This is a genomic window from Serratia sp. Nf2 (assembly GCF_003028435.1).
Lineage (GTDB): Bacteria > Pseudomonadota > Gammaproteobacteria > Enterobacterales > Enterobacteriaceae > Serratia > Serratia marcescens_L.
In genome coordinates this window covers 56929-172271 of record NZ_PYTW01000007.1, presented here as the reverse complement: position 1 = coordinate 172271, position 115343 = coordinate 56929, and the positions used below count along the sequence as shown (strand labels likewise).

The window sequence follows — 115343 nt, the reverse complement described above, 5'->3', positions numbered from 1 at the left end:
GAAACAGCGAACTGGGTTTGCTGCCCATGACCGGCGGATATTTGGGCAAATCGCCATCGCCAACCGTAAGAACGAATTCTTTCTTCGCCTGGTTGCGCCAGAACGCCGCTTGCGCTTGCGGTGACAACGAAGCAATATCCGGATCGGTCGGCTGCCGAGCACGAATTTTGCTCATATTTTCTCGTGCTCTGCGCTCGAATTCGGCAATTTCTGCACGTTTGTCGGTTTCCGCCTGTCGTTGCGAGGCCAGCTGATTATTCAGTGCTTCCGTAGACGCATTGGTCCGGGTCAGCTCGCGGCGATACTGGTCAGCCTGAGCCGGTTGGCTCCGGGCTCTGGCATTCGATTCCTGAACCGACTGGCGTTGCGCGGTAGCCTGCCCGAGAACAATTTGCGCCTGCGTTTCCGCAATTTGCCGCTGTATGATTGCCAGATCTTCTGGCAACAGCCAACCAAATGTCTTGGATTTTTCCTCGCGCGCCTTTTGCATTGCTTCACGCTCCTGGCGGATTTCCTGATAACTCAGAAGCGCTTTGCGTTCGGTCTCGCGGGCATTGACTTCATTGAGCGGAATGATCTCCACCACGGCAACATAAGCCGGTGGTAAATTACTGCCTGGGGGGAACACCACGATACCATCGTGCGTATTGCCGCCCGGCTGCGTTGCTGGCAACGGTTTGGCTTCAGCATTATTTATCTCGGTAACACCGTCCACGGGTTTCGCCGTGGTTGGCGGTGCCGGCGCATTGACGCGAATATGAATATCAGGCATGCCTGGTACAATTCCCGCCGTATAGACGTCCGGTCGCTTGGTGGGCTTAGCCTCCACAACCGGAACGCTCATCGGCAAAGACGGTGAACGAACAATGGCCACTTTCTGCTGCCCCTCGTCAACGAGGTCAGCAATACGGGCGCTGACCAGGGTTGCCGGTTGAGTGGGCAGTTGGCCCGGTGGCGTCTGAGTGACCAAATCCGCAGGGAGCGTCGTCGTGATATGTCGCACCATCGACATATCATCAGGAGCGATTTTGGTTGGCGTAATGCCTTCCACGACCAATCCCCAAAGGCTACCGCGCCACAGTGTTCCAACCGTAGGGATGCCGAGTGTTTTCACTTTGGCTATTGATTTCGTGATAAACGATTGCACCGTTTGGGATTTCAGCAGACTGAATCCCCACGCACCGTCGATCAACGAAAGATTGAATTGTGTCCCCACCGCGACAGACGCTTGTGCTTCCGGAAACAGACTCAGGTTAATGTTGCTCCCGGTGTTGGCGGGATCCCTGTCCCCACCATTGTTGCCACCACCAGTATGCCCGCCAGTGTCCTTATCCTTACCTCCCCATGGGTTATTCTCCGAACTCCAGCCAGAGTGATCGGATGCATCCACACCCCCACCCAGCCCCGTCGGCCCACCATTCACCCCACCGCCAGGACCGCGGCTGTCTTTACCATCACCACCACTCATAACTCATCTCCTGTTGAAATCGCACACGAATACTGTATGTGCATCCAGTTTTTAGCGAGAGTTAAAGGAGTTTACAAGTCATTAACCCAGCTGGTTGTTGTGCTGTATATCAAACAAAAAAGAGAGGAAGTTTGGGGTGAATGGGGTTTGAGGACCAATGGAACGAAAACGTACGTTAAGTAGATAATTAATTGTTTAAGTTGAAATTTAATGCTCTCTACTCTCCCTTCAGAATATCCTCCGGGAGTATGACGGGTTGCAGAAGCTGGAGTGGGAACGGGCGTGCAGCCGGGATTAACCCACATTTGTCAGTGTGACAGCTGTCGCAGGCGGCTGCTTTTTGTGTCACGCTTGGCACAGACGAGAATGATTATCATTTAATTGACGAGCTTGAGAGGAGGGTTTAGCATCAAACACTATATATAAACACAGTGTTTGTGTGCAAAATGACAGATATCAAAAAGGAGATTTTATGGAGCATAAATGGGAAGTTAAATACGATCCGTATAATTATAATAACGGGGTGGCACCTGAACCCGGATTATATTGGCAAAACGGATCTTGGAATTGGGAAAATGGAGAGGAGACCCTGACGGTCACTGCAATTCCGATCCCTGGGTTGGATGAAAAAGTCAAAGAATGTCTGGCCAATAATATTTGTTTTATCTGCGGAAAGAAAAATTGCCCATATATAAAAAACGACAAGCATTATCGTGAATTGCTGGATGCCTGTCGTCGAGGCGATGGTGCGAACGCAAAAAGAATATACACGCAGCGGTTTGCGCCACTTCTCCATGTATTCAGCGGACAACGTAACGAAGGGTTACAACGGGAACTGGACGCGCAGGCAAGAGCGAAAGCCGAAGCGGAAGCCCGAAAGGCCGAGGAAGCCCGCAAGGCCGAGGAAGCCCGCAAGGCCGAGGAAGCCCGCAAGGCCGAGGAAGCCCGCAAGGCCGAGGAAGCCCGCAAGACCGAGGAAGCCCGTAAGGCCGAGGAAGCCCGTAAGGCCGAGGAAGCCCGCAAGGCCGAGGAAGCCCGCAAGGCCGAGGAAGCCCGCAAGGCCGAGGAAGCCCGTAAGACCGAGGAAGCCCGTAAGGCTTTGTTCGACAAAGCCGGGGTGAAACCCGCTCCCGTGTATACACCGGCGATGGTAGCAGAAGCGAATAAGGCGCTCAAAGCGCCGGGTGCTATGGTGCTGAATCAGACGCCGGGGACGGCGCAGATAGCGTTGGCCGGAGCTGGAGTGTGGACAGCTGCCGGTGATGTGGCAGGCAGTATTACCAACTGGTTCAGTAATGCGCTGTCCAAACTGTCCGTTCCGGCGGTCAGTCCGGGGCTTCTTAAGGCATCGATGGCGACTCTTTGGTTCCATTCAAAACCTGCTGGTCAGGGTAGTGATCAAGTTCCAGGGCGCGACGTTCCTGCGCTGTTTGCGTTTCCGGCGCGGGCTCTGGCGGATGCGAAGGCGATAGAGGCTGGGATGAAAACCGTGAATATGCCGGCGCGTGGGAGTCTGGTGAAGAGCAATGGGCAACTGGCGCTGCAGCTGCTGAAAACCGGTAACGGCGGTATTCCGGCGGCGGTGCAGGTGCTGACGGGGGTGCGTGATCCGAAAACAGGTCTGGACCGTATTACCGTTCCGGCAATTGCCGGTGCAGGCGTCCCTGCGCGGACCATCCTGATTAACCCGGCTCAGCCACCCTCAGCGCCGTCAAATACCGGCTCACCACCGCCTCCGGTCCCGGTGACCCCCGTCCATACTGGCACGGAAGTGAAACCGATGGACACCATCACGGTGACCACGACGCCGGTCGCAGACCACAACGGACTACAGGATTTTATCTACTGGCGTCCGGATGCGGCCGGGACAGGTGTAGAGCCGGTGTATGTGGTGCTGAGTGATCCGCTTGATTCTGGACGATTTACACGTAAACAATTGGATAGAAAATACCTCAAACATGCTAGTGATTTTGGGGTTAGTGACACGAAGAAAAATCGTGAAACGTTGACTAAGTTCAGGGATGCTATTGAGGCGCATTTGGCGGATAAAGGAACTGTGGAGAAAGGGACTTACCTTCATGAAAAAGGATCAAAAGTATTCTTTAATCCAAAAACAAATAACGTCGTTATTTTGAAGAAAAATGGTGATTTTATATCTGGGTGGCATTTAACTGTGGGAACACCGCAATATGAGGTTTACATTAAAACGGGGAGTTTGAAATGAGTATTAAATTAATTGATTTGACGAAAGATTTAGTGTCATCCAAGGTTTCACCTGAAGATTTTGAATCTCGCTTTTTTAAGTTATGGCGAGATGAGGGTAATTCAGGGGTACTGGCAAAGGATAGCAAGGAGATTAGTGGGTGTTTATACGAAATTTTTGATTTGGCTGAGCGGTACACATCAGATCCTGATCGTTCATCAATTGAAATTGATGAAAAAACGCTGAAAAAAGAAGCTGAAGTAACATTGAGAAAATTTAAATTCATCTGAGAATTCTTTGAATATGTTCTTTGCGCCATCCGAACGGGTGGCGTTTTTTATGCATGCAATTCGATGGGGGGACACGGGGCCTGATGCTCAGTGGAACGAAAACCCACGTTAAGATATTTTCTGCCTTTGACGCCGCTTTTAACGGCCTCAGATATCCTTGGGGTTTGAGGGGCAACCGTACGAAAACGTACGGCAGGCTAAAAATGAACGTCTGAAAAATCGATTGGCAGACAACGCTGTCCGTTAAATGCCAATTTTCGATTAAAAAGACACCATTTTAAGGGCATTTTTCTATGCCAATTATGTTTATATATCATACAGTTAATTCAATAACGTACAATCTCGTTCCATTGGCCCTCAAACCCCTGAATAAACTCGCCGACATGACAATAGATAGCATTAAATGTGCATATTAAAAAATTGTTACATTGACATTGTTGGTTTTTCTTCATAAGCCTCAAGCGCCTTTGAAACCGAAGAAGTTGTCGTCATAAGGTGAGGAATACAGACAAGAGAGAGGGCTGAAACCCAACAGGGGATTTATCACGCCTTCAATTAGCTAAAATCGAACGGTCAAAATATGAGCTTAACGTACAATAATTTTCGATATCCAAACTGACCCTTAAACCCCACAAGCAAAATCATTTGGGGGCATAATAGGGGGCATGGTTCAAAATCGAACGGGATAAAACTGAGTAAATTCAATAGAACTGGCTATCAAATGCGACTCCTGTGATGCTCCCAATCTCCTCTGTGATTGTCGTCTCCGGTAGAGTGAGTTTGCTTCTTTCGCTTTGTGATAGCGCAGCTTGCGTGGGTAGAAGAAACGTTCATGAAGAAGGACGACGAGGCAGTAACCCGTTGACATAAAAACCGCTTACGCGGCCTTTTTATTCCTGAGGAATAGGGCAAGCAGATACAGGGTGCCCAGCGGCAGGGCCATGACATAACAGAATGCATAATACAGGATCAGCACGCCATTTTTGCCTATGGTATCGGCGAACAACCCACGGTGCCAGAATGCTTCACTGGTGAACTGCAGGGCGGCCGTTTCAATGGCTTTTTTGGCGAAGGGATACAGCAACAGACTCAGGATGGCGGCGACCAGAGAGAGCGGGACATTCACGCTGGGCTGGAAGAGATGGATATAATAGAGCGCGATAAAAAAGTACGTCACGCCCCACACCTGACTTTTCCAATAATACGCTTTGGTCATTTGTGCCTCCCTGGACATGAGTTCCTTTCTGTTTCGTGCTTGGCGAAATGGAATACCGATGCCATTGCCCGCGTCGCGCGGTTTACCCAAGACGTCTGAGTATGCGCAGGGCTTCGGCAAAATGCCATATTACCGGCTTATCTGGCAGGCGTATTTGGGTTCTGCCGCGAGCATCTCTTCTCCCCAACCCCTAACCCCCTCACTCCCTTTGCAAAAAGAACTGCTTGATGGTCTGCCGCAGCCAGCGGTGCGCCGGGTCGCGATCCAGGCGCGGGTGCCAGGCCTGCACGATAAACACCGATTCCAGCTCGAGCGGCAGCTCGATCTCCGCCAACGGCAGATGAATGTTGCTCACCCCCTGCAGCACGTGGCGCGGCAGCGGCAGGATAAAGTCCGATTTCATGGTCAACATCATCGCCGAATGAAAGCCCGGCAGGGTCAGGGCGACGTTGCGCTGCAGGCCGAGATCGCGCAGCGCGTCGTCGATCGGCCCCTGCGTGCGCCCGCGGCGCGAGACGCTGATATGCGGGTAATGGGTCAGGGTTTCGGGCGTTACCCGGCCGATGATCGGGTGCCCAGGGCGCACCAGCGCCTGAAAGGTGCTGGTGAACAGGCTCTGCGTCTTAATTTCCGGGTGCCAGTCGCGCGAGGAACCGATCACCAGATCCACCTTGCCGCTGCGCAGCGCATCATCCTCGCCGTCGCTTTCGGCGATAAACTTCAGGCCGCTTAGCGGCGCCATGTCCCGCAGCGTTTCCAGCAAGCCGCCCGCTAGCGCGCCGATAAAAATGTCGTTGGCACGAATGGTGAAGGTTCGGGTCAGCTTGCCGGGCTCGAAGGACTCATTCGGCGCGATCAGCGCGGCGGCCTGCTCGATGATGTCGCCGAGCTGGCGTTTCAACTCCAGCGCGCGCGGCGTCGGCACCAGATGCTTGCCGGCTCTGACCATGATCGGGTCGTCGAACTGCCGGCGGATGCGTCCCAGAATGCGGCTCATTGCCGGCGCGCTCAGGTTCATTTTTTCGGCGGCGCCGCTCACGCTCCCTTCTTCCAGCAGCAGATTCAGCGCATAGATCAGATTGAAATCAATTTTTTGCGGCATGGCCTCTCCGGTGGTGGTGCGCTCAATGGATTGCGTTTTGTGCAACTAGTTAATTACATCATTTCATTTTAAACAATCGAAATAAGCCCGGATACTGCCCACGACAACAAAGATTGAGGCTGAAACAGCAGGAGTGGGGAATGGTTGAGGTGTCTGTTACGCCGCACCACAAAAATCGATGGCTCGCCAGCGCCGGCGAAATCAACGGCCGCACCTGGCTGGGGTTGTTCGGCGTGTTTTTGGCGGTGATGGCCAGCGGCGTGGGGGAAAACGCCAGCAAGTTCGCGCTGGCGGATATACAGGGCGGCATGCTGCTGAGCTTCGATGCCGGCAGTTGGCTGACCACCTGTTACGTCACCGGCTTTGTGATCGGTTCCGGGTTCACGCCCTGTTTTTGGCCGACCTTTTCGCTGCGCCGGGTGGCGTTGACGATGTGCGGCATTTACCTGGCCGGTGGACTGCTGACGCCCTGGTTGGGAGAACAGTATGGCGTGCTGCTGGCGGTGCGCAGCCTGCAGGGCTTCGCCGGCGGCGCGTTGCCGCCGATGCTGATGACGGTGGTGCTGCGTTTTATGCCGCCGCTGATCAAGGTGCTGGGGCTTGGCGCCTACGGCTGGGTCTCCGCCTGGAGCGCCACGCTGGGCGCCAGCGCCGCCGCCTTTGCCTTTCACTGGGGCTGGAGCGGATATTTCTACTGGAACCTGCCGCTGATGGCGATCGCCGCCGTGTGCATCGGCTACGGTCTGCCGCAGGATCCGCTGCGGCTGGAGCGCCTGCGGCAGTTCAACTGGCGCGGCCTGCTGCTTGGCGGCGTGGCGCTCGGCATGCTGACAGTGGGCATTTCTCAGGGGGAGCGCCTCGACTGGCTGAACTCGCCGCTGATCTACGTTTTATTATTGGGCGGCGGCGGATTATTGGCGTTATTTCTGATTAATGAATGGTATCACCCGCTGCCTTTTTTCAATTTGCAGCTATTAAGCAAAAGGAATTTGTCCTTCTCCTTAATTACGCTGGGTGGCGTACTGTTAATTATGGTGTCACTGGTTAATATCACGTCGGGATATTTATCCGCGATTCAGGGTTACCGTCAGGAACAAACCTCCGACTTAATGCTGTGGGTGGCGTTGCCGCAATTAATTACGCTGCCGATTGTCGCCATGATATGCAATACGCCGCGGGTGGATTGCCGCTGGGTACTGGCGATCAGCCTGCTGTTGATGGCCACCGCCTGCGTGCTGGCCGCCCAGCTGACGCCGGAATGGAACGGCGACACGTTTCGCGTCATCGCGCTGTTGCAGGCGATCGCTCAACCGATGGCGATCATCCCCCTGCTGATGCAGGCGACCGGTGGGCTGTTGCCGACCGACGGGCCGTTTGCGGCGGCCTGGTTCAACGCGGTGAAGGGTTTCGCCGCCACCGCGGCCGGCGGCGCCATCGCGCTGCTCAGCCGGCAGCGCGGGGACTATCACGCCGGCACGATCGCCGACGGTTTTGGCTCGGCCTACAGCCGCGCATCGGGGTCGGCGGAGCAGTTGGCGCAGCTTGCCGCTCGGCAGGGCCACGTGCTGGCCAGCGCCGATCTTTATCTGTTGGTTGCCGGCCTGGCGTTATTACTGACCGCGCTGATTTTAGTTATGCCGACCCGTATTTATCCGCCGCGTTCGGTCGCTGCCTGACATTTTATCATCAGAAATAAATATTAAGTGGAGTCACTTTTATGGCTAACAAGAAAGTCGCCGTCGCCGTATTGGCGGTTACCGTCATTACGCTGGGGTTATTAATGAATAAATTCCTTATTAAAGAGACACAGCAGAATACCAACGACGCCTATATTCGTGCCGATATCTCGCGTATTTCTCCGCAGATTGCCGGTGAAATTGCGCAGGTGTTGGTCAGGGACAACCAGTGGGTCAAACAGGGGGAGTTGCTGGCGGTGATCGACCCGCGTGAATTCAACGTCGCGCTGGCGCAGGCAACGGCGCAGGAGCAATCCGCCCGCGCCCGGCAGGACGACGCCAGGGCCAACCTCACCCGGCAGAACGCGCTGATCGCTGCCGCGCTGGCGGAGCGGCAGGCGGCGCAGGCGGAGCTGGCGTTTGCGCGCCAGGAGCAGAACCGCTATCAGAGAATGGCCAGCAGCGGCGCGGGTTCACAGCAGGCGGCGCAGCAGGCGACAACGCGGGTGCACACGCTTTCCGCCAATGTAGCGCAGGCGGAGGCGACGCTCAAAGCGGCGCGAAACATGGAGCAGGTGCTGCAAGCCAAGCTGGCGGACAGCGATGCCGAGCTGATGCTGGCGCAGGCGAAGAAAGCGATGGCTGAACTGAACCTGTCTTATACCCGCATCATCGCGCCGATCGGCGGCGTGGTCGGCAAGAAAAGCCTGCGGGTCGGGGAGTTCGTCAAACCGGGCGATGCGCTGCTGGCCATCGTGCCGCAGGACAAGCTGTACATCATCGCCAACTACCAGGAAACCCAGTTGGAAAACATTGCGCACGGGCAGTCGGTGGACATCCATATCGATACCTTTCCCGGACAAACGCTGAAAGGGCAGGTGGACAGCATTGCGCCTGCTTCCGGCGTCAGCTTCGCGGCCGTGGCGCCGGAGAACGCCACCGGCAACTTCACCAAGATCGTTCAACGCATCCCGGTGAAGATTGTGTTTGATATCAACAAAGAGCACGCCGCCTTGTTGAGCGCCCTGCGCGTCGGCATGTCCGCGGACGTCAGCATCAATACGCTGGACGGAGGCGTGCAATGAACAGGGCCGTGATCCCGCTGCTGTTGATGGCGCTGAGCGGCTGCCGGGCGGTAGGGCCGGACTACGCTCGGCCGCAGAACGCGTTGCCCGAGAGCTGGGGTGAGCAGGCCGGCGGCGGGGTGCTGCCGGTGGCTTGGTGGTCGATATTCAACGATGCGTCGCTGTCGCAACTGGTGCAGCGCGCGGCGGCCGGCAACCTGGATCTGCAGCTCGCCACGGCGCGCATGCAGCAAAGCCGCGCACTGCTGGGCGCGACAGAGGCGGCGCTGATGCCGGATCTGAGCCTGGACGGTGCCTATCAGCGCCAGCGTGCCACCTCGGTGGGCAGCATGGATCCGTCCGGCAACGGCGGAGAGGCGGATTATCATCTCTGGCGCGGCGGATTCAGCGCCACCTGGGAGCTGGACATGTGGGGCAAGCTGCGCCGCGCATCGGAAAGCGCGCGCGCCGGCTTCGCCGCTTCGCAGGAGAATCGGCGCGCGCTGCTGACGTCGGTGACGGCGGAGGTGGCGAGCGACTATCTGCGCCTGCGCGCCACGCAGCAGCAGCTGGCGGTAGCGCAGGAAAACCGCGCCACCGCGCTGCGTACGCTGCAACTGACGCAAAGCCGTTATCAAAGCGGTGCGGGCAACGAACTGGATATCGATCAGGCGCAGGTGCAATTGGCGCAGGTGGATGCCCTGCTGCCGGCGCTGTTCGGTAGGCAGGAACGCTTGATCAACGCCATCGGCCTGCTGCTGGGCGAGCGGCCGGGCGCGCTGAAAGCGATGTTGTCGCCAACGGGGCCGCTGCCGACGCTGGCGCACGCCGTGCCGATGGGCGTGCCGTCGGATCTGGCGCTGCGCAGGCCGGATATTCGCGAAGCGGCGGAGCGTTTGCATCAGGCGACCGCCGAGATTGGCGTCGCCACCGCCGACTACTATCCGCGCATCACGCTGACCGGCAACGCGGGCTATCAGGCGCTGGCGCTGGCGGATATGGGCAGTTGGTCCACGCATACCTTCGCCATCGGCCCCGCCCTGTATCTGCCGCTGTTCGACGGGGGGAAAATCACCCAGCGGGTGCGCCTGAGCGAATACCGGCAGCAGGAAATGGCCATCGCCTACCAGCAAACGGTGCTGCGCGCCTGGCATGAGATCGACGACGCGCTTTCCGGTTACCGCGCCCAGCAGCGCCGCCAGACGCACCTGGCCGAGGCGCTGGCCGCCAACCGACACGCGTTTGCGCTGGCGCGCGACAGCTATCTGAACGGCGCCAGCGATTTTATCCACGTTCTGAGCACGCAGCGCGCGCTGCTGGATCTGCAGTCCGCGCAAATTGTTGCTCAGGAGGAGACGGCGATCGCCGTGGTGAATATCTATCGAGCGCTGGGCGGCGGCTGGGAACACACCTACCCGTCTGCGGCGCCACAGGAGAAGGCTGATGCACAACACGCTGAATAAGATGGTCGACGAGATGCTGGAAAGGGATACCCGCCGCAAACGCGAGGCCAGGGTGAGCGCCGTGCGGCAAGTCACCGCCCGGATCCGCCGCATCACGTTGAGCGGCGACGATGTGGATAAGTTTATCGCCGATCCGCGCACGCAGGAGCCGGCCTGCTGGGTCAAGGTGTTCTTCCCGTGGCGCGACACGCTGGCCGGGCGGGCTTATACCCTGAGCGGCATCGACAAACTCGCCCGCACCTTCGATATCGATATGGTGCTGCACGGTGAAGGCCCGGCGTCGAACTGGGCGCGCGACGCGATGCCGGGCGACAAGCTGGGGTTCGCCGGCCCTTGCTCCGGCGGCTTCCGGTTGTTGCCGCAAACTCGCTGGCTGCTGTTGCTGGGCGATGAGACCGCGCTGCCCGCTATGCGCACCATTCTCGCCTCGCTGTCTGCCCCGCTGCCGGTGCTGTGGTTCGCCGAAGTGGGCGATGCGCAGGAGATTCAGGATGTCGATTGCTCCTTTTTGCAGATGAACAGCTGGCAAATACGCACCCGGCATTTCGACAGCGTGATGAACAGCCCGCTGGTGCAGGCCGTCAGCCACTGCGAGCTGCCGGCCGGCGAAGGGCAGGTGTGGCTGGCCTGCGAACACCAGGTCGCCGCCTATCTGAAGGCGCGTTTTATCAACGAAATGGGCATCTCCCGCGCCGCCTTGTTTGCCAAAGGTTATTGGAAAAAGGGCGAAGCCAATTTCAAGGGCGCGATTTAACTCGGGCGAATGAGGATGGTTATGATTGAGAGAGTGTTATTGGCGGTGGACTGCTTTGAACACAGCGGCAACGCGCTGGATTTTATGGCGCGCCTGCAAGGCAGCATCGGCGGCGTGATCGTACTGACGGTGGTAGACAATGCCTTCACGCTTAGCCGCAGCGGCCTGCGTTTCGACAGCGACGAGCGTGAAGAATATCCCGCCGCCCAGCGCGAAGAGGCGCTGGCGGAAAAGCAGGTCGGGCAGGTGACGCGGGCGTTGAAACAGATGGGCTTCAACGCCCAGGGCCTGCTGGCTGCGGGGGCGCCCATCGAGGTGATCCCGGAACAGATGGCGTTGTTCAACTGCGATTTGCTGATCATCTCGCACCGCCACCTGTCTTCGTTGGGGCGCTGGCTGAACGCCTCCGTCACGCGCGGCCTGCTGGATGAGATTGGCCAACCGGTCTTGGTGATCCCGCGCTAAGCTATGGGTAAGGGCAGCCGCATGCGGCGGCGCGCGTTCGGCGACGAAGGCCGTACATACCGGAGGTCAACATGCGAAATCTGGAAGATCAACTTGCCGCTTATGCCGCCTATCACCGCGATGCGCGCAATATCGCCACGCATTTTATCGGCATCCCGTTGATCGTCATCAGCCTGCTGGCGCTACTCTCCCGGCCGGCGTGGGGCGCGGGAGGGCTGCCGTTTTCGCCGGCCTGCGCGGTGGTTATTGTCGCGGCCCTCTATATACCTGCGGCTGAACCTGCGCCTTGGCATCATGATGCTGGCGTTGCTGCTGCTGTGCCTCGTGTTCGGCGCCTGGGTGGCGTCGCTGTCGACGGTGGCGTGGCTGAGCGTCGGTATCGGCGGCTTTGTCATCGGCTGGCTGTTTCAGTTTGTCGGGCATTTCTGGGAGGGGCGAAAACCGGCGTTTATGGACGACGTGACGGGCCTCATCATCGGCCCGCTGTTCGTGCTGGCGGAAGCGTGCTTCCTGGCCGGCGGGCTGCGCGAACTGCAGCGGAACATCGAAATGCGATCGGGCAAAGTGCGTAATGAAAAGCGCTAAGCGATGCGGTGCCGATAGTCAGATAAAGAGCCTCTTTCATAGAAAGAGGCTGGATGGGCTCAGATTAGGCGTGTTGGATCAATTTCCAGGTGACGCCTTTGCCGCCATAGGGAGGCATGATATTGCCTTTAGCGATTGGCGCTGTGGTTGAGGGTTTGCCAACCACTTCCCACACACCGCTTTCCGGGCATTTCTGCCCTGTCGTGGCTGTAGTGCCAATAGGTGATTTAGACATACGATCTTTCCTTAATCAAAGCGGCGCCACCATAGCGCCGCACATAAAGATATTTACATGTTCGCTTATATATTCAACCCATTGGCGTGAATATAGAGGATAGGTGTTTTTACCATTCTCTATTTGGATGTTTTGACTTTTTTATTTGTATTTTTGACTTTTAAATGTCAACTTATTTATAAACTTAATTCATTCTTGATAATTATTTTTAAATCTAATTGCTTTGATAATTTTCGATTAAATATCTTTTTATTTCATTATGTTGGTTTTATTTTCTGAGCTCTGGCATTAATGGTGTCTATTTTTTCTTTATAATTCATATCCGAAATATATAAAAATTAATTTGGTTGACTAATTTCATTACGCACTTCTTAGTCATGTAGTGAGAGCTGACGTTTTCCACGCTATCGCCGATAGCGCATAGTCAGTAAGTAATATCATAGGTTTTTCATTGGATTTACCCGAATATGGGATGCGGGGGATAAATAACCCAAGTGCGGAGTGACTTCCCTGGCGCTTACCATTTAGACATACGATCACCATCCTCCGCACGCATCGCCGCGATCGCGGTAAAGCAAGCCTGGTACCCTACGCCGATCTTGCCACGTACTTTTAACAAATTTGCAAAAGTCTTTTAGCCTCCCGCCTGCTTATCTTTGGTGTGATCAATGTCATACTTTCGGCATCTTAACTGTTCCCGCGCTTCGGCAGCGGTAAACCGGAGTTGTTGCATGAAAGTGAATTATCCCTTGTTAGCGCTGGCGGTAGGGGCGTTCGGCATCGGCACTACCGAATTCTCACCCATGGGCTTGCTGCCGACTATCGCCAAAGGGGTGGACGTCTCCATTCCGATGGCCGGCATGTTGATCAGCGCCTACGCCGTCGGCGTGATGGTCGGCGCGCCGCTGATGACGCTGCTGTTGTCGCACCGGGCGCGCAGAAGCGCGCTGATTTTCCTGATGGCGATCTTTACCCTGGGCAACGTGCTGTCGGCCATCGCGCCGGATTACACCACCCTGATGCTGTCGCGCATCATCACCAGCCTGAATCACGGCGCCTTCTTTGGCCTCGGATCGGTGGTGGCCGCCAGCGTGGTGCCGAAAGAGAAACAGGCCAGCGCCGTGGCGACCATGTTTATGGGGCTGACCATCGCCAATATCGGCGGGGTGCCCGCCGCGACCTGGCTGGGTGAAACCATCGGCTGGCGCATGTCGTTCCTGGCGACGGCCGGGCTGGGCGTGATCGCCATGCTGGGGCTGTGGTTCTCGTTGCCGAAAGGCAGCGCCGGCGCGCGCCCTGACGTGAAACGCGAGCTGTCGGTGCTGGTGCGGCCGCAGGTGCTGACCGCGCTGCTGACCACCGTGCTGGGGGCGGGCGCGATGTTCACGCTCTATACCTACATTTCGCCGGTATTGCAGCACATCACCGAGGCCACGCCGCTGTTCGTGACGACCATGCTGGTGCTGATCGGCGTCGGTTTCTCGATCGGCAACTACCTGGGCGGCAAGTTCGCCGACCGTTCCGAGAGCGCGACGCTGAAGGGCTTCCTGCTGTTGTTGGTGGCCATCATGCTGGTGATCCCGCTGCTGGCGCGCAGTGACATCGGCGCCGCGGTGAGCATGGTGATTTGGGGCGCGGCGACCTTTGCCGTGGTGCCGCCGCTGCAGATGCGCGTGATGCGCGTGGCCAGCGAAGCGCCGGGCCTGTCGTCTTCGGTCAACATCGGCGCTTTCAACCTGGGCAATGCGCTGGGCGCCGCCGCCGGTGGCGCGGTGGTCTCCGCCGGTTTGGGCTACAGCTTCGTGCCGGTGATGGGGGCGATTATCGCCGGGTTGGCGCTGCTGTTGGTGTTGTTCACCAGCCGCACCGCCGCAAAAGTCGCTTACGCCAACGGCTAAATACGCAGGTGCGGCGGGCCTGCTCGCCGCACCTACGCAAAGCCGAGCAGGCTGAACGCATCGTCCTGCGGGGCGTAACCCAGCAGGCGGCGGGTTTCTTCCAGCGATAAACGCGTGTAGCGGTTGTTGGAAACCCCGTGCACCACCGCATATTGCACCCCTTCGACGCGAATGCAGCGCTCCAGCAGATCGGCGGCGTCGCGATGGCTGAGAAACGCGCTCATGTCGCGGGCACTGAGCCGATCGTCCGGGCTGAGGGTGGTGAAGTTGGCGATACGCACCGACAGGGCGGAAAGCCCTTCCTGATGGGCGAAGTAGGCGGCAATGCCTTCGCCGAAGGCTTTGCTGGCGCCGTACAGATTCTTCGGCTTCGGCGCGTCGTCCGGGCGGATTTGATAATCGAGCGGATAGCCTTCCACCGCCTGTGCGCTGCTGGCGAACACCACCCGGCGGCAACCGGCGTCTTTCGCCGCGCGGAAGATATTGAAGGTGCCGAGAATGTTGTTGTCCATCAACGAGCCGCAGAAGTCGGCGTCGGGGGAGGGATCGGCCGCCAGGTGCAACACGGTGTCGATATTGGCGCAGGCCGCGCGGCAGGCGTCGAGATCGGCGATGTTGAAGCTGATGACTTCGTCGCCGGGCTGCAGATCGCGCAGCAGGCTGATATCCCGTTCCGCCAATCGTAGCGGGTAGCGATCGCCCATTGCCTGACGAAACGCCGTGGCTACCCGGCCGCCAGCGCCAGTGATCAGAATCCGTCCTACATCAGTACGCAACACCATGGTGACTGCCATCCCTACTTTCGATTAAGCGTTGACCAGTAATAATCCCCCGCGTGACTTTTGTCCAGTATTTATATTAGTCATGCTGATGCTTTATGCCGGCAATGGGCACGTTTTGCCGAGCGTTTCGACCAGGAAATTCATCACCGCGCGCACGGCGGCGGTGCGCGCCAAATCGGGATACGTCACCAGCCAAAGCTCGCGCGTTGGCGCGGCGCTCGCCGTGGGCAACGGGACCAGATCCGGATCGCCATCGGCGACAAACGTCGGTAAAACGGCGGCGCCTAACCCCGATCGTGCCGCTTGCTGCAGCGAAAACAGATCGCTGGCCTGAAAGACCACGGGCCGCCCCTGTAACAGCTGTTGCAGCCATTGCTGATGCGGCTGCTGTTGGTAGTGATGGTCATAGGCGAGAAAGCGGCGCGCCGCATCGGGCAGTGCGGCGTGCTCTGGCGCGGCGTACAGCGCGTAGCGCATCATGCCGATGCGTTGCGTCAGCAGCTCCGGTTGCTGCGGGCGCACCATGCGCACGGCGATGTCCGCTTCGCCGCGATCCAGCTCGGCGAGCGCGGACTCACCCGCCAGCGTCACGACGATTTGTGGGAAAGCCTGATTAAATTCGGTGATGCGCGGCGCGAGAATATGCGCGGCGATCGACGGCGGCGCACTGATGCGCACGCCGGCCTGGGGCATTGTGCCGGCGCTGCGCGCATGGCGGGCGATAGCCTGACTTTGCGCCTCGATCTCCGCCGCCAGCCCGGCAATCGCCTGCCCGTCCTGGGTCAACGGTGTGCTGCGCGGCAGCCGTACGATCAAACGCAGGCCGAGCGCCTGTTCCAGCGCCGCTACGCGTCGCCCGACGGTGGCGTGATCGCAACCCAACTCCCGCGATGCCGCCGACAACGAACCGGTGCGCGCCAGCGCCACGAAGTATTTTAAATCCTGCCAGTCAAACATCGGTGAATTCCTGCACATTGATGATGCGATTTTCGGGAATATTCACACGAATAACGGCGTGATTCAATGTGTGAACGTTTCCTTTTAAATTGAATTATTCAATTAGGGTTTCTTATGAATTTGCAATTGCAGCAACGCACGGCATTGGTCACGGGCGCCAGCGAAGGGATCGGTGCCGGCATGGTCAGGGTATTGGCCGCTCAAGGGGTCAAGGTAGTGGCCACCGCACGACGCGGTGACCGGCTGCAGGTCTTGGCGGATGAGGTGGAACGGCAAGGGGCGGCGCGTCCGCTGGTGATCGTTGCCGATGTGACCGAGCCTGAGGCTCTCGCCCGTTTGGCGGCGCAGGCGCTGCGCCAGGTGGGGACCGTCGATATTCTGATCAACGCGGTCGGCGCGTTTCACCCCACGACGCTGAACGACAGCGATCGCAGCTGGGATGACGCCTTTGCTTTGAACTTCACGCCGGCTCGGCGGTTAACTCAGGCGCTGTTGCCGGCCATGCAGGCGCAAGGCTGGGGCCGGATTATCAACATCAGCGGCTCGATGGAGCCGCGCAACCTGAGCGCCGCCAGCGCCGCCAAGGGCGCATTGCATCTGTGGGCCAAAGGATTGGCCGGTGATGTGGCTGCGCAGGGGATTACCGTCAATACGTTACAGCCGGGGCGCATCAACAGTGAACAGATCCGCGAGCGCTTATACGCTTGTGATGAAGCGCGCCAGGCGTTCATTGCGCAACATATCCCGATTGGCTACTTCGGCGAACCGGAAGACATGGCCTATCTGGCGGCGTTTCTTTGTTCCCCGCTCGCGCGATATATCACCGGTGCGGTGATCCCGGTAGATGGTGGCATGCATTATTTCGCGCATTGAGGCCATTTTGTATAAGCGATCACAGTTCGGCAATTTGCCGGCGCAAAGCCTTGCCCCGGCAAAATCCGCGGTGTTAACGTCATAACTCAACCGATTTAGGGTTGTTACTGCTACGGCAGGCAAAACCTAAACCTCGCGTTTCTGTTCCCCGATGGGGCAGAGGCCGCGAGGTTTAGGTTTTTTTTTGCGCCGAATTCCGCCTCAGCGCCAGGCCAGCGCGGGGAGGGGAGCGGCAGAACGCGAAGTCTAAGGATAACCGTATGAAATATGACACATTAGCCAGTGAGATTTTGGCCGGCGTCGGTGGCCGCGACAATGTGAAAAGCCTGGTGCACTGCGCCACCCGCCTGCGTTTCAAGCTGCGTGACGACAGCCGCGCCAACGCGGCAGCGCTGAAGAAAAACCCCGGTGTCATCATGGTGGTGGAGAGCGGCGGCCAGTTCCAGGTGGTGGTGGGCAACCACGTGGCGGAGGTGTTCGACGCGGTCAATCGGGTCGGCGGGTTGGCCGAAGGTGCGTCGAACGGCAGCGATGCGGACGGTAAAAAAGACAACCTGCTCAGCCGCTTTATCGATCTGGTGTCCGGCATTTTTACTCCGCTGCTCGGAGTGATGGCCGCTTCGGGGATCCTGAAAGGTTTCCTGGCGCTGAGCCTGGCCTGCGGCTGGCTGCTGGAGAGCGGCGGCACCTTCAAAATGCTGTTCGCCGCCAGCGACTCGCTGTTCTACTTCTTCCCGATCATGCTCGGCTACACCGCCGGGAAAAAATTCGGCGGCAACCCCTTCGTCACCATGGCGATCGGCGGCGCGTTGACGCACCCGCTGATGATGGCGGCGTTCGAAGCGGCGCAGCAGCCGGGGGCGGTGCGCGAATACTTCTTCGGCATTCCGCTGACCTTCATCAACTACAGCTCGTCGGTGATCCCGATCATTTTCGCGGCCTGGGTATCCTGCCGCCTGGAGCCGCTGTTTAACCGGGTGATCCACAGCGCGCTGCGCAATTTCATCACGCCGCTGCTGTGCCTGGCGATCACCGTGCCGTTGACCTTCCTGCTGATCGGCCCGGCGGCGACCTGGCTCAGCCACCTGCTGGCCAACGGCTATCAGAGCATTTACGCCTTCAACCCGATCATCGCCGGCGCCTTTATGGGGGCGATGTGGCAGGTGTGCGTGATCTTCGGCCTGCATTGGGGGTTGGTGCCGTTGATGATCAATAACCTGAGCGTGCTGGGGCGCGACACCATGGTGCCGCTGCTGTTGCCGGCGGTGATGGGGCAGGTCGGCGCCACGCTGGGCGTGATGCTGCGCACCCGCGACGCCAAGCTGCGGGCGCTGTCCGCTTCGGCCATCGGCGCCGGGATCTTCGGCATCACCGAACCGGCGGTGTACGGCGTCACGCTGCCGAACAAACGCCCGTTCATCTTCGGCTGCATCGGCGGCGCGCTGGGCGGTGCGGTGATCGGCTACTTCCATACCTCGGTCTACTCGTTCGGCCTGGTGAGCGTATTCACCTTCGCGCAGATTATCCCCGGCGGCGGCATCGACGCCACGGTATGGGGCGCGATCGGCGGCACCCTACTGTCGTTCGTGTTTGCCGCGCTGGCCAGCTACCTGTTCGGCGTTGCGCCGGCGGAAGACGCGGCGCAGCCTGAAGCCGCCGCGCCGCTTAACCGCAAACAGGCCATTCTCAGCCCGATCGCCGGCGACATTGTGCCGCTGGATCAGGTGAACGACGCGACCTTCGCCAGCGGCCTGCTGGGGAAAGGGGTGGCGATCGCGCCGCAGCAGGGGCGCGTGGTGGCGCCGGTCAGCGGCAGCGTGGCGTCGCTGTTCAAAACCAAACACGCCATCGGCATCGAATCAGACGACGGCGCGGAGATTCTTATCCACGTCGGCATCGATACCGTGAAGCTGGACGGGGCGCATTTCACCGCCCACGTGCGGGAAGGTGAGCGGATCGCTCCAGGAGATCTGCTGATTGAGTTCGACCAGGCGGCGATCCATGCCGCCGGCTATGACACCACCACGCCGATCATCATCAGCAACAGCGATGACTACGTGGACGTGTTGACCAGCGGCCTGTCTCCGGTGCAGGAACAGGCGCCGCTGCTGACTTTATTACGCTAATTGAGGAGCAAGCGATGAACGGCAAGTTTCCGCAACATTTTCTGTGGGGCGGCGCGGTAGCGGCGAACCAGGTAGAAGGCGCGTATCAGGCCGACGGCAAGGGGCTGTCGACCTCCGATCTGCAGCCGCAGGGCATCTTCGGCGCCATTACGCCGCGCACGGCGGGCGACAGCGGCATCAAGGACGTGGCGATCGATTTCTATCACCGCTATCCGGAGGACATCGCGCTGTTCGCCGAAATGGGCTTCAAGTGCCTGCGCACCTCGATCGCCTGGACGCGCATTTTCCCGCAGGGCGACGAAGAGACGCCGAACGAAGCCGGGCTGGCGTTTTACGATCGGCTGTTCGACGAGATGGCGAAGTACGGCATTCAGCCGCTGATCACGCTGTCGCACTATGAAATGCCTTACGGCCTGGTGAAGCACTACGGCGGCTGGGGCGATCGCCGCACCATCGATTTCTTCGAGCGCTATGCGCGCACCGTGTTCGAACGCTACAAGCACAAGGTCAAACACTGGCTGACCTTCAACGAGATCAACATGTCGCTGCACGCGCCCTTCACCGGCGTCGGCCTGCCGCAGGAGAGCGACAAGAGCGCCATCTACCAGGCGATCCACCATCAGCTGGTGGCCAGCGCCAGAGCGGTGAAGGCCTGCCACGAGATCGTGCCGGAGGGCAAAATCGGCAACATGCTGCTGGGCGGCATTCTGTATCCGCTGAGCTGCAAGCCGGAAGATCTGCTGGAAACCCAGCGGCAAAACCGCGACTGGCTGTTCTTCGGCGACGTGCAGGCGCGCGGCTATTACCCGGCCTATATGCAGCGCTTCTTCCGTGAAAACGGCATTCAGGTGGCGATCACCGAGGAAGATCGGCAAACGCTGCGCGAAACCATCGATTTCATCTCGTTCAGCTATTACATGAGCGGCTGCGTCACCGCCGATCCGGCGCAGTACGAGACGGCGCGCGGCAACATTCTCGATATGGTGCCGAACCCGCATCTGGCCAGCTCGGAGTGGGGGTGGCAAATCGACCCGATCGGGCTGCGCTACCTGCTCAACGTGCTGTACGACCGCTATCAGAAACCGCTGTTCATCGTCGAGAACGGGCTGGGCGCCAAAGACCGCGTCGAAGCCGACGGCAGCATCCACGACGACTACCGCATCAACTACCTCAATGACCATCTGGTGCAGGTGGCGGAAGCGATCGACGACGGCGTCGAGGTGATGGGCTACACCAGCTGGGGGCCGATCGATCTGGTCAGCGCCTCGAAGGCGGAAATGTCGAAGCGCTACGGCTTCATTCACGTCGACAGGGACGATGCCGGCAACGGCAGCCTCGAGCGCCGCCGCAAGAAGAGTTTCTATTGGTATCGCGATGTGATCCACAGCAACGGCGCCAGCCTGAAAGACCGGCGCTAGCCTCTAAGCCCGGCGGCAAGCGCCGGGCGTTAACCTAACGTTATTCGCTGCTGTTCATGATGGGAAATTCTCTCCCAGGGAATGCTGTTGCCCGCAGTCAGCCGTTATGCGGAGAAATATAATAATGATGAAAAGCTTATTACCTCGTTCCATGACCCTGGCGGCGCTGGCGCTGCTCTGTAGCCAGGCGCAGGCGGAAACGCTGCAAACCGGCAAGGACGTCGAAGCCCCCACCGCCAAATGGGAAGGGGTGGCGCTCGGCTTTGAGCCGCCACAGCCCGGGCTGTTGGGGGATATGCTGGGGATCAGGCCGATCCTGGAGGATCACGGCTTCCACTATAACCTCGGCTACCTCAGCCAGCTGTCGTATAACGCCGGCGGCGGTTACAACCACGACAAACAGGCGTCGTACATCGACCAGTTCTCGCTGACCTTCAGCCAGGATTTGCAGGCGCTGACCGGCATTCCGGACGCGGCGATCGAAGGCAATATCGTCAACCGCAACCATGATAACAACCTGACCCGCGATCGCTTGCAGGATCCGCGCGTCGGCCTGACCGATCTGTCGCAGGAGAGCTTTGGCGGGCAGTCGATTACCCGACTGGGCTGGTTGACCTTCAGCCGTTCCTTCCTCGATCGCCGGCTGCAGTGGCGCATCGGCATGATGAACAAGGTGCAGGATTTCGATCAGATCATTCCCTGCGATTTTCAGACGCTGACGCTGTGCGGCGGCAAGTCCGCCAACTCGTTGACCTGGTACAACTGGAACGTGCATTACTGGGGCACCACGCTGCAATACAAGCTGACCGACGGCCTGACCCTCAAGGGCGGCGTGATGGAGCAGAACCCGAGCGCCCCCAGCCGCAGCCACGCCTGGAGCTGGTCCACCAAGGGCAGCAAAGGCTTCCTGTTGCCGATGGAGCTGGAGCTGAAAACCCACGCCGTCAACCAGCTGCCGGGGGTGTATAACCTGGGCGTGCTGTTCACCAACGCGCGCCAGAGCGATCTCTATGAAGGGGTGTCCGGCGGGCCGGGCGCCAGCGATCCGCAGGGCTATCGCAGCCACGATCGCACCTGGTTCCTGTATACCGGTTTCAACCAGCAGGTGACGCGCCATGCGGATGACGTCAACCGCGGTCTGAGCGTGTTTTACAGCCTGGGGCTGGGAGATCAGCGCAGCAACTACCTGCACTGGTCTACCTCGACCGGCATTCGCTATCGCGGGCTGTTCGATGCGCGGCCGGACGACTGGTTGGGGCTCGGCGTGTCGGTGGTGAAACTGAGCGACCGCTATAAAGACAATCAGCGTTATCTCAACCAGATGAGCGGCATCAGCGATTATCACGATCCGAACTACCGGCCGGTACCGGGCCACTCGGTGACGGCGGAGCTGTATTACCGGGTTAACGTCACGCCGTGGCTGCAGCTGCAGCCGGGCCTGCAGTACTGGCATCACCCGGCGGGCGTCAGCGAGACGCAGGACGCTTGGGTGACGGCGTTGAAAACGGTGGTGACCTTCTGATCAGGCCGCGTCGCTCTCGCGGTAGCGCCGGCGTGCGTGCTCGAACCAGCTGGCGGGCACGTTGTGCGGCGGCTGCTGCAACCTGAGCAGCCCCTGTTCAACGATATGGCTGGCCTGGCGCCACAGCGTCGGGTCACCTTCGGTCAGCACCTCCAGCAGGCGCTGTTTCTCGATCAGGTAGGTCTGGGCGAAGTGGCTGTCGTAGTCCAGCAGCGAGCGGGTGTTGTCGATAAGATCCGCCAGCTTGATGGTTTTGGCCTGCGGCGATGCGCCGGCGCTGTGGCGCCGATCGCGGTTTTTGCGCTCGAAGCGGTTGCCGTCCTCGGCGTGGCTGACGTTGGTTAGCATCCGCACCAGCTCTGCCACCTTCGGCCCGAAATGGCTGTCGATATCGCCGAGGGTGGTGGGCGTGTCTTCTACCGTATCATGCAGCCAGGCGGCGGCCAGCATCTCTTCGGTGTGCGGTACGCTGCGCACCAGCTCCATCACCGCCTGCGGGTGGACGATGTACGGATCGTCGGTGTATTTGCGGCGCTGATCGATGGCCGCATGCGCCTTGGTGGCGTAGCGGCGCGCGCGTTCTGCAAGCGTGTTCGTCATTTCCTTTCCCTCCGAGCATCCTCTGCATGAAAAAAATGTAGCATACCTCACAAGAGATAGCTTGCGATTACATCGTGCGCTATCTATATTCACACACATGAAAAGCACCGAGACCGAACAACCCAAGGCGAAGAACCTGCTGCAGCTCGATCAGCAGCTCTGTTTCGCGCTGTACTCCGCCAATCTGGCGCTGCACAAAGTTTATCGCAAGCTGTTGAGTCAGCTTGAACTCACCTACCCGCAATACCTGGTGATGATGGTGCTATGGGAGCGCGATCGGGTGACGGTATCCGATATCGGCGAGCGGCTGTTCCTCGATTCCGCCACGCTGACGCCGCTGCTGAAGCGGCTGGAAACCGCCGGTTTGCTGGTGCGTTATCGCGCCACCACCGACGAGCGGCAGGTGATCATCGCCCTGACCGAAGCCGGCCGCGCGCTGCGCGAGCGGGCGCAATCGGTGCCCGAGGCGGTGATGTGCGCCACCGACTGCAGCCTGGACGAGATCGTCTCGCTCAAACAGCAACTGGAAAAGCTGCGCGGCAGCCTGATCGATCAGATTTGACCCGCCGCCGCCGGACGCAAGAACGGCGAGGGTGGTCTACACTGGTTAATAAGTGCCTAAAATAAGTAGTGCGCGATTTAATCGCAAAAGATAAATATGTGACCGGCTTTACCTCGTGGAAGCCGTAGTCATCTCGCCAACCAGCAAGAAGGAATGAACGATGTCTATTGAGAAAGTGGTTTACCGCGCTCACGCCACCGCAACCGGCGGCCGCGACGGCCGTGCGACCTCCTCCGACGGCGTGTTGGACGTGAAACTGGGCGTGCCGAAAGAGATGGGCGGCGCCGGCGGCGAAGTCACCAACCCCGAGCAGCTGTTCGCCGCCGGTTACTCGGCCTGTTTCCTCGGCGCGCTGAAGTTTGTCGCGGCGAAAGAAAAGGTCAAAATCCCGGCCGAAGCCAAGATCGACGGCACCGTCGGCATCGGTGAAATCCCGAACGGTTTCGGCATCGAAGTGCAGCTGGATATCTCGCTGCCGGGCATCGAGCGCAGCGTGGCGGAAGATTTAGTGAAAAAGGCGCACGTGGTGTGCCCATACTCCAACGCCACCCGTGGAAATATCGATGTGACTCTGAACGTTAAGTAAGATTTTTGCCGAAATCTGGAAAAAATGGAGGGTTTATCCCTCCATTTTCTTGCGTGCCCTGCCTGAAAATCGCTCAAAAAAACGGTAAATTTTGTCCGTTTTGTGAGAATTCTCTTGATTATTACCCGCAAAATAACGCTTATTGCCGGTTGGCTGAACCAGAAGCCGCAATCAGTGTCTGACTGAGTCAGAACCGCTACACCGTCCCCGGAGCCACCGCGTTACATGAACAAAGTTAAATCGCTATCACAGCAGAATTTATCGTTATTGTTAGCGATCTATATCGGCATATTTCTAAACCTGTCCGTTTTCTATCGCCGTTTTGATTCGCTGGCGCACGGCATTCAGGGCATTAAGCTTATTTCGGCGGTGACGGAAGTCATCGCTATCGTCCTGTTTACGTTCTTCATCATGCGGCTGGTATCGCTCGGCGGCCGGCTGTTTTATCGCATCGTCGCCTCGCTGCTGGTGTTGATTTCTGTTGCCGCCAGCTACTACATGACGTTTTTCAACGTGGTGATCGGTTACGGCATCGTGGTGTCGGTGATGACCACCGACATCGATCTGTCGAAAGAGGTGGTTGGTCTGCATTTCGTGCTGTGGATGGTGGCGCTCAGCGCCTTGCCGCTGCTGCTGATCTGGAAAAACGGCCTGCGTTACACCCTGATCGAACAGCTGAAAACCCCTGGTCATCGCATCAAGCCGCTGCTGGTCTTGCTGGCGGTGGTGGCACTGGTCTGGCTGCCGCTGCGCATGCTGGACGACGAGCAAAGCGTGCAAGAGAAGCTCTCCAACGTCGATCTGCCGAGCTACGGCGGCGTGGTGGCGCACTCGTATCTGCCGTCCAACTGGCTGTCGGCGCTGGGGCTGTTTGCCTACACCCGTTATGACGAAAGTCAGGACCAGAGCACGATGTTCGATCCGGGCAAACACTTCACTTACGTACCGCCGGCGGATATCGACGATACCTACGTGGTGTTCATCATCGGCGAGACCACGCGCTGGGATCATATGGGCATGCTGGGCTATGAGCGCGATACTACGCCGCGGCTGTCTAAAGAGAAGAATCTGGTGGCGTTTCGCGGCGAGTCGTGCGACACCGCCACCAAGCTGTCGCTGCGCTGTATGTTCGTGCGCGAAGGCGGCACCGAAGATAATCCGCAGCGCACGTTGAAAGAGCAGAACGTGTTCGCGGTGCTGAAGGATCTGGGCTTCTCTTCCGAGCTGTTCGCCATGCAGAGCGAGGTGTGGTTCTACAACAACACCGAGGTGAACAACTATTCGTTCCGCGAGATGATCGCGTCCGAGAAGCGCAACGACGGCAAGGCGGTCGACGATATGCTGTTGGTGGATGAAATGAAGGAGTCGCTGGCGCGCTATCCGAAGGGCAAGCACCTGGTGATCCTGCATACCAAAGGCTCGCACTACCTGTACTCGCAGCGTTATCCGCGCAGCTATGCGCGCTATCAGCCGGAGTGTATGGGGGTGGATGATTCCTGCACCAAGGCGCAGCTGATCAATGCGTTCGACAATACGGTGCTGTATACCGACAGCTTTATCAGTAATGTGATCGACCAGGTGCGCGACAAGAAGGCGATCGTGTTCTATGCCGCCGATCACGGCGAATCGATCGGCGAGAACACGCACCTGCATGGTACGCCGCGCGAAATGGCGCCGCCGGAGCAGTTCCGCGTGCCGATGATCGTATGGGCGTCGGACAAGTTCCTCGAGAACCCGCAGCACCTCAGCGCCTTTGAGCAACTGCAGGCGCAGCAACGCATCGGCAAAACGCATCGCCACGTCGAGCTGTTTGACACTATCCTCGGCTGTCTCGGCTACACGTCTCCCGATGGCGGCATCGTGGATAAAAACAACTGGTGCCATCTGCCGCAGGATAAAACGGCGCCTGCCCGCCTGTAACCTCTCCCGCCGGGTGCCTGCCTTGCGCACCCGGTAATTTCACCCAATACATTCTCTTCATCAATTATTCCGGTGTGTGCATACGGTATACTTGCGCACTTCCCCTTCTAACCGGAGATTTCCATGACCCTGCGCGTGGCGTTTATCGACGATCATGACATTGTGCGTTCGGGCTTTGTGCAGCTGCTGTCGCTGGAGGCCGATATTCAGGTGGTGGGCGAGTTCAGCAGCGCAGCGCAGGCGCGCGCCGGCCTGCCGGGGCTGGAGGCGGAAATCTGCATCTGCGACATTTCGATGCCGGACGGCAGCGGGCTGGATCTGCTGGCGGACATTCCCTCCGGCATCCGCGTGGTGATGCTGTCGATGCACGATAACCCGGCGCTGGTGGAAATGGCGCTGGATCGCGGCGCCAGCGGCTTCCTCTCCAAGCGCTGCAAGCCGGAAGATCTGATCACCGCGGTGCGCACCGTCGCGGGCGGCGGCGTCTACCTGATGCCGGAAATCGCGCAGCAGCTGGCGCGGGTGAGGGTCGATCCGTTGACCCGCCGCGAGCGCGAGATCGCGCTATTGCTGGCGCAGGGCCAGGAGGTGCGCGAGATCGCCGCCGCCTTGGGGCTGTCGCCGAAGACGGTGCATGTGCACCGTGCCAATCTGTTCGCCAAGCTGGGCATCAACAACAACGTCGAGCTGGCCAGACGGATGCTGAACCTGTGACGCAGCGCCTGATCACCCAGCTGGCGCTGTTTTTCATCTACGCCGCCAGCGCGTTTTGCCTATGGGGCATCGGCACCGCGCTGATCGACCCGCCCTGGCAGGCGCTGCTGCTGTTCCCGTTCGGCCTGCGCATGGGCATTTTGCTGCAGAGCCCGTACCGTTTTTGGCCGGGGATCCTGCTGGCCGATCTGCTGCTGATGGCGCTGCTGGCGGATCAGTTCGGTTACGGCCCGGCGCTGTGGGCGTCGGTGGCGGTGCTGGTGTTGACGGTGCTGCTCAGCCTGCTGGCCTCGCCGTGGCTGTTGCGCCATCAACAGAGCGACAGCGAATGGCGTTGGCCGCTGTTGCAGGGCGCGGTGGTCGCCGCCGCCGCCTTGCTGCAGGCGTTGGTATGGCAGCTGGTGAGCGGCGAAGGCGCCCGCGCGCTGCTGCTCGGCCTGACCGGCGGTTTCACCATCGCGCCGACCTGCCTGCTGTTGTGGCACTATCTGGCGCGCCAAATCTGGGTGCCGCTGGAACCGGGGCTGATCCACAAGCCGGTGGAGCTGCGTTTGGGCCACCTGGCCAGCTATCTGCTGCTGTTTGCGTTCAGCATCTGGCTGCAGCAACAGGTGAACGCCGCCGAGCTGCGGCGTTTCGCGCCGTTCTGCCTGGCCATTCCTATCGTGTTCATGTCTTACCGCTACGGCTGGCAGGGCGCGCTGTTGGCGACGCTGCTCAACGGCGTGGCGCTGATGGTCAACGAGCCGCCGCAGCCGGAGTCGCACCGCGATCTGCTGTTGTCGCTGCTGGCCCAAAGCCTGACCGGGCTGCTGCTGGGCGCCGGCATTCAGCGCCAGCGCGAACTGAATCAACAGCTGCGGCTGCGGCTGGCGGAGAATCGGCAGCTGGCGCGGGCGCTGGTGACGGCGGAGGAGCAAACCCGGCGCGAGGTGGCGCGCGAGCTGCACGATGAAGTGGGGCAGACCATCACCGTGATCCGCACCCAGGCCAGCATCGTCAAGCGCCTGGCGCCGGAACCGGCGGTGATCGGCTGCGCCGACACCATCGATGCGTTGGCGCTGCGGGTCTACGACGGGGTGCACGACGTGCTCACCCAGCTGTGGCCGGCGGCGCTGAACAACCTGCCGCTGTCGGCGGCGGTGGCGGCGATGCTGCGGGAGTCGCTGCCGCAGGACGCATCGCTGGTGAGCAGCCTGCAATGGCAGGTGCCGGACGAGCTGCTGGATGAAACGTTGAAAATCACGCTGTACCGGGTGTGCCAGGAGGGGGTGACCAATGTGTGCCGCCACGCCGGCGCCAGCCGCCTGGAGCTGGACGCGCGCCTGCAGCCGCGCAAAGGCGCCGCGCCGCTGATCGCCCTGACCATCCGCGACAACGGCGTGGGCTTCGAGGCGGAAAACCATCAGCCGGGGTATGGCCTGCGCGGCATGCAGGAGCGCATCAGCGCCCTCGGCGGCAGCCTGCGGTTCACCGCTGAACGGGGCGCCTGTTTGAGTGTGATCTTGCCCACAGTTTCACCGGCGCAAGCGCAAAACTAGGAAAAACTCCTAACCGCGTCGGGAATCCGGCGTAAGCCGCCCGCGCGCGCGAGGAGCATCATAGCGGCACTTTATTCAATCCTCTGAGGTTCCACATGTGGTCTTTCCTTAAAAGCCGCTCGGACGCGCCGCAGGTCACCGATCAACGGCAGATCGACGCCAGCTACAAATATTGGCGCATCCAGCTGATGTGCACCATGTACATCGGCTACGCCGCGTTTTACTTCACGCGCAAAAGCTTCAACTTCATCATGCCGGCGATGCTGAGCGATCTGGGCCTGACGATGTCCGACGTCGGCATCCTCGGCACGTTGTTCTACATCACCTACGGCTGCTCGAAATTCATTTCCGGCATGATCAGCGATCGCTCCAATCCGCGTTACTTTATGGGGCTGGGCCTGATCATGACCGGGGTGCTGAATATCTTCTTCGGCCTCAGCTCGTCGCTGCTGATGCTGGGCACGCTGTGGATCCTCAACGCCTTCTTCCAGGGCTGGGGCTGGCCGCCGTGCTCCAAAATCCTCACCAGTTGGTATTCGCGCTCCGAGCGTGGCGGCTGGTGGGCGATCTGGAACACCTCGCACAACGTCGGCGGCGCGCTGATCCCGCTGCTGGTGGGCTTTATCTCGCTGCACTTCAGCTGGCGTTACGGCATGATCATTCCCGGCATCATCGGCGTGGTGTTGGGGCTGCTGATGTGCTGGCGCCTGCGCGACAAGCCATCCACCCTGGGGCTGCCGAGCGTCGGCAAATGGCGCAACGACGCCATGGAGCTGGTGCAGGAATCGGAAGGCCAGGGGCTGAGCAACCGCGAGATCATCAAACGCTACGTGCTGACCAACAAGTACATCTGGCTGCTGGCGGTCTCTTACGTGCTGGTGTACATCGTGCGCACCGCGATCAACGACTGGGGCAACCTCTACCTGACGCAGGAAAAGGGCTATTCGCTGATGACCGCCAACTCGGCCATTTCGCTGTTTGAAGTGGGCGGTTTTATCGGTTCGCTGGTGGCCGGTTGGGGCTCCGACAAACTGTTCCGCGGCAACCGTGGCCCGATGAACCTGATCTTCGCCATCGGTATCTTCCTGTCGGTGGCGGCGCTGTGGCTGATGCCGGGCGTGACCTACCTGCTGCAGGCCTGCTGCTTCTTCGCCATCGGTTTCTTCATCTTCGGCCCGCAGATGCTGATCGGCATGGCGGCGGCGGAGTGCTCGCACAAGGATGCGGCGGGCGCGGCGACCGGTTTCGTCGGCCTGTTCGCCTACCTGGGCGCGGCGCTGTCCGGCTACCCGATTGCGCGGGTGATGGAGATCTGGCACTGGAACGGTTTCTTCGTGGTGATTTCCATCGCCGCCTGCCTGTCGGCGCTGTTCCTGCTGCCGTTCCTGCGTGCGCAGACGCCGGCGCTGAAACCGGCCAACGCCTGAGTAAAATACGCTGCGCAGCCCCCGGCGCAGCGCATTATGGCGCTTTTATCACCACTTGAAATGCAGGGGCAAAAAAGTGATTGACGCCTATAACCGCCAGCAGTAAGATGCGCCCCGCATCGGCGAGTAGCGCAGCTTGGTAGCGCAACTGGTTTGGGACCAGTGGGTCGGAGGTTCGAATCCTCTCTCGCCGACCACCATTCGAAAAACCTGCTTTTAAAGCAGGTTTTTTTTCGCCTGTCGTTTATGAGGATGAGTACCTCCGCAGGAGGTTCGAGCCTCGCGAAGCGAGACAACGTTGCTTTGGCAACGGCCCGCAGGGCGCGCATCAACGATGCGCGTAATCCTCTCTCGCCGACCACCATTCGAAAAACCTGCTTTTAAAGCAGGTTTTTTTTCGTCCGTCGTTTATGAGGATGAGCACCTCCTCCGACATTGCCGGCCTCGCTTTGTGGCGCGCGTCAATCCACCGTCCTCGTGAAATATATTTATCCTTTACGCTTAATTAATTCACACTCCTTATTCCCATTAGGTTCTTTTTCTCATATTTAAATAAATTCATGCTTGCAGAATAAAACCCGGTTGATAGCGCTCTTGTTTTCACGTTTTTTTTACCTATAGTCTGAATGGACAACGCGGGATATGTTATTCCCGCCGCGTGGAAAATACCGTGACTATTTATTAACGTTAATCTTCGTGGATTATTGCGGAATCATTTCGCTCCGGCAATGCGTGGCGTCGATTAACTCTTTTATGTTTATCCTCTCGGAATAAAGGAATCAGTTATGCGCAAATTTAATAAACCGCTGTTGGCGTTGTTGATCGGCAGCACGCTGTGTTCCGCGGCGCAGGCCGCTGCGCCGGGCAAGCCGACCATCGCCTGGGGCAACACCAAGTTCGCCATCGTCGAAGTCGATCAGGCGGCCACCGCTTATAATAATCTGGTGAAGGTAAAAAATGCCGCCGACGTTTCGGTCTCCTGGAATTTATGGAATGGCGACACCGGCACGACGGCAAAAATTTTATTAAATGGCAAAGAGGCGTGGAGTGGTCCTTCAACCGGTTCTTCCGGTACGGCGAATTTTAAAGTCAATAAAGGCGGCCGTTATCAAATGCAGGTGGCACTGTGCAATGCCGACGGCTGCACCGCCAGCGACGCCACCGAAATTGTGGTGGCCGACACCGACGGCAGCCATTTGGCGCCGTTGAAAGAGCCGCTGCTGGAAAAGAATAAACCGTATAAACAGAACTCCGGCAAAGTGGTCGGTTCTTATTTCGTCGAGTGGGGCGTTTACGGGCGCAATTTCACCGTCGACAAGATCCCGGCGCAAAACCTGACCCACCTGCTGTACGGCTTTATCCCGATCTGCGGCGGCAACGGCATCAACGACAGCCTGAAAGAGATCGAAGGCAGCTTCCAGGCATTGCAGCGCTCCTGCCAGGGCCGCGAGGACTTCAAAGTCTCGATCCACGATCCGTTCGCCGCGCTGCAAAAAGCGCAGAAGGGCGTGACCGCCTGGGATGACCCCTACAAGGGCAACTTCGGCCAGCTGATGGCGCTGAAGCAGGCGCATCCTGACCTGAAAATCCTGCCGTCGATCGGCGGCTGGACGCTGTCCGACCCGTTCTTCTTCATGGGCGACAAGGTGAAGCGCGATCGCTTCGTCGGTTCGGTGAAAGAGTTCCTGCAGACCTGGAAGTTCTTCGATGGCGTGGATATCGACTGGGAGTTCCCGGGCGGCAACGGCGCCAACCCGAACCTGGGCAGCCCACAGGACGGGGAAACCTATGTGCTGTTGATGAAGGAGCTGCGGGCGATGCTGGATCAGCTGTCGGCGGAAACCGGCCGCAAGTATGAGCTGACCTCCGCCATCAGCGCCGGTAAGGACAAGATCGACAAGGTGGCTTACAACGTCGCGCAGAACTCGATGGATCACATCTTCCTGATGAGCTACGACTTCTATGGCGCCTTCGATCTGAAGAACCTGGGGCATCAGACCGCGCTGAATGCGCCGGCCTGGAAACCGGACACCGCCTACACCACGGTGAACGGCGTGAATGCGCTGCTGACGCAGGGCGTCAAGCCGGGCAAAATCGTCGTCGGCACCGCCATGTATGGCCGTGGCTGGACCGGGGTGAACGGCTACCAGAACAACATTCCGTTCACCGGCACCGCCACCGGGCCGGTTAAAGGCACCTGGGAGAACGGCATCGTGGACTACCGCCAAATCGCCAGCCAGTTCATGAGCGGCGAGTGGCAGTACACCTACGACGCCACGGCGGAAGCGCCTTACGTGTTCAAACCGTCCACCGGCGATCTGATCACCTTCGACGATGCCCGCTCGGTGCAGGCCAAAGGCAAGTACGTGTTGGATAAGCAGTTGGGCGGCCTGTTCTCCTGGGAGATCGACGCGGACAACGGCGATATTCTCAACAGCATGAACGCCAGCCTGGGTAACAGCGCCGGCGTTCAATAATCGGTTGCGGTGCGTTGCCGGGGGATATCCTTTCGCCCCCGGCTTTTTCGCCGCCGAAAGTTTTTTTACGCCGCACAGATTGTGGGCCTGCCCGGCGCAAAACGCGCTCATCGGACTCACCCTTTTGGGTAATCCCTCAGCATTTCCTCCTGTCTTTAACGGCGATCACAAAAATAACCGTTCAGATATTCATCATTCAGCAACAAAGTTTTGGCGTTTTTTAACGGAGTTAAAAACCAGTAAGTTTGTGAGGGTCAGACCAATGCGCTAAAAATGACCGCTTAGCATAAATTTTCATGCTGTAACTGTTAACAAAAGGTTTTTTTTATGTTTGTTTGCTGTTTCTCACAGTCTGCGTAAATCCCCACTGGTTATATTGACGACACCCCAAACAGTTGGCAACTTGATAGCCTCAGGGGTAAGAGCGAGAGTTGTTTGAGTGAATTCCACGCGCTCAGACGTCCCCGCCGCGATGCGTTCCATCCGGCATTCTCTCCTCGTACGCCTTCTGCCTTCGGGCGCCGATCGCACAGGCCACGCAATAAAAAATACAGGTCTGGCGGCAATTACACACATCACATCACACAATGGAGCACTAACGATGACACGTTCCTTGGGTAAATCGGGGATTCTGAAATTCGGTATTGGGCTGATCGCGTTGACCGTAGCGGCCAGCGTACAGGCCAAGACGTTGGTTTACTGTTCTGAAGGTTCCCCGGAAGGGTTCAACCCGCAGCTGTTTACCTCCGGCACCACCTATGACGCCAGCTCGGTACCGATCTACAACCGCCTGGTCGAATTCAAAATCGGCACCACCGAACTGCAGCCGGGCCTGGCTGAGAAGTGGGACGTCAGCGAAGACGGCAAAACCTACACCTTCCACCTGCGCAAAGGCGTGAAGTGGCAGAGCAACAAAGACTTCAAACCGACGCGCGATTTCAACGCCGACGACGTGGTGTTCTCCTTTGAGCGCCAGTTGGATGCGAACAACGCTTACCACAAAGTGTCCGGCGGCAGCTACGAATACTTTGAAGGCATGGACATGCCTAAGCTGATCGCCAAGATTGAAAAAGTGGACGACAACACCGTGCGCTTCGTGCTGAACCGCCCGGAGGCGCCGTTCCTGGCTGACCTGGGTATGGACTTCGCGTCCATCCTGTCCGCCGAATACGCCGACGTGATGATGAAAGCCGGCACGCCGGAGAAAGTCGACCTGAACCCGATCGGCACCGGCCCGTTCCAGCTGCTGCAATACCAGAAAGACTCCAAGATCCTGTACAAGGCATTCGACGGTTTCTGGGGCACCAAGCCGAAGATCGATCGCCTGGTGTTCTCCATCACGCCTGACGCCTCCGTGCGCTACGCCAAACTGCAGAAAAATGAATGCCAGGTGATGCCGTACCCGAACCCGGCCGATATCGCCCGCATGAAGCAAGACAAGTCCATCAACCTGATGGAACAGCCGGGCCTGAACGTGGGCTACCTGTCGTTCAACGTCGAGAAAAAGCCGCTGGATAACCTGAAGGTGCGCCAGGCGTTGACCATGGCGGTCAACAAGCAGGCGATCATCGACGCGGTTTATCAGGGCGCGGGCCAGGCGGCCAAGAACCTGATCCCGCCGACCATGTGGGGCTATAACGACGCGGTGCAGGATTACGCTTACGATCCGGCCAAGGCGAAAGCACTGCTGAAAGAAGCGGGCATGGCCGACGGTTTCAGCATCGACCTGTGGGCGATGCCGGTACAGCGCCCATACAACCCGAACGCGCGCCGCATGGCGGAAATGATCCAGGCCGACTGGGCCAAGATCGGCGTGAAAGCCAAAATCGTGACCTATGAGTGGGGTGAATACCTCAAGCGCGCCAAAGCGGGCGAGCACCAGACGGTGATGATGGGCTGGACCGGCGACAACGGGGATCCGGATAACTTCTTCGCCACGCTGTTCAGCTGCGCGGCGGCGAAAGACGGCTCCAACTACTCCCGCTGGTGCTACAAGCCGTTCGAAGATCTGATTCAACCGGCGCGCGCCGAATCCAACCACGACAAGCGTATCGAACTGTACAAGCAGGCGCAGGTGGTGATGCACGATCAGGCTCCGGCTCTGATTGTCGCACACTCCACCGTGTACGAGCCTGTGCGTAAGGAAGTGAAAGGCTACGTCGTGGATCCACTCGGTAAGCATCACTTCGAGAATGTCTCTGTAGACTGATTTCGACCGCTTTACCGGAGACGCACGAATGGACTTGCAGGGGCGCAACAGGTTTGCGCCCCTGCTGACCAGTCTCCGGCGTATGGCCGTCGAATCGTTCAAAGGCATGTGAGCGTTAATAAGCCTGGCGGACGATGAGCTGCCGGGCATTGATACAGAGAGTTCGGGATATGTTGCAGTTCATACTCCGACGTTTGGGGTTAGTTATCCCAACGTTTATCGGCATTACATTGCTGACTTTTGCATTCGTCCATATGATCCCCGGCGACCCGGTGACCATCATGGCCGGGGAACGCGGTATCTCCGCCGAGCGCCACGCGCAGCTGATGGCGGAAATGGGGCTGGACAAGCCGCTCTATCAACAATATTTCTCCTATGTGTCCAACGTGCTGCACGGCGATCTGGGCACCTCACTCAAAAGCCGCATCTCCGTCTGGAGCGAGTTCGTTCCGCGCTTTCAGGCCACGCTGGAGCTGGGCTTCTGCGCGATGCTTTTCGCGGTGCTGGTAGGCATCCCGGTCGGAGTGCTGGCGGCGGTCAAACGCGGCTCGGTCTTCGATCATACCGCGGTGGGCATCTCGCTGACCGGCTATTCGATGCCGATTTTCTGGTGGGGCATGATGCTGATCATGCTGGTGTCGGTGCAGCTTAACCTGACGCCGGTGTCGGGGCGCATCAGCGACACGGTATTCCTCGACGACAGCCAGCCGCTGACCGGCTTTATGCTGATAGACACCCTGATCTGGGGCGAGCCGGGCGACTTTATCGACGCGGTGATGCACATGATCCTGCCGGCCATCGTACTGGGCACCATTCCGCTGGCGGTGATCGTGCGCATGACCCGCTCCTCGATGCTGGAGGTGTTGGGTGAAGACTACATCCGCACCGCCCGCGCCAAGGGCGTGAGCCGCATGCGGGTGATCGTCGTTCACGCGCTGCGCAACGCGCTGCTGCCGGTAGTGACGGTGATCGGGCTGCAGGTCGGCACCATGCTGGCCGGCGCCATTCTGACCGAAACCATCTTCTCCTGGCCGGGACTGGGCCGCTGGCTGATCGACGCGCTGCAGCGCCGCGATTACCCGGTGGTGCAGGGCGGGGTGTTGCTGGTCGCCTGTATGATCATTCTGGTTAACCTGCTGGTAGACGTGCTCTACGGCGTGGTCAACCCGCGTATTCGCCACAAGAAATAAGGGGCGCTCTCATGTCTCAAATCACTGAGTCTGCAGTTAAAGGTGCGCCGAAGCCGATGACCCCGTTTCAGGAGTTCTGGCACTATTTCAAGCGCAATAAAGGGGCCGTGGTCGGCCTGGTGTATATCGTTCTGATGCTGGTGATCGCGCTCGGCGCCGGGGTGCTGGCGCCGCATGCGCCGGCGGACCAGTTCCGCGACGCGCTGCTCAAGCCGCCGGTGTGGCAAGAGGGCGGCAGCTGGCAATATCTTCTCGGCACCGACGACGTGGGCCGCGACGTGCTGTCGCGCCTGATGTACGGTGCGCGCCTGTCGCTGCTGGTCGGCTGCCTGGTGGTGGTGCTGTCGCTGATCATGGGCGTGATATTCGGCCTGCTGGCCGGTTACTTCGGCGGCGTGGTGGACGCGATTATCATGCGCGTCGTCGACATCATGCTGGCCCTGCCGAGCCTGCTGCTGGCGCTGGTGCTGGTGGCGGTGTTCGGGCCGTCGATCGTCAACGCCTCGCTGGCGCTGACCTTCGTCGCCCTGCCGCACTATGTGCGTCTGACGCGCGCAGCGGTGCTGGTGGAGGTGAACCGCGACTACGTCACCGCTTCGCGGGTGGCGGGTGCCGGCGCGCTGCGCCAGATGTTCGTCAATATTCTGCCTAACTGCCTGGCGCCTTTGATCGTGCAGGCTTCTCTCGGTTTCTCGAACGCCATTCTGGACATGGCCGCTCTCGGCTTTCTGGGCATGGGCGCGCAGCCGCCGACGCCGGAGTGGGGCACCATGCTCTCCGACGTGCTGCAGTTCGCGCAAAGCGCCTGGTGGGTGGTGACCTTCCCCGGCGTGGCGATCCTGCTGACGGTGCTGGCATTCAACCTGATGGGGGACGGTTTGCGTGACGCTCTCGACCCCAAACTCAAGCAGTAACAGAGGACGAGAGAGATGGCGTTATTGAATGTAGACAAGCTTTCGGTGCACTTCGGTGACGAAGGCACCCCGTTCCGCGCGGTAGACCGTATCAGTTACAGCGTGGAGCAAGGTCAGGTGGTCGGCATTGTCGGTGAATCCGGCTCCGGCAAATCCGTCAGCTCGCTGGCGATCATGGGCCTGATCGATTTCCCTGGCAAGGTGATGGCCGACAAACTGGAGTTCAACGGCCAGGATCTGCGCAAGATCTCCGAAAAAGAGCGCCGCCAGCTGGTGGGCTCCGAAGTGGCGATGATCTTCCAGGATCCGATGACCAGCCTGAACCCGTGCTATACCGTCGGTTACCAGATCATGGAGGCGCTGAAGGTGCATCAGGGCGGCAACCGCCGCACTCGCCGCCAGCGCGCTATCGACCTGCTGACCCAGGTGGGCATTCCCGATCCGGCCTCGCGGCTGGACGTGTACCCGCACCAGCTTTCCGGCGGCATGAGCCAGCGCGTGATGATCGCCATGGCCATCGCCTGTCGGCCGAAGCTGTTGATCGCCGATGAGCCGACGACCGCGCTCGACGTGACCATCCAGGCGCAGATCATCGAACTGCTGCTGGACCTGCAGCAGCGTGAAAACATGGCGCTGTTGCTGATCACTCACGATCTGGCGCTGGTGGCGGAAGCCGCACACCACATCATCGTGATGTACGCCGGCCAGGTGGTGGAATCCGGCAAGGCGGCGGAGATTTTCCGCGCGCCGCGCCACCCGTACACCCAGGCGCTGCTGCGCGCGCTGCCGGAGTTCGCCGCCGACAAGGCGCGGCTGGCTTCGCTGCCGGGCGTGGTGCCGGGCAAATACGATCGCCCGACCGGCTGCCTGCTCAACCCGCGTTGTCCCTACGCCAACGAGCGCTGCCGCAACGAGGAGCCGGAACTGCGCAGCATTCCCGGCCGTCAGGTTAAATGTCACACACCGCTGGATGATGCGGGGAGGCCGACCGTATGAGCCAGAATCAACCTTTACTGCAGGCGATTGACCTGAAGAAGCATTACCCGGTGAAAAAGGGCCTGTTCGCGCCGGAGCGGCTGGTCAAGGCGCTGGACGGCGTCTCCTTCACCCTGGAGCGTGGCAAAACGCTGGCGGTGGTCGGCGAGTCGGGCTGTGGCAAATCGACGCTCGGCCGTCTGCTGACGATGATCGAAGTGCCGACCGGCGGCGAGCTGTACTATCAGGGGCAAGATCTGCTGAAGCCGGACGTCTCAGCCGAGAAACTGCGCCGCCAGAAGATCCAAATCGTGTTCCAGAATCCTTACGGTTCGCTCAACCCGCGCAAGAAGGTCGGGCAGATCCTCGAGGAGCCGCTGTTGATCAATACCTCGCTCAGCGCCGCCGAACGGCGGGAAAAAGCGCTGGAGATGATGGCGAAGGTCGGCCTGAAGACCGAGCATTACGACCGCTACCCGCACATGTTTTCCGGCGGCCAGCGTCAGCGTATCGCCATCGCCCGCGGGCTGATGCTGAACCCGGACGTGGTGATCGCCGATGAGCCGGTGTCGGCGTTGGACGTGTCGGTGCGCGCTCAGGTGCTGAACCTGATGATGGATCTGCAGCAGGAGCTGGGGCTGTCCTATGTGTTCATCTCGCACGATCTGTCGGTGGTGGAGCACATCGCCGACGAGGTGATGGTGATGTACCTCGGCCGCTGTGTGGAAAAGGGCAGCAAAGAGGCGATCTTCAACAATCCGCGCCATCCGTACACTCAGGCACTGCTGTCGGCAACGCCGCGATTGAACCCGGATATGCGCCGCGAGCGTATCAAGCTGACCGGCGAACTGCCCAGCCCGATGAACCCGCCGCCGGGCTGTGCGTTCAACGCCCGCTGCCGCCGCGCCTTCGGCACCTGCGTGCAGCTGCAGCCGCAGCTGAAACAGTACGGCGAGCAGATGGTGGCCTGCTTTGCGGTCGATCAGGACGAACATCCGGGGGCGTAAGGTGCCGAACGTCACCGCTTAAATTCACGCCGGCTTCACGCCGGCGTTTTTTATTATTCAATCAAAGGGTTAATAAGTAGAGGGCGCCATAGTCCGTTGTTTTAATTAATTCCCTAATTAAATCCTGATAAATGTTATTTTTTTAAGAATCTTCGCATGAGAATAATAATCGAATAATAGAATTTAACGACTTGTTGTTAATAGCATTCTATCGGTCGAGCGGCTTCACTGTTTTATTATAAATAACCCAATAAAAAAGCACGCCGCCGGCGTGCTTTGGGTGGATGAGGCCGCGTTTATTGCGGATAAGGCACCCAGTCGCCGCCGTTCAGGCGAATGTAGGGCTTGCCCTGATACTGCATCACGATGGCGTTGTCGTTTTCGGAGATGACCGGGGTCTGCGGCAGCCCCTGGGTCAGCGCCTGCCAGTCGACGCTGGATTCGCTGAAGACCTTGCCGTCCACCAGGCGCGACACCAGTTCAGACAGCGCCAGATAGCTGCTCGGCGTTTTGATCTGCAGAGGGCTGCCCTGATGCGGCGCCTTCATGCCCACCAGTTTGATGCCGACCGGCGTATGGGTGATGTTCGGGCTGGGAATATCGCGCAGGCCAGACATCTGCATCTTGTCGCCCACCAACGCCGCGCCGTGTTCCGGCACGATCACCACCACCACTTTGCGGCCGGATTTCTCCAGTTGCTCGAGGAAGGTGTTCAGCTGATCGAACAGCTTCTGGGCGCGCGGCCGATAGTCGGCGCTCTTGTTGGAGCCGACGAAGCGGTTGCCGTCGTGCAGCGGAATGATGTTGAAGAAGGTGGCTGTGCGGCCGTCACCGCCTTTTTGCTGCTGATCCAGCCAGCGGGTCAGCAATTCGAGATCGTTATAAATCGGCTCGCCGTCGAACGACGTCAGCTCGTTGCCGACGCCGGCCTGCGACATCAGCGGCGCCTGCATGTCGCCCTGTTCACGCAGTTCTTTCAGGAAGTTGCCGAATACCCCGGAGTGATCGAGCATCAGCTGTTCCTTGAAGCCGAGCTTCGCCAGGTTGTCGAACAGGTAACACTGCTGGTTCACCGGCTGATACAGATCGTGATGCGAAAGCTGGCCGCAGCTGGCGCGCAGCAAACGGATGGCCGCCGGGCCGCTGTAGGCGGTGGCCGAGTTGAAGCTGTCGAACATGATGTCCATTTTCGACCACAGCGGGTGATTCTGCAGGTTGACCGAGTCCATATCGGCCCAGGCCAGCGAACAGATGTTGATCACCAGCAGATCGAACGGCTGGGCGTCGGCGGGCAAGGTGGCCGGGAAAGCGGTAGCGCGACCTTTTTCCCGCTCGTAGAACTGATTCAGGTAGGCCGTCAGGTTGGCGCTGGTCGGCGGCAGGCTGTCTGCCGGCGCAGCGTCTCCCGCCGCCGGCGCCGACGTGGCCGGCGTATTGGCGCCGCCGGCTGAGGCCGTGGAGGGGGCGGGCAGCAGTGAGACCGCCGGCCCGGCGATGTTGACGATATTGAGCCACACCAGCGCCGCCACGGTGAACACCGTGACGCGCACCCACTGCGCGACGAACAGGTAGGCGATAAGCAGCACGAAGGCGGCGCCGACCATCTGCCAGTTGATAAAGCGGTTGATCAGCTCCAGCAGATATTGGGCGCTGAAGCCGGCCAGCTGCGAACCCTGGCTGAGAATGCTGTTGATGCCCGGCAGCCAGGTGTCGTGGTAGAACAGCGCGATGCCGATCGGGATAGCGAGGTAGTGACGCCAGCGGTGCAGGCGCTGCGACGGGATCGGCATCAGCAGAAACGCCATGAACACCAGGTTCGGCAGCGCGTGGAAGTTCAGGTAGCCGAACCACAGCAGGCCGAATTTGGCCAGAAAATAGAGGTTCCAACCGCCCAGCCCACGCCAGTAGCGCCACAGAGCGTTATCGGGTTGCGTCTTCGAGTTTGGATTCATGGCTGCTTCTTACGTTTAATCTGAGATGAGGAGCCTGTGCGCACCCATAAACCGGCGGATTTCAAATAGCGCGGCGATAACAACAGGTTTTGCCAGTATTGACGCAAATGCGGAAAACGCCGGTGAAAGGCGTAGCCCAGCGGAATGAAGATCAGCGCGCACAGCAGGATCAGTTGCACGATGTCGTTAAGGTTCAGCATGCGGGGTCTCCTGCGGGCCGAGCGGCAGCGTGAGGGCGACCGGCTGCCGCCGTTCTGCGGGCACCTCGGCCGCTTTCACGCTGGGGCGCGGCGTGGCGCCGGCGGTGCCGGTGGCCGAAATCTGCCAGCGGCCCTGGGCCATGCGTTTGATTTCCGAAATGATATCGACGTCCTGGTGCCATACCACCCGGTTGCTGAAGGCTTCATCCACCGGCAGGCGGAAAATGAACTTCAGCGCGGTATCCAAATCGTTGATGCGGCAGGTGGAGAGGAACAGCACCAGCCGCCCCTGCACCACGGTCATCACGTCGCCGAAACGCCGCAGGTGGCACAGGGTCATCGCCTGTTCGGCGCGCAGGCCGGTGGCCGGCCGCAGCGCCACCATCACCCCTTTGCCGTCCTCGGGCAGCAGCGTGTTGCCCATCAGCGACAGCACCGCCTGACTGAACGGTTCCGGCCGCATATAGCCTTTGAGCTGCAGCGGGCGCAAGCCGGCCAGCAGCGCATCGATGTCGGCGGGCACATGGCGTGAGAAGCGCTGCCCCTGAATGCCCTCGAGCATGGTCAGAAAACGCGACAGCGGCGCAACGTGCGGCACGATAAGGTTGGCGCCGCAGGCCAGCAGCAGGCGTTCGTCGCTGTAGCGCAGGCTGGCGCTCATCTCGCGCACCGCGATTTTCAGGCCACTCCCGCGGCTGCGGCGCAGGGTGTGGATCTGGTGCGCCAGGTGATCGATTTGGTCGCTTTGGTACAACGCGAAAATCAACGTCGCCGAGAGCCTCAACATGCCGTGTTGCGCCAGTTCGTCGTTGTTCTCCAGCAGCTGCCAGTTGGCGGACAGCGGCGGCGCGCCTTCCAGGATGCTGCGCTCGGCCAGATACAGGCCTTCGTCGCTGCGCAAGGCGGTGGGGGAGGGTTGGCTATTTTCATCCTCGCCCTGCCAAACGCCTGCTGCGGCGTACAGCGTCAGCAGCTGATTGGCGTTGATGCCGTTTTCGGTGCTCCACCAGTTCACCAGGTATTGCGCGCTGTCCTGCTGCCATTGCAGGCTGGACAGGCCGTTCAGGATGCGATGCTGCGCGCTGAGCTGCCCCTTGAGCTTATTGATGCCGCCGCCGTGGCTGAGGATCAACAGCGTACACCCTTGCCGCCGCAGCCACGCGGCGAGGGCGCGGGTCCACTCGCGCAGCTCTTCGGTGGTGAAGGTTTGCCACAGGCTGGCGTGGGCCAGCAGGATAAGTAAGCGATTTTGCGGCCGCAGGGCGCGCATCAGATCGTCGCTCAGCTGCGTCAGCGCGGCTTTTTTCTCCGGTAATTGATACAGCGGCAGTTTCTGCAAAGCAGGCGAAGCCAGCTCGGCCAGCAAGCGATCGGGTTTATCGCCGCTGCAGATCAGGGCGACTTTGTGGGTGGCCGGCTGGGCGGCGATGACCTGGCGACACAGCAGCGCGGCGTCGCTTTGCCTGTCGATATTGATCCAATACAGCCCGGGGGCCTGCATCACCGACAGCTCTTCCCAAATCTGCCGAATGCCTAGAGAAAAAGAGTGCGCCATAGGATGTGTTCTACTTTCGTTGAAAGCCGACTAAAGGCGTTTATATTTAAAGATAGTCATTTTTGCTCTGGCAATAACAAATCTCCGACGCTCCACAACAATATTTGTTGAGAATCATCTTATTGCCTCTCTCTTTTTGTATCGTTGCTATAGTTAATTAACATAGCCTATTTTCGCCAAGGCGGAAAAATGAATAACGCATCCACCCATTTTCGTGCAGCGGCGCCTGGGGAGAGCCAGGATGACCTGCAGGCGCTCAGTCAGGCTTTTTCATTGCCGAAATTAAGCTATGTCGATATTTCGCGGCAGGAGCGGTTAACGCAAATGATGACGCGCTGGCCACTGTTGGCCGAATTGGCGCAGACCACGGGGAGCCACTGATCTATGCCGGTGATCGCGCTGCAAGGGTTGCGGGGTGGAATGGGGACGACGTCGGTCACGGCGGCGCTCGCCTGGGCGTTGCAGCAGCTGGGCGAGTCGGTGTTGGCGATCGATTTCACGTCGGACAATCTGCTGCGCCTGCATTTCAACACGCCGTTCGAGCTGGCGCGCGGCTGGGCCCGCGCAGAGCGGGACGGCGGGCGCTGGCAGGAAGGGGCGCTGCGTTATTGTGAAAACCTCGACTTTCTGCCCTTTGGCCGCCTGAATGCGCTGGAACGGCTGGAAGTGCAGAGTCAGTGTCGGGAGCAGCCGGAACGCTGGCGCGACAACGTGCGCCAACTGATCGCCGGCGATCCGCAGCGCTGGATCCTGCTGGATGTCCCGGTCGGGGACGGCGTTCTGGCGCAGCAGGCGCTGCAGCTTGCCGACAGCGTGTTCGTGCTGTTGAACCCCGACGCCAACTGCCAGGTGCGGCTCCATCAGCAGACGCTGCCGAACGACTGCCGTTTCCTGGTCAATCACTACTCCTCCGCCAGCCAGCTGCAGCAGGATCTGCATCAGCTGTGGCTGCAAACCCTGAGCGGTCTGCTGCCGGTGGTGATCCACCGCGACGAAGCGTTGGCGGAAGCGCTGGCGGTCAAACAGCCGTTGGGCGAGTACCGCCCCGAGAGCCTGGCGGCGGATGAAGTGCTGACGCTGGCCAACTGGTGCCTGATCAACCTCAAACGGGGCGTTGCGCCATGAGCCGGGTGCTGAGCCTGCTGCTGGTGCCGCCGGTGCGTCAGACGGTGCAGACTCGCTACCGCGGCTATCGGCGCAACGGCGCGTCGGCGCTGACCGCCTTTTTCGCCACGCTGCTGGTGGCGTTGGGCTGGCTGCTGCTGCGCTTCGAATCGCCGGCCTGGCAGCGCGTGCGTGCCGGCCGCGCTTATTGGTTCCCGCATCTGTCCGCCGATCGCCCGCGCCCGGCGGATGCGCTGCGTTATCTGCTGCAGGGGCTGTGGCTGCTGCTGTTTCGCAGCGGCCGCGCGCCGGTGCAGCGCGACTATTTCGCCGGTTGGCGGCGGCTGCAGCAGCGCTACGCCGACGGGCTGCAAGGCCTGCCGCAACGGCTGAAGAACGCCGGCGTGGAGCAGCGCTCGGTGGAGCGCCTCGGCCGCATGAGCCGCGGTATGCGGCGCGCGCTGTTTATCCTGGTCAGCGTGCTGGCGGCGATCCTCGCCATGCTGTGCATCTCGCAGCCGTTCGATCTGCCGGCGCAGTTCGTGTTCGTTCTGCTGCTGTGGGGGATCGCGATGGTGGTGCGCCGGGTGCCGGGGCGCTTGCCGGGATTGATGCTGATCGTGCTGTCGCTGACTGTATCCTGTCGCTACCTGTGGTGGCGCTATACCGCCACCCTGAACTGGGACGATCCGCTCAGCCTGGTCTGCGGCCTATTGCTGCTGGTGGCGGAAACCTACGCCTGGGTGGTGTTGGTGCTGGGCTATTTCCAGACCGTCTGGCCGCTTAACCGCCAGCCGGTGCCGCTGCCCGCCGATAGCGCCACCTGGCCGACCATCGATCTGATGGTGCCGACTTACAACGAAGATCTCGGGGTGGTGAAGCCCACCATCTACGCGGCGCTAGGCATCGACTGGCCGAAAGAGAAGGTGAACATCTATATCCTCGACGACGGCAACCGCCCTGAATTCCGGGCGTTCGCTGACGAAGTGGGGGTGAAATACATCGCCAGGCCGACCCACGAACACGCCAAGGCCGGCAACATCAACAATGCGCTGAAGCAGGCCACCGGCGAGTTCGTGGCGATCTTCGACTGCGACCACGTGCCGACGCGCTCCTTCCTCCAACTGACCATGGGCTGGTTCTTCAAAGACAAAAAGCTGGCGATGCTGCAAACCCCGCACCACTTCTTCTCGCCGGATCCGTTCGAGCGCAACCTGGGCCGTTTCCGCCAGACGCCCAACGAGGGCACCTTGTTCTACGGGCTGGTGCAGGACGGCAACGACATGTGGGACGCCACCTTCTTCTGCGGCTCTTGCGCCATTCTGCGCCGCAGCGCGCTGGACGAGATCGGCGGCATCGCGGTGGAAACTGTCACCGAAGACGCCCACACCTCGCTGCGCCTGCACCGGCGCGGGCACACCTCGGCCTATATTCGCATTCCGCAGGCCGCTGGGCTGGCGACCGAGAGCCTGTCGGCGCACATCGGCCAGCGCATTCGTTGGGCGCGCGGCATGGTGCAGATCTTCCGGCTGGACAACCCGCTGCTGGGCAAGGGGCTGAAACTGGCGCAGCGCCTGTGCTACGCCAACGCCATGCTGCACTTCCTGTCGGGCATTCCGCGACTGATCTTCCTCACCGCGCCGCTGGCGTTTTTGCTGCTGCACGCCTACATCATCTTCGCGCCGGCGCTGGCGATCGCGCTTTATGTGCTGCCGCACATGATCCACGCCAGCCTGACCAACTCGCGTATCCAGGGGAAATACCGCCATTCGTTCTGGAGCGAAATCTATGAAACCGTGCTGGCCTGGTATATCGCGCGGCCGACGACGGTGGCGCTGTTCAATCCGCACAAGGGCAAATTCAACGTCACCGCCAAGGGCGGGCTGGTGGAGGAGGAGCACGTCGACTGGGTGATCACCCGGCCTTACATGTTCCTGGTGATCCTGAACCTGGCCGGGCTGGCATTCGGCGTCTGGCGGTTGGCCTATGGCCCGACGGACGAGGTGATGACGGTGTTCATCAGCCTGGTGTGGGTGCTGTACAACATGACGATTCTCGGCGGCGCGGTGGCGGTGGCGGTAGAGGCCAAGCAGGTGCGTCAGGCACACCGCGTGGAAATCGCCATGCCGGCGGCGATCGCGCGCGCCGACGGCCATCTGTATCCCTGCACGCTGCGCGATTACTCCGACGGTGGCGTGGGCATTGAGATGCGGGTGGAAAACGCGTTGAAAGACGGCGACAAAGTCTCGCTGCTGCTCAAGCGCGGCCAGCAGGAGTACAGCTTCCCCTGCGTGGTGACGCGCGCCTTCGGCAACAAGGTGGGGGTGCGCCTGATCGACCTCTCCACCCGTGAACACATCGATTTCATTCAGTGCACCTTCGCCCGCGCCGATACCTGGGCGCTGTGGCAGGACGGGTTCCCTGAAGACCGGCCGATCGAAAGTCTGCGCGACGTGCTGGCGCTGGGCTTCCGGGGGTATGTACGCATGGCGGACTACGCGCCGCCGCTGGTGCGCGGTCTGCTGGTCGGGGTCACGTCGCTGACCGCCTGGGTAGTGTCGTTTATTCCGCGCGGCGTCGGCAGGGATCCGACCTTGGGTCAACAAGAAACAGTGGGTTAGCTGCGAGTTCAACCGCCCGCTCACTCGCCCGGTGAACAGGCTCCAACATTGATGATGATACGATGACGAGAAAAATAACCTGGTTAACTGCTCTGGCCTTAGGCATCAGTACCCTGTCGCAGGCCGAAACCGCCACCGCGCCGACCGTGGCGGCCCAGCCGCCGATCGCCGCGGCGGCCGATACGACAGCCCCGCCACCGCCGGCCGCCGCGCCGCAAGATCCGAATGCGCCGGTGCGCGACGTGTCGCTGTCGTTTGCGCAGATAGCGCCGCCGCCGGGCACCTTTATCCTGCGCGGCACCCGGCCGGACGGACAGATCGAATTCGGCGTGCGCAGCGATGAAGTGGTCTCGCAGGCGATGCTCGATATGGAGTTTACGCCGTCGCCGGCGCTGATCCCGGTGGAGTCGCACGTCAAGGTCTACCTGAACGACGAACTGATGGGTGTGACCACCCTCGCCAAAGAGCAGCTGGGCAAGCCCAATCGCATCCAGATGGCGATCGATCCGCGCTATATCACCGATTTTAACCGCGTCCGGTTGGTGTTCGTCGGCCATTATCAGAACATCTGCGAAAACCCGGCCAGCACCTCGCTGTGGCTAGACGTCAGCAAATCCAGCGCGCTGAAGCTGCGTTTCCAGACGCTGCCGGTGAAAAACGAGCTGTCGCACTTCCCTGAGCCGTTCTTCGACAGCCGCGATAATCGGCCGCTGACGTTGCCGATGGTGTTCGCCGGCCAGCCGGATCTGGCCCAGCAGCGCGCGGCGGGCATTCTGGCGTCCTGGTTTGGCAGCAAGGCACAGTGGCGCGGGCAATCCTTCCCGACGCTGTACAACGCGCTGCCGACGCAGCACGCGGTGGTGTTCGCTACCAACTCGCAGCGCCCGGATTTCCTGCGCGATTATCCGGCGGTCAACGGCCCGACGGTGGAGATGATCAGCCACCCGGACAATCCGTACGTCAAACTGCTGCTGATTCAGGGACGTGACGACAACGATTTGATCACCGCGGTGAAGGGCATCGCGCAGGGCAACATCCTGTTCCGCGGCCAGAATGTGACGGTGGACAAGGTGGAGCAGCTCGCGCCGCGCCAGCCTTACGACGCGCCGAACTGGGTGCGCACCGATCGGCCGATGACCTTCGCCGAGCTGCAGCAATACGCCGAACAGTTGCAAACCAGCGGCATCGAGCCCGGCCCGATTTCGCTGACCATGAACCTGCCGCCGGATCTGTTCCTGATCCGCAGCACCGGCATCGACATGCACCTGAAATACCGTTACACCGCGCCGCGCATTCAGGACGGTTCGCGGCTGAGCGTCAGCCTGAACAACCAGTTCGTGCAGGCGTACTCGCTGGTGCCGGAACACGAGCAGGGCGCGCAGCTGCTGCGCCTGCCGCTGACGCAGGGGCTGCTCGACTCCGACAAGAACGTCAGTATTCCGGCGCTGCGGCTGGGCGCCACCAACCAGCTGCGCTTTGACTTCGATTACACCACGCTGCTGGCCAGCGGCGCGGAAGGGCGCTGCGAAACCTACTCCTTCACGCAAAACCATGCGGTGATCGACGGCGCGTCTACCATCGATTTCTCCGGCTACCGCCACTTTATGGCGATGCCGGACCTGCGCGCCTTCGCCAACGCCGGCTTCCCGTTCAGCCGCCTGGCGGATCTGTCGCAAACGCTGGTGTTGGTGAACCAGAAACCGCAGCCGGCGCAGGTCAGCGCGCTGCTGAACGCGCTGGGGGTGATCGGCGCGCAAACCGGCTACCCGGCGCTGGCCTTCACGCTCAGCGACGACTGGTCGCAGGCCAAGGATCGCGACGACGATATCCTGATGGTCGGCACCATCCCGCCGGAGCTGCGCGACGACAAGAAAATCAGCCTGCTGGTGGACGCGACCCAAAGCTGGGTGAAACAGCCGACGCGGCAGCCGCCGCTGCCTAGCGCGGAAGTGCTGGCAGAAGATACCAAACCGGACAGCAAGACCACCGTCAGCTCCGAGGGGGCGATGTCGGCGATCATCGGCGTGCAGTCGCCGTTTAACGACCAGCGCAGCATCGTGGCGCTGCTGGCGGACAGCCCGCGCGGCTATGAGCTGCTGAACAATGCCTTGCTGGACAGCGGCAAGCGCGCCGCGGTGTTCGGCTCGGTGGCGGTGATCCGCGAATCGGGGGTCAACAGCCTGCGCGTCGGCGATATTTACTATGTCGGCCACCTGCCGTGGTGGGAGCGGCTGTGGTATGCCCTCTCCACCCATCCGGTGCTGCTGGCGGTGATCGCGGTGGTGCTGGTGGTGATCCTGGGGCTGATGCTGTGGCGCGGCCTGAAGGCCTTCAGCCGGCGTCGTCTGGCGCCTGAAGATCGGGATTGACGGCGGTGAGCGCGATGTTGCAACGCCTGTCGCTCGGCATGCTGCTGCTGTGCGCGTTCAGCGCGGTGGCGGCCTGCGAGTGGCCGGGCTGGCAACAGTACAAGCAGTACTACATCAGCCCGCAGGGGCGGGTGATCGATCCGAGCAGCCCGAACAAAATCACCACCTCCGAGGGGCAGAGTTACGGCCTGTTCTTCGCCCTGGTGGCCAACGACCGGCCGACCTTCGATCGGCTGCTGGCCTGGACGGAGAACAACCTGGCGGCGGGCGATCTCAGCGCCCGTTTGCCTGCCTGGCTGTGGGGCGAGAGCGACGACAAGCAGTGGAAGGTGCTGGACGCCAACTCGGCGTCGGACGCCGATCTGTGGATTGCTTACAACCTGCTCGAGGCTGGCCGCCTGTGGAAAAGCCGGCGTTATCAAACCCTGGGGACGCTGCTGCTGCAACGCATCGGCCGCGAGGAAGTGGCCGACATTCCCGGCCTGGGCCTGATGCTGTTGCCGGGCAAAGTCGGGTTCGTGGCGGAAGATCGCTGGCGGTTGAACCCCAGCTACCTGCCGCCGCAGCTGCTGGCGCGTTTTGCGGCGTTGAACGGCCCGTGGCGCGCGATGCGCCAGGTCAACCAACGGCTGTGGCTGGACACCGCGCCGCACGGTTTCTCACCGGACTGGGTGGTGTGGCGGGTCGGCGCCGGCTGGCAGCCGGATACCGTCAAGCCGAACGTCGGCAGCTACGACGCCATTCGGGTTTATCTGTGGGCCGGCATGCTGGCGGACGACGATGAGTACAAGGCGGCGCTGCTCGAACGCTTCCAGCCGATGGCGCAGCTCACCGCCAAACAGGGCGTGCCGCCGGAAAAAACCGATACCGCCAGCGGCAAAACCACCGGCACCGGCCCGGTCGGCTTTTCTGCCTCGATGCTGCCGATGTTGGTGACGCAGGCCGAGGCGCTGGCGACACAGCGGCAACGCATCAGCGAACATCCGCCGGGTGACGACGCCTATTTCAGCGCCTCGCTGACGCTGTTCGGTCAGGGGTGGGATCAACAACGTTATCGCTTTAATCGTCAGGGTGAATTGCAACCCTCGTGGGACGGCCAATGCACAACTTCAAAATAAACTGGCTGAATTTGATTCCGCTGAGCCTGGCGATGTTGCCGCAGGCGCGCGCTGCGGAGGCTGTGGCGCCGGAACAGTGGTTGCTGGAACAGGTGCGTATTGGCGAGGCCGGCAACAAGGACGATCTGGTGCGCCAGTCGCTGTACCGGCTCGAGCTGATGGATCCGAACAACCCGGACGTGATCGCCGCGCGCATGCGTTTGGCGCTGCGGCAGGGCAACATGGCGCTGGCGCAGCAGCAATTGGACAAGCTGAAAACCCTCGCGCCGCAGTCCAGCGCCTATCGCCAGGCGCAAATGAATATGCTGCTGACGCAGCCGGAAACCCGGCAAAAGCTGCAGCAGGCTCGCCTGATGGCGACCGCCGGCCGGTTGCCGGAGGCCAAGGCGCAGTACGATGCGCTGTTCCACGGCGAGCCGCCGACGCTCGAGTTGGCGGTGGAGTATTGGCGGCTGGTGGCGCGCTTGCCGGGGCAGGAAGCGAAGGCGTTGAAGCAGCTGCAGGCACTGGACCAGCAATATTCCGGCAACGTGGCGCTGCGCATGTCGCTGGCGCGCATGCTGTTCAGTCAGAACCAGGACGCGCAGGCCTATGAGCTGCTGCAGAAGATCGCCGCCGATCCGGCCGGACGCGGCGATGCCGCCGATCTGTGGCTGGATAAGGTCAAAGCGATACCGGTCAGCGCGCAAAGCGTGGCGGCGCTCAACCGTTTCCTCGGCGTGTTCGACACCGGCGATCAGGCGACCAGCGCCCGTGAAGAGCTGGCCAGGCAGCAGAAACTGTTGGCCGATCCGGCGTATCAGGCACGGGTGCGCGGCCTGGCGCAGGTGGATAAAGGCGGCAGCCGGGCGGCTATTCCGGCGTTGCAAACGGCGTTGGCGGCGACGCCGAACGACGCCGAGGTGCTGGGCGCGCTCGGCCAGGCTTATTCGCGCGCCGGCAACCGTCCGCAGGCGCTGAAACTGTTCCGACAGGCGCTGGCCGCCGACAAGAACGGCTACGACAGCGGCAAGTGGCAAAGCCTGATCAAGAGCACCGGTTACTGGCTGGCGATCGACGAGGGCGACAAAGCGCTGAAGGCTGGCAATCTCGCGCTGGCCCGGCAGAAATATCAGCAGGCGCGCCAGCTCGACGACAGCGACGGCGATGCGTTTATCGGCCTGGGCGATGTGGCGGTGGCGAGCAAGGATGACGCCGCGGCGGAAGGATTTTATCAGCAGGCGCTGCGGCGCGACCCCGGCAACGGCAGCGCGCTGCGCGGCCTGGTGAATCTCTATCAACGGCAGTCGCCGGAAAAGGCGCTGGCCTACCTCAACGGCCTGCCGCGTAGCCAACAGGCCAAGCTGCGCAGCACCCTCGATGGACTGCGGCTCGATATGTTGAAGCAGCAGGCGGAGACGCTGGCGGCGCAGCAGCAGTGGCAGCAGGCGGCGGACATCTACCGCCGTGCTCAGTCGATGGATCCCGACGACGTCTGGCTGACCTATCGCTATGCGCAGGCGCTGCGTCAGGCCGGGCAGCCGCAGCAGGCGGACGCTCTGTTCCGGCAGCTGGCGCAGCGTCAGCGTGCCAATCCGCAGCTGACCTACGCCTATGCGCTCTACCTTTCCGGCAGCGATCGCGACGACCAGGCGCTGGCGCAGCTCAATACGCTGCCCGCCGCGCAGTGGAACGACAACATGCGCGAACTGGCGCAGCGGCTGAAAATGCAGGCGGTGATCGCGCAGGCCGAACGGCTGCGGGCGGCCGGTGACGAACCGGCGGCGGAAGCCTATCTGCGCCGTCAGCCGGCGGACACCCGCCTCGATTTGCTGCTGGCCGACTGGGCGCTGGCGCGCGGGGAGTATGCGGCGGCGCTGGATGACTATCAGCGGGTGAAACGGCGTGAGCCGAACAACCCGGATGCACAGCTGGGCGAGATCGAAGCTTATGTGGCGCAAGGGGATCTGGACGCGGCGCGCCAGCGGCTGAAAACCGAACCGCAGCCGCAGGACGCTTCGCTCAACAGCCAACGTCGTGTCGCCAACGCCTGGGGCGCGGTCGGCGATCCGCAGCAGGCCGAAGCTATCTTCGACCGACTGAAAACGGCGGCGGCTTCGGAGCCCGTCGGGCAGACCAAGGCGCTTGTTTACCGTGACGCCGCCCGGCTGGAAAGGGCTCAGCAACAGCCTGAGCGGGCACAGCAGGATTATCGCCAGGCGATGGTAGCCGGCGGCATCACGCCGACGCTGCCGCAGGACAATGACAGCTACACCTATTTGACGCGCAATAATCCGAACGACGACTGGCTGAAACGCGGCATTCGTTCCGACGCCGCGGATCTGTACCGGCAGCAAGACGTGAACGTCACGCTCGATCACGATTACTGGCGCTCGAGCGGCACCGGCGGCATTTCCGACTTCAATGCACACGACACCATGCTGCAGGTGGACATGCCGCTGTATGACGGACGCGCCTTCTTGCGTACCGACACCGTACAGCTGGATGCCGGGCGTTTCTCGACCGACGGCAGCGGCCACTATTACGAGACTTTCGGTACCTGCAACACGCAAGGGTGCCGCGGCGATGAACACCAGAAAACCACCGGCACCAGCGTGGCGGCCGGCTGGAAAAACGATCGCTGGGCCGCCGATATCGGCACGACGCCGATGGGCTTCGAGGTGGTCGACTGGACCGGCGGCCTGGCCTACAGCGGCGACTGGAACCACATCGGCTGGACGCTGGCGGCTTCGCGGCGGCCGATCTCCAGCTCGCTGCTGGCATTTGGCGGCGCCAAAGACCCGAATACCGGCATTACCTGGGGCGGCGTGCGCGCCACCGGCGTCAGCCTGAGCGCCAGCTACGATCGCGGCGAGGCGAACGGCGTGTGGGCCGATCTCAGCGCGCACCAGATTACCGGCAAGAACGTGGCGGACAACCAGCGACAGCGGTTGATGGCCGGCTACTACTACAAGCTGATCAACGAAGACAATCGTCGTCTGAGCGTCGGGCTCAATACCATGCTGTGGCACTACCAGAAGGATTTGAGCGGCTATTCGCTGGGACAGGGCGGCTATTACAGCCCGCAGCAATATCTGTCGCTGTCGCTGCCGGTTAACTATCGCCAGCGCACCGAGAACTGGTCGTGGGAGCTGGGCGGTTCGGTTTCGCTGTCCCATTCGAAAACCGACAGCCAGCGCCGCTATCCGCTGCAGGGGCTGATCCCGGATTCACTGCCCGATAAGTTCGCCGTTGAGGACGGCGGCGCCTCGAGCGGCGTCGGTTATACCCTGCGGGCGATCGTCGAACGCCGTCTCAGTTCGCACTGGACGCTCGGCGCCGGTATCGACATTCAACAGGCGAAGGACTATACGCCGAGCCATGCGTTGATTTATCTGCGCTATTCCCTGGCCGGTTGGCAGGGTGATCTCGATTTGCCGCCGCAGCCGCTGACGCCTTACGCCGACTTCAAGTAACCGGGAGGGGAAAGATTCGGAGTGTCGGACGCCGGGGAGTTTTGTTACCCTGTGTCCGGGTCGCGTTTGTTCGCTTTAGGAAAAGACTGAAACCCGCGATTTTCTTGGTTTTGCCTGCGGCATAGCCAGATAAAAACAGCCGATGATCGAGTATACTCAGCCCGGTTCGAGGGGGCGGGTGAGAGTCAGCCCCCTTTTTTGTTTCAGCCCGATTTCACGGAGAGCAGGTTTGCGGGTCAGGCGTTCGTTAACGATTAAGCAGATGGCGACGGTGTCCGGTGTGGCGCTGGTCACGATCTGCATCTTTATCGTGATCCAGTTATTCCACTTTGTGCAGCAGCGCAGGGATGACTACGCCCAGCAACTGGAGAATATCGCTCACTCCGTGCGCCAGCCGCTGGCGGAAGCGGTGCTGCGCATGGACGTGCCGGAAGCCAAAAGGGTGCTGAACACGCTGTTGCCGGTCGGCATTCTCAGCCGGGCGGATATCGTCTTGCCGAACGAGTTTCAGGCGCTGCACGCCAATTTCCCGCCGGAGCGGCCGGTGCCGACGCTGATCGCCCGGCTGTTTGAGCTGCCGATCCAAATTTCCGTGCCGCTCTATTCGCTGGAGCGGGTGCCGGCCAATCAGCAGCCGCTGGCCTATCTGGTGCTGCAGGCCGACTCGTTCCGCATGTACCAGTTTATCCTCAGCATTTTGTCGACCATGCTCTCGACCTACCTGCTGCTGGCGCTGATCCTGTCGGTGGCCATCACCTGGTGCATGAACCGGCTGATGGTGCACCCGCTGCGCGCGATGGCCAAGGAGCTGGAAAACATCTCGCAGGACGAAGCGCCCTATCACCAGCTGATGCTGCCGGCGCTGCACCAGGACGACGAGCTTGGCCTGCTGGTGCGCAACTACAATCGCAATCAACAGACGCTGGCCAAGGCGCATGCCGACATGAGCCGCCTCAGCACCCGCCATCCGGTGACCGAACTGCCGAATCCGGCGTTGCTGAATGCGTTGCTGGAACAGCATATCGCTTCCAGCCTGCGCCCCGAGCGTTTTAACCTGCTGGTGATCGGCATCGAGACGCTGCATGAAGCCTCTGGGGTGATGAGCCCGGCGATGCGTGAAGCGCTGCTGTTGGCGCTGGCGAAGAAGCTGCGCGGCTGCATCGACGAAAACGGCGTGCTGGCACAGCTGAGCAATACCGAATTCGCCATTCTGGCCAAGGGCATCGAGCGGCCGTTCCACGCCATGCAGCTGGCGCGGCGCATCATGGCGGAGATCAACGCGCCGTTGACGCTGGAAGGTCTGGCGCTGCGGCCCAACGCCAGCATCGGCATCGCGCACTACCTCAATCAGGGGGAGAGTGCGGAACAGCTGCTGCGCAGCGCCACCTCGGCGATGATGTCCGCGCACCGCGAAGGAAAAAATCAGATCCTGTTCTTCGAGCCCAGCCTGACGGAACGCACGCAGAAGCGGCTGACGCAGGAGAGCGAGATCCTGCACGCCATCGAACAGCGGCATTTCACGCTGTTCCTGCAGCCGCAGATCGACATGCAGTCCAACGAGGTAATCGGCGCCGAAGCGCTGCTGCGTTGGCAGCAGTATGACGGCAGTTATACCTTGCCGGCCGACGTCATCCCGCTCGCGGAAGAGCTGGGCGTGATTGTGCCTCTCGGCAACTGGGTGCTGGAAGAATCCTGCCGTATCCTGGCGGACTGGCAGCAACGTGGCATTGCGCTGCCGCTGGCGGTCAACGTTTCCGGTATTCAGATGCAGGATGAAGCGTTCGTCCCGCATCTGAAAAACCTGCTGGCGCAGTATCAGATAGACCCGCGCAAGCTGCTGCTGGAGATCACCGAGACGGTACGCATCGACGATCTCGACCGCGCGCTGGCGCTGCTGCGCGAGCTGCACGATCTGGGGCTGTCGATCGCGCTGGACGACTTCGGCATGGGCTACTCCAGCCTGGAGTATCTCAACCGCTTGAAATCCCTGCCGATCGATTTGATTAAAATCGACCGCAGCTTCATTCAGGGGCTGCCGGCTGACGATGCGATGGTGCGCATCGTCAGTTCGATCTCCGAAGTGCTGGCGTTGCCGGTGATGGCCGAAGGCGTGGAAAACGCCGAGCAGCGCGATTGGTTGCTGCAGCACGGCATTCGCAGCGGGCAAGGATTCCTGTTCGCCCGTCCGTTGCCGCGCGAAGCGTTCGAAGCCGAGTTTTGCCGCGCGGCGCCATAAGCGCCGCGTTTACCTTTCCGGTACTTTTCCCCGTCCGAAAATCGCTATTTCTCCTCTACCTCTTTTGCGTTAGTGCAAACAAAGGCTTACGCAATTTTCAGCTTTGCACCCGGACTGACGCGTTTCAGCTCTTAAATTCACATCAACTCCCAGGGGCGGGTGCAACAAATTATTTCCATGTTGTTAAGTGGGTGTTATTTTCCGCGCAAGCAATGAACAGGCTGGATTTTTAGACTGCTGCCTGGTGCGTGTCTTCCCCCCATAGGATGTTCATATGAAAACAACGATCTTTAAGAGCCTCTATTTTCAGGTGCTGACGGCGATTACGCTGGGTATCCTGCTTGGCCATTTCTACCCTGACCTCGGCGCCGAGATGAAACCTCTGGGCGATGGCTTCGTCAAACTGATCAAGATGATTATCGCCCCGGTGATTTTCTGCACCGTGGTAACCGGCATCGCCGGCATGGAAAGCATGAAGGCGGTGGGCCGCACCGGCGCCATCGCGCTGCTGTATTTTGAAATCGTCAGTACTATCGCGCTGATTATCGGCCTGGTGATCGTCAACCTGGTGCAACCGGGCGCCGGCATGAACGTCGATCCCGGCACGCTGGACGCCAAGGCGGTTGCAGTCTACGCCGAGCAGGCGCAGCAGCAGGGCATCATTCCGTTCCTGCTGGACATCATCCCCGGCAGCGTGATCGGCGCGTTTGCCAGCGGCAACATTCTGCAGGTGCTGCTGTTCGCGGTGCTGTTCGGCTTCGCCCTGCATCGTCTGGGTGATAAGGGGCAGCTGATCTACAACGTGATCGACAGCTTCTCGCGGGTGATTTTCGGCATCATCAACATGATCATGCGCCTGGCGCCGCTCGGGGCCTTCGGTGCGATGGCGTTTACCATCGGTAAATACGGCGTCGGCACCCTGGTGCAACTCGGCCAGCTGATCGTGTGCTTCTACATTACCTGTATCCTGTTCGTGGTGGTGGTGTTGGGCAGCATCGCCCGCGCCAACGGCTTCAGCATCTTCAAATTCGTCAACTACATCAAAGAAGAGCTGTTGATCGTGCTGGGGACCTCGTCGTCCGAGTCCGCGCTGCCACGCATGCTGGATAAAATGGAGAAGCTGGGCTGTAAGAAATCGGTGGTGGGCCTGGTGATCCCGACCGGGTACTCCTTTAACCTGGACGGCACGTCTATCTACCTGACCATGGCCGCGGTGTTTATCGCGCAGGCGACCAACACCCACATGGATATCATGCACCAGATTACTCTGCTGGTGGTGCTGCTGCTTTCCTCCAAAGGCGCGGCGGGCGTGACCGGCAGCGGCTTTATCGTGTTGGCCGCCACCATCTCCGCCGTTGGCCACCTGCCGTTGGCCGGGCTGGCGCTGATCCTCGGCATCGATCGCTTCATGTCGGAAGCCCGCGCGCTGACCAACCTGGTGGGTAACGGAGTGGCGACCGTGGTGGTCGCGAAATGGTGTAACCAACTGGATGAGAAACAGCTGAAAGACACGCTGAACAACAAAAACGCCGGCGCGGACAAAACGCAGCCTTCCGCCTGATATTGGCGGCAAATCACCGGCCGCAGCCGCGGCCGGTGAGGTACAACCCCTGCCTCGTAACGATTTCTTGCATTAAAAAACCCGCTATCTATTATTTTTCACTCTAATGAGTGACATCCGCAAAGGCGCGCGGTCTAACACGATGGTACACTTTCTGCTTTCCGCCCCACTGTGAAACTCAGGGCGTATTTTTATGATTCCATTGAATGGAATACACGCATTTGCATAAGAAATTGGATAGTCATTAAGTAGGGGTTCACATGCAGGGCACCAGAATTCATCTTATAGTTGGTGGGCTGCTATTGGCTGCCGCCAGTAGCAGCGTGCAGGCTGAAGCACTACAACCCGATCCTGCCTGGCAGCAGGGGGCGCTGGCCAACGGGTTTTCATGGCAGATTCTCGATACGCCGCAGCGGCCAAGCGACCGCGTGGAACTGCGGCTGATCGTCAATACCGGCTCTCTGGTGGAGTCTTCGCAGCAGACCGGCTTCGCCCATCTGCTGCCGCGGCTGGCATTGGCGCGAAGCGAAAGCTTTACCGCGCCGCAGCTGCGCGCCCTGTGGCAACAGAGCGTAGATAACGAGCGGCCGCTGCCGCCGGCGATCGTCTCGTATGATTTCACCATGTATAACCTCAGCCTGCCGAACAACCGGCCCGACCTGCTGAAAGAAGCGCTGGCCTGGCTGGCGGACACCACCGGCAAACTGGCGATCGACGAGCATACGGTGCACGCGGTGATGAATTCCACCATCAATCCGGTCGGCACTTTCCCGCCCAATACCCAAGACGTCTGGTGGCGTTACCGCCTGAAAGGCTCGACGCTGCTGGCGCACGATCCTGCGCAGCCGGCGAAACGGCCGGTGAACCTCGAGCAGCTGAAGAAATTCTATCAACAGTGGTATACCCCGGACGCCATGACGCTGTTCGTGGTCGGTAAGATTGACAGCCGCAGCTTGGGCGAGCAGATCAACAAGGCGTTCTCGCCGCTGCAAGGCAAACGTGAAACCCCGGCCCCGATGCCGACGCTGACACCGCTGCCGCAGCAGCCGGTGAGCCTGATCAGCGAGCAGGTGAAACAGGATACGCTGTCGATCATGTGGGATTCGCCGTGGCACCCGATTCGCGATTCACAGAGCCTGCTCCGTTACTGGCGTGGCGATCTCGCCCGCGAGGCGCTGTTCTGGCATCTTCAGCAGACGCTGGAAAAAAGCGACCAGAAGAGCCTGCATCTGGGCTTTGACTGTCGAGTGCAGTACCAGCGCGGGCAGTGCGCCATCCATCTGGATACGCCGAACAACAACCTGAACGGCAGCCTGGGCTTTATCGCCCGCGAGCTGGCCAACGTGCGTGATAACGGCCTGTCCAAAGAGGAATTCGATGCGTTGCTGGCGCAGAAAAACGATCAGCTGAGCAAGTTGTTCGCCACCTACGCCCGCACCGATACCGACGTGCTGATGAGCCAGCGCCTGCGTTCGCAGCAGAGCGGGGTGGTGGATATCGCACCGGAGTTGTATCAGAAGCTGCGCCAGGAGTTCCTGTCCAGCCTGACGCTGGAGACGCTGAATCAGGCGCTGAAGCTGCAGCTTTCTCAGGAGGCGACGCTGGTGCTGATGCAGCCGAAAGGCGAGCCGGAAATGAGCATGAAGCAGCTGCAGGAAACCTATGACGGCATCATGATGCCGGCGCCGGCGGTGGTGACGGAAGAAGCCAAACCGGCCGACACCGCGGTGGCAGCGCCGGCGACGGACGCCAGCGCGCAATAATTAGCCGCAGGCAGGGGGCTCAGGCCCCCTCAGTTGCGGTATAGCACCTTGATGATGTGGTAACCGAACTGGGTTTTGACCGGGCCGTAAGGTTTGAGCAGCGGGATGCTGAACACCGCTTTATCGAACGCCGGCACCATCGCGCCTTTGTTGAATTCGCCCAGCGAGCCGCCGTTGCGTTTTGACGGGCAGCTCGAGTATTTGCGCGCCAGCGTGTCGAAGCTGACGCCGCGCTTCAGCTTGGCCAGCAGCTCGTTGGCCAGCTTTTCATTGTCTACCAGAATGTGCAGGGCGCACGCCGTTTTTGCCATGGTATTGCCTTTGTCGATGCGAAAATTGCGCTGATTATACCCGCTAAATCTCATCGGCGCTTTCTGCTACAATTCCCTTCCACGTTTTACAGCCGAGCAAGCCAGCACCATGCGATTAAACCCCAGCCAACAACAAGCCGTCGAATTCGTTACCGGGCCCTGCCTGGTGTTGGCCGGTGCCGGTTCCGGCAAGACGCGCGTTATCACCAACAAGATAGCCCACCTGATCCACCATTGCGGCTATCAGGCGCGGCACATCGCCGCCGTAACCTTTACCAACAAGGCCGCGCGCGAGATGAAAGAGCGCGTGTCGCAAACCCTGGGGCGCAAAGAGGCGCGCGGGCTGATGATTTCCACCTTCCATACGCTGGGGCTGGAGATCATCAAGCGGGAATATGTGGCGCTGGGGATGAAGTCCAACTTCTCGCTGTTCGACGATAGAGATCAATTTGCCTTACTGAAAGAATTGACTAAGCAATGGTTAGAAGAAGATAAAACATTACTTAGCCAACTGATTACGACCATTTCGAATTGGAAAAATGATCTCATTGATCCTCCTAAAGCGATGGAGATAGCTCGTTCGCAGCGTGATAAGCATTTTGCCCACTGCTACGGCCTGTACCACGCCCATATGCGGGCGTGCAACGTGCTGGACTTTGACGATCTGATCCTGTTGCCGACGCTATTGCTGCAACGCAACGAAGAGGTGCGCGAACGCTGGCAGCAGCGCATCCGCTACCTGCTGGTGGATGAGTACCAGGATACCAACACCAGCCAGTACGAGCTGGTGAAGCTGCTGGTGGGCAACCGCGCGCGCTTTACCGTGGTGGGTGACGACGACCAGTCGATCTACTCCTGGCGCGGTGCGCGGCCGCAGAACCTGGTGCTGCTGAAGGACGATTTCCCGGCGCTGCAGGTGATCAAGCTGGAGCAAAACTACCGTTCCAGCGAGCGCATTCTGAAGGCGGCCAACATTCTGATCGCCAATAACCCACACGTGTTTGAAAAACGGCTGTTTTCAGAATTGGGTTATGGCGAGGAATTGAAACTAATTACTGCTAATAACGAGGATCACGAAGCCGAGCGGGTGGTGGGGGAACTGATCGCCCACCACTTCGTGAAAAAGACCCACTACGGCGACTACGCGATCCTGTACCGCGGTAACCACCAGTCGCGGGTGTTTGAAAAGATGCTGATGCAGAACCGCATCCCGTACAAGATTTCCGGCGGCGATTCATTTTTCTCGCGCCCCGAGATCAAGGATCTGCTGGCCTATCTGCGCGTGCTGACCAACCCGGACGACGACAGCGCCTTCCTGCGCATTGTCAATATCCCCAAACGTGAGATAGGTCCTACAACACGACAGAAATTGGGCGAATGGGCCAACCAGCGCAACAAGAGTTTATTCCACGCCAGTTTCGATCTGGGTCTGAGCCAGCATTTGACCGGGCGCGGGCTGGAGTCATTGCAGCGCTTTACCCACTGGCTGAGCGGCATCGCCCAACAGGTGGAGCGTGAGCCAGTGGCGGCGGTGCGCGATCTGATCCGCGGCATTGATTACGAAAGCTGGCTGTTCGAAACAGCAAGCAGCCCGAAGGCCGCCGAAATGCAGATGAAGAACGTCAATACGCTGTTCGGCTGGATGACGGAGATGTTGGAAGGCAACGATCTGGACGAGCCGATGACGCTGGCCCAGGTGGTGACGCGCTTCACCCTGCGCGACATGATGGAGCGCGGTGAAAGCGAAGAAGAGCTGGATCAGGTACAGCTGATGACGCTACACGCCTCCAAGGGGCTGGAGTTCCCTTACGTGTTTCTGGTGGGCATGGAAGAGGGCCTGCTGCCGCACCAGAGCAGCATCGATGAAGACAATGTCGATGAAGAGCGGCGTCTGGCCTATGTAGGGATCACCCGCGCCCAAAAAGAGCTGATTTTCAGCCATTGTCGGGAGCGCCGCCAATATGGTGAGCTGATGCGCCCAGAACTAAGTAGGTTTTTAGATGAGTTGCCGCAGGATGATCTAAAGAGAGAAACAGAACGTAAGGTCGTCACTCCGCAGGAAAGAATGCAAAAAGGGAGAGCCGGTGTCGCGAATCTTTGGGCTCAGTTGGAAAAGGCAAAAGAGAAAAAGTAACAAGGGCGCTCATCGCACCCTGGTCATTTTAACGTTGTTCTTCCAACCGCAGCGTCCAGTGGACGTAGCTCTGCCAGTGGCTTTCCTGCTCCAGCGCCTCGGCGCGCAGCGGATGCTGTTCCAACCAACCCGGCGGCAAGATCACCGTCAGTTCATCGTCCTGATTGGCGCGTAAACGCACCGCCGGCAGCGTGTCGTCGCGGCGGCGGCTGGCGAAGATGATCGCCAGGCGCAAAATGCGGCACAGACGCTGCGCAGTACGCGGCGGCAGGGCGTTTTGCTGGTTCAACAGCGACAGGTCGAGAGGGTTGCTCTGGTTTTGCAGCAGGGTGGCCAGCAGTTTTTTCTGCGCCGGGGTAAAGCCGGGTAAGTCCAGGTGGCGGATCAGGTAGGCAGCGTGTTGCGGCGCCTGCTTGAAATCGACGCTAAGGCCGAGTTCGTGGATCAGGCTGGCGCTGTGCAACAGCTCGCGACATCGTGCGTCCAGCTGCCACTCGTTGGCGACCTGCTGCGAGAAATTGGCGGCGAGCTGGCTGACGCGCTCGGCTTGCTCGGTGTCGATCAGGTAACGGCGCTGCAGGTTGCGGATGGTGCGGATGCGAATATCCTGCTCCACCGGCAGATGCAGCATGCCGTAAACCAGGCCTTCACGCAGCGCCCCGCCGGCCAGCATCATGCTCTCGATGCCCAGCTCCTGGAAGATGGCCAACAGAATGGACAGGCCGCTCGGGAAGACCAGCGCGCGCTCCAGCGTCAACCCTTCGATCTCCAACTCTTCCAGCTTGCCGCACTGAATGGCGCGCTGTTTCAGCTGGCGCAGCTTGGGCAGGGTGATGCGTTCGTCCATGCCTTGCGCCACCATGATCTCCTGCAGCGCCTGCACGGTGCCGGAAGCGCCGACGCAGATCTGCCAACCTTGCTGGCGCAGCTGCGGTGCGATCGGCCGCACCATTTCGCGTGCGGCCTGTTCGGCGCGCTCGAAGTTTTCTTGCCCAAGATTGCGATCGCTGAAGTAGCGCTCCAGCCAGGTGACGCAGCCCATCGACAGACTATACAGCTGCGATGCCTGTGCGCCGGTGCCGGTGACCAGTTCGGTGCTGCCACCGCCGATGTCGACGACCAGCCGCTGCTCCGGCCCGCCGGTAGTGTGCGCGACGCCGTGATAAATCAGCCGCGCCTCTTCTTCGCCGCTGATCACCTGCACCGGGCAGCCGAGGATTTGCTCGGCGACCTGCAGGAACTCATTGGCGTTAGACGCCAGGCGCAGCGTGGCGGTAGCGACGACGCGGATCTGCTCGCGCGGGATGTCCTGCAGGCGTTCGGAGAACAGCCGCAGGCACTGCCAGCCGCGCTGCATGGCCTCATGCGACAGGTGATTGTTCTGATCCAGCCCGGCCGCCAGGCGCACCTTGCGCTTGATCCGCGCCAGAGTCTGAATGCTGCCGGCCACCTCGCGCACCACCAACATGTGGAAGCTGTTGGAGCCGAGATCGATGGCAGCATAAAGCGTGCTGGAGCTGAGCATGGCAATCAGCTCGGGCGTTTACGGTTGTTGCGCGGCGCGCCGCCGCGACGAGGCGCGGAGTTGCGACGTGGGCCGTTGCCGCCGCGCGGGCGCGACAGGCGCTTCGGCGCCGGCAAATCGGTCAGCAGCGCATCGCTGTTGTACTTGCTCACCGGAATGCTGTGATCGATATAGGTCTCGATCGCCGGCAGGTTGAGCGCGTACTCTTCACATGCCAGGCTGATGGAGTGGCCGCTGGCGCCTGCACGGCCGGTACGGCCAATGCGGTGCACGTAATCTTCGCAATCGTCAGGCAGATCGTAGTTGAAGACGTGGGTGACGGCAGGAATGTGCAGACCGCGCGCGGCGACGTCGGTGGCGACCAGAATATCGAGGTTGCCTTTGGTGAAGTCGTCGAGGATGCGCAGGCGTTTTTTCTGCGCCACGTCACCGGTCAGCAGGCCGACGCGGTGACCGTCGGCGGCCAGATGGCCCCAGATGTCTTCGCAGCGGTGCTTGGTGTTGGCGAAGATGATGGCGCGATCCGGCCACTCTTCTTCGATCAGCGTCTGCAGCAGACGCATTTTTTCTTCGTTGGACGGGTAGAACAGCTCTTCTTTAATGCGGTGGCCGGTTTTCTGTTCCGGTTCCACTTCAACATATTCGGCGTTGTTCATCTGCTCGAAGGCCAGTTCGCGTACGCGATAGGACAGAGTGGCGGAGAACAGCATGTTCAGGCGTTGATCGGCCGTAGGCATACGGCGGAACAGCCAACGGATGTCTTTGATAAAGCCGAGATCGTACATGCGATCGGCTTCATCCAGCACGACGACCTGCATCGCGCCGAGATCGACATAGTTCTGCTTGGTGTAATCGATTAAACGGCCGGTGGTGCCAATCAGAATGTCCACGCCGCTTTCCAGCACTTTCAGCTGTTTGTCATAGCCGTCGCCGCCGTAGGCCAGGCCCAGTTTCAGGCCGGTGCTCTGGGAGAGCGCTTCTGCATCGGAGTGGATTTGCACCGCCAGTTCACGCGTAGGCGCCATGATCAAGGCGCGCGGCTGATTGGTCTGGCGATCCTGTTTCGCCGGGTGAGTCAGCAAATAGTGAAAAGTAGACGCCAAAAACGCCAGCGTCTTTCCGGTACCGGTTTGCGCCTGACCTGCAACGTCACGCCCGGAGAGCGTGAGCGGCAATGCTAACGCCTGGATGGGCGTGCAATTGTGAAACCCTTTTTTCTCAAGGGCTTCAAGGACTAACGGGTGCAGGGCGAAGTCGGAAAACTTCTGTTCGGTCAAGTGTGTTTTGCTCATAGTGTGGTAGAATATCAGCTAACTATTGCTTTACGAAAGCACATCCGTTGAAATAAACGCGGTGCATTAAAATCACCTTGAGTTGGTTAATGCTACACCAACAAGGTAGACATAATCCTGTGGAGTAGAACATGAGCGATAAAATTATTCACCTGACTGACAGCAGCTTCGAAGCTGACGTGCTGAAAGCGGAAGGGCCGATCCTGGTCGATTTCTGGGCTGAATGGTGTGGGCCGTGCAAGATGATTGCTCCGATTCTGGATGAGATTGCCGAAGAGTTCGAAGGCAAACTGACCATCACCAAGCTGAATATCGATCAGAACCCGGCTACCGCGCCTAAGTACGGTATCCGTGGCATCCCTACGCTGTTGCTGTTCAAGAACGGTGAAGTGGCCGCGACCAAGGTTGGCGCGTTGTCCAAAGGTCAGCTCAAAGATTTCCTGAACGCGAATCTGTAATCGGGCGGGAAGCCCCGTATCAGGCGCCTGGCGGTGATGTTCAATTCACCGCTAGACGCCTGCCAAGAAGCGTGTTAAGTTTAACCACACTGCATATAGAACTTGCCCGAAGTTTTAAATCTAAAGAGTTTGAATCTAAAGCTATACTCTGTGTCGAACCACTGGCGTTGAAAGTAAACTGAACTCAGCCCGTGTTTTGGCAATCAAACGGTTTTGCAAAAATCATTTTTAAGGTACCTTCGATCTTCAACCGTCAATGCGTGCGCCCGATGTAAGCCATTTCTTACCGCGACGGCTCTGCGCCCGGTGATCGAACGTCCAGTAAACAGGCACGCATTTCGCTGCCATACCATTCACGATACAAGTTCGAGACATACCCCGAGTTTAAGAACCCACCACTATGAATCTTACCGAATTAAAGAATACGCCGGTTTCTGAGCTGATTACTCTCGGCGAAAATATGGGGCTGGAAAACCTTGCCCGCATGCGCAAGCAGGACATTATCTTCTCCATTCTGAAGCAACATGCGAAAAGCGGGGAAGATATCTTCGGCGACGGCGTGCTCGAGATATTGCAGGATGGATTCGGTTTCCTCCGCTCTGGAGACAGTTCCTACCTCGCCGGTCCCGACGACATCTATGTATCCCCTAGCCAAATCCGCCGTTTCAACCTCCGCACAGGTGACACCATTTCCGGTAAGATTCGTCCGCCAAAAGAAGGCGAGCGCTATTTTGCCCTGTTGAAAGTCAACGAAGTCAACTACGACAAGCCGGAAAACGCCCGCAGCAAGATCCTGTTCGAGAACTTGACGCCGCTGCACGCCAATTCCCGTCTGCGGATGGAGCGCGGCAACGGCTCGACCGAAGACCTGACGGCGCGCGTACTGGACCTGGCGGCACCGATTGGCCGCGGCCAGCGCGGCCTGATCGTGGCACCGCCGAAAGCCGGTAAAACCATGCTGCTGCAGAACATTGCGCAGAGCATCGCTTACAACCACCCAGACTGCGTGCTGATGGTGCTGCTGATCGACGAACGTCCGGAAGAAGTGACCGAGATGCAGCGCCTGGTGAAAGGCGAAGTGATCGCATCGACCTTCGACGAACCGGCTTCGCGCCACGTGCAAGTGGCCGAAATGGTAATCGAGAAGGCCAAGCGCCTGGTTGAGCACAAGAAAGACGTGATCATTCTGCTCGACTCCATCACCCGTCTGGCGCGTGCCTACAACACCGTGGTACCGGCTTCCGGCAAGGTGCTGACCGGTGGTGTGGACGCCAACGCCCTGCATCGTCCGAAGCGTTTCTTCGGTGCGGCACGTAACGTGGAAGAGGGCGGCAGCCTGACCATCATCGCGACCGCGCTGGTTGATACCGGTTCGAAGATGGACGAAGTGATCTACGAAGAATTTAAAGGTACCGGCAACATGGAATTGCACCTGGCGCGTAAAATCGCCGAGAAACGCGTATTCCCTGCGATCGATTACAACCGCTCCGGTACCCGTAAAGAAGAGCTGCTCACCACCTCCGAAGAGCTGCAAAAAATGTGGATCCTGCGCAAGATCATTCACCCGATGGGTGAGATTGACGCGATGGAGTTCCTCATTAATAAGTTGGCGATGACTAAAACCAACGATGAATTCTTCGATATGATGAAACGCTCATAATTCGTTAAAAAATTCGCTGAACGCCACGCCTAGTCGTGGCGTTTTTTGCTTTTGGCGGATACGATAAGTAGCAGTAATGGAAAAGTAAGTTGTTTCCTCGACTTATTGAGAATTCATCTTGTTTGTCGGTCGGCTCTGCGCCGGTCGGCTTTGCTGCTGTCGTTTTGTCAGCTGATGCGAAGAAAATAGGCATGAATCACCGTTGTCATAGGAAATGACCGAAAGGTGGCGGGGGCCGATGGCACAAGCTATTGCCCGTGGTAAGCTGCCTTATCTTCTACAGAGATCTGTTAACTGTGAACTTACTCACTATGAGTACTGAAATTCTATTTGTTTTCCTGTTTTCTTTGGCTTTTCTCTTTGTTGCCCGCAAGGCGGCAAAACGTATTGGTCTGGTAGATAAACCCAATTATCGCAAACGCCATCAGGGGCTGATTCCGCTGGTCGGCGGTATTTCCGTTTATGCCGGATTGTGCTTCGCGTTTTGGATTTCGGAACAACCTATCGCGCACGCCAAGCTTTATCTTACCTGCGCCGGCATTCTGGTGTTTGTGGGCGCGCTCGACGATCGTTTCGACATCAGCGTTAAAATCCGCGCCTTGGTGCAGGCGTTGGTCGGCATTGCCATGATGGTGTTCGCCGGTCTGTATCTGCGCAGCTTCGGCCATGTGCTGGGCGACTGGGAGATGTTGCTGGGGCCGTTCGGCTATCTGGTGACGCTGTTCGCGGTATGGGCGGCGATCAACGCCTTCAACATGGTCGACGGCATTGATGGCTTGCTGGGTGGGCTGTCGTGCGTCTCCTTCGGCGCGCTGGGTCTGTTGCTGTACCTGAGTGGCCACCATGAGATGGCCTTCTGGTGCTTTGCGATGATCGCCACCATCGTTCCCTATATTTTGCTCAACCTCGGCATCCTCGGCCGCCGTTATAAGGTCTTCATGGGGGACGCCGGCAGTACCCTGATCGGCTTTACCGCCATTTGGCTGCTGCTGCAAAGCTCGCAGGGTAAGGCACACTCGATTAACCCGGTGACCGCGCTGTGGATCATCGCTATTCCGCTGATGGACATGATAGCAATCATGTATCGTCGTTTACGCAAGGGGATGAGCCCCTTCTCTCCCGATCGTCAACATATTCACCACCTGATCATGCGCGCCGGCTTTACGCCGCGGCAGGCTTTCGTGTTGATCACCCTGGCGGCCGCATTGCTGGCGGCGGTTGGCGTGATCGGCGAACGCCTGACTTTTATCCCAGAGTGGGTTATGTTGGCATTATTCTTGCTTGCTTTCTTCCTGTACGGTTACTGCATCAAGCGCGCCTGGCGGGTTGCGCGGTACATTAAGCGTATCAAGCGTCGCCTGCGGCGTTCGAGCGATAACAAGCAAGTATCTTAACCAGAGGCTTTTTGGCTGTGATGAATCCAGAAACAACGTCTGACAAGCATATCCCGACGGTGGATAACGAACTCGATATCCGCGGCCTGTGCTGCACCCTGTGGCGTGGCAAACCGTGGATTATCGGCATTGCGGTGCTGTTCGCGGCGGTCGCGTTGATCGTCTCTTATCTGGTTAAGCAAGAGTGGAGCGCGACCGCAATCACCGATAAGCCCAGGGTGAATGCGTTGGGCGGTTACTACTCCCAGCAGCAGTTCCTGCGTAATCTGGACGTGCGCACGCTGCCGGCGACGGCCGGCGATCAGCCGAGCATCGCGGATGAAGCTTACAATGAGTTCATCATGCAGCTGGCGGCTTACGATACGCGTCGCGATTTCTGGCTGCAGAGCGATTACTACAAGCAACGTCAGGAAGGGGATGCCCGCGCCGATGCGGCGCTGCTCGACGAGCTGATCAACAACATCCTGTTCACGCCGCGCGACGACAAAAAAGTGCCGAACGACGGCGTGAAGCTGACGGCGGAAACCGCTGCGGACGCCAACCGCCTGCTGCGTCAATACGTGGCCTTCGCCAGCCACCGCGCTGCCCTGCACCTGAATGAAGAGATTCAGGGGGCGTGGGCCGCTCGCACCACCTCGATGAAAGCGCAGGTTAAGCGCCAGGAAGCGGTGGCGGAGTCGGTTTACAAGCGCGAGCTGAACACCACGCAGCAGGCGCTGAAAATCGCCGAAAGCCAAGGGATCAGCCGCACGCAAACCGACACTCCGGCCGAGCAACTGCCGGATTCGGATCTGTTCCTGCTGGGCCGGTCAATGCTGCAGGCGCGTCTGGAAGGCCTGCAGGCCTCCGGCCCGACCTATGACCTGGATTACGATCAGAACCGTGCGATGCTGGCGACGCTGAACGTTGGCCCGACCTTGGATGAGAAGTTCCAGACCTATCGTTATTTGCGCACGCCGGAAGAGCCGGTAAAACGCGACAGCCCGCGCCGGGTCTTCTGGCTGATTTTGTGGGGCGCGATGGGCGCTTTGGTTGGCGCGGGTGTTGCCTTGGCGCGTCGGCCGCGTAGTTAAAAATAATATAATAATCTGATGCAGGGCGCGTGAGCGCCCCATTCGCAGGCGGGGCCTGCGATTAACCGACCAAAAGAGATTCGCTGTGAAAGTGTTGACTGTTTTCGGCACCAGACCTGAAGCCATTAAAATGGCGCCGCTGGTACATGCACTGGCCCAGGATGAGGCCTTTGACGCAAGAGTCTGCGTAACGGCACAGCATCGTGAGATGTTGGATCAGGTATTGCGGTTGTTTGAGATCACGCCGGATTACGACCTGAACATCATGAAACCCGGCCAGGGGTTAACGGAAATCACCTGTCGCATCCTGGAAGGGCTGAAAGGGGTGTTGGAAGACTTCAAACCGGACGTGGTGCTGGTGCACGGCGATACCACTACCACGCTGGCGACCAGCCTGGCGGCGTTCTATCAACGCATTCCCGTTGGGCATGTCGAGGCCGGGCTGCGCACCGGCAATCTGTATTCTCCGTGGCCGGAAGAGGCCAACCGCAAACTGACCGGCCATCTGGCGATGTACCATTTCGCGCCAACCGAAAACTCGCGACAAAATCTGTTGCGCGAGCTGCTGCCGGACAACCGTATTTTCGTGACCGGCAATACGGTGATCGATGCGCTGTTCTGGGTGCGTGACCGTGTGATGAGCGATGCCGCGCTGCGAGCTGACCTGGCGCAGCGTTACCCGTTCCTCGATGCCGACAAGAAACTGATTCTGGTCACCGGCCATCGCCGCGAAAGCTTTGGCGGCGGCTTTGAGCGAATTTGCAGCGCGCTGGCGGAGATTGCCCGCAACCACCCGGAAGTGCAGGTAGTGTATCCGGTGCATCTCAATCCGAACGTCAGTGAGCCGGTGAATCGCATCTTGAAAGGTATCGACAACGTCATGCTGATCGAGCCGCAGGATTATCTGCCGTTTGTCTATTTGATGACTCAAGCCTATATGATCCTGACCGATTCCGGCGGTATTCAGGAAGAGGCACCATCGTTAGGCAAACCGGTGCTGGTGATGCGCGACACCACCGAACGCCCGGAAGCGATAGATGCGGGCACGGTACGCCTGGTCGGCACCGATGTAGCCAAAATTGTTGAAGCGGTGACCCGGCTGTTGACGGACGAAAGCGAATATCACGCGATGAGTCGGGCGCATAACCCATACGGTGACGGACATGCCTGTCAGCGTATCCTCGAAGCTTTAAAGAATCATCAGGTGACACTATGAGTTTTGACACTATTTCGGTTATCGGCCTGGGTTATATCGGCTTGCCAACGGCGGCGGCGTTCGCTTCCCGCAAGAAAAAAGTGGTGGGTGTAGATGTTAACCAACATGCGGTAGATACCATTAACCGCGGTGCGATCCACATCGTCGAGCCGGATCTGGACAAAGTGGTCAAGGACGCCGTCGACGGCGGTTTCCTGCAAGCGGTGACCAAACCGCTGGCGGCCGATGCGTTCCTGATCGCGGTGCCTACGCCGTTCAAGGGCGATCACGAGCCGGATCTGGCCTATGTCGAAACGGCGGCGAAATCGCTGGCGCCGGTGCTGAAAAAAGGCGATCTGGTGATCCTGGAGTCCACCTCGCCGGTAGGTGCCACCGAACAGATGGCGGAATGGCTGGCGCAGGCGCGCAGCGATCTTAGCTTCCCGCAACAAGCGGGCGAAGCGGCGGACGTGAATATCGCCTACTGCCCAGAGCGCGTACTGCCGGGGCAGGTGATGGTGGAACTGATTCAAAACGACCGGGTGATCGGTGGCATGACGCCGAAGTGCTCGGAACGTGCCAGCGCGCTGTACAAGATTTTCCTCGAGGGCGAATGCGTGATCACCAACTCGCGCACTGCCGAGATGTGCAAGCTGACGGAAAACAGCTTCCGCGACGTGAATATCGCCTTTGCCAACGAATTGTCGTTGATTTGCGCCGAACAGGGGATCAACGTCTGGGAACTGATCCGCCTGGCGAATCGCCATCCACGGGTGAATATTCTGCAGCCGGGGCCGGGCGTCGGCGGTCACTGTATCGCCGTCGATCCGTGGTTTATCGTGGCGCAGAACCCGCAGCAGGCGCGCCTGATCCACACCGCTCGCCTGGTGAACGACGGTAAACCGTTGTGGGTGGTCGACCGGGTGAAAGCGGCGGTGGCCGATTGCCTGGCCGCCACCGACAAGCGCGCGTCCGAGGTGAAAATTGCCTGCTTCGGCCTGGCCTTCAAGCCGAATATCGACGATCTGCGTGAAAGCCCTGCGGTGGAAGTTGCCCATTTGATCGCTGAATGGCACGTCGGCGAAACGCTGGCGGTGGAACCGAACGTCGAACAGTTGCCGACTTCGTTGGCGGGTCATGTGACGTTGACGCCAATCGCTGAGGCGTTGCAGCAGGCCGATGTGATCGTGATGTTGGTCGATCACCAACAGTTCAAGGCCATCCGGCCGGAAGATGTAAAACAAACATGGGTTGTTGATACCAAAGGAGTATGGCGTTGAAACGTATTTTAGTTACCGGTGGTGCCGGTTTCATTGGCTCCGCAGTTGTGCGGCACATCATCGAGGCCACCGGCGATAGTGTGGTGGTGGTGGATAAGCTGACCTATGCCGGTAACCTCGAGTCGCTGGCGGTGGTGGCCGAGAGCGAGCGCTATGCTTTCGAGCGGGTCGACATCTGCGATCGCGCCGAGCTGGATCGGGTATTTGCCCAGTATCAGCCGGACGTAGTGATGCACCTGGCGGCGGAAAGCCACGTCGATCGCTCTATCGACGGCCCGGCGGCCTTTATCGAGACCAACGTGGTTGGCACTTACACTATGCTGGAAGCGGCGCGCCATTACTGGCAGCCGTTGGCGGCGGAGAAGAAGCTGGCTTTCCGTTTCCATCATATCTCCACCGACGAAGTGTATGGCGACCTGCACGGCACCGACGATCTGTTTACCGAAACCACACCGTATGCGCCGAGCAGTCCGTATTCCGCCTCCAAAGCGTCGAGCGATCATTTGGTGCGTGCCTGGTTGCGCACCTACGGTCTGCCGACCCTTGTGACCAACTGTTCGAACAACTACGGCCCTTATCACTTCCCGGAGAAGTTGATTCCGTTGGTGATTCTGAATGCGGTAGCCGGCAAACCGCTGCCGGTATACGGCAACGGCGCGCAGGTGCGCGACTGGCTGTATGTCGAGGATCACGCGCGCGCGCTCTATCAGGTTGTGACCGAAGGCGTGGTGGGCGAAACTTACAATATCGGTGGCCATAACGAGCGCAAGAATATCGAAGTGGTGCAGACCATTTGCGATCTGCTGGAAGAACTCGCGCCGAATAAGCCGCAGGGCGTGGCGAACTACCGCGATCTGATCACTTACGTGAAGGATCGCCCTGGCCACGATATGCGTTATGCCATCGACGCCGGCAAAATCGATCGTGAGTTGGGCTGGCGGCCGCAGGAAACCTTCGAAAGCGGCATTCGCAAGACGGTGGCCTGGTATCTGGCTAACGAAACCTGGTGGCGCCGGGTGCAAGACGGTTCTTATGCCGGTGAGCGTTTGGGGCTGTCAGATTAATTTAACGCCGCGTCGCTTTGCGCCGGCGCGGCGGGTTTTGGAGTAAGTATGAAAGGTATTATTCTGGCTGGCGGTTCCGGTACGCGTCTGCATCCGATTACTCGTGGCGTGTCCAAGCAACTGCTGCCGATTTATGACAAGCCGATGATCTATTACCCGATGTCGGTACTGATGTTGGCGGGGATCCGCGACATTTTGATCATCTCGACTCCGGAAGATCTGCCGTCCTTCGAGCGTTTGTTGGGTAACGGCGAACAGTTCGGCGTCAATCTCAGCTACGCTGCGCAGCCTAAGCCGGAAGGTCTGGCGCAGGCGTTTCTGATCGGCGAGGAGTTTATCAACGGCGATTCTTGCTGCCTGGTGTTGGGAGATAACATCTTCTTCGGCCAATCTTTCAGCCCGAAATTAAAAACCGTCGCGGCTCGCACCGAAGGTGCCACCGTGTTCGGTTATCAGGTGATGGATCCCGAACGCTTTGGCGTCGTGGAGTTTGACGAAAATTTCCGCGCGCTGTCGATCGAAGAAAAGCCGAAGAAACCGAAATCCGATTGGGCGGTGACCGGCCTGTACTTCTACGATAGCCAGGTGGTGGAGTTTGCCAAGCAGGTGAAGCCTTCCGAACGCGGCGAGCTGGAAATCACCAGCATCAACCAGATGTATCTGGAGCGTGGTGAACTGACCGTCGAGCTGTTGGGGCGTGGTTTCGCCTGGCTGGACACCGGGACTCACGACAGCCTGCTGGAAGCCAGCAGCTTCGTGCAGACGGTAGAAAAGCGTCAGGGCTTTAAAATCGCCTGTCTGGAAGAGATCGCCTGGCGTAACGGCTGGCTGGATGACAAGGGGTTGAAACGCGCCGCCACCTCATTGTCCAAAACGGGCTACGGCAAGTATTTGCTGGATCTGCTGCATGCGCGTCCACGCCACTATTGAGCCTTTGTCATGGGAAAGCGAGTTTTTCGCACTAGACAGCGCGAAACTCGGCTTCTCCTCCTCGGCTCCGGTGCTTGTCGAAGCCGATCTGGCGGCTTATGCCCTGGTGCAGGCAAAAATTCCCGCGCAGCAACTGGCATTGGCGGATAGTCTCGCCGGCTTGGGATTTCGTCTGGTTGAGGGTGAGGTCGATCTGGTCCTGGCTCTTGAGCGTGAACGAGCGGCGGAACCCGGCGACGGAGCCCAGACTTCCCGTCTGGCAACCGAGTCCGATATCCCGGCATTGCGTGCCGCGGCGGCTCAGGCGTTCACCGTCAGCCGCTTTCGCGCACCTTGGTATCAACCTGATGACAGCGGCCGGTTTTATGCTTTGTGGATTGAAAAGGCCGTTTTAGGCACGTTCGATCATCAGTGCCTGTTGGCTCTGGACAACCAGGGGCAACCCGAAGGCTTTGTCAGCCTGCGTGACATTGGCGGTCAGGAAATGCGTATCGGCCTGCTGGCGGCTTTCCCTGGCGCATCCGGCCGGGGCGTGGGCGCCAGGCTGATGGCCGCGGCGATCGCCGAATGTCGGCAGCAGGGGATGCAGCGCCTGCGGGTTGCGACCCAGATAAGCAATATCGCCGCATTACGACTCTATCAACGACAGGGTGCCGTGATTGAAAGCACCGCGTATTGGTTATACAGAGGTAGACATGATTCCATTTAACGCTCCACCGGTTGTTGGCACTGAACTGGAATATATGCAGGCTGCCATGGGCAGCGGCAAATTGTGCGGCGACGGCGGTTTCACCCGTCGCTGCCAGCAGTGGATGGAACAGCGTTTCGGCAGCGCGAAAGTGTTGTTGACGCCTTCCTGCACCGCGTCGTTGGAAATGGCCGCCATCTTGCTGGATATTCAGCCGGGTGACGAAGTGATCATGCCGAGCTTTACCTTCGTTTCTACCGCCAACGCCTTTGTGCTGCGCGGCGCTAAAGTGGTATTCGTCGACCTGCGTCCGGACACCATGAACATCGACGAAACCAAAATCGAAGCGGCGATCACCGATAAAACCCGCGCGATTGTGCCAGTGCACTATGCCGGCGTTGCCTGCGAGATGGATACCATCATGGCGCTGGCGAAGAAATATAACCTGTTCGTGGTGGAAGACGCCGCGCAGGGCGTGATGTCGACCTACAAAGGCAAGGCATTGGGCACCATTGGCCATATCGGTTGTTTCAGCTTCCATGAAACCAAAAACTACACCGCCGGCGGCGAAGGCGGCGCGACGCTGGTGAACGATCCGGCCTTGATCGATCGGGCGGAAGTCATCCGCGAAAAAGGCACCAACCGCAGCCAGTTCTTCCGTGGCCAGGTCGATAAATATACCTGGCGCGACATCGGTTCCAGCTATCTGATGTCTGACCTGCAGGCCGCCTACCTGTGGGGCCAGTTGGAAGTGGCGGAACGCATCAACCAGCGCCGTTTGGCACTGTGGCAGAAGTACTACGACAGCTTCCTGCCGTTGGCGCAGTCAGGGCGCATCGAGTTGCCGATCGTGCCGGCGGACTGCGTGCATAACGCGCATATGTTCTATATCAAGCTGCGTGATATCGAAGAGCGCACGGCCTTTATCGACTACCTGAAGGAAGCCGAAATCATGGCGGTGTTCCACTATATCCCGCTGCATGATTGCCCGGCCGGTGAACAGTTCGGTCGCTTTGCCGGTGAAGATCGTTACACCACACAGGAAAGCGCGCGCCTGGTGCGTTTGCCGCTGTTCTACAATATGTCTGATGTCAATCAGCGTACGGTAATCAATACCATTCTGAGCTTCTTCGCCTGATATGTCGTTGGCAAAAGCATCGATATGGACCGCCGGCTCCACGCTGATCAAAATCGGCGTGGGGCTGTTGGTAGTGAAACTGCTGGCGGTGGCGTTTGGCCCCAGCGGGGTGGGGCAGGCGGGTAACTTCCGCCAGTTGATTACCGTGCTGGGCGTGCTGTCCGGCGCGGGCATTTTTAACGGCATCACCAAATACGTGGCGGAGTACCACCAGGATCCGCAGCGTCTGCGTCTGGCGGTGGGCACCGCGTCGAGCATCGTGCTGGTTTTTTCGACCTTGCTGGCGCTGGTGTTTCTGTTCGCTGCCGAACCGATCAGCATTGGGTTGTTCGGGCATGCCGATTACGTCGATGTAGTGCGCGCCGTCGCCTTCATTCAGATGGGCATCGCCTACGCCAACCTGTTCATGGCGGTGCTGAAAGGCTATCGCGATGCGATGGGCAATGCGCTGGCGGTGATCGGCGGCAGCCTGATTGGCGTGGTAGCTTATTACCTGTGCTTCAAGCTGGGGGGCTATGAAGGCGCGCTGGCGGGGCTGGCGCTGGTGCCGGCGTTGGTGGTGTTGCCTGCCGGGCTGATGCTGTGGCGGCGCAAAACGCTGCCGCTGCGCTATCTGGCGCCGCGTTGGGACAAACTCGTGGCCGGCAACCTCGGCAAATTCACCCTCATGGCGTTGATCACCTCGGTGACGCTGCCGGTGGCCTACGTGATGATGCGTAACCTGTTGGCTGCCCATTACGGCTGGGATGAGGTGGGGATTTGGCAGGGCGTCAGCAGCATTTCCGATGCCTATCTGCAGTTCATCACCGCTTCGTTTACCGTCTATCTGCTGCCGACGCTGTCGCGGCTTACGGACAAGGGCGCTATCTCGCGGGAGATCGTGCGCTCGCTGAAATTCGTGCTGCCGGCGGTAGCGGTGGCGAGCTTTACGGTTTGGGTGCTGCGCGATTTCGCTATTTGGCTGCTGTTCTCGGACAAGTTTGTTGCCATGCGCGATCTGTTTGCCTGGCAGCTGGTGGGCGACGTGCTGAAAGTCGGGGCCTATGTGTTCGGCTATCTGGTGATCGCCAAAGCGTCGCTGCGCTTCTATATCCTGACGGAAGTCAGCCAGTTTCTGCTGCTGACGCTGTTCTCGCACTGGCTGATCCCGCTGCATGGCGCGCTGGGGGCGGCTCAGGCCTATATGGCAACCTACATCGTGTATTTCGCGCTCTGTAGCTGCGTGTTTCTTATTTATCGTAGACGAGTATGACCACACTGATTCACGTTCTGGGATCCGATATCCCGCATCATAACCAGACGGTGCTGCGCTTCTTCAACGACGTGCTGGTGCCGCGTCTGCCTGCTGAGCAAACGCGGCATTTTATGGTGGCGGCCAAGGATGTGGCGGCGCTGGGAGATTTCCCCGCCCTGAACATTGAGCCCTACGCAGACAAGAAAAGCCTGGCGGCAGCGGTCATCGCCCGTGCCCAGGCCGATCGCGATGCGCGCTTCTTCCTGCACGGCCAGTTCAATCCGGGGCTGTGGCTGGCGCTGTTGAGCGGCAAGATCAAGGCGCGTCAGGTCAGTTGGCATATCTGGGGCGCCGATCTGTATGAAGACGCCACCAGCTGGAAATTCCGTCTGTTCTATCTGCTGCGCCGCATTGCGCAGGGGCGAGTAGGGAATGTGTTTGCCACTCGCGGCGACGTGATTCACTACCAGCAGCGCCATGCGCGGGTGCCAGCCTCGCTGCTGTACTTCCCGACCCGCATGGATCCGGCGCTGACCGACGTTCACGTCGAGAAAAACCTGGCCGGGCCGATGACGATTCTGGTGGGTAACTCTGGCGATCGCAGCAATCGGCATATCGAAGCGCTGCGGGCGATTCATCAGCAGTTCGGCGCCGACGTGCGCGTGATCCTGCCGATGGGTTATCCGGCCAACAACGATGCCTACATCGAGCAGGTACGCGCCGCCGGGTTGCCGCTGTTCGGCGAGAAAAACCTGCAGCTGCTCACGCAGCAGGTGGCGTTCGAGGACTACCTCAATATTCTGCGCGCCTGCGATCTGGGCTATTTCATTTTCAATCGCCAGCAGGGGATTGGCACCCTGTGCCTGCTGATTCAGTTCGGCGTGCCTTTTGTGCTCAGCCGGCAAAACCCGTTCTGGCAGGATTTGGCGGAACAGCATCTGCCGGTGCTGTTCTACGGCGATTCGCTGGACGAGGCGGTGGTGCGTGAAGCGCAGCGTCAGCTGGCGGCGGTGGATAAACAGGCGATCGCCTTCTTCAATCCGAACTATGTCGACGGCTGGCAGCAAGCCCTGGCGTTGGCGGCGGGAGAAAGCTCATGACGTTGGCGCAATTCGGCGGCCTGTTTGTCGTCTACCTGGTCAGCCTGACGTTTATCCTGACGCTGACCTACCAGGAGTTTCGGCGCGTGCGCTTTAACTTCAACGTCTTCTTCTCGCTGCTGTATTTGCTGACGTTCTATTTCGGTTTTCCTTTGACCTGCTTGCTGGTGTTTCAGTTTGACGTCGAGGTGGTGCCGGTGGAGTTCCTGTTGTACGCCCTGCTGTCGGCGACGGCGTTTTACGCCATCTATTACGTCACTTACAAGACCCGGCTGCGCAAGCGCCGCGCCCAGCCGCGCGCGGCGCTGTTTACCATGAACCGGGTAGAGACTCATATGACCTGGGTGCTGCTGGCATTGGTGGCGATCGGTACCGTTGGGATCTTCTTCATGCAGAACGGCTTCTTGCTGTTCAAGCTCAATTCCTACAGCCAGATCTTCTCCAGCGACGTGTCTGGCGTGGCGCTCAAGCGGTTCTTCTACTTCTTCATTCCGGCGATGCTGGTGGTCTATTTCCTGCGGCAGGATCTGCGTGCCTGGTTCTTGTTCCTGGTGGCGACGGTGGCATTCGGTATTCTGACCTACGTGATCGTCGGCGGCACCCGCGCCAACATCATCATCGCCTTCGCGCTGTTCCTGTTTATCGGCATCGTGCGCGGCTGGATCACGCTGTGGATGCTGGCGGCGGCGGGCATATTCGGCGTGGTCGGCATGTTCTGGCTGGCGTTGAAGCGCTATAGCCTGGATGTCAGCGGCGCGGAAGCGTTCTATACCTTCCTCTACCTGACCCGCGATACCTTCTCGCCGTGGGAAAACCTGGCGTTGCTGCTGCAAAATTACGACAAGATCGATTTCCAGGGCCTGGCACCGATCTTGCGTGATTTCTACGTCTTTATCCCAACCTGGCTATGGCCGGGCCGGCCGGACGTGGTGCTGAACTCGGCCAACTATTTCACCTGGGAAGTGCTGAACAACCACTCCGGGCTGGCGATTTCGCCGACGTTGATCGGTTCGCTGGTGGTGATGGGCGGCGCGCTGTTTATCCCGCTCGGCGCGATTCTGGTGGGCATGATCATCAAGTGGTTCGACTGGTTGTATGAGTTGGGCAAAACCGAGCCGAACCGCTATAAGGCGGCCATTCTGCAGGGGTTCTGCTTCGGCGCGGTGTTCAACATCATCGTGTTGGCGCGCGAAGGGGTGGATTCATTCGTGTCGCGCGTGGTGTTCTTCTGCATTATTTTCGGCGCCTGTCTGGTGCTGGCGAAGTTGCTGTATTGGCTGTTCGATACCGCCGGGTTGATCAAGGCCAGAGTGACGCGCACTCGCGCGCTGGCGTCTCCGCCTCGGGCCAACGGTCTTTTGTAAGGGTAATGAGAACGATGGAAGCAAAGATTTCGGTGCCGCAGTATGAGCTGCGCGGTTTCAGCCTGTGGGGCTTTCGCGATATGGCGCACTGCATGGACTTTTTGTTCGACGGCGGCCGGGTAAAACAGGGCACGCTGGTGGCCATGAACGCGGAAAAGATCCTGAAGGCGGAAGAGGACCAGGCGCTGCACGCGTTGCTGGATGAGGCGGAGTACAAGTACGCCGACGGCATCAGCATGGTGCGTTCGATTCGTCGCAAATACCCGGCGGCGGACGTTTCGCGCGTTGCGGGCGCCGATCTGTGGGAAGCCTTGATGCAACGCGCCGGCCGTGAAGGTACGCCGGTCTTCCTGGTCGGCGGCAAGCCCGAAGTCTTGGCGGAAACCGAGCAAAAGCTGCGCAACCAGTGGAATGTTAACCTGGTGGGCAGCCAGGACGGCTATTTTAAACCGGAGCAGCGAGAGGCGCTGTTCGAGCGTATTCGCGCCAGTGGCGCCGCTATCGTGACGGTGGCGATGGGATCGCCGAAGCAGGAGATCCTGATGCGCGACTGCCGCACAGTGCATCCGCAGGCGCTGTATATGGGCGTGGGCGGCACCTACGACGTCTTTACCGGCCATGTGAAGCGTGCGCCCAAGGTATGGCAGAACCTCGGTCTGGAATGGCTCTACCGCCTGCTCAGCCAGCCAAGCCGCATCGGCCGGCAGTTGAAGCTGTTGAAGTTTGTCGGCTACTACTACAGCGGCAAGATGTAACCCCTCATCCGGGGCGGAAAGTGCTGTTCCGCTCCGGTCTGCTGTACCAATAATCTGCTTTTGCGCGTTTCTCCCGCATATCTATAACCCTCGGCCCTAAACGCCGTCGCATTTATTCCATAAAGTTTTAAATTGCGGTTTGCTTATAGCGGCGAAATGCGAAACGATACCGCCCGGAAATTATCCCTGGCCGCTGAAGCCTGATGCGACAGCGCTGAACGATGTCCTTCTCACGGTAACTTCGCTCCGACTACCCGTTGATGCCAACCCGATCGGCAGGGGATGATTTATTCTTTTAATAATGACAATAACGACCGGCAGCAGCCGGCAGGCAAACACAACCCGAGAAAAATTATTGAGGATTTATGGCACACAAAGAGAAACCGCAAGGGCTACACCGGGGCCTTGAGGCCCGGCATATCGAGCTTATCGCTCTGGGGGGCACCATCGGTGTCGGCCTGTTTATGGGATCAGCCAGTACGCTGAAATGGGCGGGGCCGTCGGTACTGCTGGCTTACATCATCGCCGGGCTGTTCGTGTTCTTCATTATGCGTTCGATGGGGGAGATGCTGTTCCTTGAGCCGGTCGCCGGGTCGTTTGCCGTTTACGCGCATAAGTACATGAATCCCTATTTCGGTTATCTGACCGCCTGGGGCTACTGGTTTATGTGGATTGCCGTCGGTATTTCTGAGATCACCGCCATCGGGGTGTATGTGCAGTTCTGGTTCCCGGAAATACCGCAGTGGGTGCCGGCGCTGATTGCCGTGGCGATGGTAGCGCTGGCCAACCTGGCGGCGGTGCGCCTGTATGGGGAGCTGGAGTTCTGGTTCGCCATGATCAAGGTCACCACCATCATCGTGATGATTCTGGTGGGGTTGGGGGTGATCTTCTTCGGTTTCGGCAACGGCGGTGAACCTATCGGTTTCGCCAATTTGACGGCGCACGGCGGTTTCTTTGCCGGTGGCTGGAAAGGCTTCCTGTTTGCGCTGTGCATCGTGGTGGCGTCCTATCAGGGGGTTGAGCTGGTGGGCATTACCGCCGGGGAAGCCAAGAATCCGCAGGTGACGCTGAAACGCGCGATCAACAATATCCTGTGGCGCATCCTGATCTTCTATGTCGGCGCGATCTTCGTCATCGTTACCATCTTCCCGTGGAACGGCATCGGCACTACCGGCAGCCCGTTCGTGCTGACCTTCGCCAAGATCGGCATCGTCGCTGCCGCCGGCATCATCAACTTCGTGGTGTTGACCGCCGCGCTCTCCGGCTGCAACAGCGGCATGTACAGCGGTGGCCGCATGCTGTACGCCCTGGCCAAGAACCGCCAACTGCCGGCGGCGCTGACCAAGCTTTCCGCCAGCGGCGTGCCGGTGAACTGCATCGCCGTCACCATCGCCTGTCTGTTGGTGGGTTCCGCGCTGAACTACATCATCCCTAATCCGGAGCAGGTGTTCGTGTATGTCTACAGCGCCAGCGTGCTGCCGGGCATGGTGCCGTGGTTCGTGGTGCTGATAAGCCAGCTCTATTTCCGCCGCGCCCATAAGGAAGCGATCAAAACCCACAGCTTTAAGTCGATCATGTTCCCGTATGTGAACTATCTGACTATCGCTTTTCTGGTTTGCGTGCTGGTCGGCATGGGAATCAACCCGGATACGCGAATTTCCCTGTTGGTCGGGGCGATTTTCTTAGCGGGCGTCAGCCTGTGTTACTTCGCTTTCGGCATGCACAAGAAACATCATCCGGCTGAAAATCGGGTAGAAACGCGGCAATAAACGGTGAAAAGGGGCTACGGAGTGCGCTTTCCTGCGCGGGAGTGAGCAAAGCGTAATCAAACGCAACATTTCTGCGAAAAAGCACTAGACAGAATTGGCGTAAATCCGTAGTATCCCCTCCCGCAACGGCGCTACGCGCCCGTAGCTCAGCTGGATAGAGCGCTGCCCTCCGGAGGCAGAGGTCTCAGGTTCGAATCCTGTCGGGCGCGCCATTAAGTTTGTGCGCAGGAGCTGCGGTGGTAACATCGTGAGTAAGAAGTAGTAATGGTGGCTATAGCTCAGTTGGTAGAGCCCTGGATTGTGATTCCAGTTGTCGTGGGTTCGAGTCCCATTAGCCACCCCACTTCCTAAGAAGTGAAGATTTAGCAGTATTTTGTGACAGTGCGAAGGTGGCGGAATTGGTAGACGCGCTAGCTTCAGGTGTTAGTGTTCTTACGGACGTGAGGGTTCAAGTCCCTCTCTTCGCACCACGCAAAATATCTGATAAATATAAGATTTATATGGACAACGGTCTGATAAATCGGGTAGTATGAGCAACACAAATCGGCGAGTAGCGCAGCTTGGTAGCGCAACTGGTTTGGGACCAGTGGGTCGGAGGTTCGAATCCTCTCTCGCCGACCACTTTCAAAGAAACCGACGCAAGTCGGTTTTTTTACGCCTGTAGTTTATGAGGATGAGTACCTCCGCAGGAGGTTCGAGCCTCGCGAAGCGAGACAACGTTGCTTTAGCAACGGCCCGCAGGGCGCGCATCAACGATGCGCGTAATCCTCTCTCGCCGACCACTTTCGAAAAACCTGCTTTTTAAAGCAGGTTTTTTTCGTCTGTCGTTTATGAGGATGAGCACCTCCGTAGGAGGTTCGAGCCTCGCGAAGCGAGACGAGAAGGCAGGCCCGCGCAGCAATGCGCGGGCTTTTTGCGTATCTAAGGATGAGCATGTTGCCTCTGCCGACAAACGTGTTGGTTTTCAGCGACAACGGCATCCCGCGCTGTCGTCAGGTTGAGACAAATAATTCATTGATTTAAAAAGATAAAATTGGCTTTGGCTTAAGTCGTCGTTTTGAGGCGACAACTTGATAAAGGCCGTTAACAAGGAACGCCAGAGAGTCGTTTTTGACGGGAAAGGAAGAGTTAAATAAAAAATCAATATTTTCAATATATTGAGCTCTATTTTCCTATGAGGGAGCCTCAATTTTAAAGTTGGCACGCTAAATGCAATATCTATAGCGTAGATGCTCATTCCACCTCTTATGTTCGCCTTAGGCCTCATAAACCCTGGGAATGACGCAGAGCCGATTTAGGGTGCCTATCGCCCACGAGAACGATGACTAACCCGTCATCACGCTCAGGGCAGAACGTTGAGTGAGGCACCGCCCCTGTTGTCCTAGACCTGATTGCTTCTTTATACACTTGCCCTACGGCAAGTGTTTTTTTTGCGCCACAGAAAACCCCGGGGCAAAAAAAAGCGCGGCATCGGGGCCGCGCTTTTCTCACTCACTCGGGCAGGGCGTTATTCGCCGCCGTTCTGTTTCAGCGTCAACATCAGCCCCTCACGGCGCATCTGCGCCGCCTCATCCGAACGATGCAGTTTCTCCAGCGTATCGGCTAACCAGGCGTAGTCGTAAGCATCCGGGCGCTGTTTCAGCGCTTCACGGAAGGCGTCGGCCGCTTGCTGCCACTCGCCGTGCTTCATCAACAGCTGCCCCAGCGTGCTGTTCAACAGCGGCGTCGCGCCGTGTTGTTTCATCTGCTGACGCAGCGCTCTTTCCAACTGTTCGGGGTTGCCGGATTTGAGCCGCGGCAGCAACAGCACCAGGCGCTCGTCGTATTGGCGCTTCAGGCTGTCGAGCACAATCTCCTGCGCCAGTTCGTGGTCGTTGCATTCGATCAGGTGTTCCACCATCGCGATTTGCAGCGGCACCTCGTGACGCGTCTTGCGGCTCTGATCTTTCCACCAGCGCTTCAGGCCTTCACTGCCTTCGTCCGCCATCGCCTGATTCATCAGACCGATGTAAGCCTGCTGCTGCAACGCCAGTAGTTGTTCTTCGCTGTGCAGTTCGATTTTACGCATCGACGGCAGCACTTCCAGCAGTGACGCGTAGGCGCCGGTGCGCAGATAGGCTTGTTCCGCCAGACGCAACACTTCCGGATGACGTGGCGCCTGATTCAGCAGGCGATCGACACCGTGGCGCGCGGCGTGGTTCTCGCCCTGCGCCAGCTGGATGCGAACCCGGGTGATGTCCACCGGCAGTTGATCGGTGTCGGCCGCTTCGGCAGCGCGCTCCAGATACTGATTGGTGCGGAAGTCGTCGCCGCGTTGCTGTGCGGCCTCGGCGGCCAGCAGGTAGTTCACCACCGGCTGTTCGGCGTGGTCGGCGTTGCGCGTCATTAGCTTCTCAACCTGCTTGTAGTCGCCTTCCGCCAGCTTGATCAGCGCGGCTTTGGTTTGCTGGCGTGCGCGGGTGCGCTTGCGGCCGATAAACCAACCGCGCGTGCGGGCGCCGGTACGGAAGAGACGGCGCAGGATCCACTCGATCGCCAGCAGCACCACGAACAGCAGCACCAGCATAATCACCAGGCCGGTGACGCTGGTTTCGATATTGTAATTGTCGGTCTGGATCAGCACATAGCCCTGATGCCCGGCCAACATCGGTCCGAGCACCACGCTGGCGATCACCACCAGGAACAGAAATAACACGCGTAACATGGCTTAACCCTCCTGGTGAGCGGCAGGGGACTGGGTCATCAGGTTGCGCACCCGGGTCTGCATCACTTTTTCCAGCAGCGGCTGGCTTTTCAGCTGATCCGGCACGTCCATCGAGATCGACTGTTGGCTCAGGCTGTCCAGCTCTTCCAGGAAGGCTTTGGTCGCTGGATCGGTGGTGTCGAAGTAAGCGCGCACCCAGGTAGAGACAGTTTCCAGAGACTGCTTGTAGGTCTCGTTCTGGTGGCGCGGGATGGCCTGCGCGGCCACCAGCAGGCGCGAACGGATATTTTCGCGCAGGTAGATGTCCTGGTTCGGCGCCAGCAGCGGCTCGGCGCTGGTATCGCGGCGGCGGATGGTAATGAAGTCGGCCATGAAATTGCGCCAGCTCTTGGCCAGGTTCTGCCGCCATTCGCCGATCGAACCGGAGAGCTCGCTGCTGTTTTGATCCATCGGCGCTTCGTCGGTGTCGTTGTCCGCCAGACGCAGGTTATCCACCTGATTGGACAGCTGATTGACCTTGAGGATGATGCCGTCGTAATCGACCTGGGTCAGTGTAGCAAGTGTGCTGATGTCTTCGGTAATGGCGCGGCGTACCTCGAGCAGGCTCGGATCGTTCATGTCCGCCAGGCTGGCGTCGGCGCTTTTCAGCAGCGCGGCGGCGCTGGTCACGTCCTGATCGCTCCACAGCTTGCGGCCGGCCATTTTCACCAGAAAATCGGCCTGCGCCAGCAGCCAGGTTTTGGCGTCGCTGCCGGAGATGGTCGCTACTTTTTCCTGCAGTTCGCTCAGTTGGCGCGCCAGGTTCGCCTGCTCGCGATCGGCGGCGTCCAGGGTTTTACCCTGCTGCTGCAACAGGCCTTCCAGCGCATTTCTTTCCTGCTGCTGGCTCTGTTTCACGCCTTCAAGCTGCTGCTGCAGCGCCTGATTGGCGGCGATCAGCTGTTGCGCTTGCTTGTGCGTGTGGTAATAGCCGCCCGCGCCGAGGGCGATGACCAGCACGATAGCGATCGCGCCGAGCACCGGGCCGGTATTCTTGCCTTTGCGGCTGGCAGCGGCTGGCTGCTGGGAGCTCTCAACCGCGTTGGTTGGCTCTTCAACCGGGGCGGATGGGGTATTTTGTTCCGTCATAGTGGCACATCCCATAGTCAGATTATTGTAGCGCGCGGATCAGCGCGTCATTATCGGCGTTGTCAGCTACCCGAATCGTACGCCAGCCCAAGTCCCGGGCGAGGGTAGCCAGGCGTTCGCTCACTACTACCAGGCGGCAACGCAGCAGCCATGAAGAACGATAGTAATCAGGAACTAAAGTATAGAGCTGTTGTAACATTTCACCGCTGGTCACCACCAGCGTATCCACACCGGCACGCTGCCAGTGGGCGCTTTGCTCGCTGCCGTCGTAGTGCACCGGGCTACGTTGATAGCATTCATAATAGCTGACGTCGGCGCCGCGCTCGCTCAGCGTCGTGCCCAGCAGCTCACGGCCGCCGTTGCCGCGCAAAATCAACGCGCGTTTGCCCGCCAATTTTTGCAGCGCCGGCAGCAGCAGCAGCGTTTCGCTGATCTCGCGTTCGCGCGGGTATTCCACCGGCAAACTGCTGATGCGGTGCAGCGCCAGCCCGGTGGTGCGGCCGATAGCGTAATAGGCCAGGTGCGCGGGCCAGCTCAGCCCGGCGCGGCCGATGACAGAATCGGCGTAGTTCACCGAATGCTGCGACAGCACGAACACCAGATCGCCTGCGCCAAGCTGCTGCAACGCCTGCGGCAGCTTAGGCAGATCGCCGCCGGGGGCGAAGTCGATCAGCGGTGCATGATAGGCAACCCGGCCGAGTGCGCGCAGCCGGCTCACTAACCGCTCGCCCGAAGGCGATGGACGGGTTACCAGGATCGTCATGCCGGCGGATTTCCCTGGTAAACCTCGCGCAGGATCTCGCGCGCGCCGCGCGCCAGCAGCTCTTCCGCCAGCTCAACGCCCATCCGTTCGGCCTCGGTGGCCGGCCCGCGGCGTTCGCCGCGCACCATCTGGCTGCCGTCCGGCGCACCAACCAAGGCACGCAGCCACAGGCTGTCGCCATCCAGTTCGGCATAGCTACCGATCGGCACCTGGCAACCGCCTTCCAGACGGGTGTTCATCGCCCGTTCGGCGCGCACGCGGGTTTCGGTAGCTGCATGGTTCAGCGGCGCCAGCAGCGCGCGGGTGACGCTGTCGTCGAGGCGGCATTCAATGCCGACCGCGCCCTGGCCGACCGCCGGCAGGCACTCTTCGGCGCTCAGCGGGCTGCGGATGCGTTGCTCCAGGCCCAGGCGTTTCAGACCGGCCACCGCCAGAATAATCGCGTCGTAGTCGCCGTTGTCCAGCTTGGCCAGGCGAGTGCCGACGTTGCCGCGCAGGTCGCGCACGATCAGATCCGGGCGGCGTTCACGCAGCTGGCACTGGCGGCGCAGGCTGGAGGTGCCGACCACGCTGCCCTGCGGCAGTTGATCGAGCGAGGCGAAACGATTGGAAACAAAAGCGTCGCGCGGATCTTCGCGTTCGCAAATGGTGGTCAAACCGAGGCCGGCAGGGAAATCGACCGGCACGTCTTTCATCGAGTGCACGGCGATGTCGGCGCGGCCTTCCAGCAGCGCCAGCTCGAGTTCTTTAACAAACAGGCCTTTACCGCCGACTTTCGCCAGCGGCGTATCCAGAATAACGTCGCCGCGCGTCACCATCGGCACCAACTCGACCTGCAGGCCGGGATGGCTGGCCATCAGACGTTGCTGCACATAATGTGCTTGCCAGAGTGCAAGCGGGCTTTGTCGGGTGGCAATTCGAATAATTTTGTCTAACATGCTTGTTACCGTTTTTATATTTCGCCATCCATCCTACCACTGAGAGCCAATACTGTCAGTGCAAGAAGCCGGAGGCGGAAAAAGGACAACGGAATCAAAGGGACGTGTGATGTGCTTTGGGGCAGTTAACACTGCGGGTAAATCGTTTAGGGAAGCGCTACAATAATTGTGAAGCGTTACCTCCTTTACGGTCAATCAGCAAGGTGTTAAATTGATCACGTTTCCAGCAATAAGTCGCCAAATATTCTTCTTACACTAACGGCGCTTATGGAATACGGGTTTTTTTCTAAACACCGGGATAATCAGGCGAGACGTCTTGTACCTCTACATCGAGACATTGAAGCAGAGACTGGATGCGATCAATCAGCTACGCGTCGATCGCGCCCTGGCGGCTATGAAGCCCGCGTTTCAACGGGTATACAGTCTGCTGCCCACCTTACTGCACCACCACCACCCGCTGATGCCGGGTTACCTGAACGGTAACGTTCCCCACGGCATTTGCCTCTACACGCCTGATGAAACTCAACAAGATTACCTGAACGATTTAGAAGACAAATGGGGTAGCCCGTTTGACAAACCGGCCAGCGGCGAGCTGCCGATCACCGGCGTCTATTCGATGGGCAGTACTTCGTCTATCGGCCAAAGCTGCAGCTCGGATCTCGACATCTGGGTCTGCCACCAGTCCTGGCTGGACAACGAAGAACGCACCCGCCTGCAACAAAAATGCAGCCTGCTTGAGAAGTGGGCCGCCTCGATGGGGGTGGAAGTCAGCTTCTTCCTGATCGACGAAAACCGCTTCCGCCATAATGAAAGCGGCAGCCTGGGCGGCGAAGACTGCGGCTCGACGCAGCATATCCTATTGCTCGACGAATTCTATCGCACCGCGGTGCGCCTGGCCGGCAAACGCATCCTGTGGAACATGGTGCCGGGCGAAGAAGAAGCGCACTACGATGAATACGTGCTGTCGCTGTACGCGCAAGGGGCGCTCACGCCGAACGAGTGGCTGGATCTCGGCGGCCTGAGTTCGCTGTCGGCGGAAGAGTACTTCGGCGCCAGCCTGTGGCAGCTGTACAAGAGCATCGATTCGCCTTACAAGGCGGTGCTGAAGACCCTGCTGCTGGAAGCCTATTCCTGGGAATACCCCAATACCCAGCTGCTGGCGACGGACATCAAACACCGGCTGCATCAGGGTGAGATCGTCAGCTTCGGGCTAGACGCCTACTGCATGATGCTTGAGCGCGTGACCCGCTACCTGACCGACATCAACGACACCACCCGCCTCGATCTGGCCCGCCGCTGCTTCTACCTGAAAGTGTGTGAAAAGCTGTCGCTGGCCAATGCCTGCGTCGGCTGGCGGCGCGAGATCCTCAGCCAACTGGTCAGCGAGTGGGGCTGGAGCGAAGAGCGTCTGGCGATGCTGGACAACCGCGCCAACTGGAAAATCGAGCGAGTGCGCGAAGCGCATAACGAGTTGCTCGACGCGATGATGCAGAGCTACCGCAACCTGATCCGTTTCGCCCGCCGCAACAACCTCAGCGTCAGCGCCAGCCCGCAGGATATCGGCGTGCTGACCCGCAAACTGTACGCGGCGTTCGAAGCGCTGCCCGGCAAGGTGACGCTGGTGAACCCGCAGATTTCGCCGGACCTGTCGGAAAACGATTTAACCTTTATTCACGTGCCGGTTGGCCGCGCCAACCGCACCGGCTGGTACCTGTATAATCAGGCGCCGGCTATGGATTCGATCGTCAGCCATCAACCGCTGGAATATAACCGCTACCTGAACAAGCTGGTGGCCTGGGCCTATTTCAACGGCCTGCTGACCCCGCAGACCCGCCTGCACATCAAGAGCGGCAACCTGTGCGACACCGCCAAGCTGCAGGAACTGGTGGCCGACGTTTCCCATCACTTCCCGCTGCGCCTGCCGGCGCCGACGCCGAAAGCGCTGTATAGCCCGTGCGAAATTCGCCATCTGGCGATCATCGTCAACCTGGAAAACGATCCGACCGCCGCCTTCCGCAATCAGGTGGTGCACTTCGATTTCCGCAAGCTGGACGTGTTCAGCTTCGGCCAGCAGCAACAGTGCCTGGTGGGGAGCATCGATCTGCTGTACCGCAACTCCTGGAACGAAGTGCGTACCCTGCATTTCAGCGGCGAGCAGTCGGTGCTGGAAGCGCTGAAAACCATTCTCGGCAAAATGCACCAGGACGCCGCGCCGCCGGAGTCGGTGGAAGTGTTCTGCTACAGCCAGCACCTGCGCGGCCTGATCCGCACCCGTATCCAGCAGCTGGTGTCGGAGTGCATCGAGCTGCGCCTGTCCAGCACCCGCCTGGAGCCCGGCCGCTTCAAGGCGGTACGCGTCGCCGGGCAGACCTGGGGGCTGTTCTTCGAGCGCCTGAGCGTATCGGTGCAAAAGCTGGAGAATGCGGTGGAGTTTTACGGCGCCATCTCCAATAACAAGCTGCACGGCCTGTCTATCAAGGTGGAAACCGATCAGGTGCATTTGCCGCCGGTGGTGGATGGCTTCGCCAGCGAGGGGATCATCCAGTTCTTCTTCGAAGACACCTCAGACGACAAGGGCTTCAACATCTATATTCTGGATGAGTCGAATCGGGTAGAGGTGTATCACCACTGCGAGGGCAGTAAAGAGGAGCTGGTGCGCGACGTCAGCCGCTTCTATTCCTCGTCGCACGATCGCTTCACCTACGGCTCCAGCTTCATCAACTTCAATCTGCCGCAGTTTTATCAGATCGTGCAACTCGATGGGCGCACGCAGGTAATCCCGTTCCGCAGCAATGTGCTGTCCAGCCTGTGCGTGACGGTGGCCGATGGCGCCGCTCAGCCGCTGAAACAGCAGTTCCAGCTGCATTGACGCCGCAAGGGCTCGGTTGCCGAGCCCTGCTTAGCCTCAGGAAAAACGCAGTTCCTCGCCGGCCTGCGCGCTGGCCGCTTCGCTGAGCAGCTGATAAAACGGCTGCCCGCTGCGATCGCATAGCCAAACGCCGTCGCGGTAGTTGAAGTGGTAACCGCCGGCCTTGGTGGCGAGCCACACCTGGTGCAGCGGCTCCTGGCGGTTGATGACGATTTTGGTGCCGTTTTCGAAGCTCAGCGTCATTACGCCGCCATTGGTTTCGTAATCGATATCCGCATCGCCGTCAAAATCGTCCAGTGTCTCTTCAATATTCAGCATCAGCTGGTCGGCCAACTGGTGAAACTCGCTGTCGTTCATATTCAATTCCTATTGCTTTTCATGATCCACCTGCGATTATAGAGACCTTGGACGCATGAATTACAGGCATTAATGCAAATGAAAAAACAACTACGCTATGCGCTGATGGCAGTTCTGGTTACCGGCCTCGTCGGCTGTGGTCTGAAAGGCCCGCTTTACTTCCCGCCTGCCGATCCCGCCAGCCAGAAACCGGCCAAGCCGCCGGTGCAAACGGGCGATCAGGTGCAAAAGAACCAGCAGGAGCAGTCTGGCTCTCAGCAAAAACCGTCGATGGTCGACCAGTAACACCCTGTTTGCGGTAGCGAGCGCCGCCGCAAAATCAAGACGGATAGCGCGTCCAGATAGCGGAGTATGATATGCAGTTCTCCAAAATGCACGGTCTGGGCAACGACTTTATGGTGGTCGATGCCGTTACACAGAATGTCTATTTTTCACCTGAGCTGATCCGCCGGCTGGCCGATCGGCACCTGGGCGTCGGCTTTGACCAGATGCTGGTGGTAGAACCGCCTTACGATCCCGAGCTGGATTTTCACTACCGAATTTTCAACGCCGACGGCAGCGAAGTGGCGCAGTGCGGCAACGGCGCGCGCTGCTTCGCGCGCTTTGTGCGGTTGAAAGGGCTGACCAACAAACGCGACATCCGCGTCAGCACCCAAACCGGGCGCATGGTGCTCAGCGTCACCGACGACGATCGGGTGTGCGTCAACATGGGTGAGCCGAACTTCGACCCGCAGGCGGTGCCGTTCCGCGCCGCCAAGGCTGAAAAGACCTACATCATGCGCGCGGCGGAACATACCGTGCTGTGCGGCGTGGTGTCGATGGGCAACCCGCATTGTGTTCTGCAGGTGGACGATGTAAAAACCGCCAAGGTGGAGCTGCTCGGCCCGGTGCTGGAAGGGCATGAGCGCTTCCCGGAACGAGCCAACATCGGTTTTATGCAAGTGGTCAGCCGCGATCACATCAAGCTGCGCGTTTACGAGCGCGGCGCCGGCGAAACGCAGGCCTGCGGCAGCGGCGCCTGTGCGGCGGTGGCGGTGGGGATCCAACAGGAATTGCTGTCAGAAGAGGTGCATGTAGAACTGCCGGGCGGCAGCCTGCATATTCGCTGGAAAGGGCCGGGCAACCCGCTGTTTATGACCGGCCCGGCAACCCATGTCTATGACGGATTTATTCATCTATGAAAAGCGTAGAAGAACAGAGCGTCGCCGGCCTGGCGCTGGATGACGACACCGTGATGCAGTATCTGCTGCAGAACCCGGATTTCTTTATTCGCAACGCGCGCCAGGTTGAGCAGATGCGCGTGCCACACCCGGTGCGCGGCACCGTTTCGCTGGTGGAATGGCATCTGGCCCGCCAGCGCAATCACATCGAACGGCTGGAAGAAGAGATCACGCTGTTGATGGAGCAGGCCAGCGCCAACGAAGGGCTGTTCGCCAGGCTGCTGCACCTGCAGGCCGATCTGGCCACCGCCGACAGCCTGCAGGACATGCTCAACCGGCTGCAGCGCTGGGCGCGCGGGTTCGGTTTGGCCGGCGCCACGGTGCGCCTGTTCGCCGAGCGCTGGAATATCGGCGCGCCTTCCGATTTTACCCACCTGGCGCTGACGCGCTCGGCGTTCGAGCCGTTCCGCATTCAGCGGCTGGGCAGCGAACAACACTACCTCGGCGGTCTGAACGGCCCCGAACTGCTGCTGCTGTTGCCGCAGGCCAAACAGATTGGCCAGATTGGCTCGGTGGCGCTGTCGATGTTGGGCGACGACGGCGAACTGGGCATGGTGATCTTCAGCAGCCGCGATACGCAACACTATCAGCAGGGCATGGGCACGGTGATGCTCAATCAACTGGCGCGCATGCTGCCGGAGCTGCTGGAACGCTGGGTCGAACGCGCATGACGCCGATTGCGCCCAGCCTGCAGCAGCCGGTGGACGCTTTTCTGCGTTATCTCAAGGTAGAACGGCAACTCAGCCCGCTGACGCAGCTCAGCTATTCGCGCCAGCTGGCGGCGCTGATGCGCCTGGCGCAGGAGATCGGCGTCACCGACTGGGCGGCGCTGGACGCCGCCCGGGTACGCATGCTGGCGGCGCGCAGCAAACGGGCCGGCCTGCAGTCCGCCAGCCTGGCGCTGCGGCTCTCTTCGCTGCGCAGTTTCCTCGACTGGCTGGTCAGCCAGGGCGTATTGCACGCCAACCCCGCCAAAGGCATCCGCACGCCGCGCAGCGGCCGCCATCTACCGAAAAACATCGACGTTGATGAAATGAACCAGCTGCTGGAGATCGATCTCAACGATCCGTTGGCGGTGCGCGATCGCGCCATGCTGGAGGTGATGTACGGCGCCGGTCTGCGCCTCTCCGAACTGGTGGGGCTGGATTGCCGCCATGTCGATATGGCCGCCGGCGAGGTGTGGGTGATGGGGAAAGGCAGCAAAGAGCGCAAATTGCCGATCGGACGCACCGCCGTCACCTGGCTGGAACACTGGCTGGCGATGCGCGATCTGTTCGGGCCGGAAGATGACGCGATGTTCCTGTCCAATCAGGGGCGGCGCATCTCGACGCGCAACGTGCAAAAGCGCTTCGCCGAATGGGGCGTGAAACAGGGCGTCAACAGCCATATCCACCCGCACAAGCTGCGTCACTCCTTCGCTACCCACATGCTGGAGTCCAGCGGCGATCTGCGCGCGGTGCAGGAGCTGCTCGGCCACGCCAACCTGACCACCACGCAAATTTATACCCACCTCGACTTTCAACATCTGGCGAACGTGTACGATGCCGCGCATCCGCGTGCCAAACGGGGGAAATCCTGATGCATTTTTATCGCCCGCTGCGCCCGCTGGCGGCGCTGACTTTCGATCTGGACGATACGCTGTATGACAATCGCCCGGTGATTAGACAGACCGAACAACAGTCGGTGGCCTTCCTGCAGAGCTACCATCCCGGCCTGAACAGCTTCCAGTCGGCGGATTTCCACCGCCTGCGCCAGGAACTGCGTGAGCAGGATCCGGAGATCTACCACGATGTCACCCAGTGGCGCTGGCGCGCCATTCATCTGGCGCTGAGCCGGCAGGGGCTGCGCGATGCCGACGCGGCGATCGGGGCCGATGCGGCGATGCAGAACTTTGCGCTGTGGCGCAGCCGCATCGAGGTGCCGGAAGCGACCCACGCCACGCTGAAGGCGCTGGCCGCGCGCTACCCGCTGGTGGCGATCACTAACGGCAACGCCGATCCGGCGCAGTGTGGCCTGGACGGTTACTTCCAGTTTGTATTGCGCTCCGGGCCGGATGGGCGCGCCAAACCGTATCAGGACATGTATCACCTGGCCGTCGAGCGGCTGGGCGTGGCGCCCGAGCAGATCCTGCACGTGGGCGACGATCTGACCACCGACGTCGCCGGCGCGCTGCGCGCGGGGCTGCAGGCCTGTTGGATCAACGATCGGCAACGCTGCCTGATGCAGGCCGCCGACAGCCGTCTGCTGCCGCATATTGAGATTTCGCAGTTGGCATCGCTGACAGCATTGTTATAATCCCTGCCAGAACTCTGTATAAATTTCCAGTGAAAAACCCGTCACCGGCGGGTTTTCCCTTAACCATTAGTGGTGCCTATGGACGTCTCCGATCTGCTCGACAGCCTGAATGAAAAACAACGTGAAGCCGTGGCGGCGCCGCGCAGCAACCTGTTGGTTCTGGCCGGGGCGGGCAGCGGCAAGACGCGGGTGCTGGTGCATCGCATCGCCTGGCTGCTGTCGGTGGAGAACTGTTCGCCGTATTCGATCATGGCGGTGACCTTCACCAACAAGGCGGCGGCGGAAATGCGCCACCGTATCGAACATCTGATCGGCACCAGCCAGGGCGGCATGTGGATCGGCACCTTCCACGGCCTGGCGCACCGTCTGTTGCGCGCCCACCACCTGGAAGCCAACCTGCCGCAAGATTTCCAGATCCTCGACAGCGACGACCAACTGCGGCTGCTCAAGCGTATCATCAAGGCGCTGAACGTTGACGAGAAGCAGTGGCCGCCGCGTCAGGCGATGTGGTACATCAACGGCAAGAAAGACGAGGGTCTGCGCCCGCAGCACGTCGAGACCTACAACAACCCGGTAGAGGCCACCTGGCTGCGCATCTACCAAGCCTACCAGGAAGCCTGCGATCGCGCGGGGCTGGTGGATTTCGCTGAGTTGCTGCTGCGCGCACACGAGCTGTGGCTGAACAAGCCGCATATCCTCAACCACTACCGCGAACGTTTCACCAACGTGCTGGTGGACGAATTCCAGGATACCAACAGCATCCAGTACGCCTGGATCCGCCTGCTGGCGGGCGGCAACAGCAACGTGATGATCGTCGGCGACGATGACCAGTCGATCTACGGCTGGCGCGGCGCGCAGGTGGAAAACATCCAGCGCTTCCTGAAGGACTTCCCCGGCGCGGAAACCATCCGCCTGGAGCAGAACTACCGTTCCACCAGCAACATCCTGAAAGCGGCTAACACCCTGATCGCCAACAACGACGGGCGCATGGGCAAAAACCTGTGGACCGAAGGCGGCGAAGGCGAGCCGATTTCCATCTACTGCGCCTTCAACGAACTCGACGAAGCGCGCTTCGTGGTCAACCGCATCAAGACCTGGCAGGACAACGGCGGTGCGCTGAACGACTGCGCCATCCTGTACCGCAGCAACGCCCAGTCGCGCGTGCTGGAAGAGGCGCTGCTGCAGACGGCGATGCCGTACCGCATCTACGGCGGCCAGCGCTTCTTCGAACGTCAGGAAATCAAGGATGCGCTGGCTTATCTGCGCCTCATTTCCAACCGCAACGACGATGCGGCCTTCGAGCGCGTGGTCAACACCCCGACGCGCGGCATCGGCGATCGCACCCTCGACGTGGTGCGCCAGGCGGCGCGCGATCGCCAGCTGACGCTGTGGCAGGCGACGCGCGAGCTGATGCAGGACAAGGTGTTGGCCGGCCGTGCCGCCTCGGCGCTGCAGCGTTTCATCGAACTGGTGGAGTCGCTGGCGCATGAAACCGCCGATATGCCGCTGCACGTGCAGACCGACCGGGTGATCCGCGATTCCGGGCTGTTCATCATGTATGAGCAGGAGAAGGGCGAAAAGGGGCAGGCACGTATCGAAAACCTTGAGGAGCTGGTGACGGCGACGCGTCAGTTCAGCTATCAGGACGAAGATCAGGATCTGATGCCGCTGCAGGCGTTCCTGTCGCATGCGGCGCTGGAGGCGGGCGAAGGCCAGGCCGACGCCTATCAGGACGCGGTGCAGCTGATGACCCTGCACTCCGCCAAGGGCCTGGAGTTCCCGCTGGTGTTTATCGTCGGTATGGAAGAAGGCATGTTCCCGAGCCAGATGTCGCTGGATGAAGGCGGCCGTCTGGAGGAGGAGCGCCGTCTGGCCTATGTGGGCGTAACGCGCGCCATGCAGAAGCTGACGCTGACCTACGCCGAAACGCGCCGTCTGTACGGCAAAGAGGTTTACCATCGGCCGTCGCGCTTTATCGGCGAACTGCCGGAAGAGTGCGTGGAAGAAGTGCGCCTGCGCGCCAGCGTATCGCGGCCGGTCAATCACCGCCGCATGGGCACGCCGATCAGCGAGAACGATACCGGCTACAAGCTGGGCCAGCGCGTGCGCCATCCCAAGTTTGGCGAAGGCACCATCGTCAATCTGGAAGGCAGCGGCGAGCACAGCCGGCTGCAGATCGCCTTCCCGGGCGAGGGCATCAAGTGGCTGGTGGCGGCCTACGCTCGCCTGGAAACGGTATAAAGAGAGGGGGGAGTTGCAGGGGCACGCCCCTGCAATCGTTCATTATCCGTGAGGGTAGCGATCGCCGACCTGCGCGGTGGCATACCAGCGCATCACCGTTTCGGTGCCTTCGCCGCCTTCCTGCGGCGCCCATTGCATGCAGTCCTCTTCGGTCAGCGCCTGATACGGGCCCTGCTTCACTTCGAACACCACGCCGCCGGCATCGACCGACAGCACCGCATGCCAGGTAAATGCCGGCATCTCCAGCACTTTGGTTTCTTCGCCGAGCAAGGTGCGCTGCGTCACCACGCCGTCATCGTTGAACTGCAACACGACAAAACGGCCGCGCAGCGGCGTCAGCAGCTCCCAGGTTTGCGGGTGGCGGTGTGGGCGGATATAGGTGCCGGGTTCCATGGCGATCGCCAGGCGTTGCACTGGGTCGCTCAGCTCTTCGTGTAAGGTGCGGTGCGCGCGCAGGCGGGCCACGCTGGCGGCCTGTTCGCTCATCGCGGTCAGTTCATGGGCGGTAATCTGTTTCATCGTTTAAATCCGCATGCTTGTCGTACCATCAGGGTGATGTCATCTTAGCAACATTCTTGGTGGCGGTAAGCGATCGCCGCGACTTTTTCAGTACGGTTTACGCGCCATTTCTGCCATTGATCATCGTGATGATTTGTTGCGCAATTATCCCGCCTAACGTGTTGACAGGCTTTTTCTTCTCGGCGTAACATGCGCGCACTATTATCATTGAGGACAGACGCCTTGGACACACCCAGTAGATACTGGCTCACTGACCTGCGCCGCAGGTATAACTTCTAAGGCTCTCCGTTTTTGCTGATAGCCTTCGTGGTTGTCGGCGACCCCGCAAAGCGTCGCTATGAGTCAGATCTCTTCATGGTCTGAAACAAATCGGTGATACGCATCCCCTCTGTTTCTGTGCTTCAACGCGTTGTCCGCACCCGTTACCTTCACGGAGTTTTGGCACATGCTGAGCGCTTTTAAATTAGATAACCGCCGCTTGTCCCGTCTGGAGCTGGACGACTCGGATGATCTCACGTCATCGCTGTGGGTTGACCTGGTCGAGCCGGAAGAGGGCGAGCGTGAGCGCGTGCAGAATGAGCTGGGACAAAGCCTGGCGACGCGTCCCGAACTGGACGACATCGAAGCCTCCGCCCGTTTCTTCGAAGACGAAGACGGTCTGCATATCCACTCCTTCTTCTACTTTGAAGATGCGGAAGATCACGCCGGCAACTCCACGGTGGCGTTCACCATCCGCGACGGCCGCCTGTATACCCTGCGCGAGCGTGAACTGCCGGCGTTTCGCCTGTACCGCATGCGCGCCCGCAACCAGACCATGCTCGAAGGCAACGCCTACGAACTGCTGCTGGATCTGTTCGAAACCAAGATTGAACAGCTGGCGGACGAGATAGAGAACATCTACAGCGATCTGGAACAGCTCAGCCGGGTGATCATGGAAGGGCATCAGGGCGACGAATACGACGCCGCGCTGTCGACGCTGGCGGAGCTGGAAGATATCGGCTGGAAGGTGCGTTTGTGTCTGATGGATACCCAGCGCGCGCTCAACTTCCTGGTGCGCAAGGCGCGTCTGCCAACCGGCCAGCTGGAGCAGGCGCGTGAAGTGCTGCGCGACATCGAATCCCTGCTACCGCACAACGAATCGCTGTTCCAAAAGGTGAACTTCCTGATGCAGGCGGCGATGGGCTTCATCAACATCGAACAGAACCGCATCATCAAGATCTTCTCGGTGGTGTCGGTGGTGTTCCTGCCGCCTACGCTGGTGGCTTCCAGCTACGGCATGAACTTCGAATTCATGCCGGAACTGAGGTGGTCATTCGGCTATCCGGGCGCCATCACCTTGATGATCCTGGCCGGTCTGGCCCCATACCTGTACTTCAAGCGCAAGAACTGGCTGTAACCCGGCGGCGCCGGGCTCAGCGCAGCTTGCGCTGGGTGTAGAGCGCGTCGAGGGTGAACAGGATCAGCGCCGCCCAGATAAAGCCGAAGGTCACCAGCTTATCCTGGCCGATGGTCTCACCGTAGAAGGTGACCGCCAGCAGGAACATCAACGTCGGGCCGAGATACTGGAAGAAACCCAGCGTCGACAGGCGCAACCGGGTAGCCGCCGCGGTGAAGCACAGCAGCGGTACGGTGGTGACGATGCCGGCGGCGACCAACAGCAGGTTCAGCGACCACGGGTTGGCGCTCAGGTGGCTGGTGGGGCTGTCGGCGAACAGGAACAGATAGGCCGCCGCCACCGGCAGCAGCCACAGCGTCTCAATCAGCATGCCGGTCTGGGCGTCGATGGCGATTTTCTTGCGCAGCAGGCCGTAGAAGGCGAAGCTGAACGCCAGCCCCAGACCGATGATCGGCAACGAGCCGAACTGCCAGAGCTGCACCAGCACCCCGGTGAACGCCAGCGCCACCGCCACCCACTGCATGCGGCGGAAGCGCTCGCCGAGAAACAGCATTCCCAACAGCACGTTAACCAGCGGGTTGATGAAATAGCCCAGGCTGGCTTCCAGCATATGGTGGTTGTTCACCGCCCAGATGAACAGCAGCCAGTTGCCGCCGATCAACAGCGCGGTGACTGCCAGCAGCAGCAGCCGTTTGCGGTTTTGGCAGGCGGCGCGCACTTTCGGCCAGTTGCGGCCCAGCGTGATCAGCGCCAGCATGAAGAAAAACGACCAGATGATCCGGTGGGTGAGGATCTCGTCCGCGGATACTTGCTGGATCAGTTTGAAATAGGCCGGGGCGATGCCCCACATAAAATAGGCGGCCAGGGCGAAGAAAATGCCCTGACGCGTTTGCTTTGCGTCCATGACGTCACTCGGGTGGGGAACGTAAGATGCGGTGAGTGTACTGAAGACGCTCACCGCACACAATCATCAGCCGACCAGATAGGTGGCGGTGGCGGTCGCGATATGCAGGCCGTCGTGGTTATGCAGTTCTACGCGCGCGACGGCGACCTTGTTGCCGCTGCGCAGCACGCTGGCGGAGGCGACGAAGTGCTCGCCGCGGCCGGGGCGCAGATAGTCGACGCGCAGATCGATGGTGCCCATGCGCGACAGCTTGGCGGCGATCTCTTCTTCGATCAGCGGCTCCATGCGCGTCAGCACGCCGCCGGCGCAGGCCAATCCGGCGGCGACGTCAAGCACCGCGGCGATCACGCCGCCGTGCAAAATCTCCTGTGCGGCGTTGCCCACCAGCTTGCGCTGGTTGGTGAAGCTCAACTCGACGTAATCATCGTCGAAGCGGCGCAGCTCCAGGCCAAGCTCGCGGTTGAACGGCATGTGGTAGACAAAGATTTCGCCGATCTTGCGGCGGGCGGCTTCCAGGGTCAGTGCTGTGGTCGACATAGCGGGTTTCCGTTTTTCTTTTGCGTTTTAAAGGAGCTAACTGGTCAGTCCAGGTTAATGGAATGTTGATTTTATGCTTAACCTTTGTTGCTTTCCAGACTATTCCAATAAAACCGGCCTGCGCTGCGGGAAAGCCTCCTTTGTGTGTAAAATGGCCTGATTTTTTCCGGGATTGCCCTTTTTCGTTGGAGTGAGGAGAGGTTATGCGCATTTTGTCAGGGATCGTTTCCGCCACGCTGCTGATGCCGGCGCTGGCATTGGCTGAGGAAGCCAAAGAGCAGCAGATTCACGATAAGCCGGCGGTGCGCGGCAGCATTATCGCCAACCTGCTGCAGGAGCACGATAATCCGTTCACGCTGTATCCTTACGATCCCAATTACCTGCTGTATACCGACACCAGCGATATCAACAAAGAAGCCATCAAGACGTACAACTGGGCCGACAAGGCGCGCAAGGACGAGGTGAAATACCAGCTTAGCCTGGCGTTTCCGCTGTGGCGGGGCATTGCCGGCGACAACTCGGTGCTCGGCGCGTCTTATACTCAGCGCTCCTGGTGGCAATTGTCCAACCGCGGCGAGTCTTCACCGTTCCGCGAGACCAACTACGAGCCGCAGCTGTTCGTAGGGTGGGCGACCGATTACCGCTTTGCTGGTTGGACGTTGCGCGATATTGAAATCGGCGTTAACCACCAGTCTAACGGCCGCTCTGATCCGACGTCGCGCAGCTGGAATCGCGGCTATGCGCGGCTGATGGCGCAAAACGGCAACTGGCAGGTGGATCTCAAGCCCTGGTTCCGCTTCTCGGAGAGCTCGAGCAACGATGACAACCCGGACATCACCAAATACATGGGATACTACCGGTTGAAGGTCGGTTACGCCTGGGGCGACAGCGTGTTCAGCGTCGACAGCCACTATAACTGGAACAGCGGCTACGGCGGCGCGGAGCTGGGCTGGAGCTATCCGATCACCCGCAACGTGCGTTTCTATACCCAGGTGTTCAGCGGCTACGGCGAATCGCTGATCGACTACAACTTCCGGCAGACACGGGTGGGCGTTGGTGTCATGCTGAACGATATTATGTAATCATACCCGGTGGGTGTGTACCGATGAAAAAATGGGGAAGTGTGTGTCAACCGCAGCAGTGATTAACAGAGAGTTGCTGGCCGAGCAGGTATTGCGCGATACCTTCGGCTACCAGCAATTCCGTCCGGGCCAACAAACGATTATCAACGCCGCGATCGGCGGGCAGGATTGCCTGGTGGTAATGCCGACCGGCGGCGGCAAGTCGTTGTGCTACCAAATCCCTGCGCTGGTGATGGACGGCCTGACGCTGGTGGTTTCCCCGCTGATCTCGCTGATGAAGGATCAGGTCGACCAACTGTTGGCCTACGGCGTTTCCGCCGCCTGCTATAACTCGACGCAAACCCGTGAGGAGCAGCTGGACGTCATGGCCGGCTGCCGCAACGGCACCATCAAGATGCTGTACATCGCGCCGGAACGGCTGATGATGGAAAGCTTCCTCAACCTGCTCGACCACTGCCCGCCGGCGATGCTGGCGGTGGATGAGGCGCACTGTATTTCGCAGTGGGGCCATGACTTCCGGCCGGAATATCGCGCGCTGGGTCAGCTGAAACAGCGCTTCCCGTCGATGCCGGTGATCGCGCTGACCGCCACCGCCGACGAGTCCACCCGCGGTGATATCGTGCGCCTGCTGTCGTTGCAGGATCCGCTGGTGCAGGTCAGCAGCTTCGACCGGCCGAACATCCGCTACACGCTGGTGGAAAAATTCAAACCGCTCGATCAGCTGTGGCGCTTCGTGCAGGATCAGCGCGGCAAGAGCGGCATTATCTATTGCAACAGCCGCGCCAAGGTGGAAGACACCGCCGCGCGCCTGCAAAGCCGCGGGCTGAGCGTCGGCGCCTACCACGCCGGGCTGGACAACGATCGCCGCGCGCAGGTGCAGGAAGCGTTCCAGCGTGACGATCTGCAGGTGGTGGTGGCCACCGTCGCCTTCGGCATGGGCATCAATAAACCTAACGTGCGCTTCGTGGTGCATTTCGACATCCCGCGCAATATCGAATCCTATTATCAGGAGACCGGCCGCGCCGGGCGCGATGGCCTGCCGGCCGAAGCCATCCTGCTGTACGATCCGGCCGACATGGCCTGGCTGCGCCGCTGCCTGGAGGAAAAACCCGCCGGGCAGCAGTTGGACATCGAGCGCCACAAGCTGAACGCCATGGGCGCGTTCGCCGAGGCGCAAACCTGCCGCCGCCTGGTGCTGCTCAACTACTTCGGCGAAGGCAAGCACGAGAACTGCGGCAACTGCGACATCTGCCTCGATCCCCCCAAACGTTACGACGGGCTGGAGGATGCGCGCAAAGCGCTGTCCTGCGTATACCGCGTCGGTCAGCGCTTCGGCCTAGGGTACATTGTGGAAGTGCTGCGCGGCTCCAACAACCAGCGCATTCGCGAATACGGTCACGACAAGCTGCCGGTGTACGGCATCGGCCGCGATCAAACCACCGAACACTGGACCAGCGTGCTGCGCCAGCTGATCCACCTGGGTTTTATCACCCAGAACATCGCCATGCACTCGGCGCTGCAATTGACCGAGGCGGCGCGTCCGGTGTTGCGCGGCGAGGTGGCGCTGCAGCTGGCGGTGCCGCGTATCCAGAGCCTGAAGTCGCGCGGCAGCGCCAACCAGAAATCCTACGGCGGCAATTACGATCGCAAGCTGTTCGCCAAGCTGCGCAAACTGCGCAAGTCGATCGCCGACGAAGAAAATATTCCGCCCTACGTGGTGTTCAACGACGCCACGCTGCTGGAAATGGCCGAACAGATGCCGATTAAGGCCGGCGATCTGCTGAGCGTCAACGGCGTCGGCCAGCGCAAACTGGAGCGTTTCGGCGCGCCCTTTATGGCGATGATCCGCGACCATCTCGACAATGATGAAGACTGAGGGCGATAAATCATGCTGATGCTGTTTCTCACCGTGGCGCTGGTGCATCTGATTGCGCTGATGAGCCCGGGGCCGGACTTCTTTTTCGTGTCGCAAACCGCCGCCAGCCGCTCGCGCCGCGAGGCGATGATGGGCGTAGTCGGCATTTCGCTCGGCATCGTGGTGTGGGCCGGCGTGGCGTTGATGGGGCTGCATCTGATCCTGCAGAAGATGGCCTGGCTGCATCAGATCATCATGGTCGGCGGCGGCATTTACCTGTGCTGGATGGGGTGGCAGCTGCTGCGCTCCGCGCGGGCGCAGCAAGCGCAGCCGGCGGCGGAGGCCCAGGTGGCGTTGCCGAAGGCCGGGCGCAGCTTTATTCGCGGTTTCCTGACCAATCTGTCCAACCCGAAAGCGGTGATCTATTTCGGCAGCGTGTTCTCGCTGTTCGTCGGCGACAGCGTCGGCGCCGGGGCGCGCTGGGGGCTGTTCTTGCTGATCGTCGCCGAGACCTTCGTCTGGTTCAGCCTGGTGGCGGTGGTGTTTGCGCTGCCGGCGATGCGCCGCGGCTATCAGCGGTTGGCCAAGTGGATAGACGGGGTGGCGGGCGTGCTGTTTACCGGCTTCGGGTTACACCTGATCTTTACCCGTTGACCGGCAGTGAAACGCCAAAGGCCGAGCAGCGATGCCCGGCCTTTTTTGTCAGGCTTTGCGGGCGGTCGCCAGCAGCCCCGCCACCAAAATGAACAGCGAACCGAACACCCGGTTAAGCAGTTGCATCTGGCGCGGGGTTCTCAGCCAGCCGGCGATGCGCGTCGCCAGGGTGGCGTAACCGATCATCACCAGAATATCCACCAGCACGGTGGTGACACCGAGCACCAGATACTGCTCGGCCTGCGGCTGATTGGGCAAGATAAACTGTGGGAACAGCGCGGCGAGAAACACGATGCTTTTCGGGTTGGTCAGGTTGACCAGCACCGCACGGCGGAACAGACGGCGGCGCGGCATGCTGCCCGCCAGCGCATGCAGATCCAGCGCCCCGGCGGCGCGCCATTGCTGGATGCCGAGCCACACCAGGTAGGCGGCGCCCAGCCATTTCAGCAGTTCGAACGCCAGCAGCGATTGAGAAATCAGCGCGCCGAGGCCGATGCCCACCAGCACGATGTGCGCGCTCAGCCCGACCTGCAGCCCGGCGATCGATGCGGCGGTGCCGCGATAGCCGTGGCTGATGCCGGTGCTCATGGTATTGATGGCGCCTGAGCCGGGGGACAGGCTGAGGATAAGCGTGGTCAGCAGGTAGGTTAACCACCAGTCCAAGGTCATGGTTCTCGGCTCCCTGAAAGTGTCGTTTTGTGCCACAATGCGCCGAGGCGGCGCCGTTTTTTGTAAGAATTGAATCACAATACGCTAGTATGATTTCTTGTGCCAGCGGTCACATTTTCCGCCGGCCCCACAGGGAAAACGCTCTCGATGACCTCGTTCACTCTCAGCTCCGATGACTGGTTAACGCGTGAAACGCAATTCGCTGCCTTCGCCACCGGGCCGCTGCTGGACTTCTGGCGGCTGCGGGAAGAAGGCGAGTTCAGCGGCGTGGACGGCGTGCCGATCCGCTTTGTGCGTTTTCGCTCCGCACGGCATCAGCGAGTGGTGGTGGTCAGCCCCGGCCGCATCGAAAGCTACGTGAAATACCCCGAGGTGGCCTACGATCTGTTCCACTGCGGTTACGATGTGGTGATCGTCGATCATCGTGGCCAGGGGCGCTCCGGCCGTTTACTGGCGGATACGCACCGCGGTCATGTGGTAAACTTCGCCGACTACGTGGACGATTTCGAGCAGCTTTGGCAGCGCGAGGTCGAATCGCGCGGTTATCGGCAGCGCTTCGCGCTGGCGCATTCGATGGGTGGCGCGATCCTGGCGCAGTTCCTGCAGCGTCGGCCGCAGGCGTTCGACGCGGCGGCGTTTTGCGCGCCGATGTTCGGCATCCAGTTGCCGATGCCGGGCTGGCTGGCCGACCGCATTCTCGACTGGGCGGAGACCCGCCCGGCGATCCGCGACTATTACGCGGTGGGCACCGGCCAGTGGCGGCCGCTGCCCTATGTGGTTAACGTGTTGACCCACAGCCGCGAACGCTATCGGCGCAGCCTGCGCTATTATGCCGATTACCCCGAGCTGCAGGTGGGCGGGCCGACCTACCATTGGGTGCGGGAGAGCATTCGTGCCGGCCGGCAGATTATCGCTCAGGCCGGGGAGATAACAACGCCGCTGTTGCTTTTGCAAGCCGGTGAGGAGCGGGTGGTCGACAACCGTTCGCACCAGGCTTTTTGTCAGGCTCTGTCAGACGCGGGGCGTCCTTGCGAAGGGGGGCTCCCGTGGGTTATCAACGGCGCACGCCATGAGATCCTGTTCGAGCGGGACGCGATGCGCGCCGAAGCACTGAACGCAATCCTGCGCTTCTTTGCTCAACACTTAGGCGGCGCGCTGCCGCCGACAACTCCATCAGAGGTTAGAACATAACGCTATGTATCACGTCGTCGCTTCCGATTTAGATGGCACGCTGCTGTCTCCCGACCATACCCTGTCGCCGTACGCCAAAGAAACGCTGAAGTTGCTGACCCAACGCGGCGTGCATTTCGTGTTCGCCACCGGCCGCCACCATATCGACGTGGGGCAGATCCGCGACAGCCTGGAGATCAGCGCCTTTATGATCACTTCCAACGGCGCGCGGGTGCATAACACCGCCGGCGAGCTGATTTTCAGCCATAACCTGGACGGGGATATCGCCCGCGATCTGTACGGCATGCTGCACGACGATCCGGAGATCACCACCAACGTCTACCGTAACGACGATTGGTTTACCAACCGCGAAAGCCCGGAGCAGGAAGAATTCTTCCAGGAGTCGGTGTTCAAATATCAGCTGTTTGAGCCGGGCCTGCTGGAAACCGACGGCGTCTGCAAGGTTTACTTCACCTGTGAAGATCACGAGCGTTTGCTGCAGGTGGAAGACGCCATCAACGCGCGCTGGGGCGATCGGGTCAATGTCAGCTTCTCGTTCCCGACCTGCCTGGAAGTGATGGCGGGCGGCGTGTCGAAAGGGCATGCGCTGGAAGAAGTGGCCAAGATCATCGGCTATACGCTGCAAGAGTGCATCGCCTTCGGCGACGGCATGAACGATCTGGAGATGCTGTCGATGGCCGGCAAGGGCTGCATCATGCGTGATGCGCATCAGCGCCTGAAGGATATGCTGCCGGAGCTGGAAGTGATCGGCTCCAACGTCGATAACGCGGTGCCGCACTACCTGCGCAAGATGTTCCTCTGAAATAACCAGGGCGCCTTGCGGCGCCCTGGTTATTACTTGTGCTGGCCCTGCTTCTGCAAGAACTGCACGCCCTTGTCAGGGAAGTCGGTGAACACGCCGTCGACGCCGGCCTGGTTGTAGATCACGTCATACAGTTGGTTCACGTCGGTCACGTATTTCGGCAGCGCATCGGCGCGGATGGTGAACGGATGCACCGCCAGCTTGCTGGCGTGCGCTTCTTTCACCATGTCGGTCAGCACGATATGGCCCGGCTTGGATTTATCCGCTACCACCAGCATGTGGTAGTCCGGTCCGATACCGTCGGCATACTGAGCGATTTTCTTCATCGCGCCCGGTTTGAACATCCAGTCGTAGTCGTATTCTACCCACTTGCCGTCGGCTTTCTGCTCGTAGGTTTCCTGCCAGTCGTTATAGGCGATCAGCTGCACCAGCTTCAGGTCCATACCCAGCTTCGGCTCCAGCTCGTTCTTGATACGTTTGAGCTCGTTGGCGTCGAAGCACTGCAGGTAGACGTTGTCGTTTTTGCCGGTATAGCCGTACTGCTTGAGCACCGCCAGCACTTTGCTGGAGATGTCTTTGCCTTCCTGTTTGTGGAACCAAGGCGCCTTGATTTCCGGGTAGATGCCGATGTTCTTGCCGGTCGAATGGTTCAGACCCTGCACGAACTCGATCTCTTCCTGGAAGGTGTGTACGCGGAAGTCGGATTTGCCCATCGGGAAGCGGCCAGGATAACCCTGTACCTTCTTGCCGTTTTCGATTTCAAAGCCTTCGGTGAACTTCAGCGATTTGATCTCCGCCAGCGTAAAGTCGATGGCGTAGTAGCGGCCGTCTTTGCGCGCGCGGTCCGGGAAGCGTTCGGCGACGTCGGTGACGCGATCGAGGTAATGATCGTGCAACACCACCAGCTCGTTGTCCTTGGTCATCACCAGATCTTGTTCGAGGTAATCGGCGCCCTGGGCGTAGGCCATCGCTTTCGCCGGCAGGGTGTGTTCCGGCAGGTAGCCGCTGGCGCCACGGTGGGCGATCACCACTTTGTCCGCCGCCTGTGCGGCGCTGACCATCGAGGTGGCGAGAATGATCCCTGTCAGCAGGGCTTTGACTTGAGTCCGCATTCCGTTTTTCTCCGTGTTGTTGGGGGCAGGGTAGTAAAAAGGCCGCAGGGCGGCCTTTAAATCATGCAAAAGTCGTGTGACGCTTAACCGCGCTTGGCGGCGATTTCCGCGTGGTGTTTCTTTTCGTTCAGCATGGTCAGCAGCAGCAGGATAACCGCCAGCACGCCGCCGCCGATCATCACCATGAAGCCGCCGTCCCAACCGAAGAAGTCCACGGTGTAACCGACGATGGCGCTGGCCGCAACCGAGCCGCCCAGGTAGCCGAACAGGCCGGTGAAGCCCGCGGCGGTGCCGGCGGCTTTCTTCGGTGCCAGCTCCAGCGCGTGCAGGCCGATCAGCATCACCGGGCCGTAGATCAGGAAGCCGATGACCAGCATACAGATCATGTCCACGGTCGGGTTACCGGCCGGGTTCATCCAGAACACCACGGTGGCAATGGTCACCAGCGTCATGAAGAACACGCCGGTGGCGCCGCGGTTGCCTTTGAACACTTTGTCCGACATCCAGCCGCACAGCAGGGTGCCCGGGATACCGGCGTATTCATACAGGAAGTAGGCCCAGGAAGATTTGTCCAGCGCGAAGTGTTTCACTTCTTTCAGGTAGGTCGGCGACCAGTCCAGAATGCCGTAACGCAGCAGATAGACGAACACGTTGGCGACCGCGATGTACCACAGCAGCTTGTTCGGCAGAATGTACTGCATGAAGATCTGCTTGGCGGTCAGCTCTTCTTCGTCTTTTTCGCTGTAGTCGTCCGGATAGTCGTTTTTGTACTCTTCAATCGGCGGCAGGCCACAGGATTGCGGGGTGTCGCGCATCAGGGCGAAGGCGATCAGGGCCACCAGGATGGCGCCGAAGGCCGGCATGTACAGCGCCGCGTGCCAGTCGTTGAACCAGGCCATACCCAGCAGGAACAGCAGCGGCGGCAGGCCGCCACCCACGTTGTGGGCGCAGTTCCAGATGGAAACGATGCCGCCGCGTTCTTTCTGCGACCACCAGTGCACCATGGTGCGGCCGCACGGCGGCCACCCCATGCCCTGGAACCAGCCGCACAGGAACAGCAGAACGAACATCACCGCGATGCTGGAGGTGGCCCACGGCACGAAGCCCATGAACAACATCACCGCCGCCGCCAGGATCAGGCCGGCGGGCAGGAACACCCGCGGGTTGGAACGGTCGGAGACCGAGCCCATGATGAATTTGGAGAAGCCGTAGGCGATGGAGATGCCTGACAGCGCGAAGCCGAGGTCGCCGCGGCTGAAGCCTTGTTCGATCAGGTAAGGCATGGCCAGGGTGAAGTTCTTACGCACCAGGTAGTAGGCGGCGTAACCGAAGAAGATCCCCAGGAAAATTTGCCAGCGCAGCTTACGGTAGAGCGGATCTACCTTATCGCTCGGCACACGGGCGGTGTGTGCGGCCGGCTTAAAAATACTCAACATGAGCGCCTCCGATGGCTTTATCTGTTATCACATCAATATGACCTTTTACGTTCATTTGATGATTGAGCGGATATCGAATGTGGTGTTTTTGTGTTCCATAACGAGCGCCATTGTCGACAAATACGCCTGGTGTCGCTGTGACGAATGGCGCAATTGTTACACTTTCATGAAACCACGGCGGATTTTGAGCGATTCGTTAACGTTATGAAATAGAAAAACGTCCAAAAATCGTGATTATGATCACATTGATGGTTTTTTGTGGTCATTTTTATTTCGTTTTATGTTCGTTATTGTTCCTTATCAAACAAAGACCCTAATAACCGTGGCTCAATAGGCTCATAACTACCGATCCTGAGGGAGCGACATGAGCAGCTATTTTGACGGCGGCGAAACGGATGTGATCATCATCGGCGGCGGCGCCACCGGCGCAGGCATCGCCCGCGACTGTGCGCGGCGCGGCTTGCGTTGCATTTTGCTGGAGCGCCACGACATCGCCACCGGCGCCACCGGCCGCAACCACGGTTTATTGCACAGCGGTGCGCGCTATGCGGTGACCGACGGCGAGTCGGCGCGCGAGTGCATCGAAGAAAACCGCATCCTGAAACGTATCGCTCATCACTGTATCGAGCGCACCAATGGGCTGTTCATCACCCTGCCGCAGGACTCGCTGGACTATCAGCAACAGTTTATCGCCGCCTGTCGCCAGGCCGACATCGACGCCGAGGCGATCGACCCGCAGCTGGCGCTGCGGCTGGAGCCGGCGGCTAACCCGGCGCTGATCGGCGCGGTGCGCGTGCCGGACGGCACCGTCGATCCTTTCCGGCTGACCGCCGCCAACATGTTGGACGCGCGCGAACACGGCGCGCAGATCCTGACCTACCACCAGGTGGTGGGATTGTTGCGCAGCGGCGATCGGGTGGCGGGCGTGCGCGTTTACGACCATCAGAATCAGCGGCGTTATGAGCTGCATGCGCCGGTGGTGGTCAACGCCGCCGGCATCTGGGGCCAGCAGATCGCCGAATACGCCGACTTGCGCATCCGCATGTTCCCGGCCAAAGGGGCGCTGCTGATCCTCGGCCATCGCATCAACAACATGGTGATCAACCGCTGCCGCAAACCGGCAGACGCCGACATCCTGGTGCCGGGCGACACCATCTCGTTGATCGGCACCACCTCGACCCATATCGACTACGACCAAATTGACAACATGCTGGTGACCCCGCAGGAGGTGGACATTCTGATCCGCGAGGGGGCGCTGCTGGCGCCCACCCTGGCGCAGACCCGCATTCTGCGCGCCTATGCCGGGGTGCGGCCGCTGGTGGCCAGCGACGACGACCCTAGCGGGCGCAACGTCAGCCGCGGCATCGTGCTGCTCGATCACGCCAGCCGCGACGGGCTGGAAGGGTTTATCACCATCACCGGCGGCAAGCTGATGACCTACCGCCTGATGGCAGAGTGGGCCACCGACAAGGTGTGCGACAAGCTCGGCGTAAACCGCCCGTGCACCACCGCGCAAGACGCGTTGCCCGGATCCCGACAGTCGGCGGAGGAAACGGTGCGCAGCGTGGTTTCACTGCCCGCCAGTATTCGCGGCTCAGCAATTTACCGCCACGGCGATCGCGCCAGCCAGGTGCCGGCGGCCGATCGGCTCGACACCAGCCTGGTGTGCGAATGCGAGGCGGTGACCGCCGGGGAAGTGCGCTATGCGGTCAACTCGCTGACCGTCAATAACCTGGTGGATCTGCGCCGCCGCACCCGCGTCGGCATGGGCACCTGCCAGGGCGAACTCTGCGCCTGCCGCGCCGCTGGGCTGCTGACGCGCTTTAACGTCAGCACGCCGCAGCAATCCATCGCGCAGCTGTCGCAGTTCCTCAACGAACGGTGGAAAGGCGTACGGCCGATCGCCTGGGGCGATGCGCTGCGCGAGAGCGAATTTACCAGCTGGGTTTACCAGGGGTTATGCGGGCTTGAGGCCCAGGCCGACAAAGAGCAGGAGGCGGATGATGCGATTTGACGTAGTGGTGATTGGCGGCGGCCTGGCGGGCCTGAGCTGCGCCATTGCCGTAGCCGAACAGGGCAAGCGCTGCGCGGTGGTCAGTTCTGGCCAGAGCGCGCTCTACTTCTCCTCCGGCTCGCTCGATCTGCTGGCGAGATTGCCGGACGGCACGCCGGTCGAGATGCCGCTGGCGGCGTTACCGCAGCTGGCGCAGCAGGCGCCGCAGCATCCGTATGCCCTGATCGGGCCCGGCCGGGTGGCGGCGCTGTCCGCCGCCGCGCAGCGGCTGCTGGAGCGCTGCGGGCTGAACCTGCAGGGCGAGGGAGCCAATAACCATCTGCGTATTACGCCGCTCGGCACACGCCGTGCCACCTGGCTCAGCCCGCAGGCGATCCCGACGCTGCCGCTGACCGGCCAACTGCCGTGGCGGCGCATCGCGGTGATCGGCATCGAAGGATTCCTCGACTTCCAGCCGCAGATGGCCGCCGACTCCCTGAGCCGCGAGCTCGGCGTAGAGACGGAGGTGGCCTATCTGCACATGCCGGCGCTGGACCGATTGCGCAATAACCCCAGCGAGTTCCGCGCGGTAAACATCGCCCGGGTACTGGATTTGATGGAAAGCCTGCCGCCGATGGCCGAAGAGCTGCGGCGGCTGGCGGGGGAAGCCGAGGCGCTCTTCCTGCCTGCCTGTCTGGGCCTGGAGGACGATGCGTCGCTGGCGGTGTTGCAGGATGCGGTCGGCAAGCCGATCCGGCTGCTGCCGACGCTGCCGCCTTCGGTGCCCGGCATGCGCTTGCATCAGGCGCTGCGGCGGCGTTTCCAACAGCTGGGCGGCGTTTTCATGCCTGGCGACAGCGTGCTGCGCGCCGAGTGTGAAGCCGGCCGCGTCACCGGCCTGTATACCCGCAACCACGGCGATATTCCGCTGCGGGCGCAGCAGGTGGTGCTGGCCAGCGGCAGCTTCTTCAGCAACGGGCTGGTGGCGAATTTCGACGGGGTGCGCGAGCCAATCTTCAAGCTGGACGTACACAGCCGCGCGGATCGCGCCGACTGGAGCCGGCGCGAGCTGTTTGCACCGCAGCCTTATCTGCAGTTTGGCGTGCGCACCGACGGCAGGCTGCGGGCGATGAAACAGGGAATGCCGTTCGACAATCTGTATGCCATCGGCGCGGTCGCCGGCGGCTACGATCCGCTGCAGCAAGGCTGCGGCGCCGGCGTGTCATTGATCGGTGCGCTGCACGTCGCGCAGCAGATCGCCGCGGAGGAAAACGCATGAGCCTGCATCAGGACCACAGCTTTGAAAGCTGCATCAAATGCACCGTCTGCACCACCTACTGCCCGGTCGCCAAAGTGAACCCGCTCTATCCGGGGCCGAAACAGGCGGGGCCGGACGGCGAGCGGCTGCGGCTGAAAGATCCGGCGTTGTACGACGAAGCGCTGAAATACTGCACCAACTGCAAACGTTGTGAAGTGGCCTGCCCGTCCGACGTCAAAATCGGCGATATCATTCAACGCGCCCGCGCCGACTTCGCCCAGAACAAGCCGACGCTGCGCGACGCCATCCTCAGCCACACCGACATCATGGGCTCGCTGTCGACGCCGTTCGCGCCGATCGTCAACGCCGCTACCGGGCTGAAACCGGTGCGCAAGCTGTTGGACAAGGCGCTGAAGATCGATCACCGTCGCGAACTGCCGAAATACTCGTTCGGCACCTTCCGCCGCTGGTACCGGCAACAGGTGCAGGCTCAGCAGCGTTATGCCGAGCAGGTGGCGTTTTTCCACGGCTGCTTCGTCAACTATAACCATCCGCAGCTGGGCAAGGATTTGATCCGGGTGTTCAACGCGCTGGATATCGGCGTGCAGCTACTGAAACGCGAGAAATGCTGCGGCGTGCCGCTGATCGCCAACGGGTTTATCGAGCAGGCCAAAAAGCAGGCCAGGGTCAACGCCGAATCGCTGCATGAAGCGGTGCTGGAACGCGGCATTCCGGTGGTGGCGACCTCATCGAGCTGCACCTTCACCCTGCGCGACGAATACCCGCATCTGCTGGACGTGGACACTACCCCGGTGCGCGATCGGGTGGAGCTGGCGACGCGCTATCTCTATCGCCTGATCAATCAGGGGCGCAGCCTGCCGCTGCAGCACACGCCGCTGCGGGTGGCTTATCACACGCCTTGCCATATGGAGAAAATGGGCTGGACCGCCTACACCCTGGAGCTGCTGCGGCAGATTCCGGGGCTGGAGCTGGTGGTGCTGGATTCGCAGTGCTGCGGCATCGCCGGCACCTACGGGTTTAAATCGGAGAACTACGCCACTTCGCAAGGTATCGGCGCGCCGCTGTTCCGGCAGATCGAAGAGAGCGGGGTGGATCTGGTGGTGACCGACTGCGAAACCTGCAAATGGCAGATAGAAATGTCCACCAGCAAGCGCTGCGAACATCCGATCACCTTGCTGGCGCAGGCGCTGACGTAAAAACGAAAGGGCCGGCAAGCCGGCCCTCTGTGGGATTACTGCTTCAGCTTCAGGGTGGAGATGATGCCTTCGGCTTCGGTCTGCGCCTGCTGCTGATTGTCCGCCGGCAGCGTCACCTGAATGGTCAGCATGTTGTTGTTCAGCGAACCGATCAGGACGGAGGAATAAGCTTTTTCACCGCCGCTGGTGATGATGCTGTCCAGCTGACGCAGCGGCACGCCGTTGACGTCGAGCGCTTTGTTGGTGATCACCTGCAGGTTGGCGTCACGCGCGCGCTGGGTATTCTCCAGGCGCTTGGCCAGGGTCTCCAGGCTGTCGGCGGTCTTGTCGCCCAGGATGACGATCACCGCGCGCTGGCCGGTGCTGTCTGCGTAAACATGCATGTTGTTGGCCTGGTTGCCCAGCTTGCCGCTCTGATCCGCCATGCCAACTGGCAGGGTGAACGCCAGTTTACCGTCCAGCAGGCTGACCTGCTGCCCAGCCGGCGCGCTGGCCGCTGCGCCGTCTGGCGCTGCCTTGGTGTCTTTGGTGTTGCCGTCGCAGGCCGCGAGGCCAAGCGCCAGCAGGCTGATACCCATCAATTTCGCTACTTTACGCATCGGGCTTCCTTCTTCCTTTCCGGTAGGGATTCACTGTCGTATCGCAACCTATTCCAGGTTGAAATGCAAGGCAGATGTTGTCACAAGTTTTTTTCCAGTAATAGCCGATAATCAGCCACTTCGCCTATCTTTTCCAGCTGAACAATCTGATAGTGATGGGCGAGCAGCATCGTCAGCATGGCGCGGAACCGGTTACGGGTTTTGACCGTCAGTTGGCGATAGCCCTGCGCCCGCGCCCAGCGTTCCTGTTCGGCCAACAAGGCCTGCGCCACGCCGTGGCGACGGCATGTCGGCAGCACGCCACCCAGCCAGCTGTAAAACACCGTTTCCTGCCGTTGATAACCGAGTTTGAAACCGGCCGGCTGCCCGCCTATCTCGGCGATCAACAGGCTGGCGGGGGCGGCACCGATACGCCGCTGCAGATCGGCCAGGCTATGCAGGCCGCCGAATTCGGGGATGCGTTGGTAAAGGCGGTGGATTTCTTCGAGCGTGGCGGTGCGGACGATTGGGGTCATGAGCGGCCTCCAAAGGATAGGGCCGCCCAGAATAACACGACTCAGCTCGGCTGCAGGCTGCCGCTGCGCGCTGCGATGCGTTTGAGCAGCATGTTCAGCAACACGCCGTACATCGGCAGGAAGAACAGTAGGCAGATCATCACCTTGAAACTGTAATCCACCAGCGCGATCTCCACCCAGTTATTGGCCATGAAGGGATCGCTGCTCTTGTAGAAGGCGATGAAGAAGAACGCCAGCGTATCGCTGATGTTGCCGAAGAACATCGCCGCCGCCGGCGCCACCCACCAGGCGCTGCGCTGGCGCAGGCGGTTAAAGACGTGAACGTCGAGGATCTGGCCGAGTACGTAGGCCATAAAGCTGGCCACGGCAATGCGCGCCACGAACAGGTTAAAACTGCCCAGCGCCGCGAAGCCCTGCCATTCTCCCTGATAGGTGACGGTGGAGATCACGTAAGAGATGAACAGCGCCGGCACCATCACCGCCAGGATAATCCGCCGCGCCAGCGGCGCGCCGAAAATGCGCACGGTCAGATCGGTTGCGAGGAAGATAAACGGGAAGGTAAAGGCGCCCCAGGTGGTATGGAAGCCGAAAACGGTGATCGGCAGCTGCACCAGGTAGTTGCTGGAGGTAATGATGGCGATATGAAACAGCGAAAGCCAGACCAACGCCGTGAAGCGCTGCTGTGCGGTAAACGAATACATATTGTAGCCTTTTTAGCAGTGGGGTGAGGGAACCCAGTGTGTCTTGTCAAAACAGCAAAAAACGCTGCGCGGCGGCATGATACGCGTTTGCGCAACCAATGCAATGGTTAAATTTAACGCAAACGTTAACGCATCTTGCGCAGAAAAACTACCGGCGTAAACTAGGCGCTAATGAGATGCGGCGAGCGTTCGCCGATCGTTTTTGAACGAGAAAAATTGCATGACTGACTTATTTGCCCAGGCAGACCAGACGCTCGACGCGCTGGGCCTGCGTTGCCCGGAACCGGTAATGATGGTGCGCAAAACCGTGCGCCATATGGACAACGGCGAAACGCTGCTGATTATCGCCGACGATCCAGCCACCACCCGCGATATTCCGGGGTTCTGCCGCTTTATGGAGCATACGCTGGTGGCGCAGGAGACCGAGCAGGCGCCATACCGTTATCTGCTGCGTAAAGGTGTATAACGGCGACACGGTCGTGTTGATGAAGGAAAAGTTCCTTTCCCCGAAATGACAACGGGCGCGCTATGCCGCGCCCGTATTACTTTCCGAACTTAGCTGCGCTTTTTCAACAGCCGCAGCGCGTTGGCGGTGACCAGCGCGGTGGCGCCGGAGTCGGCCAGCACCGCCAGCCACAAACCGGTCAGCCCCAGCAGGCTGGTGATCAGGAAGACCCCCTTCAGCCCCAATGCGATGGTGATGTTCTGCCGGATATTGGCGTGGGTGGCGCGCGAGATGCGGATCATCTCCGCGATGCCTACCAGCCGGTTGTGGGTTAGGGCGGCGTCGGCGGTTTCCAATGCCACGTCGGTGCCGCTGCCCATGGCGATGCCGATGCTGGAGGCCTTCATCGCCGGGGCGTCGTTGATGCCGTCGCCGATCATCGCCGTCGGGCGCAGTTCGCTCAATTCGGTGACCGCGCTGACCTTATCTTCCGGCAGCAGGCCGGCACGATAGTCGAGGCCCAGCTCGCCGGCGATCGCCGCGGCGGCGCGCGGGTTGTCGCCGGTCAGCATCACGCCGCGAATACCCAGCGCGTTCAGTTCGGCTATCGCCTGTTTGGCGTCGCCGCGCAGCGTATCGCGCAGCGCCAGCAAGCCGATGGGCGCGCCGTCTTCCAGCACCACCACCGCCGTTTTGCCGGCGTTTTCCAGCTTGTCTACCTGGCTCTGCCATTGAGCGTCGAGCTGGCCCGGTGCCAGCTTGCCCGGCGCGCTGATCAGCACGGTCTTGCCGTCCACGATCCCTTCCACGCCGACGCCGGCCAGCGCGCGGCGCGCCTGCGCCAGCGGCAGCTCAGTCCCGCTTTCGGCGGCGCGGTTGATGATCGCCTGCGCCAGCGGGTGATGTGAACCGGCTTCCACCGCGGCGGCAAGCTGCAGCAGCCGCTGTTCGGTGCGCGCGCCGATCGGCAGCACGTCGGTCACCGTCGGCTTGCCTTCGGTCAGGGTACCGGTTTTATCGAAGGCGATGGTTTGTATCTGGCCCAGCTGTTCCAGCGCCGCACCGCCTTTAATCAGCGCGCCGCGCCGCGTGGCGGCTGCCAGCCCGGATGTAATGGCCGCCGGAGTCGAGATCACCAATGCGCATGGGCAACCGATCAGCAGCAGCGTCAGGCCGCGATAGATCCAGGTATCCCACGGCTGCGAGAACAGCAGCGGCGGCAGCAGGATCACCGCGACGGCCAGCAGCATAATGGCCGGGGTGTAATAACGGCTGAACCGATCGAGGAAGCGTTCGATCGGCGCGCGGCGCTCTTCGGCCTCTTCAATCAGCTGCAAAATGCGGTCGATGGCGTTTTTGCCGGGCTCGGAGATCACCTTCATCTGCGCCGCCTGATCGACGGACAGGCTGCCGGCGGCCACTTTCT

At 60.1% G+C, this 115343-nt stretch carries 95 protein-coding genes, 5 tRNA genes, 2 other RNA genes and 1 pseudogene (2 of these 103 only partly in view); 75 read left to right on the top strand and 28 right to left on the bottom strand.

All coding sequences use genetic code 11. The annotated features are described in order from the left end of the window. On the bottom strand, positions 1–1468 hold the 5' portion of the coding sequence (locus C9411_RS16715) for a colicin-like bacteriocin tRNase domain-containing protein (RefSeq protein WP_107227509.1). It extends 1064 nt beyond the left edge of the window; only the first 1468 of its 2532 coding nucleotides appear in the window; it begins with the start codon at positions 1466–1468; its stop codon lies beyond the left edge, outside the window. Positions 1469–1940: 472 nt separating this feature from the next. On the opposite strand from C9411_RS16715, the gene C9411_RS25850 reads away from it, so the two are divergent. Further along, positions 1941–3692 carry an S-type pyocin domain-containing protein gene (locus tag C9411_RS25850; protein WP_199200136.1) on the top strand — a complete coding sequence of 584 codons (1752 nt, stop codon included), beginning with the start codon at positions 1941–1943 and terminating at the stop codon, positions 3690–3692. Then, complete coding sequence (locus C9411_RS16700) at positions 3689–3961, top strand: colicin immunity domain-containing protein (RefSeq protein WP_072270057.1); 273 nt, start codon at positions 3689–3691, stop codon at positions 3959–3961. Before C9411_RS25850 ends, C9411_RS16700 begins: the two co-directional genes overlap by 4 nt. A gap of 877 nt (positions 3962–4838) precedes the next feature. Here C9411_RS16700 and C9411_RS16695 read toward each other — a convergent pair. Further along, positions 4839–5177, bottom strand: coding sequence for a colicin E1 family microcin immunity protein (locus C9411_RS16695; RefSeq protein ID WP_158263883.1), 339 nt, complete (start codon positions 5175–5177; stop codon positions 4839–4841). A gap of 199 nt (positions 5178–5376) precedes the next feature. Further along, on the bottom strand, positions 5377–6279 hold the full coding sequence (locus C9411_RS16690; protein ID WP_033649994.1) for a LysR family transcriptional regulator: 903 nt from the start codon (positions 6277–6279) through the stop codon (positions 5377–5379). A 140-nt stretch (positions 6280–6419) separates the two neighbouring features. Between C9411_RS16690 and C9411_RS16685 the strand changes: the two genes are divergently transcribed. The 7 genes and pseudogenes from C9411_RS16685 (at position 6420) to C9411_RS16660 (ending at position 12286) form a co-directional block, all read left to right on the top strand. Then, positions 6420–7955: an MFS transporter gene (locus tag C9411_RS16685; RefSeq protein WP_063989121.1), complete on the top strand. Its 1536-nt coding sequence runs from the start codon at positions 6420–6422 to the stop codon at positions 7953–7955. A gap of 41 nt (positions 7956–7996) precedes the next feature. Beyond that, the gene (locus C9411_RS16680) at positions 7997–9040 is read left to right on the top strand and encodes an HlyD family secretion protein (RefSeq protein WP_107227507.1); all 1044 of its coding nucleotides are present in this window, start codon (positions 7997–7999) and stop codon (positions 9038–9040) included. Further along, the gene (locus C9411_RS16675) at positions 9037–10482 is read left to right on the top strand and encodes an efflux transporter outer membrane subunit (RefSeq protein ID WP_063989119.1); all 1446 of its coding nucleotides are present in this window, start codon (positions 9037–9039) and stop codon (positions 10480–10482) included. The genes C9411_RS16680 and C9411_RS16675 overlap by 4 nt, the downstream gene beginning before the upstream one ends. After that, entirely contained in the window at positions 10463–11236 is a 774-nt protein-coding gene (locus C9411_RS16670) for a siderophore-interacting protein (RefSeq protein WP_080473371.1), read from the top strand. Before C9411_RS16675 ends, C9411_RS16670 begins: the two co-directional genes overlap by 20 nt. 21 nt (positions 11237–11257) lie before the next feature. Next, positions 11258–11701 carry a universal stress protein gene (locus C9411_RS16665; protein ID WP_033636596.1) on the top strand — a complete coding sequence of 148 codons (444 nt, stop codon included), beginning with the start codon at positions 11258–11260 and terminating at the stop codon, positions 11699–11701. A 71-nt stretch (positions 11702–11772) separates the two neighbouring features. Next, positions 11773–11850: pseudogene (locus tag C9411_RS26060) on the top strand (hypothetical protein); the annotation flags it as partial. 97 nt (positions 11851–11947) lie between these two features. Then, positions 11948–12286, top strand: coding sequence for a DUF962 domain-containing protein (locus C9411_RS16660; RefSeq protein ID WP_233221920.1), 339 nt, complete (start codon positions 11948–11950; stop codon positions 12284–12286). Between the two features lie 64 nt (positions 12287–12350). Here C9411_RS16660 and C9411_RS25845 read toward each other — a convergent pair whose 3' ends face one another. Further along, the gene (locus C9411_RS25845; protein WP_165384400.1) at positions 12351–12521 is read right to left on the bottom strand and encodes a hypothetical protein; all 171 of its coding nucleotides are present in this window, start codon (positions 12519–12521) and stop codon (positions 12351–12353) included. Between the two features lie 731 nt (positions 12522–13252). Here C9411_RS25845 and C9411_RS16655 point away from each other — a divergent pair. Continuing rightward, entirely contained in the window at positions 13253–14419 is a 1167-nt protein-coding gene (locus tag C9411_RS16655) for an MFS transporter (protein WP_063989117.1), read from the top strand. A gap of 32 nt (positions 14420–14451) precedes the next feature. Here the strand turns inward: C9411_RS16655 and C9411_RS16650 are convergent, their stop codons facing one another. Then, positions 14452–15201: an NAD(P)-dependent oxidoreductase gene (locus C9411_RS16650; protein ID WP_063989116.1), complete on the bottom strand. Its 750-nt coding sequence runs from the start codon at positions 15199–15201 to the stop codon at positions 14452–14454. 93 nt (positions 15202–15294) lie between these two features. Then, entirely contained in the window at positions 15295–16158 is an 864-nt protein-coding gene (locus C9411_RS16645) for a LysR family transcriptional regulator (RefSeq protein WP_063989115.1), read from the bottom strand. A gap of 114 nt (positions 16159–16272) precedes the next feature. On the opposite strand from C9411_RS16645, the gene C9411_RS16640 reads away from it, so the two are divergent. The 4 genes from C9411_RS16640 (at position 16273) to C9411_RS16625 (ending at position 22097) form a co-directional block, all read left to right on the top strand. Then, a complete protein-coding gene (locus C9411_RS16640; protein ID WP_063989114.1) occupies positions 16273–17031 on the top strand; it encodes an SDR family NAD(P)-dependent oxidoreductase in 759 nt (252 codons plus the stop codon). A gap of 260 nt (positions 17032–17291) precedes the next feature. Further along, positions 17292–19157 (top strand): PTS beta-glucoside transporter subunit IIABC, encoded by a 1866-nt coding sequence (gene bglF / locus C9411_RS16635; protein ID WP_107227506.1) that lies wholly within the window; start codon positions 17292–17294, stop codon positions 19155–19157. 14 nt (positions 19158–19171) lie between these two features. Beyond that, positions 19172–20575, top strand: a complete 1404-nt coding sequence (locus tag C9411_RS16630; RefSeq protein ID WP_038875902.1) for a glycoside hydrolase family 1 protein — start codon at positions 19172–19174, stop codon at positions 20573–20575. 151 nt (positions 20576–20726) lie between these two features. Continuing rightward, a complete protein-coding gene (locus C9411_RS16625) occupies positions 20727–22097 on the top strand; it encodes a carbohydrate porin (RefSeq protein ID WP_369803993.1) in 1371 nt (456 codons plus the stop codon). On the opposite strand, the gene C9411_RS16620 is transcribed toward C9411_RS16625, so the two are convergent. Beyond that, on the bottom strand, positions 22098–22697 hold the full coding sequence (locus C9411_RS16620) for an HD domain-containing protein (protein ID WP_049274352.1): 600 nt from the start codon (positions 22695–22697) through the stop codon (positions 22098–22100). It abuts the gene before it with no gap. A gap of 97 nt (positions 22698–22794) precedes the next feature. Between C9411_RS16620 and C9411_RS16615 the strand changes: the two genes are divergently transcribed. The 14 genes from C9411_RS16615 (at position 22795) to dppF (ending at position 38219) form a co-directional block, all read left to right on the top strand. Next, positions 22795–23259 (top strand): MarR family winged helix-turn-helix transcriptional regulator, encoded by a 465-nt coding sequence (locus C9411_RS16615; protein WP_049202597.1) that lies wholly within the window; start codon positions 22795–22797, stop codon positions 23257–23259. 160 nt (positions 23260–23419) lie between these two features. After that, positions 23420–23845 (top strand): organic hydroperoxide resistance protein, encoded by a 426-nt coding sequence (locus tag C9411_RS16610; protein WP_004934114.1) that lies wholly within the window; start codon positions 23420–23422, stop codon positions 23843–23845. Between the two features lie 225 nt (positions 23846–24070). Then, on the top strand, positions 24071–25765 hold the full coding sequence (gene eptB, locus C9411_RS16605; RefSeq protein ID WP_063989111.1) for a kdo(2)-lipid A phosphoethanolamine 7''-transferase: 1695 nt from the start codon (positions 24071–24073) through the stop codon (positions 25763–25765). Positions 25766–25888: 123 nt separating this feature from the next. Then, entirely contained in the window at positions 25889–26479 is a 591-nt protein-coding gene (gene uhpA, locus C9411_RS16600; protein WP_038875895.1) for a transcriptional regulator UhpA, read from the top strand. Beyond that, on the top strand, positions 26476–28020 hold the full coding sequence (gene uhpB / locus C9411_RS16595; protein WP_063989110.1) for a signal transduction histidine-protein kinase/phosphatase UhpB: 1545 nt from the start codon (positions 26476–26478) through the stop codon (positions 28018–28020). Before uhpA ends, uhpB begins: the two co-directional genes overlap by 4 nt. Positions 28021–28115: 95 nt before the next feature. After that, positions 28116–29447: an MFS transporter gene (locus tag C9411_RS16590; RefSeq protein WP_107227505.1), complete on the top strand. Its 1332-nt coding sequence runs from the start codon at positions 28116–28118 to the stop codon at positions 29445–29447. 120 nt (positions 29448–29567) lie between these two features. Continuing rightward, positions 29568–29644: transfer RNA gene (locus tag C9411_RS16585), tRNA-Pro, on the top strand. A 35-nt stretch (positions 29645–29679) separates the two neighbouring features. Further along, positions 29680–29808, top strand: a non-coding RNA gene (locus C9411_RS16580) — RtT sRNA. Between the two features lie 424 nt (positions 29809–30232). After that, positions 30233–31924: a glycosyl hydrolase family 18 protein gene (locus C9411_RS16575; RefSeq protein WP_063989108.1), complete on the top strand. Its 1692-nt coding sequence runs from the start codon at positions 30233–30235 to the stop codon at positions 31922–31924. A gap of 601 nt (positions 31925–32525) precedes the next feature. Beyond that, a complete protein-coding gene (gene dppA / locus C9411_RS16570; protein WP_107227504.1) occupies positions 32526–34133 on the top strand; it encodes a dipeptide ABC transporter periplasmic-binding protein DppA in 1608 nt (535 codons plus the stop codon). A 170-nt stretch (positions 34134–34303) separates the two neighbouring features. Beyond that, positions 34304–35323, top strand: a complete 1020-nt coding sequence (gene dppB / locus C9411_RS16565) for a dipeptide ABC transporter permease DppB (protein WP_038630050.1) — start codon at positions 34304–34306, stop codon at positions 35321–35323. Between the two features lie 11 nt (positions 35324–35334). Continuing rightward, positions 35335–36237, top strand: a complete 903-nt coding sequence (gene dppC / locus C9411_RS16560) for a dipeptide ABC transporter permease DppC (protein WP_063989106.1) — start codon at positions 35335–35337, stop codon at positions 36235–36237. 15 nt (positions 36238–36252) lie between these two features. Beyond that, the gene (gene dppD, locus C9411_RS16555) at positions 36253–37233 is read left to right on the top strand and encodes a dipeptide ABC transporter ATP-binding protein (RefSeq protein ID WP_004934132.1); all 981 of its coding nucleotides are present in this window, start codon (positions 36253–36255) and stop codon (positions 37231–37233) included. Further along, positions 37230–38219, top strand: coding sequence for a dipeptide ABC transporter ATP-binding subunit DppF (gene dppF / locus C9411_RS16550; protein ID WP_015376237.1), 990 nt, complete (start codon positions 37230–37232; stop codon positions 38217–38219). The genes dppD and dppF overlap by 4 nt, the downstream gene beginning before the upstream one ends. Before the next feature lie 296 nt (positions 38220–38515). On the opposite strand, the gene bcsG is transcribed toward dppF, so the two are convergent. Genes bcsG through bcsE form a run of 3 tightly spaced genes read right to left on the bottom strand, consistent with a single transcriptional unit; the run spans position 38516 to position 41926 of the window. Then, positions 38516–40171: a cellulose biosynthesis protein BcsG gene (bcsG, locus tag C9411_RS16545; protein WP_107227503.1), complete on the bottom strand. Its 1656-nt coding sequence runs from the start codon at positions 40169–40171 to the stop codon at positions 38516–38518. After that, entirely contained in the window at positions 40168–40371 is a 204-nt protein-coding gene (bcsF, locus tag C9411_RS16540; RefSeq protein WP_004934139.1) for a cellulose biosynthesis protein BcsF, read from the bottom strand. Before bcsF ends, bcsG begins: the two co-directional genes overlap by 4 nt. Further along, on the bottom strand, positions 40358–41926 hold the full coding sequence (bcsE, locus tag C9411_RS16535; RefSeq protein WP_107227502.1) for a cellulose biosynthesis protein BcsE: 1569 nt from the start codon (positions 41924–41926) through the stop codon (positions 40358–40360). Before bcsE ends, bcsF begins: the two co-directional genes overlap by 14 nt. Before the next feature lie 189 nt (positions 41927–42115). Between bcsE and bcsR the strand changes: the two genes are divergently transcribed. The 9 genes from bcsR to C9411_RS16490 all read left to right on the top strand — a co-directional run bounded on the left by bcsR (position 42116) and on the right by C9411_RS16490 (position 58153). Next, positions 42116–42307, top strand: coding sequence for a cellulose biosynthesis protein BcsR (bcsR, locus tag C9411_RS16530; RefSeq protein ID WP_063989103.1), 192 nt, complete (start codon positions 42116–42118; stop codon positions 42305–42307). A 3-nt stretch (positions 42308–42310) separates the two neighbouring features. Continuing rightward, positions 42311–43051 carry a cellulose biosynthesis protein BcsQ gene (bcsQ, locus tag C9411_RS16525; protein WP_063989102.1) on the top strand — a complete coding sequence of 247 codons (741 nt, stop codon included), beginning with the start codon at positions 42311–42313 and terminating at the stop codon, positions 43049–43051. Next, entirely contained in the window at positions 43048–45651 is a 2604-nt protein-coding gene (bcsA, locus tag C9411_RS16520) for a UDP-forming cellulose synthase catalytic subunit (RefSeq protein WP_107227501.1), read from the top strand. The genes bcsQ and bcsA overlap by 4 nt, the downstream gene beginning before the upstream one ends. A 62-nt stretch (positions 45652–45713) precedes the next feature. Further along, on the top strand, positions 45714–48020 hold the full coding sequence (bcsB, locus tag C9411_RS16515; RefSeq protein WP_063989100.1) for a cellulose biosynthesis cyclic di-GMP-binding regulatory protein BcsB: 2307 nt from the start codon (positions 45714–45716) through the stop codon (positions 48018–48020). A 5-nt stretch (positions 48021–48025) separates the two neighbouring features. Beyond that, complete coding sequence (gene bcsZ, locus C9411_RS16510) at positions 48026–49138, top strand: cellulose synthase complex periplasmic endoglucanase BcsZ (protein ID WP_063989197.1); 1113 nt, start codon at positions 48026–48028, stop codon at positions 49136–49138. Further along, positions 49120–52593, top strand: a complete 3474-nt coding sequence (bcsC, locus tag C9411_RS16505; RefSeq protein ID WP_107227500.1) for a cellulose synthase complex outer membrane protein BcsC — start codon at positions 49120–49122, stop codon at positions 52591–52593. The genes bcsZ and bcsC overlap by 19 nt, the downstream gene beginning before the upstream one ends. Before the next feature lie 229 nt (positions 52594–52822). Beyond that, positions 52823–54829: a biofilm formation regulator HmsP gene (gene hmsP, locus C9411_RS16500; protein WP_233221919.1), complete on the top strand. Its 2007-nt coding sequence runs from the start codon at positions 52823–52825 to the stop codon at positions 54827–54829. Positions 54830–55103: 274 nt separating this feature from the next. Beyond that, positions 55104–56390, top strand: coding sequence for a dicarboxylate/amino acid:cation symporter (locus C9411_RS16495; RefSeq protein ID WP_063989097.1), 1287 nt, complete (start codon positions 55104–55106; stop codon positions 56388–56390). 260 nt (positions 56391–56650) lie between these two features. Continuing rightward, complete coding sequence (locus C9411_RS16490) at positions 56651–58153, top strand: pitrilysin family protein (protein ID WP_063989096.1); 1503 nt, start codon at positions 56651–56653, stop codon at positions 58151–58153. 29 nt (positions 58154–58182) lie between these two features. Here C9411_RS16490 and ppiC read toward each other — a convergent pair whose 3' ends face one another. Further along, a complete protein-coding gene (gene ppiC / locus C9411_RS16485) occupies positions 58183–58464 on the bottom strand; it encodes a peptidylprolyl isomerase PpiC (protein ID WP_004934175.1) in 282 nt (93 codons plus the stop codon). Between the two features lie 109 nt (positions 58465–58573). Between ppiC and rep the strand changes: the two genes are divergently transcribed. Then, positions 58574–60598: a DNA helicase Rep gene (rep, locus tag C9411_RS16480; protein ID WP_107227499.1), complete on the top strand. Its 2025-nt coding sequence runs from the start codon at positions 58574–58576 to the stop codon at positions 60596–60598. A 28-nt stretch (positions 60599–60626) separates the two neighbouring features. Here rep and ppx read toward each other — a convergent pair whose 3' ends face one another. After that, positions 60627–62123: an exopolyphosphatase gene (ppx, locus tag C9411_RS16475; RefSeq protein WP_063989094.1), complete on the bottom strand. Its 1497-nt coding sequence runs from the start codon at positions 62121–62123 to the stop codon at positions 60627–60629. A 5-nt stretch (positions 62124–62128) separates the two neighbouring features. Further along, complete coding sequence (gene rhlB, locus C9411_RS16470) at positions 62129–63415, bottom strand: ATP-dependent RNA helicase RhlB (protein WP_063989093.1); 1287 nt, start codon at positions 63413–63415, stop codon at positions 62129–62131. Between the two features lie 131 nt (positions 63416–63546). Between rhlB and trxA the strand changes: the two genes are divergently transcribed. From trxA to C9411_RS16370, 20 genes are all read left to right on the top strand, one after another. After that, positions 63547–63873 (top strand): thioredoxin TrxA, encoded by a 327-nt coding sequence (gene trxA / locus C9411_RS16465; protein ID WP_004934187.1) that lies wholly within the window; start codon positions 63547–63549, stop codon positions 63871–63873. Between the two features lie 400 nt (positions 63874–64273). After that, positions 64274–65533 (top strand): transcription termination factor Rho, encoded by a 1260-nt coding sequence (gene rho, locus C9411_RS16460; RefSeq protein ID WP_004934188.1) that lies wholly within the window; start codon positions 64274–64276, stop codon positions 65531–65533. A 296-nt stretch (positions 65534–65829) separates the two neighbouring features. Continuing rightward, the gene (gene wecA, locus C9411_RS16455) at positions 65830–66927 is read left to right on the top strand and encodes a UDP-N-acetylglucosamine--undecaprenyl-phosphate N-acetylglucosaminephosphotransferase (RefSeq protein WP_049233749.1); all 1098 of its coding nucleotides are present in this window, start codon (positions 65830–65832) and stop codon (positions 66925–66927) included. A 20-nt stretch (positions 66928–66947) separates the two neighbouring features. Continuing rightward, positions 66948–68000 (top strand): ECA polysaccharide chain length modulation protein, encoded by a 1053-nt coding sequence (gene wzzE / locus C9411_RS16450; RefSeq protein WP_107227498.1) that lies wholly within the window; start codon positions 66948–66950, stop codon positions 67998–68000. Between the two features lie 85 nt (positions 68001–68085). Then, positions 68086–69216 (top strand): non-hydrolyzing UDP-N-acetylglucosamine 2-epimerase, encoded by a 1131-nt coding sequence (gene wecB / locus C9411_RS16445; protein WP_063989091.1) that lies wholly within the window; start codon positions 68086–68088, stop codon positions 69214–69216. After that, positions 69213–70475 (top strand): UDP-N-acetyl-D-mannosamine dehydrogenase, encoded by a 1263-nt coding sequence (gene wecC, locus C9411_RS16440; protein WP_063989090.1) that lies wholly within the window; start codon positions 69213–69215, stop codon positions 70473–70475. Before wecB ends, wecC begins: the two co-directional genes overlap by 4 nt. Then, positions 70466–71539: a dTDP-glucose 4,6-dehydratase gene (gene rffG, locus C9411_RS16435; RefSeq protein ID WP_172837467.1), complete on the top strand. Its 1074-nt coding sequence runs from the start codon at positions 70466–70468 to the stop codon at positions 71537–71539. Before wecC ends, rffG begins: the two co-directional genes overlap by 10 nt. A 48-nt stretch (positions 71540–71587) precedes the next feature. Beyond that, on the top strand, positions 71588–72469 hold the full coding sequence (gene rfbA, locus C9411_RS16430) for a glucose-1-phosphate thymidylyltransferase RfbA (RefSeq protein WP_063989089.1): 882 nt from the start codon (positions 71588–71590) through the stop codon (positions 72467–72469). Continuing rightward, entirely contained in the window at positions 72447–73178 is a 732-nt protein-coding gene (gene rffC / locus C9411_RS16425) for a dTDP-4-amino-4,6-dideoxy-D-galactose acyltransferase (RefSeq protein ID WP_063989088.1), read from the top strand. Before rfbA ends, rffC begins: the two co-directional genes overlap by 23 nt. Continuing rightward, positions 73165–74295 carry a dTDP-4-amino-4,6-dideoxygalactose transaminase gene (gene rffA, locus C9411_RS16420; protein WP_063989087.1) on the top strand — a complete coding sequence of 377 codons (1131 nt, stop codon included), beginning with the start codon at positions 73165–73167 and terminating at the stop codon, positions 74293–74295. The genes rffC and rffA overlap by 14 nt, the downstream gene beginning before the upstream one ends. Before the next feature lies 1 nt (position 74296). Then, complete coding sequence (gene wzxE / locus C9411_RS16415) at positions 74297–75547, top strand: lipid III flippase WzxE (protein WP_107227497.1); 1251 nt, start codon at positions 74297–74299, stop codon at positions 75545–75547. Continuing rightward, the gene (locus C9411_RS16410; protein ID WP_063989085.1) at positions 75544–76629 is read left to right on the top strand and encodes a TDP-N-acetylfucosamine:lipid II N-acetylfucosaminyltransferase; all 1086 of its coding nucleotides are present in this window, start codon (positions 75544–75546) and stop codon (positions 76627–76629) included. The genes wzxE and C9411_RS16410 overlap by 4 nt, the downstream gene beginning before the upstream one ends. After that, on the top strand, positions 76626–77993 hold the full coding sequence (gene wzyE, locus C9411_RS16405; protein ID WP_107227496.1) for an ECA oligosaccharide polymerase: 1368 nt from the start codon (positions 76626–76628) through the stop codon (positions 77991–77993). The genes C9411_RS16410 and wzyE overlap by 4 nt, the downstream gene beginning before the upstream one ends. A 14-nt stretch (positions 77994–78007) precedes the next feature. Beyond that, positions 78008–78748 carry a lipopolysaccharide N-acetylmannosaminouronosyltransferase gene (gene wecG, locus C9411_RS16400; RefSeq protein ID WP_063989083.1) on the top strand — a complete coding sequence of 247 codons (741 nt, stop codon included), beginning with the start codon at positions 78008–78010 and terminating at the stop codon, positions 78746–78748. 365 nt (positions 78749–79113) lie between these two features. Beyond that, complete coding sequence (locus tag C9411_RS16395; protein ID WP_025304867.1) at positions 79114–80517, top strand: amino acid permease; 1404 nt, start codon at positions 79114–79116, stop codon at positions 80515–80517. Positions 80518–80652: 135 nt separating this feature from the next. Beyond that, positions 80653–80729 (top strand) — tRNA-Arg (locus C9411_RS16390). A gap of 55 nt (positions 80730–80784) precedes the next feature. Continuing rightward, positions 80785–80860: transfer RNA gene (locus tag C9411_RS16385), tRNA-His, on the top strand. Positions 80861–80900: 40 nt separating this feature from the next. Further along, a tRNA-Leu gene (locus C9411_RS16380) sits at positions 80901–80987 on the top strand. 74 nt (positions 80988–81061) lie between these two features. Next, a tRNA-Pro gene (locus C9411_RS16375) sits at positions 81062–81138 on the top strand. Between the two features lie 32 nt (positions 81139–81170). Further along, positions 81171–81299: non-coding RNA, RtT sRNA (locus C9411_RS16370), on the top strand. Between the two features lie 725 nt (positions 81300–82024). Here the strand turns inward: C9411_RS16370 and hemY are convergent. From hemY to hemC, 4 genes are read right to left on the bottom strand one after another with little or no spacing between them, the layout of a single operon-like run. Continuing rightward, positions 82025–83221 (bottom strand): protoheme IX biogenesis protein HemY, encoded by a 1197-nt coding sequence (gene hemY, locus C9411_RS16365; protein WP_063989082.1) that lies wholly within the window; start codon positions 83219–83221, stop codon positions 82025–82027. Positions 83222–83224: 3 nt separating this feature from the next. Further along, on the bottom strand, positions 83225–84349 hold the full coding sequence (gene hemX / locus C9411_RS16360; protein ID WP_063989081.1) for a uroporphyrinogen-III C-methyltransferase: 1125 nt from the start codon (positions 84347–84349) through the stop codon (positions 83225–83227). A 22-nt stretch (positions 84350–84371) separates the two neighbouring features. Next, entirely contained in the window at positions 84372–85112 is a 741-nt protein-coding gene (gene hemD, locus C9411_RS16355) for a uroporphyrinogen-III synthase (protein ID WP_063989080.1), read from the bottom strand. Then, on the bottom strand, positions 85109–86050 hold the full coding sequence (gene hemC, locus C9411_RS16350) for a hydroxymethylbilane synthase (protein ID WP_063989079.1): 942 nt from the start codon (positions 86048–86050) through the stop codon (positions 85109–85111). Before hemC ends, hemD begins: the two co-directional genes overlap by 4 nt. A gap of 316 nt (positions 86051–86366) precedes the next feature. Between hemC and C9411_RS16345 the strand changes: the two genes are divergently transcribed. Beyond that, entirely contained in the window at positions 86367–88919 is a 2553-nt protein-coding gene (locus C9411_RS16345; RefSeq protein ID WP_107227495.1) for a class I adenylate cyclase, read from the top strand. A gap of 36 nt (positions 88920–88955) precedes the next feature. Here the strand turns inward: C9411_RS16345 and cyaY are convergent, their stop codons facing one another. Then, complete coding sequence (cyaY, locus tag C9411_RS16340; protein WP_015376263.1) at positions 88956–89276, bottom strand: iron donor protein CyaY; 321 nt, start codon at positions 89274–89276, stop codon at positions 88956–88958. 78 nt (positions 89277–89354) lie between these two features. Here cyaY and C9411_RS16335 point away from each other — a divergent pair, with 78 nt between their 5' ends. From C9411_RS16335 to uvrD, 6 genes are all read left to right on the top strand, one after another. Continuing rightward, positions 89355–89561, top strand: coding sequence for a lipoprotein (locus C9411_RS16335; RefSeq protein WP_301336322.1), 207 nt, complete (start codon positions 89355–89357; stop codon positions 89559–89561). A 71-nt stretch (positions 89562–89632) separates the two neighbouring features. Beyond that, positions 89633–90457 (top strand): diaminopimelate epimerase, encoded by an 825-nt coding sequence (gene dapF, locus C9411_RS16330; RefSeq protein WP_063989077.1) that lies wholly within the window; start codon positions 89633–89635, stop codon positions 90455–90457. Further along, positions 90454–91167, top strand: a complete 714-nt coding sequence (locus C9411_RS16325; protein ID WP_049203609.1) for a DUF484 domain-containing protein — start codon at positions 90454–90456, stop codon at positions 91165–91167. Before dapF ends, C9411_RS16325 begins: the two co-directional genes overlap by 4 nt. Then, positions 91164–92075, top strand: a complete 912-nt coding sequence (gene xerC, locus C9411_RS16320; RefSeq protein WP_016929495.1) for a tyrosine recombinase XerC — start codon at positions 91164–91166, stop codon at positions 92073–92075. The genes C9411_RS16325 and xerC overlap by 4 nt, the downstream gene beginning before the upstream one ends. Then, positions 92075–92791 (top strand): 5-amino-6-(5-phospho-D-ribitylamino)uracil phosphatase YigB, encoded by a 717-nt coding sequence (gene yigB, locus C9411_RS16315; protein WP_038874105.1) that lies wholly within the window; start codon positions 92075–92077, stop codon positions 92789–92791. The genes xerC and yigB overlap by 1 nt, the downstream gene beginning before the upstream one ends. Positions 92792–92869: 78 nt before the next feature. Further along, positions 92870–95032 carry a DNA helicase II gene (gene uvrD, locus C9411_RS16310; RefSeq protein WP_033649640.1) on the top strand — a complete coding sequence of 721 codons (2163 nt, stop codon included), beginning with the start codon at positions 92870–92872 and terminating at the stop codon, positions 95030–95032. 42 nt (positions 95033–95074) lie between these two features. Here the strand turns inward: uvrD and C9411_RS16305 are convergent, their stop codons facing one another. After that, positions 95075–95551 (bottom strand): WbuC family cupin fold metalloprotein, encoded by a 477-nt coding sequence (locus tag C9411_RS16305; protein WP_063989075.1) that lies wholly within the window; start codon positions 95549–95551, stop codon positions 95075–95077. A 445-nt stretch (positions 95552–95996) separates the two neighbouring features. Here C9411_RS16305 and corA point away from each other — a divergent pair, with 445 nt between their 5' ends. Beyond that, entirely contained in the window at positions 95997–96947 is a 951-nt protein-coding gene (corA, locus tag C9411_RS16295) for a magnesium/cobalt transporter CorA (protein ID WP_063989074.1), read from the top strand. Positions 96948–96963: 16 nt separating this feature from the next. On the opposite strand, the gene rarD is transcribed toward corA, so the two are convergent. Both rarD and C9411_RS16285 read right to left on the bottom strand, forming a co-directional pair. Then, positions 96964–97851, bottom strand: coding sequence for an EamA family transporter RarD (rarD, locus tag C9411_RS16290; protein ID WP_025304876.1), 888 nt, complete (start codon positions 97849–97851; stop codon positions 96964–96966). 66 nt (positions 97852–97917) lie between these two features. Next, entirely contained in the window at positions 97918–98388 is a 471-nt protein-coding gene (locus C9411_RS16285; protein WP_004934267.1) for a thioesterase family protein, read from the bottom strand. 203 nt (positions 98389–98591) lie between these two features. On the opposite strand from C9411_RS16285, the gene pldA reads away from it, so the two are divergent. From pldA to rhtC, 3 genes are read left to right on the top strand one after another with little or no spacing between them, the layout of a single operon-like run. Further along, positions 98592–99470, top strand: a complete 879-nt coding sequence (gene pldA / locus C9411_RS16280) for a phospholipase A (protein WP_063989073.1) — start codon at positions 98592–98594, stop codon at positions 99468–99470. A 43-nt stretch (positions 99471–99513) separates the two neighbouring features. Further along, positions 99514–101346 (top strand): ATP-dependent DNA helicase RecQ, encoded by a 1833-nt coding sequence (gene recQ, locus C9411_RS16275; protein WP_033636658.1) that lies wholly within the window; start codon positions 99514–99516, stop codon positions 101344–101346. A 12-nt stretch (positions 101347–101358) separates the two neighbouring features. Beyond that, positions 101359–101979 (top strand): threonine export protein RhtC, encoded by a 621-nt coding sequence (gene rhtC, locus C9411_RS16270; protein ID WP_016929486.1) that lies wholly within the window; start codon positions 101359–101361, stop codon positions 101977–101979. 48 nt (positions 101980–102027) lie between these two features. Here the strand turns inward: rhtC and rhtB are convergent, their stop codons facing one another. After that, positions 102028–102648 carry a homoserine/homoserine lactone efflux protein gene (gene rhtB, locus C9411_RS16265; RefSeq protein WP_063989072.1) on the bottom strand — a complete coding sequence of 207 codons (621 nt, stop codon included), beginning with the start codon at positions 102646–102648 and terminating at the stop codon, positions 102028–102030. A 147-nt stretch (positions 102649–102795) separates the two neighbouring features. Here rhtB and pldB point away from each other — a divergent pair, with 147 nt between their 5' ends. Both pldB and yigL read left to right on the top strand, forming a co-directional pair. Next, positions 102796–103839, top strand: a complete 1044-nt coding sequence (gene pldB / locus C9411_RS16260) for a lysophospholipase L2 (protein ID WP_060424198.1) — start codon at positions 102796–102798, stop codon at positions 103837–103839. 4 nt (positions 103840–103843) lie between these two features. Continuing rightward, on the top strand, positions 103844–104641 hold the full coding sequence (yigL, locus tag C9411_RS16255; protein WP_063989071.1) for a sugar/pyridoxal phosphate phosphatase YigL: 798 nt from the start codon (positions 103844–103846) through the stop codon (positions 104639–104641). Positions 104642–104673: 32 nt separating this feature from the next. Here yigL and glpQ read toward each other — a convergent pair whose 3' ends face one another. Beyond that, entirely contained in the window at positions 104674–105753 is a 1080-nt protein-coding gene (glpQ, locus tag C9411_RS16250) for a glycerophosphodiester phosphodiesterase (RefSeq protein WP_019452531.1), read from the bottom strand. An 83-nt stretch (positions 105754–105836) separates the two neighbouring features. Then, the gene (glpT, locus tag C9411_RS16245; RefSeq protein WP_063989070.1) at positions 105837–107189 is read right to left on the bottom strand and encodes a glycerol-3-phosphate transporter; all 1353 of its coding nucleotides are present in this window, start codon (positions 107187–107189) and stop codon (positions 105837–105839) included. Positions 107190–107553: 364 nt separating this feature from the next. Here glpT and glpA point away from each other — a divergent pair, with 364 nt between their 5' ends. The 3 genes from glpA to glpC are packed head-to-tail and all read left to right on the top strand — an operon-like array spanning position 107554 to position 111657. Next, positions 107554–109203: an anaerobic glycerol-3-phosphate dehydrogenase subunit A gene (glpA, locus tag C9411_RS16235; RefSeq protein ID WP_107227494.1), complete on the top strand. Its 1650-nt coding sequence runs from the start codon at positions 107554–107556 to the stop codon at positions 109201–109203. Further along, entirely contained in the window at positions 109193–110461 is a 1269-nt protein-coding gene (gene glpB, locus C9411_RS16230) for a glycerol-3-phosphate dehydrogenase subunit GlpB (protein ID WP_107227493.1), read from the top strand. The genes glpA and glpB overlap by 11 nt, the downstream gene beginning before the upstream one ends. Then, the gene (gene glpC, locus C9411_RS16225) at positions 110458–111657 is read left to right on the top strand and encodes an anaerobic glycerol-3-phosphate dehydrogenase subunit GlpC (protein WP_063989067.1); all 1200 of its coding nucleotides are present in this window, start codon (positions 110458–110460) and stop codon (positions 111655–111657) included. The genes glpB and glpC overlap by 4 nt, the downstream gene beginning before the upstream one ends. 35 nt (positions 111658–111692) lie before the next feature. Here glpC and C9411_RS16220 read toward each other — a convergent pair whose 3' ends face one another. The 3 genes from C9411_RS16220 to C9411_RS16210 form a co-directional block, all read right to left on the bottom strand. Then, positions 111693–112256 carry a DcrB family lipoprotein gene (locus C9411_RS16220; protein ID WP_025304887.1) on the bottom strand — a complete coding sequence of 188 codons (564 nt, stop codon included), beginning with the start codon at positions 112254–112256 and terminating at the stop codon, positions 111693–111695. A gap of 80 nt (positions 112257–112336) precedes the next feature. Continuing rightward, the gene (locus C9411_RS16215; RefSeq protein ID WP_063989066.1) at positions 112337–112771 is read right to left on the bottom strand and encodes a GNAT family N-acetyltransferase; all 435 of its coding nucleotides are present in this window, start codon (positions 112769–112771) and stop codon (positions 112337–112339) included. 41 nt (positions 112772–112812) lie between these two features. Beyond that, positions 112813–113472, bottom strand: a complete 660-nt coding sequence (locus tag C9411_RS16210) for a 7-cyano-7-deazaguanine/7-aminomethyl-7-deazaguanine transporter (RefSeq protein ID WP_060424186.1) — start codon at positions 113470–113472, stop codon at positions 112813–112815. Positions 113473–113692: 220 nt separating this feature from the next. Here C9411_RS16210 and tusA point away from each other — a divergent pair, with 220 nt between their 5' ends. Further along, the gene (gene tusA / locus C9411_RS16205; protein WP_025304890.1) at positions 113693–113938 is read left to right on the top strand and encodes a sulfurtransferase TusA; all 246 of its coding nucleotides are present in this window, start codon (positions 113693–113695) and stop codon (positions 113936–113938) included. An 89-nt stretch (positions 113939–114027) separates the two neighbouring features. Here tusA and C9411_RS16200 read toward each other — a convergent pair whose 3' ends face one another. Next, positions 114028–115343, bottom strand: the 3' portion of a protein-coding gene (locus C9411_RS16200; protein WP_107227492.1) for a zinc/cadmium/mercury/lead-transporting ATPase. 1003 nt of this gene lie beyond the right edge of the window; the window shows 1316 of its 2319 coding nt (coding positions 1004–2319); its start codon lies off the right edge, out of view; it ends in the stop codon at positions 114028–114030.

Excerpts from the sequence above, each read along its gene's own strand:
- rhtB (WP_063989072.1), bottom strand. The coding sequence starts at position 102,648 with ATGACCTTGGACTGGTGGTTAACCTACCTGCTGACCACGCTTATCCTC.
- bglF (WP_107227506.1), top strand. The coding sequence starts at position 17,292 with ATGAAATATGACACATTAGCCAGTGAGATTTTGGCCGGCGTCGGTGGC.
- C9411_RS16575 (WP_063989108.1), top strand. The coding sequence starts at position 30,233 with ATGCGCAAATTTAATAAACCGCTGTTGGCGTTGTTGATCGGCAGCACG.
- tusA (WP_025304890.1), top strand. The coding sequence starts at position 113,693 with ATGACTGACTTATTTGCCCAGGCAGACCAGACGCTCGACGCGCTGGGC.
- C9411_RS16700 (WP_072270057.1), top strand. The coding sequence starts at position 3,689 with ATGAGTATTAAATTAATTGATTTGACGAAAGATTTAGTGTCATCCAAG.
- C9411_RS16220 (WP_025304887.1), bottom strand. The coding sequence starts at position 112,256 with ATGCGTAAAGTAGCGAAATTGATGGGTATCAGCCTGCTGGCGCTTGGC.
- C9411_RS16685 (WP_063989121.1), top strand. The coding sequence starts at position 6,420 with ATGGTTGAGGTGTCTGTTACGCCGCACCACAAAAATCGATGGCTCGCC.
- rffC (WP_063989088.1), top strand. The coding sequence starts at position 72,447 with ATGCGCGTCCACGCCACTATTGAGCCTTTGTCATGGGAAAGCGAGTTT.
- wzzE (WP_107227498.1), top strand. The coding sequence starts at position 66,948 with ATGAATCCAGAAACAACGTCTGACAAGCATATCCCGACGGTGGATAAC.
- rhlB (WP_063989093.1), bottom strand. The coding sequence starts at position 63,415 with ATGAGCAAAACACACTTGACCGAACAGAAGTTTTCCGACTTCGCCCTG.
- C9411_RS16680 (WP_107227507.1), top strand. The coding sequence starts at position 7,997 with ATGGCTAACAAGAAAGTCGCCGTCGCCGTATTGGCGGTTACCGTCATT.
- hemX (WP_063989081.1), bottom strand. The coding sequence starts at position 84,349 with ATGACGGAACAAAATACCCCATCCGCCCCGGTTGAAGAGCCAACCAAC.
- hemC (WP_063989079.1), bottom strand. The coding sequence starts at position 86,050 with ATGTTAGACAAAATTATTCGAATTGCCACCCGACAAAGCCCGCTTGCA.
- dppB (WP_038630050.1), top strand. The coding sequence starts at position 34,304 with ATGTTGCAGTTCATACTCCGACGTTTGGGGTTAGTTATCCCAACGTTT.
- dapF (WP_063989077.1), top strand. The coding sequence starts at position 89,633 with ATGCAGTTCTCCAAAATGCACGGTCTGGGCAACGACTTTATGGTGGTC.
- cyaY (WP_015376263.1), bottom strand. The coding sequence starts at position 89,276 with ATGAACGACAGCGAGTTTCACCAGTTGGCCGACCAGCTGATGCTGAAT.
- glpC (WP_063989067.1), top strand. The coding sequence starts at position 110,458 with ATGAGCCTGCATCAGGACCACAGCTTTGAAAGCTGCATCAAATGCACC.
- yigB (WP_038874105.1), top strand. The coding sequence starts at position 92,075 with ATGCATTTTTATCGCCCGCTGCGCCCGCTGGCGGCGCTGACTTTCGAT.
- hemD (WP_063989080.1), bottom strand. The coding sequence starts at position 85,112 with ATGACGATCCTGGTAACCCGTCCATCGCCTTCGGGCGAGCGGTTAGTG.
- C9411_RS16410 (WP_063989085.1), top strand. The coding sequence starts at position 75,544 with ATGACCACACTGATTCACGTTCTGGGATCCGATATCCCGCATCATAAC.
- C9411_RS25850 (WP_199200136.1), top strand. The coding sequence starts at position 1,941 with ATGGAGCATAAATGGGAAGTTAAATACGATCCGTATAATTATAATAAC.
- yigL (WP_063989071.1), top strand. The coding sequence starts at position 103,844 with ATGTATCACGTCGTCGCTTCCGATTTAGATGGCACGCTGCTGTCTCCC.
- bcsC (WP_107227500.1), top strand. The coding sequence starts at position 49,120 with ATGCACAACTTCAAAATAAACTGGCTGAATTTGATTCCGCTGAGCCTG.
- ppx (WP_063989094.1), bottom strand. The coding sequence starts at position 62,123 with ATGCTCAGCTCCAGCACGCTTTATGCTGCCATCGATCTCGGCTCCAAC.
- C9411_RS16210 (WP_060424186.1), bottom strand. The coding sequence starts at position 113,472 with ATGTATTCGTTTACCGCACAGCAGCGCTTCACGGCGTTGGTCTGGCTT.
- ppiC (WP_004934175.1), bottom strand. The coding sequence starts at position 58,464 with ATGGCAAAAACGGCGTGCGCCCTGCACATTCTGGTAGACAATGAAAAG.
- C9411_RS16615 (WP_049202597.1), top strand. The coding sequence starts at position 22,795 with ATGAAAAGCACCGAGACCGAACAACCCAAGGCGAAGAACCTGCTGCAG.
- rarD (WP_025304876.1), bottom strand. The coding sequence starts at position 97,851 with ATGGACGCAAAGCAAACGCGTCAGGGCATTTTCTTCGCCCTGGCCGCC.
- pldA (WP_063989073.1), top strand. The coding sequence starts at position 98,592 with ATGCGCATTTTGTCAGGGATCGTTTCCGCCACGCTGCTGATGCCGGCG.
- C9411_RS16620 (WP_049274352.1), bottom strand. The coding sequence starts at position 22,697 with ATGACGAACACGCTTGCAGAACGCGCGCGCCGCTACGCCACCAAGGCG.
- C9411_RS25845 (WP_165384400.1), bottom strand. The coding sequence starts at position 12,521 with ATGTCTAAATCACCTATTGGCACTACAGCCACGACAGGGCAGAAATGC.
- rep (WP_107227499.1), top strand. The coding sequence starts at position 58,574 with ATGCGATTAAACCCCAGCCAACAACAAGCCGTCGAATTCGTTACCGGG.
- bcsG (WP_107227503.1), bottom strand. The coding sequence starts at position 40,171 with ATGAATCCAAACTCGAAGACGCAACCCGATAACGCTCTGTGGCGCTAC.
- glpA (WP_107227494.1), top strand. The coding sequence starts at position 107,554 with ATGAGCAGCTATTTTGACGGCGGCGAAACGGATGTGATCATCATCGGC.
- C9411_RS16670 (WP_080473371.1), top strand. The coding sequence starts at position 10,463 with ATGCACAACACGCTGAATAAGATGGTCGACGAGATGCTGGAAAGGGAT.
- glpT (WP_063989070.1), bottom strand. The coding sequence starts at position 107,189 with ATGTTGAGTATTTTTAAGCCGGCCGCACACACCGCCCGTGTGCCGAGC.
- C9411_RS16650 (WP_063989116.1), bottom strand. The coding sequence starts at position 15,201 with ATGGTGTTGCGTACTGATGTAGGACGGATTCTGATCACTGGCGCTGGC.
- C9411_RS16690 (WP_033649994.1), bottom strand. The coding sequence starts at position 6,279 with ATGCCGCAAAAAATTGATTTCAATCTGATCTATGCGCTGAATCTGCTG.
- wzyE (WP_107227496.1), top strand. The coding sequence starts at position 76,626 with ATGACGTTGGCGCAATTCGGCGGCCTGTTTGTCGTCTACCTGGTCAGC.
- corA (WP_063989074.1), top strand. The coding sequence starts at position 95,997 with ATGCTGAGCGCTTTTAAATTAGATAACCGCCGCTTGTCCCGTCTGGAG.
- C9411_RS16645 (WP_063989115.1), bottom strand. The coding sequence starts at position 16,158 with ATGTTTGACTGGCAGGATTTAAAATACTTCGTGGCGCTGGCGCGCACC.
- C9411_RS16675 (WP_063989119.1), top strand. The coding sequence starts at position 9,037 with ATGAACAGGGCCGTGATCCCGCTGCTGTTGATGGCGCTGAGCGGCTGC.
- bcsA (WP_107227501.1), top strand. The coding sequence starts at position 43,048 with ATGAGCCGGGTGCTGAGCCTGCTGCTGGTGCCGCCGGTGCGTCAGACG.
- glpQ (WP_019452531.1), bottom strand. The coding sequence starts at position 105,753 with ATGCGGACTCAAGTCAAAGCCCTGCTGACAGGGATCATTCTCGCCACC.
- glpB (WP_107227493.1), top strand. The coding sequence starts at position 109,193 with ATGCGATTTGACGTAGTGGTGATTGGCGGCGGCCTGGCGGGCCTGAGC.
- bcsF (WP_004934139.1), bottom strand. The coding sequence starts at position 40,371 with ATGCTGAACCTTAACGACATCGTGCAACTGATCCTGCTGTGCGCGCTG.
- dppC (WP_063989106.1), top strand. The coding sequence starts at position 35,335 with ATGTCTCAAATCACTGAGTCTGCAGTTAAAGGTGCGCCGAAGCCGATG.
- C9411_RS16665 (WP_033636596.1), top strand. The coding sequence starts at position 11,258 with ATGATTGAGAGAGTGTTATTGGCGGTGGACTGCTTTGAACACAGCGGC.
- C9411_RS16630 (WP_038875902.1), top strand. The coding sequence starts at position 19,172 with ATGAACGGCAAGTTTCCGCAACATTTTCTGTGGGGCGGCGCGGTAGCG.
- bcsQ (WP_063989102.1), top strand. The coding sequence starts at position 42,311 with ATGCCGGTGATCGCGCTGCAAGGGTTGCGGGGTGGAATGGGGACGACG.
- rfbA (WP_063989089.1), top strand. The coding sequence starts at position 71,588 with ATGAAAGGTATTATTCTGGCTGGCGGTTCCGGTACGCGTCTGCATCCG.
- C9411_RS16695 (WP_158263883.1), bottom strand. The coding sequence starts at position 5,177 with ATGACCAAAGCGTATTATTGGAAAAGTCAGGTGTGGGGCGTGACGTAC.
- bcsE (WP_107227502.1), bottom strand. The coding sequence starts at position 41,926 with ATGGCGCACTCTTTTTCTCTAGGCATTCGGCAGATTTGGGAAGAGCTG.
- uhpA (WP_038875895.1), top strand. The coding sequence starts at position 25,889 with ATGACCCTGCGCGTGGCGTTTATCGACGATCATGACATTGTGCGTTCG.
- wecC (WP_063989090.1), top strand. The coding sequence starts at position 69,213 with ATGAGTTTTGACACTATTTCGGTTATCGGCCTGGGTTATATCGGCTTG.
- bcsR (WP_063989103.1), top strand. The coding sequence starts at position 42,116 with ATGAATAACGCATCCACCCATTTTCGTGCAGCGGCGCCTGGGGAGAGC.
- trxA (WP_004934187.1), top strand. The coding sequence starts at position 63,547 with ATGAGCGATAAAATTATTCACCTGACTGACAGCAGCTTCGAAGCTGAC.
- dppA (WP_107227504.1), top strand. The coding sequence starts at position 32,526 with ATGACACGTTCCTTGGGTAAATCGGGGATTCTGAAATTCGGTATTGGG.
- bcsB (WP_063989100.1), top strand. The coding sequence starts at position 45,714 with ATGACGAGAAAAATAACCTGGTTAACTGCTCTGGCCTTAGGCATCAGT.
- C9411_RS16610 (WP_004934114.1), top strand. The coding sequence starts at position 23,420 with ATGTCTATTGAGAAAGTGGTTTACCGCGCTCACGCCACCGCAACCGGC.
- C9411_RS16285 (WP_004934267.1), bottom strand. The coding sequence starts at position 98,388 with ATGTCGACCACAGCACTGACCCTGGAAGCCGCCCGCCGCAAGATCGGC.
- C9411_RS16325 (WP_049203609.1), top strand. The coding sequence starts at position 90,454 with ATGAAAAGCGTAGAAGAACAGAGCGTCGCCGGCCTGGCGCTGGATGAC.
- C9411_RS16495 (WP_063989097.1), top strand. The coding sequence starts at position 55,104 with ATGAAAACAACGATCTTTAAGAGCCTCTATTTTCAGGTGCTGACGGCG.
- dppD (WP_004934132.1), top strand. The coding sequence starts at position 36,253 with ATGGCGTTATTGAATGTAGACAAGCTTTCGGTGCACTTCGGTGACGAA.
- pldB (WP_060424198.1), top strand. The coding sequence starts at position 102,796 with ATGACCTCGTTCACTCTCAGCTCCGATGACTGGTTAACGCGTGAAACG.
- xerC (WP_016929495.1), top strand. The coding sequence starts at position 91,164 with ATGACGCCGATTGCGCCCAGCCTGCAGCAGCCGGTGGACGCTTTTCTG.
- C9411_RS16640 (WP_063989114.1), top strand. The coding sequence starts at position 16,273 with ATGAATTTGCAATTGCAGCAACGCACGGCATTGGTCACGGGCGCCAGC.
- C9411_RS16590 (WP_107227505.1), top strand. The coding sequence starts at position 28,116 with ATGTGGTCTTTCCTTAAAAGCCGCTCGGACGCGCCGCAGGTCACCGAT.
- hemY (WP_063989082.1), bottom strand. The coding sequence starts at position 83,221 with ATGTTACGCGTGTTATTTCTGTTCCTGGTGGTGATCGCCAGCGTGGTG.
- wzxE (WP_107227497.1), top strand. The coding sequence starts at position 74,297 with ATGTCGTTGGCAAAAGCATCGATATGGACCGCCGGCTCCACGCTGATC.
- dppF (WP_015376237.1), top strand. The coding sequence starts at position 37,230 with ATGAGCCAGAATCAACCTTTACTGCAGGCGATTGACCTGAAGAAGCAT.
- C9411_RS16305 (WP_063989075.1), bottom strand. The coding sequence starts at position 95,551 with ATGAAACAGATTACCGCCCATGAACTGACCGCGATGAGCGAACAGGCC.
- C9411_RS16625 (WP_369803993.1), top strand. The coding sequence starts at position 20,727 with ATGACCCTGGCGGCGCTGGCGCTGCTCTGTAGCCAGGCGCAGGCGGAA.
- uvrD (WP_033649640.1), top strand. The coding sequence starts at position 92,870 with ATGGACGTCTCCGATCTGCTCGACAGCCTGAATGAAAAACAACGTGAA.
- C9411_RS16490 (WP_063989096.1), top strand. The coding sequence starts at position 56,651 with ATGCAGGGCACCAGAATTCATCTTATAGTTGGTGGGCTGCTATTGGCT.
- rhtC (WP_016929486.1), top strand. The coding sequence starts at position 101,359 with ATGCTGATGCTGTTTCTCACCGTGGCGCTGGTGCATCTGATTGCGCTG.
- C9411_RS16215 (WP_063989066.1), bottom strand. The coding sequence starts at position 112,771 with ATGACCCCAATCGTCCGCACCGCCACGCTCGAAGAAATCCACCGCCTT.
- C9411_RS16655 (WP_063989117.1), top strand. The coding sequence starts at position 13,253 with ATGAAAGTGAATTATCCCTTGTTAGCGCTGGCGGTAGGGGCGTTCGGC.
- rho (WP_004934188.1), top strand. The coding sequence starts at position 64,274 with ATGAATCTTACCGAATTAAAGAATACGCCGGTTTCTGAGCTGATTACT.
- C9411_RS16395 (WP_025304867.1), top strand. The coding sequence starts at position 79,114 with ATGGCACACAAAGAGAAACCGCAAGGGCTACACCGGGGCCTTGAGGCC.
- rffA (WP_063989087.1), top strand. The coding sequence starts at position 73,165 with ATGATTCCATTTAACGCTCCACCGGTTGTTGGCACTGAACTGGAATAT.
- C9411_RS16335 (WP_301336322.1), top strand. The coding sequence starts at position 89,355 with ATGAAAAAACAACTACGCTATGCGCTGATGGCAGTTCTGGTTACCGGC.
- eptB (WP_063989111.1), top strand. The coding sequence starts at position 24,071 with ATGAACAAAGTTAAATCGCTATCACAGCAGAATTTATCGTTATTGTTA.
- rffG (WP_172837467.1), top strand. The coding sequence starts at position 70,466 with ATGGCGTTGAAACGTATTTTAGTTACCGGTGGTGCCGGTTTCATTGGC.
- wecG (WP_063989083.1), top strand. The coding sequence starts at position 78,008 with ATGGAAGCAAAGATTTCGGTGCCGCAGTATGAGCTGCGCGGTTTCAGC.